The sequence below is a fragment of the Caulobacter sp. GW821-FHT05F04 genome, assembly GCF_059419665.1.
The window spans coordinates 389656-498878 of record NZ_JBWKSF010000003.1 but is presented as its reverse complement, the minus strand read 5'-3'; the positions used below and the strand labels follow the sequence as shown (position 1 = coordinate 498878).

General features: G+C 67.3%; 108 protein-coding genes, 4 tRNA genes and 8 pseudogenes (2 of these 120 only partly in view). 51 read left to right on the top strand and 69 right to left on the bottom strand.

Translation table 11 applies throughout. The features are described from left to right. The 3 genes from AC07R7_RS11125 to AC07R7_RS11115 form a co-directional block, all read right to left on the bottom strand. Positions 1-72: the 5' portion of an NAD(P)/FAD-dependent oxidoreductase gene (locus tag AC07R7_RS11125; protein WP_494635168.1), read on the bottom strand. Its footprint begins 843 nt before the window's first position; the window shows 72 of its 915 coding nt (coding positions 1-72); the start codon lies at positions 70-72; its stop codon lies beyond the left edge, outside the window. After that, positions 62-514, bottom strand: a complete 453-nt coding sequence (locus AC07R7_RS11120) for an RrF2 family transcriptional regulator (RefSeq protein ID WP_494635167.1) — start codon at positions 512-514, stop codon at positions 62-64. Before AC07R7_RS11120 ends, AC07R7_RS11125 begins: the two co-directional genes overlap by 11 nt. Before the next feature lie 282 nt (positions 515-796). Next, the gene (locus AC07R7_RS11115; protein ID WP_494635166.1) at positions 797-970 is read right to left on the bottom strand and encodes a LuxR C-terminal-related transcriptional regulator; all 174 of its coding nucleotides are present in this window, start codon (positions 968-970) and stop codon (positions 797-799) included. 33 nt (positions 971-1003) lie between these two features. Here AC07R7_RS11115 and AC07R7_RS11110 point away from each other — a divergent pair. Continuing rightward, positions 1004-1135, top strand: a pseudogene (locus AC07R7_RS11110) (hypothetical protein); the annotation flags it as partial. 111 nt (positions 1136-1246) lie between these two features. On the opposite strand, the gene traD reads toward AC07R7_RS11110, so the two are convergent. From traD to AC07R7_RS11090, 4 genes are all read right to left on the bottom strand, one after another. Then, entirely contained in the window at positions 1247-1462 is a 216-nt protein-coding gene (traD, locus tag AC07R7_RS11105; RefSeq protein ID WP_494635165.1) for a conjugal transfer protein TraD, read from the bottom strand. Positions 1463-1676: 214 nt separating this feature from the next. Continuing rightward, complete coding sequence (locus tag AC07R7_RS11100; protein WP_492888588.1) at positions 1677-1907, bottom strand: helix-turn-helix domain-containing protein; 231 nt, start codon at positions 1905-1907, stop codon at positions 1677-1679. 100 nt (positions 1908-2007) lie between these two features. Continuing rightward, positions 2008-2685, bottom strand: coding sequence for a hypothetical protein (locus AC07R7_RS11095; protein ID WP_492841359.1), 678 nt, complete (start codon positions 2683-2685; stop codon positions 2008-2010). Positions 2686-2753: 68 nt separating this feature from the next. After that, positions 2754-2999, bottom strand: a complete 246-nt coding sequence (locus AC07R7_RS11090; protein ID WP_494635164.1) for a hypothetical protein — start codon at positions 2997-2999, stop codon at positions 2754-2756. 244 nt (positions 3000-3243) lie between these two features. On the opposite strand from AC07R7_RS11090, the gene AC07R7_RS11085 reads away from it, so the two are divergent. The 5 genes from AC07R7_RS11085 to AC07R7_RS11065 all read left to right on the top strand — a co-directional run bounded on the left by AC07R7_RS11085 (position 3244) and on the right by AC07R7_RS11065 (position 6337). Continuing rightward, on the top strand, positions 3244-3480 hold the full coding sequence (locus tag AC07R7_RS11085) for a hypothetical protein (protein ID WP_492888586.1): 237 nt from the start codon (positions 3244-3246) through the stop codon (positions 3478-3480). A gap of 5 nt (positions 3481-3485) precedes the next feature. Next, on the top strand, positions 3486-3965 hold the full coding sequence (locus AC07R7_RS11080; RefSeq protein ID WP_494635163.1) for a hypothetical protein: 480 nt from the start codon (positions 3486-3488) through the stop codon (positions 3963-3965). A gap of 9 nt (positions 3966-3974) precedes the next feature. After that, the gene (locus AC07R7_RS11075; RefSeq protein WP_494635162.1) at positions 3975-4673 is read left to right on the top strand and encodes a DUF6118 family protein; all 699 of its coding nucleotides are present in this window, start codon (positions 3975-3977) and stop codon (positions 4671-4673) included. 449 nt (positions 4674-5122) lie between these two features. Continuing rightward, positions 5123-6157, top strand: a complete 1035-nt coding sequence (locus AC07R7_RS11070) for a DegT/DnrJ/EryC1/StrS family aminotransferase (protein WP_494635161.1) — start codon at positions 5123-5125, stop codon at positions 6155-6157. A gap of 106 nt (positions 6158-6263) precedes the next feature. Beyond that, positions 6264-6337 (top strand) — tRNA-Cys (locus AC07R7_RS11065). On the opposite strand, the pseudogene AC07R7_RS11060 reads toward AC07R7_RS11065, so the two are convergent. Then, a pseudogene (locus tag AC07R7_RS11060) lies at positions 6325-6711 on the bottom strand (sugar transferase); the annotation flags it as partial. The gene AC07R7_RS11065 and the pseudogene AC07R7_RS11060 overlap by 13 nt on opposite strands. A gap of 628 nt (positions 6712-7339) precedes the next feature. Here AC07R7_RS11060 and AC07R7_RS11055 point away from each other — a divergent pair. Further along, a complete protein-coding gene (locus tag AC07R7_RS11055; protein WP_494635160.1) occupies positions 7340-7867 on the top strand; it encodes an antirestriction protein ArdA in 528 nt (175 codons plus the stop codon). A 334-nt stretch (positions 7868-8201) separates the two neighbouring features. Here AC07R7_RS11055 and AC07R7_RS11050 read toward each other — a convergent pair whose 3' ends face one another. The 5 genes and pseudogenes from AC07R7_RS11050 to AC07R7_RS11030 all read right to left on the bottom strand — a co-directional run bounded on the left by AC07R7_RS11050 (position 8202) and on the right by AC07R7_RS11030 (position 14297). After that, on the bottom strand, positions 8202-10985 hold the full coding sequence (locus tag AC07R7_RS11050; protein WP_494635159.1) for a hypothetical protein: 2784 nt from the start codon (positions 10983-10985) through the stop codon (positions 8202-8204). Between the two features lie 384 nt (positions 10986-11369). Beyond that, positions 11370-11663: a hypothetical protein gene (locus AC07R7_RS11045; RefSeq protein ID WP_494635158.1), complete on the bottom strand. Its 294-nt coding sequence runs from the start codon at positions 11661-11663 to the stop codon at positions 11370-11372. 90 nt (positions 11664-11753) lie between these two features. Then, positions 11754-12524: pseudogene (gene tnpC / locus AC07R7_RS11040) on the bottom strand (IS66 family transposase); the annotation flags it as partial. Positions 12525-12775: 251 nt separating this feature from the next. Next, positions 12776-13999: a tyrosine-type recombinase/integrase gene (locus AC07R7_RS11035; RefSeq protein ID WP_494635157.1), complete on the bottom strand. Its 1224-nt coding sequence runs from the start codon at positions 13997-13999 to the stop codon at positions 12776-12778. 207 nt (positions 14000-14206) lie between these two features. Further along, a tRNA-Ser gene (locus AC07R7_RS11030) sits at positions 14207-14297 on the bottom strand. Positions 14298-14429: 132 nt separating this feature from the next. On the opposite strand from AC07R7_RS11030, the gene hfsE reads away from it, so the two are divergent. The 4 genes from hfsE to hfsH are packed head-to-tail and all read left to right on the top strand — an operon-like array spanning position 14430 to position 19093. Continuing rightward, on the top strand, positions 14430-15944 hold the full coding sequence (hfsE, locus tag AC07R7_RS11025; protein WP_494635156.1) for a polysaccharide biosynthesis protein HfsE: 1515 nt from the start codon (positions 14430-14432) through the stop codon (positions 15942-15944). Positions 15945-15954: 10 nt separating this feature from the next. Next, a complete protein-coding gene (hfsF, locus tag AC07R7_RS11020) occupies positions 15955-17394 on the top strand; it encodes a polysaccharide biosynthesis protein HfsF (protein WP_494635155.1) in 1440 nt (479 codons plus the stop codon). Then, complete coding sequence (gene hfsG, locus AC07R7_RS11015; protein WP_494635154.1) at positions 17391-18320, top strand: polysaccharide biosynthesis protein HfsG; 930 nt, start codon at positions 17391-17393, stop codon at positions 18318-18320. Before hfsF ends, hfsG begins: the two co-directional genes overlap by 4 nt. Further along, entirely contained in the window at positions 18320-19093 is a 774-nt protein-coding gene (gene hfsH / locus AC07R7_RS11010) for an oligosaccharide deacetylase HfsH (RefSeq protein ID WP_494635153.1), read from the top strand. Before hfsG ends, hfsH begins: the two co-directional genes overlap by 1 nt. On the opposite strand, the gene AC07R7_RS11005 is transcribed toward hfsH, so the two are convergent. The 3 genes and pseudogenes from AC07R7_RS11005 to AC07R7_RS10995 all read right to left on the bottom strand — a co-directional run bounded on the left by AC07R7_RS11005 (position 19090) and on the right by AC07R7_RS10995 (position 22636). Further along, positions 19090-20268 carry an O-antigen ligase family protein gene (locus AC07R7_RS11005; protein ID WP_494635233.1) on the bottom strand — a complete coding sequence of 393 codons (1179 nt, stop codon included), beginning with the start codon at positions 20266-20268 and terminating at the stop codon, positions 19090-19092. The two genes, hfsH and AC07R7_RS11005, sit on opposite strands and share 4 nt — an antisense overlap. A gap of 86 nt (positions 20269-20354) precedes the next feature. Next, complete coding sequence (locus AC07R7_RS11000) at positions 20355-21056, bottom strand: P-loop NTPase family protein (protein ID WP_492888560.1); 702 nt, start codon at positions 21054-21056, stop codon at positions 20355-20357. Between the two features lie 42 nt (positions 21057-21098). After that, a pseudogene (locus AC07R7_RS10995) lies at positions 21099-22636 on the bottom strand (Wzz/FepE/Etk N-terminal domain-containing protein). 85 nt (positions 22637-22721) lie between these two features. Between AC07R7_RS10995 and AC07R7_RS10990 the strand changes: the two are divergent. Beyond that, complete coding sequence (locus AC07R7_RS10990) at positions 22722-23483, top strand: polysaccharide biosynthesis/export family protein (RefSeq protein WP_492888559.1); 762 nt, start codon at positions 22722-22724, stop codon at positions 23481-23483. 61 nt (positions 23484-23544) lie between these two features. On the opposite strand, the gene AC07R7_RS10985 is transcribed toward AC07R7_RS10990, so the two are convergent. Both AC07R7_RS10985 and AC07R7_RS10980 read right to left on the bottom strand, forming a co-directional pair. After that, complete coding sequence (locus AC07R7_RS10985; RefSeq protein WP_492888558.1) at positions 23545-23823, bottom strand: sel1 repeat family protein; 279 nt, start codon at positions 23821-23823, stop codon at positions 23545-23547. A 172-nt stretch (positions 23824-23995) separates the two neighbouring features. Continuing rightward, positions 23996-24721 (bottom strand): glutathione S-transferase N-terminal domain-containing protein, encoded by a 726-nt coding sequence (locus tag AC07R7_RS10980; protein ID WP_492888557.1) that lies wholly within the window; start codon positions 24719-24721, stop codon positions 23996-23998. A gap of 197 nt (positions 24722-24918) precedes the next feature. Here AC07R7_RS10980 and AC07R7_RS10975 point away from each other — a divergent pair, with 197 nt between their 5' ends. Together AC07R7_RS10975 and AC07R7_RS10970 are read left to right on the top strand one after the other, a co-directional pair. Beyond that, positions 24919-25437, top strand: coding sequence for an RcnB family protein (locus AC07R7_RS10975; RefSeq protein WP_494635152.1), 519 nt, complete (start codon positions 24919-24921; stop codon positions 25435-25437). A 192-nt stretch (positions 25438-25629) separates the two neighbouring features. After that, positions 25630-25983, top strand: a complete 354-nt coding sequence (locus AC07R7_RS10970; RefSeq protein ID WP_494635151.1) for a proteophosphoglycan 5 — start codon at positions 25630-25632, stop codon at positions 25981-25983. Between the two features lie 76 nt (positions 25984-26059). On the opposite strand, the gene gatB is transcribed toward AC07R7_RS10970, so the two are convergent. Continuing rightward, on the bottom strand, positions 26060-27559 hold the full coding sequence (gatB, locus tag AC07R7_RS10965; protein ID WP_494635150.1) for an Asp-tRNA(Asn)/Glu-tRNA(Gln) amidotransferase subunit GatB: 1500 nt from the start codon (positions 27557-27559) through the stop codon (positions 26060-26062). A gap of 238 nt (positions 27560-27797) precedes the next feature. Here gatB and AC07R7_RS10960 point away from each other — a divergent pair, with 238 nt between their 5' ends. Continuing rightward, positions 27798-28412, top strand: a complete 615-nt coding sequence (locus tag AC07R7_RS10960; RefSeq protein WP_494635149.1) for a hypothetical protein — start codon at positions 27798-27800, stop codon at positions 28410-28412. Positions 28413-28474: 62 nt separating this feature from the next. On the opposite strand, the gene gatA is transcribed toward AC07R7_RS10960, so the two are convergent. Together gatA and gatC are read right to left on the bottom strand one after the other, a co-directional pair. Next, complete coding sequence (gatA, locus tag AC07R7_RS10955) at positions 28475-29947, bottom strand: Asp-tRNA(Asn)/Glu-tRNA(Gln) amidotransferase subunit GatA (RefSeq protein WP_492888552.1); 1473 nt, start codon at positions 29945-29947, stop codon at positions 28475-28477. Continuing rightward, entirely contained in the window at positions 29947-30234 is a 288-nt protein-coding gene (gatC, locus tag AC07R7_RS10950; protein ID WP_492888551.1) for an Asp-tRNA(Asn)/Glu-tRNA(Gln) amidotransferase subunit GatC, read from the bottom strand. The genes gatA and gatC overlap by 1 nt, the downstream gene beginning before the upstream one ends. Positions 30235-30329: 95 nt before the next feature. Between gatC and ruvX the strand changes: the two genes are divergently transcribed. The 3 genes from ruvX (at position 30330) to AC07R7_RS10935 (ending at position 31901) form a co-directional block, all read left to right on the top strand. Then, a complete protein-coding gene (ruvX, locus tag AC07R7_RS10945) occupies positions 30330-30800 on the top strand; it encodes a Holliday junction resolvase RuvX (protein WP_492888550.1) in 471 nt (156 codons plus the stop codon). Between the two features lie 92 nt (positions 30801-30892). After that, positions 30893-31207, top strand: coding sequence for a hypothetical protein (locus AC07R7_RS10940; protein WP_492888549.1), 315 nt, complete (start codon positions 30893-30895; stop codon positions 31205-31207). Positions 31208-31418: 211 nt separating this feature from the next. Next, the gene (locus tag AC07R7_RS10935; protein ID WP_492888548.1) at positions 31419-31901 is read left to right on the top strand and encodes a hypothetical protein; all 483 of its coding nucleotides are present in this window, start codon (positions 31419-31421) and stop codon (positions 31899-31901) included. A 72-nt stretch (positions 31902-31973) separates the two neighbouring features. On the opposite strand, the gene AC07R7_RS10930 is transcribed toward AC07R7_RS10935, so the two are convergent. After that, on the bottom strand, positions 31974-32489 hold the full coding sequence (locus AC07R7_RS10930; protein ID WP_492888547.1) for a hypothetical protein: 516 nt from the start codon (positions 32487-32489) through the stop codon (positions 31974-31976). Positions 32490-32679: 190 nt separating this feature from the next. Between AC07R7_RS10930 and AC07R7_RS10925 the strand changes: the two genes are divergently transcribed. Together AC07R7_RS10925 and pyrC are read left to right on the top strand one after the other, a co-directional pair. Then, complete coding sequence (locus AC07R7_RS10925; protein WP_494635148.1) at positions 32680-33678, top strand: aspartate carbamoyltransferase catalytic subunit; 999 nt, start codon at positions 32680-32682, stop codon at positions 33676-33678. A 79-nt stretch (positions 33679-33757) separates the two neighbouring features. Then, entirely contained in the window at positions 33758-35059 is a 1302-nt protein-coding gene (pyrC, locus tag AC07R7_RS10920; RefSeq protein WP_492888545.1) for a dihydroorotase, read from the top strand. Positions 35060-35079: 20 nt separating this feature from the next. On the opposite strand, the gene AC07R7_RS10915 is transcribed toward pyrC, so the two are convergent. Continuing rightward, positions 35080-35319: a hypothetical protein gene (locus AC07R7_RS10915; protein WP_494635147.1), complete on the bottom strand. Its 240-nt coding sequence runs from the start codon at positions 35317-35319 to the stop codon at positions 35080-35082. Between the two features lie 204 nt (positions 35320-35523). On the opposite strand from AC07R7_RS10915, the gene plsY reads away from it, so the two are divergent. From plsY to AC07R7_RS10900, 3 genes are read left to right on the top strand one after another with little or no spacing between them, the layout of a single operon-like run. Continuing rightward, positions 35524-36177: a glycerol-3-phosphate 1-O-acyltransferase PlsY gene (plsY, locus tag AC07R7_RS10910; protein ID WP_494635146.1), complete on the top strand. Its 654-nt coding sequence runs from the start codon at positions 35524-35526 to the stop codon at positions 36175-36177. Next, a complete protein-coding gene (dprA, locus tag AC07R7_RS10905; protein ID WP_492888542.1) occupies positions 36174-37271 on the top strand; it encodes a DNA-processing protein DprA in 1098 nt (365 codons plus the stop codon). Before plsY ends, dprA begins: the two co-directional genes overlap by 4 nt. A gap of 45 nt (positions 37272-37316) precedes the next feature. Beyond that, a complete protein-coding gene (locus AC07R7_RS10900; RefSeq protein ID WP_494635145.1) occupies positions 37317-38513 on the top strand; it encodes a methyltransferase domain-containing protein in 1197 nt (398 codons plus the stop codon). 9 nt (positions 38514-38522) lie between these two features. Here AC07R7_RS10900 and AC07R7_RS10895 read toward each other — a convergent pair whose 3' ends face one another. Together AC07R7_RS10895 and AC07R7_RS10890 are read right to left on the bottom strand one after the other, a co-directional pair. Beyond that, entirely contained in the window at positions 38523-39317 is a 795-nt protein-coding gene (locus tag AC07R7_RS10895) for a hypothetical protein (RefSeq protein WP_494635144.1), read from the bottom strand. A 100-nt stretch (positions 39318-39417) separates the two neighbouring features. Then, positions 39418-39588, bottom strand: a complete 171-nt coding sequence (locus AC07R7_RS10890; RefSeq protein ID WP_494635143.1) for a hypothetical protein — start codon at positions 39586-39588, stop codon at positions 39418-39420. 180 nt (positions 39589-39768) lie between these two features. On the opposite strand from AC07R7_RS10890, the gene topA reads away from it, so the two are divergent. The 3 genes from topA to rnr all read left to right on the top strand — a co-directional run bounded on the left by topA (position 39769) and on the right by rnr (position 45247). After that, complete coding sequence (gene topA, locus AC07R7_RS10885) at positions 39769-42456, top strand: type I DNA topoisomerase (RefSeq protein ID WP_494635142.1); 2688 nt, start codon at positions 39769-39771, stop codon at positions 42454-42456. A 37-nt stretch (positions 42457-42493) separates the two neighbouring features. Then, positions 42494-42871 (top strand): hypothetical protein, encoded by a 378-nt coding sequence (locus AC07R7_RS10880; RefSeq protein ID WP_492888538.1) that lies wholly within the window; start codon positions 42494-42496, stop codon positions 42869-42871. A 78-nt stretch (positions 42872-42949) separates the two neighbouring features. Then, complete coding sequence (rnr, locus tag AC07R7_RS10875) at positions 42950-45247, top strand: ribonuclease R (protein ID WP_494635141.1); 2298 nt, start codon at positions 42950-42952, stop codon at positions 45245-45247. A 124-nt stretch (positions 45248-45371) separates the two neighbouring features. Here the strand turns inward: rnr and AC07R7_RS10870 are convergent, their stop codons facing one another. Next, positions 45372-46406 carry an SGNH/GDSL hydrolase family protein gene (locus AC07R7_RS10870; RefSeq protein ID WP_494635140.1) on the bottom strand — a complete coding sequence of 345 codons (1035 nt, stop codon included), beginning with the start codon at positions 46404-46406 and terminating at the stop codon, positions 45372-45374. Positions 46407-46461: 55 nt separating this feature from the next. Here AC07R7_RS10870 and AC07R7_RS10865 point away from each other — a divergent pair, with 55 nt between their 5' ends. Next, entirely contained in the window at positions 46462-47622 is a 1161-nt protein-coding gene (locus AC07R7_RS10865; RefSeq protein WP_494635139.1) for a pyridoxal phosphate-dependent aminotransferase, read from the top strand. On the opposite strand, the gene AC07R7_RS10860 is transcribed toward AC07R7_RS10865, so the two are convergent. Further along, on the bottom strand, positions 47555-48013 hold the full coding sequence (locus AC07R7_RS10860; RefSeq protein WP_492888534.1) for an ion channel: 459 nt from the start codon (positions 48011-48013) through the stop codon (positions 47555-47557). The two genes, AC07R7_RS10865 and AC07R7_RS10860, sit on opposite strands and share 68 nt — an antisense overlap. 104 nt (positions 48014-48117) lie before the next feature. Further along, positions 48118-49416 (bottom strand): amidohydrolase, encoded by a 1299-nt coding sequence (locus tag AC07R7_RS10855; protein ID WP_494635138.1) that lies wholly within the window; start codon positions 49414-49416, stop codon positions 48118-48120. A 122-nt stretch (positions 49417-49538) separates the two neighbouring features. Here AC07R7_RS10855 and AC07R7_RS10850 point away from each other — a divergent pair, with 122 nt between their 5' ends. From AC07R7_RS10850 to rpmG, 3 genes are all read left to right on the top strand, one after another. Then, on the top strand, positions 49539-50267 hold the full coding sequence (locus AC07R7_RS10850; RefSeq protein ID WP_492888532.1) for an NUDIX hydrolase: 729 nt from the start codon (positions 49539-49541) through the stop codon (positions 50265-50267). A gap of 22 nt (positions 50268-50289) precedes the next feature. Then, positions 50290-50754 (top strand): DUF6265 family protein, encoded by a 465-nt coding sequence (locus AC07R7_RS10845; RefSeq protein WP_492840869.1) that lies wholly within the window; start codon positions 50290-50292, stop codon positions 50752-50754. Positions 50755-50849: 95 nt separating this feature from the next. Further along, entirely contained in the window at positions 50850-51017 is a 168-nt protein-coding gene (gene rpmG / locus AC07R7_RS10840; RefSeq protein WP_004620056.1) for a 50S ribosomal protein L33, read from the top strand. A 100-nt stretch (positions 51018-51117) separates the two neighbouring features. Here the strand turns inward: rpmG and AC07R7_RS10835 are convergent, their stop codons facing one another. From AC07R7_RS10835 to divK, 6 genes are all read right to left on the bottom strand, one after another. Then, complete coding sequence (locus AC07R7_RS10835) at positions 51118-51360, bottom strand: hypothetical protein (RefSeq protein WP_492888530.1); 243 nt, start codon at positions 51358-51360, stop codon at positions 51118-51120. A 108-nt stretch (positions 51361-51468) separates the two neighbouring features. Then, a complete protein-coding gene (locus tag AC07R7_RS10830; RefSeq protein ID WP_494635137.1) occupies positions 51469-52269 on the bottom strand; it encodes an NTP transferase domain-containing protein in 801 nt (266 codons plus the stop codon). Continuing rightward, a complete protein-coding gene (locus AC07R7_RS10825; RefSeq protein WP_492888528.1) occupies positions 52256-53281 on the bottom strand; it encodes a D-alanine--D-alanine ligase family protein in 1026 nt (341 codons plus the stop codon). The genes AC07R7_RS10830 and AC07R7_RS10825 overlap by 14 nt, the downstream gene beginning before the upstream one ends. A 101-nt stretch (positions 53282-53382) precedes the next feature. After that, positions 53383-54522, bottom strand: coding sequence for a sugar-transfer associated ATP-grasp domain-containing protein (locus tag AC07R7_RS10820; RefSeq protein WP_494635136.1), 1140 nt, complete (start codon positions 54520-54522; stop codon positions 53383-53385). Positions 54523-54676: 154 nt separating this feature from the next. Next, positions 54677-56041: a PleD family two-component system response regulator gene (locus tag AC07R7_RS10815; protein ID WP_494635135.1), complete on the bottom strand. Its 1365-nt coding sequence runs from the start codon at positions 56039-56041 to the stop codon at positions 54677-54679. After that, on the bottom strand, positions 56038-56418 hold the full coding sequence (divK, locus tag AC07R7_RS10810) for a cell-cycle response regulator DivK (RefSeq protein WP_099576699.1): 381 nt from the start codon (positions 56416-56418) through the stop codon (positions 56038-56040). The genes AC07R7_RS10815 and divK overlap by 4 nt, the downstream gene beginning before the upstream one ends. 115 nt (positions 56419-56533) lie before the next feature. Here divK and AC07R7_RS10805 point away from each other — a divergent pair, with 115 nt between their 5' ends. From AC07R7_RS10805 to AC07R7_RS10780, 6 genes are all read left to right on the top strand, one after another. Then, positions 56534-57181: a hypothetical protein gene (locus tag AC07R7_RS10805; protein ID WP_492840857.1), complete on the top strand. Its 648-nt coding sequence runs from the start codon at positions 56534-56536 to the stop codon at positions 57179-57181. Further along, on the top strand, positions 57178-58068 hold the full coding sequence (locus tag AC07R7_RS10800; protein ID WP_494635134.1) for an ROK family protein: 891 nt from the start codon (positions 57178-57180) through the stop codon (positions 58066-58068). Before AC07R7_RS10805 ends, AC07R7_RS10800 begins: the two co-directional genes overlap by 4 nt. A 10-nt stretch (positions 58069-58078) precedes the next feature. After that, positions 58079-59335 carry a DNA polymerase IV gene (locus AC07R7_RS10795; protein WP_494635133.1) on the top strand — a complete coding sequence of 419 codons (1257 nt, stop codon included), beginning with the start codon at positions 58079-58081 and terminating at the stop codon, positions 59333-59335. A 240-nt stretch (positions 59336-59575) separates the two neighbouring features. Beyond that, entirely contained in the window at positions 59576-59905 is a 330-nt protein-coding gene (gene clpS / locus AC07R7_RS10790) for an ATP-dependent Clp protease adapter ClpS (protein WP_013079900.1), read from the top strand. 11 nt (positions 59906-59916) lie between these two features. After that, positions 59917-62247 carry an ATP-dependent Clp protease ATP-binding subunit ClpA gene (gene clpA / locus AC07R7_RS10785; protein ID WP_494635132.1) on the top strand — a complete coding sequence of 777 codons (2331 nt, stop codon included), beginning with the start codon at positions 59917-59919 and terminating at the stop codon, positions 62245-62247. A 106-nt stretch (positions 62248-62353) separates the two neighbouring features. After that, on the top strand, positions 62354-62749 hold the full coding sequence (locus AC07R7_RS10780; RefSeq protein ID WP_492840849.1) for a CCDC90 family protein: 396 nt from the start codon (positions 62354-62356) through the stop codon (positions 62747-62749). 6 nt (positions 62750-62755) lie between these two features. Here the strand turns inward: AC07R7_RS10780 and AC07R7_RS10775 are convergent, their stop codons facing one another. Further along, on the bottom strand, positions 62756-63205 hold the full coding sequence (locus tag AC07R7_RS10775; protein ID WP_494635131.1) for a BLUF domain-containing protein: 450 nt from the start codon (positions 63203-63205) through the stop codon (positions 62756-62758). Between the two features lie 91 nt (positions 63206-63296). Beyond that, the gene (locus AC07R7_RS10770) at positions 63297-63731 is read right to left on the bottom strand and encodes an HIT family protein (protein ID WP_494635130.1); all 435 of its coding nucleotides are present in this window, start codon (positions 63729-63731) and stop codon (positions 63297-63299) included. A gap of 54 nt (positions 63732-63785) precedes the next feature. Here AC07R7_RS10770 and AC07R7_RS10765 point away from each other — a divergent pair, with 54 nt between their 5' ends. Together AC07R7_RS10765 and AC07R7_RS10760 are read left to right on the top strand one after the other, a co-directional pair. After that, the gene (locus AC07R7_RS10765) at positions 63786-64367 is read left to right on the top strand and encodes a DUF4287 domain-containing protein (RefSeq protein ID WP_494635129.1); all 582 of its coding nucleotides are present in this window, start codon (positions 63786-63788) and stop codon (positions 64365-64367) included. Between the two features lie 62 nt (positions 64368-64429). Beyond that, a complete protein-coding gene (locus tag AC07R7_RS10760; RefSeq protein ID WP_492840841.1) occupies positions 64430-64918 on the top strand; it encodes a pyridoxamine 5'-phosphate oxidase family protein in 489 nt (162 codons plus the stop codon). Between the two features lie 155 nt (positions 64919-65073). Here AC07R7_RS10760 and AC07R7_RS10755 read toward each other — a convergent pair whose 3' ends face one another. From AC07R7_RS10755 to AC07R7_RS10740, 4 genes are all read right to left on the bottom strand, one after another. Continuing rightward, positions 65074-66258: a GNAT family N-acetyltransferase gene (locus AC07R7_RS10755; RefSeq protein ID WP_494635128.1), complete on the bottom strand. Its 1185-nt coding sequence runs from the start codon at positions 66256-66258 to the stop codon at positions 65074-65076. Further along, the gene (locus AC07R7_RS10750) at positions 66255-67028 is read right to left on the bottom strand and encodes a glycerophosphodiester phosphodiesterase (RefSeq protein WP_494635127.1); all 774 of its coding nucleotides are present in this window, start codon (positions 67026-67028) and stop codon (positions 66255-66257) included. The genes AC07R7_RS10755 and AC07R7_RS10750 overlap by 4 nt, the downstream gene beginning before the upstream one ends. Continuing rightward, positions 67028-67489, bottom strand: a complete 462-nt coding sequence (locus AC07R7_RS10745; protein ID WP_494635126.1) for a RidA family protein — start codon at positions 67487-67489, stop codon at positions 67028-67030. The genes AC07R7_RS10750 and AC07R7_RS10745 overlap by 1 nt, the downstream gene beginning before the upstream one ends. Positions 67490-67606: 117 nt before the next feature. Continuing rightward, a complete protein-coding gene (locus tag AC07R7_RS10740) occupies positions 67607-68041 on the bottom strand; it encodes a phasin family protein (RefSeq protein WP_125159352.1) in 435 nt (144 codons plus the stop codon). A 309-nt stretch (positions 68042-68350) separates the two neighbouring features. Between AC07R7_RS10740 and AC07R7_RS10735 the strand changes: the two genes are divergently transcribed. After that, positions 68351-69667 (top strand): D-alanyl-D-alanine carboxypeptidase family protein, encoded by a 1317-nt coding sequence (locus tag AC07R7_RS10735; RefSeq protein ID WP_492888514.1) that lies wholly within the window; start codon positions 68351-68353, stop codon positions 69665-69667. A gap of 129 nt (positions 69668-69796) precedes the next feature. Here AC07R7_RS10735 and AC07R7_RS10730 read toward each other — a convergent pair whose 3' ends face one another. The 4 genes from AC07R7_RS10730 to mipZ all read right to left on the bottom strand — a co-directional run bounded on the left by AC07R7_RS10730 (position 69797) and on the right by mipZ (position 72523). Continuing rightward, the gene (locus tag AC07R7_RS10730) at positions 69797-71029 is read right to left on the bottom strand and encodes an aminotransferase-like domain-containing protein (RefSeq protein ID WP_494635125.1); all 1233 of its coding nucleotides are present in this window, start codon (positions 71027-71029) and stop codon (positions 69797-69799) included. A gap of 77 nt (positions 71030-71106) precedes the next feature. Then, positions 71107-71166, bottom strand: a complete 60-nt coding sequence (locus AC07R7_RS10725) for a hypothetical protein (RefSeq protein WP_492840937.1) — start codon at positions 71164-71166, stop codon at positions 71107-71109. Between the two features lie 15 nt (positions 71167-71181). Beyond that, a complete protein-coding gene (locus AC07R7_RS10720; RefSeq protein WP_492840829.1) occupies positions 71182-71616 on the bottom strand; it encodes a J domain-containing protein in 435 nt (144 codons plus the stop codon). A 70-nt stretch (positions 71617-71686) separates the two neighbouring features. Then, entirely contained in the window at positions 71687-72523 is an 837-nt protein-coding gene (gene mipZ / locus AC07R7_RS10715) for a division plane-positioning ATPase MipZ (protein ID WP_492888512.1), read from the bottom strand. Between the two features lie 197 nt (positions 72524-72720). Here mipZ and panC point away from each other — a divergent pair, with 197 nt between their 5' ends. Next, positions 72721-73572: a pantoate--beta-alanine ligase gene (panC, locus tag AC07R7_RS10710; RefSeq protein ID WP_494635124.1), complete on the top strand. Its 852-nt coding sequence runs from the start codon at positions 72721-72723 to the stop codon at positions 73570-73572. A 277-nt stretch (positions 73573-73849) separates the two neighbouring features. Here panC and AC07R7_RS10705 read toward each other — a convergent pair whose 3' ends face one another. From AC07R7_RS10705 to AC07R7_RS10675, 7 genes and pseudogenes are all read right to left on the bottom strand, one after another. Next, positions 73850-74251 carry a DUF1489 family protein gene (locus tag AC07R7_RS10705; RefSeq protein ID WP_494635123.1) on the bottom strand — a complete coding sequence of 134 codons (402 nt, stop codon included), beginning with the start codon at positions 74249-74251 and terminating at the stop codon, positions 73850-73852. 277 nt (positions 74252-74528) lie between these two features. Next, the gene (mrdA, locus tag AC07R7_RS10700; protein WP_494635122.1) at positions 74529-76502 is read right to left on the bottom strand and encodes a penicillin-binding protein 2; all 1974 of its coding nucleotides are present in this window, start codon (positions 76500-76502) and stop codon (positions 74529-74531) included. A 445-nt stretch (positions 76503-76947) separates the two neighbouring features. Further along, positions 76948-77323 (bottom strand): annotated as a pseudogene (locus AC07R7_RS10695) (hypothetical protein). 176 nt (positions 77324-77499) lie between these two features. Further along, positions 77500-79464 carry an acetyl/propionyl/methylcrotonyl-CoA carboxylase subunit alpha gene (locus AC07R7_RS10690; protein ID WP_494635121.1) on the bottom strand — a complete coding sequence of 655 codons (1965 nt, stop codon included), beginning with the start codon at positions 79462-79464 and terminating at the stop codon, positions 77500-77502. A 9-nt stretch (positions 79465-79473) separates the two neighbouring features. Then, positions 79474-80760 carry a DUF3667 domain-containing protein gene (locus AC07R7_RS10685; protein ID WP_492888507.1) on the bottom strand — a complete coding sequence of 429 codons (1287 nt, stop codon included), beginning with the start codon at positions 80758-80760 and terminating at the stop codon, positions 79474-79476. Between the two features lie 35 nt (positions 80761-80795). Then, positions 80796-81635 (bottom strand): enoyl-CoA hydratase-related protein, encoded by an 840-nt coding sequence (locus AC07R7_RS10680; protein WP_492840815.1) that lies wholly within the window; start codon positions 81633-81635, stop codon positions 80796-80798. A gap of 22 nt (positions 81636-81657) precedes the next feature. Beyond that, positions 81658-83250, bottom strand: a complete 1593-nt coding sequence (locus tag AC07R7_RS10675; RefSeq protein WP_492888506.1) for a carboxyl transferase domain-containing protein — start codon at positions 83248-83250, stop codon at positions 81658-81660. Between the two features lie 170 nt (positions 83251-83420). Between AC07R7_RS10675 and AC07R7_RS10670 the strand changes: the two genes are divergently transcribed. After that, the gene (locus tag AC07R7_RS10670; protein WP_494635232.1) at positions 83421-85196 is read left to right on the top strand and encodes a patatin-like phospholipase family protein; all 1776 of its coding nucleotides are present in this window, start codon (positions 83421-83423) and stop codon (positions 85194-85196) included. On the opposite strand, the gene AC07R7_RS10665 is transcribed toward AC07R7_RS10670, so the two are convergent. Then, on the bottom strand, positions 85174-85947 hold the full coding sequence (locus AC07R7_RS10665; protein ID WP_492888505.1) for a methyltransferase domain-containing protein: 774 nt from the start codon (positions 85945-85947) through the stop codon (positions 85174-85176). The two genes, AC07R7_RS10670 and AC07R7_RS10665, sit on opposite strands and share 23 nt — an antisense overlap. Before the next feature lie 143 nt (positions 85948-86090). On the opposite strand from AC07R7_RS10665, the gene AC07R7_RS10660 reads away from it, so the two are divergent. Further along, positions 86091-86240: a hypothetical protein gene (locus tag AC07R7_RS10660; RefSeq protein ID WP_492840809.1), complete on the top strand. Its 150-nt coding sequence runs from the start codon at positions 86091-86093 to the stop codon at positions 86238-86240. Between the two features lie 101 nt (positions 86241-86341). Beyond that, a pseudogene (locus AC07R7_RS10655) lies at positions 86342-86427 on the top strand (hypothetical protein). Positions 86428-86526: 99 nt separating this feature from the next. On the opposite strand, the gene AC07R7_RS10650 reads toward AC07R7_RS10655, so the two are convergent. The 5 genes from AC07R7_RS10650 to AC07R7_RS10630 form a co-directional block, all read right to left on the bottom strand. After that, positions 86527-87687 carry an isovaleryl-CoA dehydrogenase gene (locus AC07R7_RS10650; protein ID WP_494635120.1) on the bottom strand — a complete coding sequence of 387 codons (1161 nt, stop codon included), beginning with the start codon at positions 87685-87687 and terminating at the stop codon, positions 86527-86529. Between the two features lie 84 nt (positions 87688-87771). Next, the gene (gene spmX / locus AC07R7_RS10645) at positions 87772-89094 is read right to left on the bottom strand and encodes a lysozyme-family localization factor SpmX (RefSeq protein ID WP_494635119.1); all 1323 of its coding nucleotides are present in this window, start codon (positions 89092-89094) and stop codon (positions 87772-87774) included. Between the two features lie 95 nt (positions 89095-89189). Beyond that, positions 89190-90659, bottom strand: coding sequence for a magnesium transporter (gene mgtE, locus AC07R7_RS10640; RefSeq protein WP_494635118.1), 1470 nt, complete (start codon positions 90657-90659; stop codon positions 89190-89192). Between the two features lie 150 nt (positions 90660-90809). Next, positions 90810-90894 (bottom strand) — tRNA-Leu (locus AC07R7_RS10635). Between the two features lie 87 nt (positions 90895-90981). Continuing rightward, a complete protein-coding gene (locus AC07R7_RS10630) occupies positions 90982-91293 on the bottom strand; it encodes a FliM/FliN family flagellar motor switch protein (protein WP_492840801.1) in 312 nt (103 codons plus the stop codon). 12 nt (positions 91294-91305) lie between these two features. On the opposite strand from AC07R7_RS10630, the gene lipB reads away from it, so the two are divergent. After that, positions 91306-92031 carry a lipoyl(octanoyl) transferase LipB gene (gene lipB / locus AC07R7_RS10625; protein WP_494635117.1) on the top strand — a complete coding sequence of 242 codons (726 nt, stop codon included), beginning with the start codon at positions 91306-91308 and terminating at the stop codon, positions 92029-92031. A gap of 566 nt (positions 92032-92597) precedes the next feature. On the opposite strand, the pseudogene AC07R7_RS10620 reads toward lipB, so the two are convergent. From AC07R7_RS10620 to AC07R7_RS10605, 4 genes and pseudogenes are all read right to left on the bottom strand, one after another. Then, positions 92598-92705: pseudogene (locus AC07R7_RS10620) on the bottom strand (hypothetical protein); the annotation flags it as partial. Between the two features lie 7 nt (positions 92706-92712). Further along, positions 92713-93117 carry a DUF805 domain-containing protein gene (locus AC07R7_RS10615; protein WP_492840797.1) on the bottom strand — a complete coding sequence of 135 codons (405 nt, stop codon included), beginning with the start codon at positions 93115-93117 and terminating at the stop codon, positions 92713-92715. Between the two features lie 73 nt (positions 93118-93190). Continuing rightward, positions 93191-93676: a DUF805 domain-containing protein gene (locus AC07R7_RS10610; RefSeq protein WP_494635116.1), complete on the bottom strand. Its 486-nt coding sequence runs from the start codon at positions 93674-93676 to the stop codon at positions 93191-93193. A gap of 40 nt (positions 93677-93716) precedes the next feature. Next, complete coding sequence (locus AC07R7_RS10605; RefSeq protein ID WP_494635115.1) at positions 93717-95714, bottom strand: acetyl-CoA carboxylase biotin carboxylase subunit; 1998 nt, start codon at positions 95712-95714, stop codon at positions 93717-93719. A 21-nt stretch (positions 95715-95735) separates the two neighbouring features. Here AC07R7_RS10605 and AC07R7_RS10600 point away from each other — a divergent pair. Then, positions 95736-99672: pseudogene (locus AC07R7_RS10600) on the top strand (LamG-like jellyroll fold domain-containing protein). A 195-nt stretch (positions 99673-99867) separates the two neighbouring features. Here AC07R7_RS10600 and AC07R7_RS10595 read toward each other — a convergent pair. Then, positions 99868-100446, bottom strand: a complete 579-nt coding sequence (locus tag AC07R7_RS10595) for a type 1 glutamine amidotransferase family protein (protein ID WP_494635114.1) — start codon at positions 100444-100446, stop codon at positions 99868-99870. Between the two features lie 54 nt (positions 100447-100500). On the opposite strand from AC07R7_RS10595, the gene msrB reads away from it, so the two are divergent. Together msrB and AC07R7_RS10585 are read left to right on the top strand one after the other, a co-directional pair. After that, positions 100501-100983 (top strand): peptide-methionine (R)-S-oxide reductase MsrB, encoded by a 483-nt coding sequence (msrB, locus tag AC07R7_RS10590; protein WP_494635113.1) that lies wholly within the window; start codon positions 100501-100503, stop codon positions 100981-100983. A 128-nt stretch (positions 100984-101111) separates the two neighbouring features. After that, complete coding sequence (locus AC07R7_RS10585; protein WP_494635112.1) at positions 101112-101714, top strand: alpha/beta hydrolase; 603 nt, start codon at positions 101112-101114, stop codon at positions 101712-101714. Positions 101715-101734: 20 nt separating this feature from the next. On the opposite strand, the gene AC07R7_RS10580 is transcribed toward AC07R7_RS10585, so the two are convergent. The 7 genes from AC07R7_RS10580 to AC07R7_RS10550 all read right to left on the bottom strand — a co-directional run bounded on the left by AC07R7_RS10580 (position 101735) and on the right by AC07R7_RS10550 (position 105433). Next, positions 101735-101819 (bottom strand) — tRNA-Leu (locus tag AC07R7_RS10580). Between the two features lie 95 nt (positions 101820-101914). Next, on the bottom strand, positions 101915-102424 hold the full coding sequence (locus AC07R7_RS10575) for a MarR family winged helix-turn-helix transcriptional regulator (protein ID WP_492887946.1): 510 nt from the start codon (positions 102422-102424) through the stop codon (positions 101915-101917). A gap of 236 nt (positions 102425-102660) precedes the next feature. Next, positions 102661-103425, bottom strand: coding sequence for a hypothetical protein (locus AC07R7_RS10570; RefSeq protein ID WP_492887945.1), 765 nt, complete (start codon positions 103423-103425; stop codon positions 102661-102663). A gap of 88 nt (positions 103426-103513) precedes the next feature. Beyond that, on the bottom strand, positions 103514-103756 hold the full coding sequence (locus AC07R7_RS10565; RefSeq protein WP_492887962.1) for a hypothetical protein: 243 nt from the start codon (positions 103754-103756) through the stop codon (positions 103514-103516). A 46-nt stretch (positions 103757-103802) separates the two neighbouring features. After that, entirely contained in the window at positions 103803-104051 is a 249-nt protein-coding gene (locus tag AC07R7_RS10560) for a DUF3297 family protein (RefSeq protein ID WP_099576618.1), read from the bottom strand. 102 nt (positions 104052-104153) lie between these two features. Continuing rightward, the gene (locus AC07R7_RS10555) at positions 104154-104627 is read right to left on the bottom strand and encodes an EF-hand domain-containing protein (protein ID WP_494635111.1); all 474 of its coding nucleotides are present in this window, start codon (positions 104625-104627) and stop codon (positions 104154-104156) included. An 8-nt stretch (positions 104628-104635) separates the two neighbouring features. Continuing rightward, positions 104636-105433, bottom strand: a complete 798-nt coding sequence (locus tag AC07R7_RS10550) for a DUF4198 domain-containing protein (RefSeq protein ID WP_494635110.1) — start codon at positions 105431-105433, stop codon at positions 104636-104638. 158 nt (positions 105434-105591) lie between these two features. On the opposite strand from AC07R7_RS10550, the gene AC07R7_RS10545 reads away from it, so the two are divergent. From AC07R7_RS10545 to AC07R7_RS10530, 4 genes are all read left to right on the top strand, one after another. After that, a complete protein-coding gene (locus tag AC07R7_RS10545; RefSeq protein WP_494635109.1) occupies positions 105592-107802 on the top strand; it encodes a TonB-dependent hemoglobin/transferrin/lactoferrin family receptor in 2211 nt (736 codons plus the stop codon). 181 nt (positions 107803-107983) lie between these two features. Then, positions 107984-108592 (top strand): YqaA family protein, encoded by a 609-nt coding sequence (locus AC07R7_RS10540; RefSeq protein ID WP_494635108.1) that lies wholly within the window; start codon positions 107984-107986, stop codon positions 108590-108592. Further along, on the top strand, positions 108589-109143 hold the full coding sequence (locus AC07R7_RS10535; protein ID WP_494635107.1) for a disulfide bond formation protein B: 555 nt from the start codon (positions 108589-108591) through the stop codon (positions 109141-109143). The genes AC07R7_RS10540 and AC07R7_RS10535 overlap by 4 nt, the downstream gene beginning before the upstream one ends. Further along, positions 109143-109223: the 5' end (the start) of a demethoxyubiquinone hydroxylase family protein gene (locus AC07R7_RS10530; RefSeq protein ID WP_494635106.1), read on the top strand. The gene runs 480 nt beyond the window's last position; the window shows 81 of its 561 coding nt (coding positions 1-81); it begins with the start codon at positions 109143-109145; the stop codon falls past the right edge of the window. The genes AC07R7_RS10535 and AC07R7_RS10530 overlap by 1 nt, the downstream gene beginning before the upstream one ends.

Sequence of the window (109223 nt, the reverse complement as noted above, 5' to 3'; positions counted from 1 at the left end):
GGCCCGGGCCAGCTGCATTGCGGCGGAAAGGCCGGCGAAGCTGCCGCCAACGACGATGACGTCATGCAACATGGTCTTGGTTTCCTTGATGGGATTGCCTCATTGGGCCGACGTCGGCGGCTAGGTCCGCCAGCGAGATCGTCGCGAGGCGCCGCATCAACGCCTGGCGCGCTTCGAGCATCGTCTGGTCGAGCAGGCGGTCGACGGCCTGCTCGACCAGACAGCCAGGACTTTCGGGAGTTGGCGGCATGGCCAGGACGGGCTCGTCCAGGGCGTCCTGGATCTGGCCCAGACTGATGTCGGTCAGAGTTCGCCCCAAGCGCCAACCGCCGTGATGGCCCTTGGTCGAGGTGACGATCCCGGCCTTTCGCAAGCCAGCGAAGGTGCGGCGGATGACGACGGGGTTCGTGCCAGCGCACATGGCCATCTCTTCCGATGTCATAGGCTGATCACCACGCTCGGCCATGTGCAGCAGCACATGAAGGGCGACAGAAAGGCGACTGTCTCTTTTCATGCAACTATATATGTTACATGAAATCCCACAGTGCAAGCGCATGGTTCGGAGCGATATGGCGGTCCGAGCCATAAAGTGCGGCTCCCGCCCCTCTCCTCCACCCTAAAGTCTGGATTGCCCGAATGAACGGACCGCGGGCTTCCGCGTGAAGGCGAACTCGGTTCGGCCAGGTGTCCAGGACCTGGCTGACGCGCGCCGACGCAAGCCTTAGCCGTCCCCGGCGCATCGCTGGCCCTCGCAGCCAGGCTTTCAGGCGAGCGGGGCGCTACTCGACCCAAAGCGTCAATCGGCTACCCCAAGTTCGCGCGCCTTGTGAATCAACTGAACCACGCTGTTCACCTCAAGCTTTCGCATCAGGTTCTCGCGATGCTTGTCCACCGTCTTGACCGCCCAGACCACCGCGGCGGCGCGGCGCCAAGCCACCACGACCGCGCCCCTGCCGCCGGAACCGTGCATACGCGCCGCCGCCGAGCGCGTCGTCACCGAGTCCTGGACACGCCCGAAGGCTTGGAGCTGGCCGAAATGTTCCCGAAGATCGGTCGAAGCCACGTCCGTCGTCAGGTGCTCGATCTTGTTCGCGCCATGGCCGACGAAGAGTTTTGCCGCCGACGTTCTAGATGACGGAGCAAGGGCGGGCGGCCCCCCCGATAGGTCGCCGCCCGAGTTGCTTCACCGGTGGGGTGGTGAAGGGGACTCATACCTAGCCGCTATCGCACCGCAGCAGCAATCCATTTAACCACAGCACGGCATGCCACGCGCTGACTGTCCAAATCGACTCGTGGCCACGAGGACTCGCCCCTGAGTGAAAGCCCGTTTCCCTCCACGTCGCCATAGCGCCAGGGTGCGCCCGGCGTCGTCACCCTTCAGCATGGTCGTCAGGAACGTGAACGCACCATAGAGCGCGGCGCGATCGTCGTCGGTCAGATCGACGAGACCCGCCCTCCGCACAGGCCGCCCAGTTCGATCGGGCGGTGGGGTCGCCCCCGGTGGATTGGAGGCTAGCCGCCGCGGCCCCCGCAACGCTGGCGGGCGATGCGCGCTACACGGGCCGACGATCGCGCCGCGGTGGATTGCCCCCCGCTTGCCGTCTGGCTGTGAGGCGATCACGCTGGACAGATCTGGACAGCCCGCGCCGATTTCGCGCTTTCAAGCCGGCCGGCTTCTACCCCTCGCCCGGCGTCAGCAAGGCGGCAGGCGTCACCTTCAGGGCCAGCGCCAAACGCTCGATATTGTCGAGCGAAAGGTTGCGCTCGGCCCGCTCGATCGCCCCGACATAGGTGCGATGCAACTGCGCCAGGGCCGCCAGATCTTCCTGACTCAAGGCCAAGTCGCGGCGAAGCCGGCGAACATTGTCAGCGACGATTCGGCGGAGGGCGGAGGGCGCAGCTTTCATCTCTCCATGTTGGAAAATGACGACTTTGCGTCGACAGACAATAAGTAGCGATTCCGTCCACCCGCAATGCGGCTGGCGCATAACGCTGCACTACCCACCGTCAGGCTGCGGGTTTCCAGGCCTCTAGCTCATGCGACCACAAACCGATCACATCGCCCTCCCCCGCCAGACTCATGTAGTTGCTAGGACCTGGTGTCTGCATGCGCAGCGCGAGAATGGCCGCGGGCGACGAAATAGGCAGAAAGGCGCGTTTAGGAAGCTGGAAGCGACCGACGGCGTTCTGCAAGAGATCCAAGAGGTCCGCCGCGTCCTTAGCGGAAAATCCGGGCGCGGCCACAGCGCCCGAAGCGACACCGGCGGCATAGTATTGGTCGAAGTAGAAGTACCGCACCTTCAGCTCGCCAGCCTTGGCCGCTTGCGCGCAGATCTCATGCAGCAGGACGCCGCCCGAGGCGCCGTCGTAGTTCCCGATCGGCAGTCCGCGATTAAATGGGGCCAAGTCGCGATCATGCCAACGCGGCTGGATGAGACTTGCATGAATATCCCATCGTCCGACCGTAGTATCGCTGACAGTGGCCTTGTTTTGCAGATGTAGCGGCTCATAGCCGATGACAACTGTGAAATCGTATCCACGATTATCAATTTCCGGCTCTGTCATCTGAACCTGCACACCGTGCCGGGCGCCATGCAACTTCATTTCGTAAGCCGCGCGGGTGTAGAGCAAGCGTTCGCGCGCGACGTGATGCTCGTCGGCCTTGATGAAATCGTAGAGGCTCATCGAACAGTCCATTTCTATAGGGCAGGAAAAGGCGGGATTGAGGTCGCGCAACGCTCGGCGCTGGACGTTCACGGGTGCTTGAACACAATTTGGATCAGCGCAAAGCCCAGCAAGATGAACCCAACGCCCTGCGCCGAACGGGCGCCCAGGCGCGCAAGCCCCTCGAGGCCACGCGCGGCCACCGCCGCGCCATAGGATGCAAACTCCTCGATACCGGCAACGTTACGACGGTAGAATTGGCGACGATCCACCCAAACCTTGAGCGCAACGCCGCCCCCAAAAAGCGCCAAGCCCGTCAACGCCAGAACAATCATGCTCGACTCCAAGTTGCTGACGGCAAGGTTGAGCAAAACTATTTCGGAGCGGTTTAAGGTCAAGCTTAACCTTCAGTTGCCTCGCCGACGCCTCCGCGAGGAGCTCCACCGCATTCTGCCCTCGCCCCACGAGGATACCGAGCTCATGAAGACGATAAGTAGCATTGACATGGATGACTATACGTAGCACCTGAACGGGCGCCGGCGCCGGGCCGGACGATCAGGAGCTGCGAAGATGAATGCGATGTCGCGATCGACAGGCATGCCCAAAGGCGTCGTCATCGGCCCGCCGCGTCGCGGCGGCGCCCTGCCCCAGGCCTATCTGCGCCGCGGCCGCCGTTACATCCCGCTGGGCGCGCCCGACGCCAGGGATTTCGCCACGCGGCTCGACAACGCGTTGCTCGGTCCCGAGCCCGCCCAAGGCAGCCTCAACCATCTGATCTGGCGCTATCAACAGTCGCCCGAGTTCAAGCGACTGTGATCCGCATGAACGACCGCGGCCTGCCGGTGCTCGCCCATCAGCGGCAGGCGTTGGAGCAGGCACGCGAGGCGATGGGGAAGATCGGTCCGCACGCGACCAGGGATCTTGAGCGGGCCTATATGCGCGAACCGGGTCTGGCCGGTGAGGTTGCCTCCGGACGGACGCAACGGGCGATCAGGGTTCTTCAGCTTGAGGCGGAGGTTCGGACCGATCCGCGTCTACGGGCCGACCGCTTCGTCGAGCGCTGGCAGGGTCTGGAGCGTCAGCACTCAGCGCTGCACCGCGCGGGCGACATGACCGGCGCCCGCCAGGTCAAGGATCGCATGGGCGCCATGGCCAAGAGCCTGGAGCGCGACCCGCAGGTGGAGTCGCTGCTGCGCGGGCGTCGGACGGAACTTGGGCTTCCTGTCGAGATGGGGCGCAGCGTGGGCCAGGGCCTTTCTGACTACCTCGGCATCGGTCGTGGCCGAGGACTTGGCTTGTAGGAGGACGCTATGGATCAGGACATCGGATCAGAACCGCCGGTCGATCCGGCGGCTGTAGCGTTTGAGGCGCTGCGGCGGGAGGTGGCGTTGCTGAACGTGGCTCTGGCGGGGCTCGCCGCCGAACGCGCGTCGGCGCCAGACTACAGCGAGACCCTAGGGGAGATCGCTCAAGGCGTGAGAGTCGCGGTTGGACGGATAGGAAAGCTGACGACGAGTCCGGCGTTGGCAATTACGCCCGCTGAGATGGCGCGGCAGATCACAGCGGCCGGCGATGAGGCCCGGCGGCAGGACCGCGCTGCGTTGCACCAGGCGCGGGACAGTCTTCAGCGCGCGGCGGACGATCTTCGCGGCTGGATCGATACGGCGCGACTGACCAGCCTGCAGAACTGGCGGTTGTTGCAAGCGGCGTTGGCCGGGCTGATCGGCGGTGCGGTCTTGGGCGCAAGCTTTCCCGCCATCGTTGCGCAGGCGGCTCCGGGAGCATGGGCTTGGCCCGAGAAGCGGGCGGCGCGCGTGCTTCATCGCGATATGTGGTCGGCCGGCGAGCGGATGCTGTCGGTCGCGGACTCGAAACGCTTTCGGGCAATGCGCGCAGCCTGCGGCGACGGACTCTCCGATGAGAATTGCGCGCTAACTAGCCTCTCCCGCGGAGCCGAGAGCCGGAAGCTACCCCCGCCCCGGCGCCAAGCAGCGCCGTCTGAGCGATAAACCCGCCAGGAGCAGGTTGGCAATGATGCCGATAAGTAGCATTTCTTAGACAGGGAACCAGGCCAGAAAATGCGCATGGTATTCTGATATTCAGCGCGCCTTCGGAAAGGCTAATCACAGCGCCGAGCGCTAGGACCCCTTTGTACCGCATCTGTTGCAATGAAATGCTGACCTGACTGAGCCCAAACTGCCCATCAATGCAGCTGCGGCAGGGGCGCCGGTTTCGCCAAGCATTGTGGTCGGAGCTTTTGCAGTCAACACCGGTGCAATCGCTGCGCCGGACGGCTATATGTAAGAACCTCCGGAGAAGTTAACCGCTTTCTTCGGCAAGATTTAAAGGTGCCTAAGATGTCTACCTTGGCGAACTCCACGCTACCCAGAATTTCCGCCACCCAACCTAGTATGGACGGCAACGAGCGGGCCTATGTTTTGGAATGCGTAGACACGACTTGGATTTCATCGGCCGGCCGTTCATCTTGGAGTTCGAGCAGGAGTTCTCGAAACATTTCCGCGTAAGGAACGCCATTACATGCACAAATGGTGAGATGGCGCTGCATCTGGCGCTTGTCGCGCTAGAGATCGGAACGGGCGATGAAGTGATTCTGCCGAGCTTGGCGGAAGTTCATATGGCGCACGCGGTAAGCTACGCTGGAGCTACCCCTGTCTTCATCGACTGCGCACCCAATTCGCTTACGCTCGACCCCGCAAAACTCCAGACGCTGATCACGTCACGCACCAAAGCCATTTTGGCGCCGCACCTGTATGGATCCCCTTGCGACATGGCCGCCATAGTAGAGATCGCGCAGCGCCACGGCGTAAAAGTAATCGAAGAAGCCTCCGACATCGAAGCTGGCCAGCGGAATGTCACCGATATCAGCCTCCAAGGCGACTGCGCCATTTTCAATTTCTCCGGAAACAGGCTGATCAATACCGGTGAAGGAGGAATGATCACGACGAACGACGATGACCTAGCGTCGAGAATTCGCCTCTTGCGCGGCCAAGGCATGGACCTAACGCGGCGGTATTGGTTTCCCGTGGTTGGGTACAACTATAGAATGACAAATATTCAAGCTGCCATTGGCTTGGCGCAACTGGAGCGCATCTCCGAGCGTGCAGAAGCGCGGAATAGGGTCGCGACGTGGTACGATGATCAGATCGTCCAGCTTGGCGAACGCCTGACTAGGTTGCCCCCTAAAAGCGCCGCTCGTTACCCATCCGGCGCGTACACTGTTCGCCTCACTGACCACGACGCGAACTCGCGTGATCTGGTCATAGCAAAACTCGAAGCTGGCGGGATCGAAGGCGCGCGTGTCGCTCCGCCGATCCATCTCATGCCCCCATACGCTCACCTGAAAACAGGTGCGCTGCCGTGGACTGACGCCGTCGCTGCGGACGGTTTGAACCTACCTGCTCATGCGGATTTGACAGCGGCCGACGTAGAGCGAGTCGTTGCGACGCTCGCGGAAGTGCTTGCCCAACATTAGAGCGAAGCCACTGCGTTAGGGCCCGCGTTTTCGAGTTGCGGCACTGCCGATGGTCCTGTATCGAACGCCCTCCCCCGCCGACGTGATTTGCGTCGTCGACCCGGATGGCCCGGTGGCGGAGTGGTGACGCAGCGGACTGCAAATCCGTGCACCCCGGTTCGATTCCGGGACATGTCGCCGCGCAACACATTAATGAGCTGGGGAAACTCGTCGATACTGGTCTTGCGGATTATCTTGCCAAGCGTCGTGATCCGGTCGTCATCACGCTTCGCTTGGACGACCTTCGAGCCGTTCTCCTGGCACCGCATCGAGCGGAACTTGAAGATCGTGAAGGCCTGACCGTTCAGCCCGCCACGCGATTGCCGGAACAACACCGGACCGGGCGATTCCAGTTTGATCAGAATGGCGACAAGGGCGAGGAGCGGCGCGAAGAACAGCAAAGCGCCGCCCGCGACCAGAATGTCCATCGCTCGCTTTAGCGGATCCTTGGCAACCGGCGACGCTTTCACGGCGCACGTTCGCTGATCCGCTGACGGATTAGTTGCAATTAGCACGTGGTCCCCACCAGTGTATATGTCCGGGTCTTTGCCCGATGATTTAACAAGCCTTTACTAAATCAGCGTTCCGCAAACAATCGCCCTCAGTGGTTGTTAACCAACCTTTCTTCGCGGCGCGGCGATTCCTGCGCGTTCAAGTGACATTCTCAGCCCCAATGACGGGCGCCCGTGTGAATAACAACGACTCCAGCACGCTAAATCAGCGAGCACCGGCGCCTCCGACTGTGACTGGATGCACATGGTAGACGCTGCCGCGCCTCACTGAACCGTCATAAGCGTCGCAAGAATATGCGACAGGTCTTTGCGCCCCCGCTCTTGAATACCGCCAATACTCGTTAAACGGGAGCGGACTGATAGGGACTGCGCGCATTGGCGAGCGGCCGATCCGGTAATGACCGAGAACTGGCCGGCTCTGTCGGCGCCCCACAGGGGACTTAGGGCCAGCCCCCAGCGCGCTGCGAAGCGGCTTCCGCCCAGCTTCGGCCGATGTCGCTCGCGCGCCAACGGACCTGCAGCCGGTTCCCCGCGAAGCCGCTCCTCCGCTTGCACCCCCGGTCTCGCCGACGGGCGTCGGGTTTCAGACGCGCCTTTTGCGTCCGCAACCCAACGACCGAAGGAGATGACCATGTCTAGTGTAGCGGATCCGCTATCGCCCTGGATCTATGTCGCTTGCCTGGCGGCCTACAACGCCGGCCGCCTTCACGGGACCTGGATCGACGTCGAGGACGAAGAGACGGTCAAAGACGCCATCACGGTCATGCTGAGCGTGTCTCCAATCGCTGGCGCTGAAGAGTTCGCCATCCACGATCATGACGGTTTTGGGGGCGTGACCATCGGCGAGTACGAGGACATCGGGCGGGTCGTCGAAATCGCATCGTTTCTTCGCGAGCGCGGCCAGCTTGGCGCCCTGGTGCTCGATCACCTCAGCGGGAACATCGACGAGGCGAGCGAGGCGCTCGACGACGGGTACCGAGGCGCGTTCGAATGTCTGGCTGACTACTTTCAGGAACTGACGGAGGAAACGGTCATGATCCCGGAGCCCCTCCGCCTCTATATCGACTACGAAGCCATGGCGCGGGACGCGGAGCTCAGCGGCGACGTGTTTACGCTCAGCACGGCTCACGACAAGGTCCACGTTTTTTGGACGCGATGAGGCGAAGGCGCTCAGAACAGGCCTTTAAATTCAGGATCACTATAGTAGCGGTACGAAAATCCGTAGGGCCGCAAGGCTCGTGTCGGTTCGATTCCGACCGCCCGCACCATTCCAGCATCGCTCAGTCTTCCGCACACAAAGGCGGCGCCTCCGTTTTCTGGGCTGGCGCGTGGCGTCGTGAGGCGTGACAAGCGCTTCGGCGCGGCTCTATCGGCGAAATCGCTCTTCAGCGACGGCCCGTCCGTTCGCCTTCGGTCCCGCCAGAGCACGAAGAACCCGCCCTTGAGGGGCGGGTTCAGGCTTTCGCGTAGACTGGAGAGCCAAGATCTGGGGATTAGACCAGACTGAAGTCGCCCGCGTTGATCAGCGATGCGGCGTTGGCCAGGGTCAGGCCAACGAAGGTGACCATCTGGGTTTGCAAGGTGCCGTTGGCGGTCGCGTCTGCGCTCGAGTCCGCATAGAGCGACAGTTGTAGATCCCCACCGTCAAGTTGCCAGATCACGATGGCCTCGGCTGCGTTGTCGTTGTTGCCGAAGAGCGAATGGGCCGCGGCTTGGGCCGCGTTGGCGTTTGCGTATGTGTTAACATCCAAGACTAGGATTTCCGTACCCGAGGCGGCGGTGATGCCACCGCTGGCGGTGCCGAATCTTATGGTGGTGGAGGTGACGTCGACGCGAATCTGGTCGACGGCGGTTGTTGCGGTCCCGAAGTTGAAGTCGGTGTAGCTGTCCGTGCCATTGGCCGCTTGCGTAAGGTTTGTGACGACAAAAATGTCGGCGCCATTTCCGCCTGTGAGGGTGTCGTTGCCTCCACGACCGGTGAGGATGTCGACGCCATCCCCCCCGACGATGGTGTCCGCCTGTGTTGTGCCGGTGAGGGTATTGGCCTGGGTGGCCGAGCCTTTGAGGGTCAGGCCGTTGCCTGTGGCGGCCGAGGCGTTGATGGTCACAGTCCCGGTCGCCGCCGAGGCGTCGATGGTCGTGGCGGGGTTCACCGCCAGGGCCCCGGTCGTCAGGTTGAGCGCCCCCGCCCCGGTGACCGCGAGCTTGGTGAAGCCCGTCAGGCCGGCGATCGAGGACAGCGTCAGGTTGTCGGTGAGGGCTAGGTTGACGGTCTCGACGCTAGCGATGTTGAGGTTGGCCACGCTCAGGGTGTTCACCGCCGCCAGGCCGTCGTTGACAGTGATAGACACCACGTCGGTCCCGCCGGCAGCGTTGGCCAGGGCAAGGGTCGGGGCCACAGTCTGGGCGCCGCTGATGGTGATCGCACCCGCCTGGGCCACGCTGAGGTTCGTCACCGAATAGCCGTCGCCGGCGGAGTCGGCATCCAGGACGAACGATTGGATCCCAGCCATCAGTGAGGCGTCGAAGGTGTCGAGGGCGCCGTCGTTGTCGTCGGCCAGGGCGATGACCTCGAAGCCGGTGAGGTAGAGGGCGGTGGTGGCGGTCAGCGCCGCTTGATCGGTGAAACGGACTGTGTCGGTTCCGCCGCCGCCAACGGCGGTGATCGCCGGGTTGTTATAGACCAGGGCGTCGACATAGACGCCGTCGTTCCCCGCTCCGCCGGTGAACTTGGTCAGCGCGCCGACCTTCACGATGAGACCGCCCGCCGTCTGCGCCGCGGAACTGATCTGGCTGAAGTTGGTGCTGAGGGTCGCGGCGGAGAGGTCGACCCGACCCGCGCCCGTTACCGTCAGGGTGGAGGCGGCGGCGTAGTCAGCCGCGAGCGCGCCGGTCAGGTTGGTCGTGGCGTTGATGGTGAGGCCGCTCAGGGCGGTGGCTGTGTCGAGGTCGATTACGCCGACGGCATTGGCGCCGCCGGTGGAATTGATCACCACCGTGGCCGCGCCTGTCTGGTTGCGAGTGATGTTGGCCCCGCCCTTCAGGCCGCCCTGCAGGTTCAGGGTTACGGCGTTGGTGGCTGCGGCCATGGTGAAGGTGGTGGCCCCGTTGGTGACCGCCCCGTCGCCGACGATGCTGAGCGACGCGCCCGTGCCGATGTTGTTGAAGGTGACGGCGTCAGTACTCTTGTTGTTGACCACAGAGGTCTCAGCAGAGACAGCGGCGAAGTCGTAGACGCCGTCCGTGCCGCCGGTCTCGTTGATCCTGAACACCTCGATGCCGGTGATGGTCGCTGCGGGGAAGGCGCCAGCGCCGACCCCGTCCACTGTCAGGACCAATGTGTCGGTCCCACCGCCGCCGTTGAGGACGTCGGTCGCATTGAGCGTGCTGTTCGGGCCGATGGCGGAGATATAGGCGGTGAAGGTGTCGTTGGCGCCGCCGCCCGTGAAGTTATCGGCGGCCGTGGTCAGGGTGAAAGACTGGCTGACCGGCGCTTCCTCCTCGGGGGGCGGCGGCGGCGGCGGCGGGACGTTATTGTTGCCCATGCCGCCGCCGAGCGAGGAATAATTCGTGGTTAGGTCGACGCCGTACTGGGCGTTGCCTGTCACGAGGGCGTGGATGAAGTTGTTAGCGCCGGCGGCGTACAGGCCCACGTCGGCCTTTACCCCCTCGCCCATCAGATAGCCGATCAGCGCCGCCTTGACGGCGATGTCGACCTGGGCCGCGGTGGAGGTGGCGCCAATCACGCCGCCCTGACGGGCGATAGCTTCGAAATTGGCCTTGCGGCTGGTGATGTCTGCGATGGCGGCGGCGGGGTTGATTCCGGCGGCGATGGCGTAGCTGGAGCCGATTATGGCCTGGTAGGCGGCGGTGACGAAGGCGTCGAAGGTCAGACCGCCATAGACGGCGCTGAAGGGGGAGGCGCCTTCACCCAATACGCCGAGGTTGAGCGCGAAATTGATGTAGCGGTTTTCCAGTCCGAACTTCGCGTAATAGGGGTCGTTCAGGTCGTTGGGGTTGGCGGGCGAGTTGACCAGATAGTCGAGGCCGGCCTTGGTCGGGGTTCTAGCGGTGAAGAACTGGTAGACCTGGACCGCGACGGAAACATCGTTGTCGGCGCTGTTGACCACATAGGACATGGCGGCCTGGTCTGTGATCTGGCCGGCCTGCGATTTGTTGGCGATCAACAGCAGCTCGGCCGAAGCGGCTGCGTCGGGCTGCACGCCATTGTTGGCGGCCCGGTAGGCTGCGGTTAGTTGATCTATCGTATAGGCCATTGACGGTGCTCTCGTAAGACAAGCAGGACCTCTCATAGATCTCTGCGACCAAGATAATCGCGACACCTATCTCCGTTCGCGGGGCAATCGAACGGATATGCGTGTCTTTGTGCACAATCTAGTAGATTCCGTGGATTGCCAGAATGGGCCGGCGGTCTCGCCGATGGATTGGCCGGGCGCTAGGCGCAACTGCGACGACCGCCGCCGGCTTCATGGCGCGACGTGTGGGCCTGTCGACGACTGTCGCCTGTTGCTGGCGGCGCTCTGCCGCCGGGCGAAGTCGATGAAGGCCTTGAACGCCGCGGTCGGGTTGCGACGGTTAGGATAGTAGAGGCTCAGGGGCGGCGTACGCATCCGGTGAGAACCGCGGCGGCCTAGGTCCGGTTAGCGGACGTCATCAAGTTCCGGGCGGGGTGGATGGGGGCCTTCCTCGAGGGCCGCTTCTAGCTCCTCTATTGAGATCGCTTGTGCGGGCGTGTCGGGACTTTCCAGCAGATCAAACAGCTCGACACGCCCGTCGGCTTTATAGACGTCGATCTGAAGCGTGTTGCCGGAGGCCCGCCATTCGATAATGCCCGGGTCATTCAAAGCACGGGACAGGGCCTGCTTCACCTTGACGGACAATTCACCGTCCCCAAGTGGGCGAAGCAGCAACGCATAATCCGGTGCAGATTTCATTCGGCTACGCTACGCGGTGCGGCAAGGTCCGACTAGGGTCGGCACACGAAGTAAGATCCCCGCCGACATCCGGACATTCCCTGCGGAGTGTCAGGCCGCCTGGGCGGGCACGGCGCCAGATCGCCAGTTCCATGGCAACAGCTCGTCGATCTGCTGAGCGGGATGCCCGGCGATGCGAGCCAGGACGTCCGCGAGCCAAGCCTGAGGATCGACGTCATTCATCTTGGCGGTGACGATCAGGCTATAGAGGATCGCCGCGCGCTGGCCGCCACGATCTGAACCGCAGAACAGCCACGACTTACGTCCTAGGGCGATGCCGCGCAGCGCACGCTCGGCGGCATTGCTGCTGAGACAGACGCGGCCGTCTTCGAGGAAGCGGACGAACGAGGGCCAGCGCCGCAGCATGTAGTGGATGGCCTTGGCCAGGTCGTGGGCGCGGGTAAGTTTGTCGCGCGTCTCGTGCAGCCAAGCCTCTAGCTCCGCGACCAAGGCCCTGCTGCGCGCTTGCCGGGCCTCCCGCCGCTCGGCCGGCGAGAGCCCTAGGATCTCGCGCTCGACAGCGAAGATGGCGTCGATCCGAACCACGGCCTCCAAGGCCAAGGGATAGACCGCCTTCGACTTCTGCCCACGCGCTTTACTGTGAGCCGCCGCCTCGACGTCAGCCAGCTCGAAGAACTTGCGGCGGGCGTGGGCCCAGCAGCCGGCCTCGAGTACGGGCGCGGGCTGGCGGCCAGGTGCGTAGAGCTCGCCATAGCCGCCATAGGCGTCGGCCTGCAGGACGCCCGACCACGTCGCCAGATGGCCGATGGGATGAGCGCCGCGGCGATCGCGCGAACAGTAGCCCGGTCGTTGCGAGCCTGCACATCACCGAAGGCTTCTACACCCTGGGCCAACTCGAATATGTGCAAGGCGCTGAGATTAGTGATCACAGCGTTTGCCTGATCGGCTTCAACGCCTCGGGTTGGTTTGCTCAGAACAGCTTTGCCCTGGCTGGGGTCAGGCAGGCGTCTTTCACATCGCCTACGGCGCGGGCGGGTTGCTCCGCGACGGCTACTCAGCCGTTACTGTCAAATGAGCGCCTGCCTCGCCCGATAGGCCAAAAATCCTTAGTACTAGCTGTTGAGTCCCAGCAGGCACGCATCGGCCCATCGATCCATAAGGTCTCGGCGCTTCTGAAAGAGATCTCCCCGTCGATAGGCGGCTTCGACCTTGCTCCTGATGGTGTGCGCCAGCGCCATTTCGACGATCTCGCTCTGAAACTCAGTTTCCTCAGCCGCCCAATCGCGGAACGAGCTGCGGAAACCGTGACTGGTGAGATCATCGTGACCCATGCGCCGGAGCACGGCGAGCAAGGACATGTTGCTGAGTCCCTTGCCGGCTAGCTGCCCCCAGAACACAGGACCCACCGGCCCCTTCTCGCCGGCCTTCAACGTCTTGCGATGACGTCGCGCCTCGATCTCGAACCAAGCCGCGCGCTGCCGCTCCAAGATCTGGAGCGCAGGCTCGCTGAGCGGCACGCGATGCTCCCGCCCGGCCTTCATCCGTGACGCCGGCACGATCCAGAGCTTGTTCTCGAAGTCGATCTCACGCCAATCGGCCCCGAGCACCTCGCCCGTACGCGCGGCCGTCAGGATCACGAACTGCAGGGCCAAGACCCCTCCCCCACCGTGCGACCGGATCGCGGTCATGAACCGAGGCATCTCCTTGTAGTCGAGCGCGGCGTGGTGCTTGACCTTCGCCACCTTGGATTTGGCCGGCAGGATCATCTCGATATGACCCTTCCACCGCGCGGGGTTCTCGCCCTGGCGGTGGCCCTGCGCTGCGCCCCAGTTGAGCACGGCCTCGATACGCCCGCGCAGGCGGCTGGCCGTCTCTGACTTCGTCAGCCAGATGGGCTTGAGCGCATTGAGGACGTCGGCGGTTTCAACATCGGCCAGCAACTTCCCGCCGAAGTGGGGGACGGCATAGGTCTCAAGCGTGCTCGACCACTGCTGGATGTGCTTCTCGTTTCTCCAGGCGGCCTTGTTGGTGTCGATATAGGCAGCCATCGCCTCCCGAAAGGTGACACCCTTTGGCGTGCTGACCACCTTTGGCCGCCACCCAATCCGCACGCCGAGCGGGTCCTCGCCATTGTAGCGTTGCAGGCGCGCCGCCCTTGCCTTTTCGCGGGCTTCGGCCAGAGAGACGAACGCCAATGGGCCAAGACCCATCTGTCGTTCGCGACCGGCTACGCGATAGCGGAAAATCCACGACCTCGCGCCGCTGGGCATGATCTGCAGGTAGAGGCCGCCACCGTCCGGATACCGCCCCGCGCCACGAAGCTGCCGGACCGTCATCGCCGTGAGTCGCTCATAAACTCGAGCCATTGCTAACCCACACTTTAGTCCCCGCAGGGCTAACCCCCACTTTGACCCCAGCACTTGTTCATCATGGGAACGGATGTGGATGTATGCCTCGAGACACAGAAACGCGAGTTTTCCGTGATAAATCAACGGATTTAAAACGTCCGCGGACGCCGATGGATCGTGCTGGAAAAGCGGGGATGGCGGAGACGGAGGGATTCGAACCCTCGATACCCTTTTGAGGTATGCCGCTTTAGCAAAGCGGTGCCTTCAGCCTCTCGGCCACGTCTCCTCCTGAGAGGGAGCGGTTCGATAGCCTGTTCGCTTCAGGATGACAACGGCGCTTATGCGGAAAATTCGCCTGTTAACGCGGCGCTCAGACGGCCCCGCTAGGGTGAACATAGTTTTTCCAGCGACGAGCGTCATGCGTCCGATCCCCTCCCCTGCCTCGAACGTCGAATCCGCTGTCGCCTTCGTGGGCGGGGCGGAGATCGGGCCGCGTGTTTCGAGCGGCGCGGGCGGCGGTCCGGGGCGGGGGCGGCGGGGGCCGTTCCGGCCTGGTCAGCTGATCCCCTCGAGGGCGCGGCTAGAGGCGCGGCCGCTGGCGCGCGCCTTCCGCGTCATCGACGTTCTGGTCGCCGCCTGTGTCGCGCTGGGGGTGACCATCGAGGGTCATCCGCTGGCCGCCGGCCTGTGGGCCGTGACCGGGCTGGTCGCGCTGCGAATGCTCGGGGCCTACGCTTTCCCGCGCAAGCAGGATCTGTGGCGGCACATGGTCCAAGTCGGCCTGGCGCTGGGCGCGGGCCTGCTGGCCGCCGCCGTGGCGCTGCTGCCGACGGGCCGCGCCGAGGCGCCGGCCGTCTGGACGCTGCTGGCCGCCACCGCCGGCATCGCCGCCCTGCATGTCGTCTGGTGGACGATCATCGCCCGCGGTCGCCAGCTGGGCCGCCTGACGCCCAACATCATCGTGGTCGGCGCCACGGCCAACGCCCAGCGCCTGATCGAGGCGGCCCTGCGCACGGGGGAGGCCAACGTCCTGGGCGTGTTCGACGACCGCCTGGACCGCGCGCCCGAGAACATCATGGGCGTACCGGTCCTCGGCGACACGAGCGCCCTGCTCGACCACCGCATCATGCCCTATGTCGACCGCGTGGTGATCGCCGTGCAGTCGACGGCCCAGGGCCGCGTGCGCCAGCTGGTCGAGAAGCTGGGCGTGCTGCCCAATCCGGTGAACCTCTTCTTCGACGTCGGCGGTCCCGCCGAGGACGACGCCGCCCTGGCCCGCATCGTCGCGGGCGGCGAGAACGAACTGTCGGGCGCCCCGCCCGGCGCCCGCCGGGCGTGGGTCAAGCGAGCCCAGGACCTGGTCGTGGCGAGCGTGGGTCTGCTGGTCGCCGGTCCGGTCATGCTGATCGTCGCCCTGGCCGTGAAGCTGGACAGCCCCGGCCCGATCTTCTTCCGCCAGCGCCGCCACGGCTTCAACAACGAGGCGATCCTGGTCTGGAAGTTCCGCTCGATGCGCCACGAGATGGCCGACGCCCAGGCCGCGCGGCAGATCAGCGCCAATGACGACCGCGTCACCAGGGTCGGCAAGTTCATCCGCAAGACCAGCCTCGACGAGCTGCCGCAGCTGTTCAACGTACTGACCGGCGAGATGTCGATCGTCGGCCCCCGCCCCCACGCCATCGGCATGAAGACCGGCGGCGTCGAGTCGGCCAAGCTGGTCGCCGAATACGCCCACCGCCACCGCATGAAACCCGGCCTGACCGGCTGGGCGGCCATCAAGGGCTCGCGCGGCCCGGTCGACACGCCCGAGAGCGTCCGCCTCCGGGTGGCCCTGGACGTCGAATATATCGAGCGCCAGTCGTTGTGGCTGGACCTCTACGTCATCGTCATGACCATCCCCTGCCTGCTGGGGGACCGGTCGGCGGTGCGCTAGGCGGCCGGCGATGTTCTGGCGCGGGGTCCTCGGCTACCTGCCGGTCAATGTGGTGCAGGGCGTGGTGGGGCTGCTCACCATCGTCCTGTTCACGCGCGTCCTGGATCCGTCCCAGTACGGCGTCTACGCCCTGGCCTTCTCGGTCGGCAGCCTGACCCAGACCATCCTGCTGACCTGGACAGAGGCCGCCATGGCCCGCTTCCTGGCGGCGCGCGGCGAGGACGGGCGAACGGCCGACCACTTCGCCACCCTCTATCGCCTGTGGATCGGCGCGGCGGTCGTCGTGCCGCTGACCTGCGCGGGGGTGGCGGTGTCGCCGCTCGATGGACCGCTGAAGGTCGCGGTGATCGCCGCCCTCGCCAGCACCCTGGTCAACAGCCTGACGAAGCTGGCCCTGGAGCGCCGCCGCGCGGCCGGCGAGGTCTCGGGCGCGGCTCTCCTGACCATCATCCAGACCGCGGGCGGTTTCGTCCTTGGCCTCGCCCTGGCCTTCGCCGGCCTGGGCGGCGCGGCGCCGATCCTGGGCGTCGGCATGATCTCGGCCCTGTGTGTGGTCCTGGTGCTGCCGGGGGAACTGAAGCGTCTGTCCGGCGGCAAGTTCGATCGCGCCCTGGCCAAGGCTTACGCCGCCTATGGCCTGCCGGTCTCGTTGTCGCTGATCCTGGCCCTGGTGCTGGCCAGCACCGATCGCCTGCTGCTGGGCGCGTTTCTCGACGAGGCCACGGTCGGCGTCTATCACGCCGGCTATTCCCTGGGCAGCCGCACCCTGGACGTGGTCTTCATCTGGCTGGGCATGGCCGGAGCGCCCGCCCTGATCTCGGCGTTCGAACGCGGCGGCCAGGCGGCCCTGACCGAGGCCGCCCACGAGCAGGCCAGCTTCATGACCCTGCTGACCCTGCCCGCCGCCGCCGGCCTGGCTCTGGTCGCCCGCCCCCTGGCCGAGCTGATGATCGGCGAGGATCTACGGGCCGGCGCCGGCCACGTGACGCCCTGGATCGCCGCCAGCGGCTGGCTGTCGGGCGTGACGACCTACTATCTGCTGCAGGCCTTCACCCTAGCCCGGCGCACGCCGCTGCTGATCGTCAGCATGAGCGCGCCGGCCATCATCAACGTCATTCTCAACCTCGTCCTGATCCCGCGCCTGGGCCTGGACGGCGCGCTATGGGCCACGACGCTCAGCTACGGCGTCGGCGCCGTCGCAGCCTGGGCCCTGGGTCGCCGCGCGTGCCCATTGCCGATCCCGTGGGAGGTCCTGGCCAAGGCCGCGGCCGCGTGCGTCGCCATGGCCCTGGTCGTGCGCCTGCTGCCCTCGCCGGGCGGCTTGCTGGAGCTGGCCCTGAAGGCCGGCGTCGGCGCGGCCGTCTATGGCGTGATCGTGCTGAGCCTCGATGTCGGCGGCCTGCGCGGCAAGCTTTCTGGTCTTCTCCGTCGGAGGGCCCCCGCCCTATGACCGCCCCCATCACCGAAATCCGCATCGAGAACGCCGCCTGGCCTAGCGCCCAGCCGCGCCTGTCGGTACTGATCCCGACCTTTCGCGACGACCCGTCCGCCCTGCTCAAGGCCCTGGACGATCCCAGCGCCCAGGCCGAGATCGTGGTGCTGGACGACGGCGGGGGCGACGATGTGCTCGCCGAACGCATCGCCCGCCGGATCGAGAGGCTGCGCGTCCCGGCCCGCTTCGTGCGCCTGTCCAGCAACGAGGGCCGCGCCAAGGGTCGCAACCGCCTGGCCAGTCACGCGCGCGGCCAGCACTTTCTGTTCCTGGACAGCGACATGCTGCCCGACACTCCGGACTTCCTCAGCCGCTGGGCGGCCGTGGCCGAGACCAACGCCCCCGTGGCGTTCGGCGGCTTCACCCTGGACCAGACGCCGCCGCGTCCCGAGACCGCTCTGCACCGGGCCATGGCGCTGAAGAGCGACTGCACGCCCGCCCCCGAGCGCGCCAAGGAACCCGAGAAGCACGTCTTCACCTCCAACCTGCTGGTCCGCCGCGACGTGTTCGAGACCATCGGCTTCGACGAGGGCTTCGCCGGCTGGGGCTGGGAGGATGTCGAGTGGGCGATGCGGGTGGTGCGCCAGCATCCGATCCTGCACATCGACAACAGCGCCACGCACCTGGGCCTGGACACCGCGCCGACCATGGCCGCCAAGTACGAGCAGTCGGCCGCCAACTTCGCCCGCGTGGTCGCCAGCCACCGCGACATCGTCAGCGCCTATCCCAGCTACAAGGTCGCCAGGGCGCTGAAACCCTTCCCGCAGCGCGGCGTCTGGCGGCCGATGCTGAAGCGCATCGCCCTGGCCGAGGCCGTCCCCATTTCCCTTCGCGCGTTCGCCATGCGGCTCTATCGCGCGTCCCTCTATATCGAGGCCGTCTGATGCGGGTCGAATTCGAGAAGGTCGACGCCTACGAGCCCGACCGGACGCTGAAGGGCAAGCTGCGTCGCCGGCTGATCCGCCTGGCCTACCGTCGGCCGGCCAAGGTGGCGCTGGAGCGGCCGATGGTGTCGTTCAGCTTCGACGACGCGCCCGCCACGGCCTGCGAGGCCGGGGCCAAGGCGCTGGAGACGCGCGGCCTGCGCGGCACCTATTATTTCGCCGCCGGCCTGGCCGGGCGCGATGGCCCGATGGGTCGCTTCGCCACCGGGGCCGACGCGCGGCGTCTGCACGACGCTGGCCACGAGATCGCCTGCCACACCTTCTCGCACCTGGACTGCGGCCAGTCATCGAAGGCCGCCACGATCGCCGATGTCGACCAGAACGCCCGGAGCCTGGCGGCCTGGGGCGCGGGCGATCCGGTCAGCTTCGCCTACCCCTACGGCGATGTCGGCGCGCCGGCAAAGACCGCCCTGGCGGGACGCTTCAAGACCCTGCGCGCCCTGCACCACGGCCTGATCGCCGACGGCGCGGACCTCAACCAGGCCCCGGCCGTCGGTATCGAGGGCGAGGATGGCGAGAGCATCGCCAACGCCTGGCTGGACAAGGCCAAGGCTCGCAAGGCCTGGCTGATCCTCTACACGCACGACGTGGCCGCCGAACCCTCGCAATGGGGCTGTACGATCGACGCGCTGGAGCGGCTGATTGATCGGGCGGTGGCGGACGGCTTCGACGTGGTGACCGTGGCCGAGGGCGCCAAGCGGATCGGGCTCTAGACGTCGTCCTGCGCCTTGTCGGAGAAGGCCAGCTTGGCGGCCAGGGCCACGAACACCGCCCAGCGGAAGTCGTTGTAAACGACCGCGATGCTCTCGGTCAGGCTGACCAGGGTGAAGACGATCAGGAACGGGAAGGCCAGTATCGCCCCGCGATTGCGGAACACGGCGATGATCGCCAGCGTCATGGTCTGCAGATAGAAGAAACCCCAGGCGACGAGCCCGACCACGCCCATGCCGATCAGCTGCTCGATCCACGAATTATGGGCGTGCTGGGGGGTGAACTTGGCGTCGTGGACGATCCAGGCCAGCGGCCCCCAGCCGGACTTGTCGCTCCAGACGGCCGCGTAGCCGTAGCCCAGCCACGGCCTCTGCTCGATCTGGCGGAAGGCGGCGGTCCAGATCTGGGTCCGGCCGGTCAGGGTGGCGTCCTTGCCCAGAATGCCGAAGAACACGTCCGAGGCGAAAACGATGAACGCCGCCAGCAGCAGGAAACCCGTCACCCCGGCCCAGGTCGCGGCCGCGGCGAAGGCCGGACCGCGCTGGCAGATCCAAACGAAGGCCAGCGCCATCAGGCCCAGCATCAGCGAGACCAGCGAGGTCTTGGACTGCGACATGATCACCAGCCCCACCGACAGGGCCGCGAAGGTCAACCAGACGCCCTTGCGCTGGGGGTCCAGCAGGGCCGCGCCGCAGAGGATGCAGCAGCCCAGGGCCATCATGCCGCCCAGCGAGTTCTTCTCCAGCCACAGGCCGCGCCAGGCGCCGGGGAAGAGCTCGGTCATGATCCCGATCGACGGGAAGGCGATACAGGCGATGTAGGAGGCGACGATCAGCACGCAGAAGGTGGTGGCGAACACCCTGGCCAGCTCGGCCCACCGGAAGCGGGCGGCCAGGGCCAGGCCCGAGATCGTCGTGCAGCCCACGGCGAAGCCGCGGCGGATCGAGACATCGGGCTGGATCGACCAGAAGATCGAGGCCGCCACCACGCCCATCAGGATGATCAGGAATGGCTGGCGGATCGTGACCCGCACCATGTTCCAGGGCCGGGCCAGGACCAGCAGGAACGCCAGGCCGTAGGCGGGCAGGAAGGCCACGCGCAGCAGGCCCGAGCTAGATTCGTCGGTCTTCTCGCCGAACAGCGGCAACTGCCAGCCGCCGGTGTAGATCAGCAGCATGACCACGGCGACGGCGATGGTCAGCAGCGACGGCGCCAGCGCCCGGGTGTCCGGCCGGCCCCACGCCGCGTCCGGAGCAAGGCTGGTCACGGCAGGATCGCCTTCAGGAAGGCGGGCGGTTCGACCGAGACCTTGTTGAAGAACATGCCCGCGCATCGGCCGCCAGCGGCGGTCAGGGCGTCGCGCAGCATGGCCGGCTGGCGCACGTCCGGCTGGTCGGCCGAGACCACCATCACCGTCTGGTCCATGTGCTGGGCGATGGTCGGCCCGGACTGCGAGCGGTCCAGGGACGGGCTGTCGACGACGATGATCTCGGCGTGCTTGCGCAGCGCCCGCCAGTAATCCGCCGACGGAATGACGTGGGCCTGCTGGCGGCCGCGCAGGGCCTCGCGGTTGAAACGGGTGATCCACAGGCGCGGACCGCCGACGCTGTGGCCGGTCAGGAACTTGGAGTCCGGCCAGACCCCGCCCTCGGCGCGGGGCGCCGGCGGCTGGACGGTGAAGAAGGTCGAGCCGTCGGGCGAGGCCGCCACAGGCGGGCCCAGCGGGCCGAAGCGGTTCGGGTCGGCGGCGATCTCGCGGAACTGGCTGGGGCTGTTGAGGTCGAGGTCGATCAGCCAGGTCTTGCGGCCGGCGCGACGCGAGGCGAAACGGGCGAATTCACGGGCGACCGTCGAGGTCCCCTCTCCCCGCCGCGCGGCGATGAACTGGATGACGTACGGACGGCCGACAGGCGGCGCGCCAAGCGCCCCCCAAAGCTCCGTCATCTCGACGTTCAAATCCACCATCTGCCGAATCGCCGCGCACTCAGAAGATCGCAAGGTGCGACATTAACCCTGTCGGCGAAAGGCGACGAAAGCGCTCACCGCTTGACCCCGGCGGTGGCCAGGACCGGCATGCCAAGGGTGCGCGAGGCCGAGGCCGGCGTCTGCAGCCCGGGACGCAGGAACATGCGGACCAGACCCACGCACAGGGCCGTGAAGCCCGCGAACAGGATGGCCAGCACCAGAACCGGCTTCTTCAGGCTCTTGCCGGTCGACGGGGCGACGGCGCGCTGGACGATGCGGATGTTGTCGCTGCTCTCGGACGACATCTGCCGCTGGGCCTCGTCCTGTTGTTCCTTGACCGTGAAGTCGCGGACGTTCGAGGACAGGACGTCGCGATCGCGCGACAGCTCGTTGAACTGCGGCTCCAGTTGAGCCAGACGCAGCAGGCGTGAGTTCACATCGGTCACCTGCTGGGCGTAGGCGGCCTGCGACTGCTGCAGAGCCGCGACCTCGGCCCGCAGGTCGTTGCGGGTGGTGGTCAGGGTCTGCCAGATCGGGTTGGGACCGCTGCGCCGCGCGCCCTCGCCATTGGTGCGGCCGGCGGCGAGGCCGGCCTCCAGCTGGGCGATCTGGGCGTTGATGTCCTGCACGGGTTGAGCGCCGGCCGTGTAGCGGGCCAGCAGGCCCTCGCGGTCCAGCTTCATCTGGGCCAGCTTGATCGCGGCCGACATGTCGGTGTCGCGATACAGCACCGTCTCGGGCGAGGTGCGCGCCAGTTCGGCCTCGACGGCGGCCAAGCGACCGGTGCGATCCTGCAGCTGGGCGTCGACCGAATACTTCTGCTGCTCGACCTGAGCCTGCAGCTGGGTCAGCGTGGTCTTCTGGGCGGTGAAGTCGCCGATGTCGTTGGTGGTCAGGAACGACTGATAGGCCGTGTCGGCGTCCGACAACTTCTGCGCGAAGATGTCGCGCTGGCGCTGCAGCACGTTGTTGTCGCCGCCGATCAGCAGGCTGCGGCGATAGATCAGATATTCCTCGAGCAAGGTGTTGAGCACCTTCTCGGCCATTTCCGGATCGTTGTTCTGATAGGCAAGGCGGATGATCGAATTGTCCGGCGCGGTCTCGATCTTCAGGCTCTTGCCGATCGAGTCACGGCCTTCGGCGATCAGCTTGCGCTTCCCCTCGGGCGTGGCGCCGGCGTACTTGGCCGCGTGCTTCGGAAAGATCCTGGTGAAGCCGATCTTGCGGATCACTCGCTCGCGCAGCTCGCCGCTGCCCAGGATCTCGGCTTCGGACTGGATGACCTCGTCGGTGTTGGGCACCGCGCCGCGGCCGGCGTCGCCGGCGCGGGGTTCGTAGACATATTCCTGGCCCAGGCGCACGAACAGGCTGGATTGGGCCGTGTAGCTCTTCTTCAGCGTGAGGGCGAAGCCAAAGCCCAGCGCCGCGATCACCACGAAGACCACCAGCATCAGGAAGCGCTCGCGCCACAGCAGGGTGACGAAGTCGGCCGGGGCGTACTTGGGGCGCGCGCCGGCAGCCCCCGCCGCCATGCGGGGCGGCTGGTCGTGCGGTACGCTGATCCAAGGGCTCGTCGACATCCGAATCCGGGCGGTTCAATCTGTCTCGCACCCTGGGACGGCCAGCCTTAAGGGTTCGTTACCCATTCCTGTTAAGACTTGTCGCATGCAGAGCCGCACGCATCTCAAGACGGTCCCACTGAAGGCGATCTGGGCCGTGGTCCTGATGGCCGGCGGGATTTCCGCCTGCGGGCACATCGACGCCGAGCCGATCACGCCGGGCCCCAGACCTAGCGCCAACTTCTCTAATATCGGTTACGCCGATTGGAGCGAGAGCGAGCCGTCGTACCGGTTCTATCCGGGCGACGAGGTCGAGGTGGCCGTGCCGTCGGCCCCCGAACTCAACAAGTCGGTGATCGTTCAGCCGGACGGCCGCATCACCTTGCCGCTGGTCGCGCCGGTGATGGCCGCCGACCGCACGATCGACGAGCTGGAGGGCTCGATCAGCCAGGCCTATGCCAGCACGCTGTTGCGGCCGCGGGTCCAGGTTTCGGTGAAGACGGCGACGCCGCTCAAGGTGTTCGTCGGCGGCGAGGTCAAGAACGCCGGCGTGTTCGACATGGCGGGCGACAGCGACGCCCTGCGGGCCATCATCCAGGCCGGCGGCTTCACCAATGGCGCCAAGCGCAATCAGGTGGTGATCATCCGTCGCGGCCCCGACGGGCGGGCGATGATGCGGACAGCGGACCTGCTGGCTGGCCTGACGCGCGGGAGCGGCGCGGATCTTGTGCCCCTGCGGCGTTTCGACGTCGTCTACGTGCCGCGCAGCGGCGTGTCGGAAGCGGGTCTGTTCATGCAGCAGTACTTCCGAGACCTGCTGCCCATCAGCTTCAGTTACGCGATCAACGGCAACGTCAACGGCAACTGAGCCGGTCCCCCATAGGACCGGCGGGCAGCCAGTCAGGACGGAAGAACCCGGATGACCGGGTTCAGCCGAGGGCGAGCCATTCGCGGGCCTGACGCTGGGCTTCGGCGACTTCGTCGCTGGCCATCTCTTGCGACAGTTCCTTGCGGTAGACCTTGGCTTCGACCGAGCCGCGCATGGCGGCCAGGTTGAACAGCATGTGCGCCGACACGTAGTCCAGCGGCGCGCCGCCCTGACCGGTCGAGTACAGCAGGCCCATGCGGAACAGTTCGTCGCCGGTGGATTCGGCGGTCGGCAGCGGCAGCATGGCCACGGCGGCTGGCGGTTCTTGCATCATCATCATGGCTGGTCTCCTCTCTCAAGCTCGCCCCGCCGTTCTGACGGATCAGAGCCTGAGAGAAGAAAAGTCCAGCGCCACTGAACATATAGTTAAGCGCGCGGACATCATGAATGATGCGCCAAGTATACTAGTTATTTAAAGTGATTACTGACCGTAAACACGAGTCTACAGAGCGTTAACGCGCGCGCTGACCGAAAAGCACTTTTCGGGCCTCTTCCGCCGCTTTTCCGGACGCCTGCAGGCCTCCGGACCGCAATTCCGCGCCCAGCTTGAACCCCTTCTGGACCGCTTCGCGCGCGCCGACGCGCTCGAACCAGCTCCTCAAATTGGGGAACTCGTCCAGAATGATGCCCTGATTTTTCCACGGAACAACCCACGGCCAGCTCATGAAGTCGGCGATGGACAATTGGCCGCAGATGAAATCGCGTCCTTCCAGCCGCTTGTCGAGCACGCCGTACAGCCGGTGAGTCTCGTTGGTGTAGCGGACGACGCCGTAGGCGATCTGGCGCTGGTCGGCGATGATCGCCGGCGCGTACTGGCGGAAATGGTGGGTCTGGCCGGCCATGGGACCGAGGCCCCCCATCTGCCACATCACCCACTGGTCGATGTCGACGCGGTCGCGTTCGGTCTCGCCGTAGAACCGGCCGGTCTTGCGGGCCAGGTACTGCAGGATGGCGCCGGACTCGAAGATCGAGATCGGCTGGCCGTCGGGACCGTCGGGATCGACGATGGCCGGCATACGGTTGTTGGGGCTGATGGCCAGGAAGTCCGGCTTGAACTGCTCGCCGGTCCCGATGTTCACCGGGATCATCTCGTAGGGCAGACCCATCTCCTCCAGGGCGATGGAGACCTTCCAGCCGTTGGGCGTGGGCCAGTAGTGCAGTTCGATCGGACGACTCATTGGCCTTCCCTCCCGTATTCGTTGCCGCCACCGAAGATGGTCGCCTAAGCCCTTCCCGCCAAGACTTACCCGTCGAAAAGCCTGACCTCGCCGTTCAGGCTGGGTTCAGCCGAACGGCGTCATTCTGCGTTTCAAGGTCGAGGGAAGTTTCTAGGCGACGTCTCGGAGACGCCGCCCGACCACCAGGAGAAGACGAGATGAAACGTCTGCTGCTCACCATCGCCGCCGTGGCCTCCGTGGCGGGCCCGCTGGCCCTGAGCGCCACCGACGCCGCCGCTCAGGATCGCGGACGCTGGGAACACAACGACCGCGGTCGGGACTGGGATCGCGGCCGGGACCATGACCGTCGCGACTATGGACGCGACTATGGCCGAGGCGACTACGGCCGTGGCGACTACGGCCGTGGCGACTACGGGCGCCATGACCGCTGGGATCGCGGCCGCCACAACGGCTACTACTACAACAACCGCTGGTCTTACGGCCCGCCCCCGCCCGCCTACTACGGTCGTCCGGGCTTCCGCCCCGGCTATACGTCCTGGCGTCGCGGCGCCTACCTCCCGAGCTACTATCGTGGCCGCGGGTATGTCGTGAACGATTACTATCGCTATAGCCTGCGCCCGCCGCCCCGGGGCTACTATTGGTATCGCACGGGCAATGACTACGTGCTGGCCGCCATCGCGACCGGCCTGATCTTCGACGTCATCGCCAACCACTAGACCTGAACTGCATCCGAAGTGTCGAAGCGGCGTCCTGGGCTTTGCCTGGGGCGCCGTTTTGCGGTCACACGCGCCTCAACCCCGCCGCGCATGCGGCCCAACCGCCCGATTGCGAAGTCATTTCGACCACATTGCCCCGCCAGCGTAGGCTTCGCGTCACACAACGACGCTGCAGCAACACGGTCCCAACCCATGAAGACCCTGCGCATCACCACCGCCGCCCTCACCCTGGCCGCCGCCGCCTATGCCGGCTCGGCCCTGGCCCAATCGACCCTGCCCCAGACCTCGCCGGCCAATCCGCAGCCCGGCATCACCACCCCGGCGCCGACCAACGACCCGTTGACGGCCGCCCCCGCGCCCGAGCAATCGGCGCCGCCCGCCTCCGAGACCGCGACCCCGGCCGACTCCGCCGGCGCGCCGACCTCGGCCACGGCGCCGGCCATGACCGACGAAACGACCGCGCCGGCCGCCGACGAGAAGGCCGCCAAGAAGGCCAAGAAGCACAAGAAGACGGCCGAAGAGCCGACGGCGACCCAGCCGCGATAATTTAAAGTTCGCATTAACGAAGAAGGGCCCGCGGTTTCCACCGTGGGCCCTCGTCATATCCGGACGGTGGAAACGCCTATTCGGCGACGCCAAGCTTCTTGCGAAGCAGTTCGTTGACCGTGCCTGGATTGGCCTTGCCGCCCGTGGCCTTCATGACCTGGCCGACGAACCAGCCCAGGGCCTGCGGCTTGTCCTTCACGGCCTCGGCCTTGTCCGGATTGCTGGCGATCAGGTCGTCGATGGCCTTTTCGATGGCGCCGGTGTCGTTGATCTGCACCAGGCCGCGCTTCTCGACGATCTCGGCGGGACGGCCTTCGCCGGCCCACATGTGCTCGAAGACCTCCTTGGCGATCTTCGACGAGATCGTGCCGTTCTCGATCAGCTCGACCAGTTGGGCGATATCGGACGACGGCAAGGGTGAGTTGGCGATCTCGTGGCCGCCGGCCGACAGCTTGGCCAGCAGTTCATTGGTCACCCAGTTGGCCACCAGCTTGGCGTCGCGCCCCTTGGCTGCGGCCTCGAAGTAGTCTGCCCGATCGCTCTCGATGATCAACACGCCGGCGTCATAGGCCGACAGGCCATACTGGCTCTGCAGGCGCGCCTTCTTGGCGTCCGGCAGTTCCGGCAGGGTTTCCTCGATCTGCTTCACCCAGGCCGCGTCCAGAACCAGCGGCAGCAGGTCCGGATCCGGGAAGTAGCGATAGTCGTGCGCTTCTTCCTTCGACCGCATCGAGCGGGTCTCGAGCTTGGTCGGATCGAACAGGCGGGTCTCCTGGTCGATCTTGCCGCCATCCTCCAGGATCTCGATCTGGCGACGGGCCTCGTACTCGATGGCCTGCTGGATGTAGCGATACGAGTTGACGTTCTTGATCTCGCAGCGCGTGCCCAGGTGGCTGAAGCTGCCGGTCTCGCGGAACTTCTCGTAGTCGCCGGGACGGCAGACCGAGACGTTGACGTCGGCGCGCAGGTTGCCCTTCTCCATGTCGCCGTCGCAGGTGCCCAGATAGACCAGGATCGTCCGCAGCTTCTTGACGTAGGCGGCGGCCTCTTCCGAGGTGCGCATGTCGGGCTTGGAGACGATCTCCATCAGCGCCGTGCCCGCGCGGTTCAGGTCGACATAGGTCGCGTTCGGATCCTGGTCGTGCAGCGACTTGCCCGCGTCCTGTTCCAGGTGCAGGCGCTCGATGCGGACGTCGAAGGTCGTGCCGTCGTCGCGCTCGACCGTCACCACGCCCTCGCCGACGATCGGTTGGTCGAACTGGCTGATCTGATAGCCCTGCGGCAGATCCGGATAGAAGTAGTTCTTCCGGTCGAAGCGGCTCTTCAGGTTGATCTGGGCCTTCAGGCCCAGGCCCGTCTTCACGGCCTGCTCGACGCAGAACTTGTTCAGGACCGGCAGCATGCCCGGCATGGCCGCGTCCACCAGGCTGACCTGCTCGTTGGGCCCCGCCCCGAAACCGACGGCGGCGCCGGAGAACAGCTTCGACTTGCTGGCCACCTGGGCGTGGACCTCGAGGCCGAGGACGATTTCCCAGGGGCCGGTGCGGCCTTGGATCGTTTTGGAATCTTGCGTCATGGCCGTTTCTCTACATCAAGCGAGCCGGGCCGGAAAAGCTTTCGGACGCATGTCGCCGGCATCTTATGCGATCCAGGACCCGCACGGCCTTGAAGTTGTTTCAATGAAGCGGAACCATTCATTTTCGACATCACTGAATAAGGCCGGATTGAGTCAAATCCGGCGCCATTGCGGGGCAAGGGAACCGTCGAGTTATCGCGCCGTTCACTTATCGAACAGCTCATTCACGGAGGTAGAAATGCCCACCGCTTACACTACCCGCCCCACTCTCAACTTCGATGCGCCAGAGCCGGTCGTCGCGGCCGATCCCAATGCTTCGGCGTTGTTTCCGAGCCAACCGGTCTATGTTCGCACGCCGAAGAAGAAGGCGTCCGGCAATCTGCCGCTTCTGATCGGCGTTCCCGTGCTGGCCGTCGCCGCCGGCGCCCTGATCTGGGGCATGAGCGCCAATCGCAGCGAGGCGCCGACCGATCCGCAGTCGCTGAAGATCGCCGCCGCCGAAAACCCCGCCCCAGTCAGCACGACGCCGGTTCCCGCCAGCGCCTCGGCCACCCCCTCGCCGATCCCGCAGCCGACCGAATTGGCCGCCAATGAACCGGCGCCCCCGGCTCCGGTGGCCCGCTCGACGCCGGCGCCGCGCGCCGCCGCTCCGGCCCGTACGGTCGCCCGCCGCGCCGCGCCGGTCGAAAGCAGCGCGCCGGACGCCTCGACGGCCGCGGCGAACGTCAGCGCCACGGTCCCGGCCGCGCCGCCGACCGTCAGCGCCCCGATCGCCGAGCCGGCTCCTCTGGTGATCCCGGCCCCGGCGGTTCCGGCTCCGACGCCGCAGCCCCAGACGACCATCCCGCAGTAGCCGGGTCCCTGCCCCCCTGAACGAAGAAGGGCGGCTCCACCGGAGCCGCCCTTTTCCTTAGATCACCACCACTTCTCGGCTTTCGCCGAGAACCCGGCGGCTTTTTCAACCGCCCCGGCGACCGAGAACACCGTGGCCTCGTCCAGAGGCTTGCCGATGATCTGCAGGCCCAGCGGCAGGCCGTTGGCGTCGAGGCCGGCTGGCAGGGACAGACCCGGCAGGCCGGCCAGGTTGGTCGTCACCGTGAAGACGTCGTTCAGGTACATGGCGATCGGGTCGTTGCTGTTCTCGCCCAGGCCGAACGCCGCCGAGGGCGCGGTCGGGGTGAGGATCGCGTCGCACTTTTCCCACGCCTTATCGAAGTCCTCGGCGATGCGGCGACGCACCTTCAGGGCCTTCAGGTAGTAGGCGTCGTAGTAGCCGTGCGAAAGCACATAGGTGCCGATCAGGATGCGGCGCTTGACCTCGTCGCCAAAGCCCGAGGCCCGGGTGTTCTCGTAGATCTCGGTCAGGGTCGCGCCGTCCTCGCGCAGGCCGTAGCGCATGCCGTCGTAGCGGGCGAGGTTCGAGGACGCCTCGGCCGGGGCCACGATGTAGTAGGCCGGCAGGGCGTACTTGGTGTGCGGCAGGCTGATGTCGACGATCTCGCAGCCGGCGTCCTTAAGCCAGGCGACGCCGTCGGCCCACAGCTTCTCGATCTCCGCCGGCATGTTGTCGACGCGGTATTCCTTGGGAATGCCGATGCGCAGGCCCTTCACCGACTTGCCGACGAACTGGGTGAAGTCCGGAACCGGCACGTCGAGACTGGTCGAGTCCTTGGGATCATGGCCGGCCATCGAGGTCAGCAGAAGGGCCGCGTCCTCGACGGTCTTGGCGATCGGGCCGGCCTGGTCCAGCGAGCTGGCGAAGGCCACCACGCCCCAGCGCGAGCAGCGGCCATAGGTCGGCTTGATGCCGACGGTGCCGGTGAAGGCGGCCGGCTGGCGGATCGAGCCGCCGGTGTCCGTCGCCGTGGCGCCCAGGCACAGGTCGGCGGCGACGGCGGCGGCCGAACCACCCGACGAGCCGCCCGGGGTCAGGGCCTTGTTCGAACCCTGGGCGCGCCAGGGGTTGGTCACGGGGCCGAAATAGCTGGTCTCGTTCGACGAGCCCATGGCGAACTGGTCAAGGTTCAGCTTGCCCAGCATCACCGCGCCGTCGCGCCATAGCTGGCTGGTCACGGTCGACTCGTAGGTCGGGATGAAGTTCTCGAGGATCTTCGAGCAGGCCGTGGTCCGCACGCCTTCGGTGCAGAACAGGTCCTTGACCCCCAGCGGCGCGCCTTCCAGCGGACCGGCCTCGCCCAGCGCGCGGCGCGCGTCGGACTTGGCGGCCATATCGAGCGCCTTTTCCGGAGTCTCCAGGATATAGGCGTTCAGGCCGCGCGCGGCCTCGACGGCCTCGATGTGGGCCTTGGTCAGTTCGACCGAGGTGAACTCGCGCTTGGCCAGACCGTCGAGGGCGCTGGCCAGGGTCAGCTTGGTGAGGGCGCTCATTATTCGACCACCTTCGGCACGACGAAGAAGTTGTTCACGGACTTGGGCGCGTTGCTGGTCACGCGGGCTGGGTCGCCGCCCATGGTGACAACGTCCTCGCGCATCGGCAGGCCGGCGGCCACGACGCTGGTCAGCGGCTCGCAGCCGTCGGTGTCGACCTCGGCCAGCTGCTCGATCCAGGCCATGATGCCGTTGAGCTCCTGGGCCAGGGCCTCGATGCGCTCTTCGGGTTCGGCGATGCGGGCGAGCCGGGCGACCTTCCGCACGGTGGCGGCGTCAATGGCCATGGGGATCTCCTGAAATTCGAACGCGTGGGTTAGCGGTCCCCGCCCCAGGTTTCAAGACGAGGTTTCAAGCACGCCGGCGCCTGTTATGAAGCGCCATGCCCGTTCTCGACATCGAAGACTTCGCCGCCGCCCTGCCCCAGTACGCCGCCATCGTCGGCCTGGACCCCGGCGAGAAGACCATCGGCGTGGCCGTCTCGGACGTCACCCGCACGGTCGCCAGCCCCATGGCGCTGATCGAGAAGACCAAATTCAGCAAGGACGCCGAGCACCTGTTCAAGCTGATGGACAGCCGCGGCGCGGTCGGCGTCGTCATCGGCCTGCCGATGAACATGGACGGCACGGAAGGCGTACGCTGCCAGTCCAACCGCGCTCTGGGCCGCAACCTGCTGCGCTTGAAGCCCGACCTGCCGATCACCTTCTGGGACGAGCGCCTGTCGACGGCGGCCGTGACCCGAGTGCTGATCGACGAACACGACGTCTCGCGCAAGCGCCGCGACGAGGTTGTCGACAAGATGGCCGCCGGCTGGATCCTGCAGGGCGCGCTGGAACGCCTGCGCGGCCTCTAGCGCCGCCCTTTTCGCCTGACGCCAGAAAATCCGGGCTTTTTGGACTCCGGCCCGTATGGATAAGCTTGGTTGGTTCGCGGGCGGGAACGGGCATGAGAGCCAAAGGCTTCGGACGATTGAGACAAGCCGCCACGGCGGGCGCTGTCCTGCTCGTCACCCTGACCGCCGGCGGGAGCCTCGCGGGCGCGGGCGACGACTGCCCGCCCAATCCCGAACCCGGCAAGTGCTACGAGAAGATCTACCGGCCCGCTCAATACGAGAGCTATGTCGACCAGGAGGCGGACCAGCAACGCCCGGTCCAGCAGGCCTATCGCGTCGTCACCAAGCAGCGGAAGATTCGCGAGGCCAGCTTCGTCTGGCAGGTAATCCCATGCGACGGCCGCCTTCCCGCCAGACGCGACCACTAAACGCATTCAGCCATGACTTGCGCTGGCGAGGTCCAGCACGTCCCTGGACGCGAATTTCACTCATTTCGGGGAGCGGGAAACTCCCTTCCTTGGGGAAAAACCGCGACAACATTGTTCTGCTTTTGAATATGGTTAAGGTCGCGCCCCGGATCGAACCCCAGGTTCGCTCCGGGGCGACTTATACCTGGGTTGAGGGCAACGAGGGGCTCGGATGACTAAAAAGGTCTTGATGGGGCTGATGGCGTTCGCCGTCGCCGGTTTGGCGGTCAGCTCGGCGATGGCCGACGGACGCAACTATGCGCCGCGGCCGGTTCCGCGCTATGCGCCCGCTCCGCCGCCGCAGGGCTATCCGCCCCCGCCGCCCCCGCCGTCGGGACCGACCGGCATCGACTGCCTGTGCACCCGCGCCGTGGTCTTCTACGGTCCGACCTCGGGCTATGGCGACATCACCGTCGCCGCGCCGGGCGTCCGCGTCATCGGCGAGCCGGTCGTCGTGCCGTCGGGCCGCATCGATATCCAGGGTCCGCCGGTCTATGTCGACGCGCCGCCGGTTCGCGTGGCCGCGCCGCAGATCTACCTGCACCGTCCGGAAGTCTTCGTCCGCCCGTCGGCCGTGACGGTCGAGGCGCCCGAGATCCACTTCACGGGCTGCGCCGACGGCGTGCGCTGCGAGCCGGCTCCGCCGCGCCACTAAGGTTCGGGACCAGCCGAAAGAATTCGAGGCGGGAGGCCACAAGCTTCCCGCCTCTTTTCGTTTGGATTGATCTTAGTGTTGCGGGACCGCGCAGAACTCGCGGGCTTCACGCGCCAGGGCCAGGTCGCCGCCTTCCAGCGCGGTCCTCACCGCGTCGTCGCAACGCTTCTCGCTGAGCAGGGTCGTGACATGGCTCCGCAGCGTCGCGGCGTTGAGCGCGGCTTCACGCAGGATCTGGGCTTCCTTGCGCTCGCCGGGCAGGCACGGCGAGTACCATTTCGCGTCGGCGCAGCGAGCGATCAGGCGCGTCTGCCGCGCGGCCTCGGCCCGGTTGTCGATCGGCGCGACGACGGGCGCTTGCGGCGGCTGCTGAGGCGATTGCGGCGCGGGATCGTTCGGCATAACCAGCGGCGGCGCGACCATGACCCCCGGCGGCGCGGGATCCAGCGGGCGCACGATGGTGGCCTGCGGGATCTGATAGTGGCAGACCCAGCCCTTTTCGGTCGTCTCGCACGACTGCAGGGTCGCCTTCGTCTCCTGAGGCGACGGCTCGGCGGTCTGCAGCAAGGCGATCAAGAGCAACAGCATGGCCACCCCCGCGGAGCCTGTGCAAAACGCATGAAGCTAGAGTACCCACCTTCGCCCCCCGGCAACAAGCGCGAGCGACCCCGGAAGCACGGTCGACATGTCAAACTTCGTGAATATTCCTGAGGACAGTCTCCGGCGCGCCGCCCCCCACGCTTCCCTTCCCCTCCAAAGCCGCCTATGAGGCGAGCTCATGACGGCACCAGCCCATGACCCCGCCCGCGCGGCCATCGATGCGATCCGCGCCCGCGTCTTCGCCTTTCCCAAACGCCATTTCCTCTCCGCCGGGGATCTGAACGCGCCCCAGGCGACGGACCTGCTGGACCTGGCCGACGCGTTCGTCGCCTTCAACCGCCAGACGTCCAAGAGCCTGGACCTGCTGCGCGGCCGGACGCTGATGAACCTGTTCTTCGAGAACAGCACCCGCACCCAGAGCTCGTTCGAGCTGGCTGGCAAGCGCCTGGGCGCCGACGTCGTCAACATGAACCCCAAGACCTCGTCGGTGGCCAAGGGCGAGACCCTGATCGACACCGCCGTGACGCTGAACGCCATGCGGCCCGACCTGCTGGTCGTACGCCACGCCTCGTCGGGGGCGGCGTCCCTGCTCAGCCAGAAGGTCAGCGGCCACGTGGTCAACGCCGGCGACGGCCAGCACGAGCACCCGACCCAGGCCCTGCTGGACGCCCTGTCGATCCGCCGCGCCTTCGGCCGCGTCTCGGGCCTGACCGTGGCGATCTGCGGCGACGTGCTGCACAGCCGCGTGGCGCGCTCGAACGTCTCCCTGCTGCACACCCTGGGCGCCAGCGTGCGCCTGGTCGGCCCGCCCACCCTGATGCCGGCCCAGGCCGAGCGCTGGGGCGTCACCGTCCACCACGACATGAAGTCCGGCCTGGCCGGCGCCGACGTGGTCATGATGCTGCGCCTGCAGCTGGAGCGGATGCAGGGCGCCTTCGTGCCCTCGACCCGTGAATACTTCCGCTTCTACGGCCTTGATCGCGAAAAGCTTTCCCGCGCCGCGCCCGGCGCCAAGGTCATGCACCCCGGGCCGATGAACCGGGGCGTCGAGATCGACAGCGACGTCGCCGATGATCCGGCCGTCAGCCTTATTCAGGATCAGGTCGAGATGGGCGTCGCCGCCCGGATGGCGGTGCTGACCAGCCTCTCGGCCCGCATCGAGGCTGTCGGCTTATGATGTTCCATCAGAAGCCGATAAACAGCCTCGACCTCAAACATAGGAGCGTGGCGAAGCGCCACGCTCTGGAGGCGAAGCAATGACGTCCGCCCAGCCCATCGCCCTCGTCAACGCCCGCCTGGTCGACCCCGAGAGCGGCTACGACGGTCCCGGCGGCGTCATCGTCTCCGAAGGCGTCATCGCCGACGTCGCCAAGGGCCGCGAGTTCGGCAAGCTGTCGAAGGCCGTACGGGTCATCGATTGCGGCGGGGCCCTGCTGGCGCCCGGCCTGATCGACCTGCGCGTCCGCACCGGCGAGCCCGGGGCCGAGACCAAGGAAACCCTGGCCAGCGCCGCCAAGGCCGCGGCGGCCGGCGGCGTCACCTCGATGGTCGTCCAGCCCGACACGGCCCCGGCCATCGACGACCCCAGCGTCGTCGACTTCATCCTGCGCCGGGCTCGCGACATCGACAGCGCCCGCATCCTGGTGGCCGGCGCGGCGACCAAGGGCCTGCACGGCGAGCAGATGGCCGAGATCGGCCTGATGCGCGAGGCCGGCTGCGTCTACATCACCGACGCGGGCAAGCCGATCGTCGACAGCAAGGTCATGCAGCGCGTCCTGACCTACGCCAAGGGCTTCGACACCCTGCTGGCCCACCGTCCGATGGACCCGTGGCTGGCCAAGGGCGGCGCGGCGATCGGCGGCGAGTTCGCCGGCCGCATGGGCCTGCCGTCGATCTCGCCGATGGCCGAGCGGATCATGCTGGAGCGCGACGTCGCCCTGCTGGAAGCCACCGGCGGCAGGCTGCTGGTCGACCAGATCACCTCGGCCCAGGCGTTGGAGACGCTTCAGCGCGCCAAGAAAAAGGGCCTGCGGATCAGCGCCTCGGTGTCGATCAACCACCTGTCGTTCAACGAGTTGGACATCGGCGACTACCGCACCTTCGCCAAGCTCAACCCGCCCCTGCGCGGCGAGGACGATCGCCAGGCGCTGATCGAGGCCCTGGCCAGCGGCCTGATCGACATCGTCGTCTCGTCGCACAGCCCGGCCCCGGCCGAGGACAAGCGCCTGCCCTACGACGAGGCCGTCCCCGGCGCCGTCGGCCTTGAGACCCTGCTGCCGGCCCTGCTGTCGCTGTATCACGACGAGCGCATCGTCCTGGTCGACCTGATCCGCGCCGTCACCCTGGCCCCGGCCGAGCTGTTGGGCCTGCGCGGCGGCCGCATCGCTCCGGGCGCGCCCGCCGACCTGGTGCTGTGCGACATCGACGCTCCGATCATCGTCGACGCCGCACGCCTGCTGTCGAAGTCCAAGAACTCGCCGTTCGACGGACGCAGGCTGCAGGGCCAGGTGCTGATGACGGTCGTGGACGGGCGCGTGGTGCACCGGGCGGAGGGGTAGCAGCAAGCGGTCGAAGGTACTCAGTCCAAAATCCACGGTCGAAAATGCTGCTCGACCTTCTTAAGCTCTTTAGGTCCGTTGGTCTTAATGGCCATCCTTGCAGGACCGATGTGTCCCTTGAAGCCCAATTTAACTTCCTTCCAGCCCACACCTTCACTTCTGAGCTGCTTTAAAAGCTCAAAAGCACGTTCTTCCTCCAGAGCGTGGCCGGCAAAGTGCCCTCCACTGAAACAGCCCGCTATCTTGCTCTGCCAAGCCAATTTGGCCTCCGATCTTCTAGTTCGCGTTTACAGCAACGTGGAATGGTCGACCTCGACACAACCATGACGACAAGGGCGGTTCTAGTAGCCTTTTTCGACTGCCGGCTTTTTGCCCTCCCCCCGACTCTGCACTACACCTAGGCCTCACAACCCGCCCCTTGCGTAGCGGTTGAATTCGCGCTCAACTCGCCTTAAGGTCGATCCGTGCAAGATCTCGCCGCCGCCACCTATCTGACGCTCGCCATCACCCTTGTCGGCGGCTACCTGCTCGGATCCATTCCGTTCGGGCTGATCGCCACGCGGCTGGGCGGGGCCGGCGACATCCGCCAGATCGGCTCGGGCAATATCGGCGCGACCAACGTGCTGCGCTCGGGACGCAAGGACCTGGCGGCCATCACCCTGCTGGGCGACGCCGGCAAGGGCGTGGTGGCGGTGCTGCTGGCCCGCTACCTGACCCACGGCAATGCGGCGGTGATCGCCCTGGCCGGGGGCGCGGCGTTCCTGGGCCACCTGTTTCCGGTCTGGCTGAAGTTCAAGGGCGGCAAGGGCGTGGCCACCTTCTACGGCGTGCTGCTGTCGGCCGCCTGGCCGGTGGGGATCGCCGCCGGCGCGACCTGGCTGGCCGTGGCCTTCCTGCTGCGCATCAGCTCGCTGGCCGCCCTGATCGCCGCCGTGCTGGCCGCGCCGTTCGCCCTGGCCTTCGACCAGCCCTATCCGATCATGGTCCTGTGCCTGTTCATGGCGGTGCTGATCTTCATCCGCCACCGCGAGAACATCGCCCGCCTGCTGAAGGGCCAGGAGCCGAAGATCGGCAAGAAGAAGGACGAGGCGCAGCCGCCCGTTATCGACACGCCGTGATTCCAGGCCGGCTCTCGGATATCCAGCGCTTCGCCTGGCTGCGCCTGGCGCGCACCGAGACCGTCGGCCCCGTCGCCTTCGAACACCTGATCGCCCGCTACGGCACGCCCGAGCGGGCGCTGTCCGCCCTCCCCGACCTGTCCCGACGCGGCGGGCGCGCCGTGCCCTTGTCCCTGCCGCCACGCGAGGCGATCGAGCAGGAACTCGCTGCGGGCGAGACGCTGGGCGCGCGGCTGATCTGCGGCTGCGAGCCCGACTTCCCCCCGCGCCTGGCGGCGCTTGATCCGCCGCCGCCCGTGATCTGGACCTTGGGCCGCGCCGAACTCCTCTCCGAGCCCTGCCTGGCCATCGTCGGAGCCCGCATCGCCTCGGCCGCCGGCCAACGCTTCGCCCGCCAGCTGGCCACGGACCTGGGGACCGCCGGCTATGTCGTGGTCTCGGGCATGGCGCGCGGCATCGACGGCGCGGCGCATGAAGGCTCGCTGGCCACCGGCGCCGTGGCCGTGCTGGGCGGCGGGGTCGGCGACGTCTATCCGCCCGAGCACGACAAGCTGCACGCGCGCCTGGCCGCCGAAGGCTGCGTCGTCTCCGAGAGCGCCCCCGACCGCCGCGCCCAAGCCAAGGACTTCCCGCGCCGCAACCGCATCATCTCGGGCCTGTCCCTGGGGGTCGTCGTGGTCGAGGCCGAGCTGAAGTCCGGCTCGCTGATCACCGCCCGCCTGGCCGCCGAGCAGGGCCGCGACGTCTTCGCCGTGCCCGGCTCGCCGCTGGATCCGCGCTCGAAGGGAACCAATGACCTGATCCGCCAGGGCGCGATCCTCTGCGAGGGAGCCGAGGACGTGCTGCGCTCGCTGTCGGGCCAGATCCACCTGCGGGAACGCGAACGCGGCTACGAGGCCCAACCGGACCTGGACATCGACCACGACGCCCTGCGCGAGCGCGTCGCCGCCCTGCTCTCGCCCACGCCGGTCTCGCGCGACGACCTGGTCCGCGCCGCCGCCGCGCCCGCCTCGGCGGTGATGGCGGCGCTGGTGGAATTGAGTCTGGCCGGCCGCGCGGAGCTGCTGGACGGCGGGCTGGTCGCTGGAGTCTAACTCCGGATAGTCGAGTCTCCCGCGAGTCGTCGGCTGAAGGGAGCGATGATGGACACCCAGGCCATAGAAGACATGCTCGCCGTCGCCGTGGCGGCCGGCGCCGAAGGCCGGCTGGACGAGGCCGAGGCGGCGTTCCGCGCCGTGCTGGTCATGAAGCCCGACCACGACGAAGCCCTGTTCGGTCTGGGCCTGAACCTGCTGATCGCGCGGCGCTTCCAGGAGGCCGTCGCGCCGCTGACCTGGGCCGCGCACGCGCCGAACGCCGAGCCGGTGCGTCGACAATGCCTGGCCCACGCCCTGTTCCTGACCGGCGACTTCTCCCGCGCCGCCGACACCTTCGCGGCCGCCGATGCAGTGGAGCCCCTGCCCGAAGGCGCTCGCGTGACCTGGGCCCGCGCCGCCGCCTACAACGCCCTCGGTCGCGCCCCGGCCGACAGCGCGCTGGAGCTCTACGCCAAGCTCGCCGGTCCGCTGGCCGAGGACCTGGAGACCGTGGCGCGCGAGGGATTCGGCATCCTGGTGGCCTTCCAGCGGCTCGACGCGGCCCGCGCCCTCGGCGCCTGGCTGGAGGCGCGCCATCCGGACGACAAGATTCGCGCCCACGAGCTTCGCGTACTGGTCGACCCCAGCATCGACCGGGCGCCGCCGGCCTATGTCGAGGCGCTGTTCGACGACTTCGCCGAGCGGTTCGACCGCCAGTTGGTCGAGATGCTGGACTACCGCGCGCCCGCGCTGCTGGCCGACCTTGTCGCGAGCCGCCGCACGCGGTTCGAGCGGATCCTCGATCTGGGGTGCGGCACGGGCCTGGCCGCGCCGGCCCTGGAACGATTCGGCGCCGAACTGACCGGGGTTGACCTCTCGTCCGCCATGCTGACCAAGGCCGCAGAGCGCGGCGGCTACGACCACCTGGTCCACGCCGAGGCCATCGCGTATCTCGAGAGCCATCGTGGCGCCTTCGACCTGATCGTGGCCGCCGACGTCCTGATCTATTTCGGCGACCTGGTTCCACTGTTCGCCGCCGCAGCAGCCGCCCTCGCCCCCGGCGGCCTGCTGGCCGTCAGCATCGAACTCGGCGAGACCGGCTGGCGGCTCCTGCCCACGGCGCGCTACGCCCATGGCGACGACTATGTCGAGACCACCAGCGCCCCCGGCTTCCGGATCGTCGAGCGCCGGGAGATCCCGCTGCGCCGGGAGACGACGGCGGTCACGGTCGGCTGCCTCTACCTGCTCGAACGGCTCTAGCCGCCTCCTCTAGCCGCCTCTACGCGCGCCCTTGGCGAACAGCAGGTCCGACCACCGCCAGTGGCCGCCGCCCAGAGCGAAGCGAGCGCCGCCCGGGCCGTCGTTCAGGGAGATCAGGACCAGGCCCCGCATCGGTTCGGCGCGGCAGGCGGCGGGGGCGAAGGCGACCTCCATCATGATCATCTCGCGCAGGCCGGCCAGGCCGTCGCCCTCCTCGCCAGCGACCCGAGCCCAGTCGCCGCTCCAGACCAGCGGCGCGCGACCGGCGCCGACCGTCGCGCCGTGAGCCCGCATCAGCGAGGCGCGGGCGCGAGGATTCTTGCGCAGGCCTTCCTGCAGCAGCCGGACCATGTCGCAGCCGGCCCCGCCGCCACCGCCGCCGCTGCCCGAGCCAGCCGTCGCCGCGCCCATCAGTTCGGACTCGCCCAGTCCCAGCACGGGGCTGGGCCCGGGGTTACGGCTGGCGGGTAGCGGCGTCACGTCCTTGGGCGGCGGCAGTTTCGATACACGCAAGGGCGAGCGCGGCGCGGCCTTCGGCGTCGCCTTGGGTTTCTCGGGCGACGGCGGCTTGGCCGGGGCCTTCACCGGCGACTTGGGCGCGTCATGCGGCGCGGGCGGGGGCGGAGGGGGTGGCGGCGGTGGAGGCGGAGGTGGCGGGTCGACCAGCGTGACCATCACCGACGGCGGCTCGGGCGGCGGCGGCGTGATGTGCGTGGCGAACAGGACCATCAGGGCCCCGACATGCGCGCCGATGCTCACGACCAGGGCGACGCCCTTGCCCCCTCGTCGTTTCCACCGCGCCATCAGTCCGCCAGGCCACGGGCCGAAGCGCCGGCCCAGGCGTCCTGGAAAATCACGTCCCCGCGTCAGGAACGTGGCGATTGGTCAAGCTTGGAGGAAGGGTTCAGACCGACAGGTCGACCAGCAGGCCCGTGCCCGCGGCCGGGGCGGCGCGCACGGCTTCCTTCAGCCGATCGGCGATCTCCGCGCGTTCGGCGTTCGAGGTCACGGGCTTGATCGGACGGATCGGCGAGACATAGGCCTCGGTGGCGATCCGATTGACGGTTATGTCCATCGGGCTCAATGCAGTCGTGAAACTAGCCATCGCATTGTCGTGCAATGCCCTTAACAAGCGCCTACCAGACGCCCAAGCCTTACTGTTTCTGGGTCCTCACGTTGACAGACGTGGGGTGAAGCCCCCACTTTCCCGGCGCTCGCCTTCCGGGCGATCCCAATTTCCTGAACAAGAGTCAGAATGAACGTCGTCGTCGTCGAGAGCCCGGCTAAGGCCAAGACCATCAACAAGTACCTCGGGTCCGACTACACGGTTCTCGCTTCCTACGGTCACATCCGCGACCTGCCGTCGAAGGACGGCTCGGTCGAGCCGGACAACGACTTCGCCATGAGCTGGGAGGTCGACGCCAAGGCCTCCAAGCGGGTCAGCGACATCGTCGACGCCCTGAAGAAGGCCGACCGCCTGATTCTGGCCACCGACCCGGATCGCGAAGGGGAAGCGATCAGCTGGCACGTGCTGGAAGTGCTGAACAAGAAGAAGGCGCTGAAGGACAAGTCCGTCCAGCGCGTCACCTTCAACGCCATCACCAAGACCTCCGTGCTGGAGGCCATGGCCAATCCGCGCGACGTCGACATGGAGCTGGTCGAGGCCTATCTGGCCCGCCGCGCCCTCGACTATCTCGTCGGCTTCACCCTCTCGCCGGTGCTGTGGCGCAAGCTGCCGGGCAGCCGCTCGGCCGGCCGCGTGCAGTCGGTCTGCCTGCGCCTGATCGTCGAGCGCGAGATGGAGATCGAGCGCTTCAAGACCCAGGAATACTGGAGCGTCGACGCCGACGTTTCGGCTGGCGCCGATCCGTTCACGGCCCGCCTGGTCAAGCACGAAGGCAAGAAGCTCACCAAGTTCGACCTGAACAACGAGACCTCGGCCCTGGCCGCCAAGGCCGCCGTTCAGGCCGCGGTGTTCAAGGTCGCCGCCGTCGAGAAGAAGCCCGGCAAGCGCTCGCCCGCCCCGCCCTTCACCACCTCGACGCTTCAACAAGAAGCCGCCCGCAAGCTGGGCTTTTCCGCCCAGCGCACCATGCAGGCCGCCCAGAAGCTGTATGAAGGCATCGACATCGGCGGCGAGACCGTCGGTCTGATCACCTACATGCGGACCGACGGCGTGTCGGTCGAGCCGGAAGGCATCGCCGAGGCGCGCAGCGTGATCGGCAATGTCTATGGCGGATCTTACGTCCCCGAGACCCCGCGCTACTACAAGGCCAAGGCCAAGAATGCGCAGGAGGCTCACGAAGCCATCCGCCCGACCAGCCTGAACCGCAACCCGGGCTCGCTGCGCCTGGAGTCGGACCTCGGCCGCCTCTACGAACTGATCTGGAAGCGGATGATCGCCTCCCAGATGGAGAGCGCCCGCATCGAGCGCACCACGGTCGACCTGGAAAGCGCCGACGGCCAGACCGGCCTGCGCGCCACGGGTCAGGTCGTGCTCTTCCCCGGTTACCTTGCCGTCTATGAGGAAGGTCGCGACGACGAGGGCGACGAGGACTCCGCCCGCCTGCCGATGATCGAGGAAGGCGCCAGCGCCAAGGTCATCGAGGCCCGCGCCGACCAGCACTTCACCGAACCGCCGCCGCGCTATTCGGAAGCCAGCCTGGTCAAGAAGATGGAAGAGCTGGGGATCGGCCGTCCGTCGACCTACGCCTCGGTCCTGACCGTGCTGCGCGACCGCGAATACGTGAAGATGGACAAGCAGCGCTTCGTCCCCGAGGACAAGGGCCGCCTGGTCACGGCGTTCCTGGAGCAGTTCTTCAAGCGCTACGTGGAATACGACTTCACCGCCGCGCTCGAAGAGCAACTCGACCTCGTTTCCGACGGCAAGCTGGATTGGAAGCAGTTCCTCCGCGACTTCTGGAAGGACTTCCACGCCGCCGTCGGCGAGATCGCCGAGCTGCGCACCACCAACGTGCTCGACGCGCTGAACGAGGCCCTGGGCCCGCACATCTTCCCGGACAAGGGGGATGGCTCCAACCCGCGCCTGTGCCCGACCTGCAATGTCGGCCAGCTGTCCCTGAAGACCGGCAAGTTCGGGGCCTTCATCGGCTGCTCGAACTATCCGGAGTGCCGCTACACACGCCAGCTGGGCGTGTCGGAAGGCGAAGGCGAAGCCGAGAGCGCCGACAAGGAACTGGGGCTCAATCCCGCGACCGGCCTAGCCGTGTGGCTGAAGAACGGCCGCTTTGGTCCCTATGTCGAGGAGTTGGCGGCCGCCGATAGCGGCGACAAGCCCAAGCGCTCGTCCCTGCCCAAGGGCTGGATCGCCTCGGCCATGGACCTGGAAAAGGCCCTGCGCCTGCTCTCGCTGCCGCGCGAAGTCGGCAAGCATCCGGACGACGGCAAGGTCATCACGGCGGGCCTGGGACGCTTCGGGCCGTTCGTGCTGCACGACGGCACCTACGCCAATCTGGAGAACCCCGACGAGGTGTTCGACGTCGGCCTGAACCGCGCCGTCGCCATCCTGGCCGACAAGCGCGCGGGCGGCGGACGTCCGCAGCGTGGCGCCGCCACCGCCCTGGCCGAGATCGGCAACCACCCCGAGGACGGCAAGCCCGTGCGGGTGCTGTCGGGTCGCTTCGGCCCCTATATCAAGCACGGCGACACCAACGCCAACGTGCCCAAGGGCAAGGATCCGGCGTCCATCACCATGGAAGAGGCCGTGGCCCTGATCGCCGAGCGCGCCGCCAAGGGCGGCGGCAAGAAGCCGGCGAAGAAAGCGGCGGCTCCGAAGAAGGCCTCCGCCAAGACCAAGGCGGAAGGCGACGCTCCGGCCAAGAAGCCCGCGGCCAAGAAGCCGGCGGCGAAAAAGGCCGCGCCGAAAGCCAAGGTCGGGGCGACAAGCGAGGACGGCGCCGCCCCTTGGGACGACGAAGCCTAGTCTGTTCAGAGGATCGGGAGGGGAGTAGGTTTCGAGCATGACGACGCTGGAACGTCCCCTGCCGCTGCATGTCGTGGTGTCCGCGCTGATCCTTTGCTGCGTGGGCGGTTTCGCCATGGGCCTGACCAACGCCATGAAGATCGACCGTGGCGGACCGGAGACCTCCAAGCAGCCGCTGGCCGAGGTCTCGGGCGTGCCGGTCAAGGACGCCGCCCCCGCCCTCGCCTACGAGCCGCCGCCCGTCGAGAAGCCCAAGCCCAAGGCCGTCGAGGTCCAGACCGCCGAGCAGGAAGCCCCGCCGGTAATCGAGACCCCGCCCGTCGCTGCTCCGGCCCCGGCTCCAACCGCGACGGCCCCCGCCGCGCCCAAGCCCGTCGAGCCCGCGCCGCCGAAGTCGATCGAGGATCTGTACTAGGGTTCGCCTCTCCTCCCCCTTCATGGGGGAGGAGAAGAAAATCTCGCCCGCCGCCCCTCGAACGGGTTAAGGCAAGACATGGCCAAACTTCGCCCCCCCCAGCCTTCAAAGGCCAAGACTTTCAAGCCCAAGCCGCCCGCCGGTCTGCCGGACCGCGAGACGCTGCTGGCGTTCCTGCGCGACGCGGGTGAGAGCGGCAAGGCCGACATCGCCCGCCACTTCGGCCTGAAGGGCGCCGACCGCCGGGCCCTGCGCGAGATGATCCGCGAGCTGGAAGCCCAGGGCGCCCTGGCCAAGCGCGGCCGCAAGGGCTTCGCCGAGCCGGGCTCCCTGCCCCCCGTCGGCGTGGCCGACGTGGTCGAGCGCGATGTCGATGGCGAGCTCTATGTGAAGCTGACCAAGTCCGACGACGACGTGCCGAACGTCCGCCTGGCCCCGACCAAGGGCGAGGCCGCGGCCGGCGCGCCGGGCCTGGGCGACCGTCTGCTGGTCCGCTTCGAGCGCCTGGAGACCGGCGAGTTCGAGGCCAGGCTGATCAAGAAGCTGGGCCAGAGCGCCCACAAGGTGCTGGGCGTCATCCGCAAGCACCGCAAGGAAATCCGCGTCGAGCCGGTCGACCGCAAGTCCAAGGACACCCTGCTGCTGGACCCCAGCGTCGCCCACGACCTGAAGGACGGCGACCTCGTCATCGCCCAGGTTGGCACGCACGGCGGCCGCTATGGCCCCAAGCCCGGCAAGGTGCTGGAGGTGGTCGGAACCGAGAACGACCCCCGCGCCGCCTCGCTGATCGCCATCCACAGCCACGGCATCCCGACCGGCTTCTCCGAGGAGGCCGAACGCGAGGCCAAGGCCGCCGTCGAGCCGACGCTGGCCGGCCGCGAGGACCTGCGGAAGCTGCCGTTCGTGACTATCGACCCGGTGGACGCCCGCGACCACGACGACGCCGTCTACGCCCATCCCGACGAGGACGAGACCAACAAGGGCGGCTGGGTGGTCTGGGTCGCCATCGCCGATGTCGCGGCCTATGTCCGTCCGGGCTCGGCCCTGGACCGCGACGCCCGCGAGAAGGGCAACAGCGTCTACTTCCCCGACCGGGTGGAACCGATGCTGCCCGAGACCCTGTCGAACGGCCTGTGCTCGCTGCGCGAAAGCGAGAACCGCGCGACCCTGGCCGTGCGGATGGTGTTCGATAGGTCGGGCCGCAAGAAGGGCCACAAGTTCGTGCGCGGCCTGATGCGCTCGGCCGCCAAGCTGTCCTACGAGCAGGCCCAGGCCGCCATCGACGGCCAGACGGACGACAAGACCGGCCCGCTGCTGGAGCCGATCCTCCAGCCCCTTTGGGAAGCCTATCGGACGATGAAGATCGGCCGCGACGCCCGCTCGCCGCTGGCCATCGAGAGCGACGAGCGCCGGATCATCATCCGCGAGGGCGAGATCCTCTCGATCACCAAGCGCCCCAGCCTGGAAGCCCATAAGCTGATCGAGGAGATGATGGTGCAGGCCAATGTCTGCGCCGCCGAGAGTCTGGAAGCCAAGCGCTCGCCGCTGATCTATCGGGTGCACGACACACCGAGCCTGGAGAAGGTGCAGAACCTCGCCGACTTCCTGCAGACGCTGGAGATCCGCTGGGACAAGGGCCAGGCCCCGCAGACCGCGCGGTTCAACAAGCTGCTGGACGAGACGCGCGAGGGCCCTAACGCGGCGATCATCAACGAGGTGGTCCTGCGCACCCAGATGCAGGCCCACTACAGCGCCGACAATATCGGCCATTTCGGCCTGAACCTGGCCAAGTACGCCCACTTCACCAGCCCGATCCGCCGCTATGCCGACCTGATCGTCCACCGGGGCCTGATCCGGGCCCTGGGCCTGGGCGACGACGGTCTCACCGACCAGGACATCGCCCAGATCAAGGACACGGCAGAGGTCATCACCCACGCCGAGCGCCGGGCCATGGCCGCCGAGCGCGACGCCACCGACCGCTACATCGCCGCCTTCCTGGCCGACCGGGTGGGCGCGACCTTCGCGGGCCGGGTCACCGGCGTCACCCGCTTTGGCCTGTTCGTGAAGCTGGTGGACACCGGCGCCGACGGCCTGGTGCCGGTCTCGACCCTGGGAGAGGAGTTCTTCGTCCACGACGAGAAACTGCACGCCCTGGTCGGCGACCGCAGCGGCCAGCGCTGGACGCTGGGCATGAACGTCGAGGTCAAGCTGGTCGAGGCCACGCCGGTCACCGGCGGGCTGTTGTTCGAGATGCTCAGCGACCCGCTGCCGGCGGATCCGAAGATGCCGCGGCCCAGATTGGGGGCCCGGCGCCAGGCGGCCGTGAAGCCGCGCGGCGGGTTGCCGAAAGGCGTGCGGCGCGGCAAGCGGCGCTAGGCGTCGGCGCTAGACGGAAATCCTCCCCCTAGCGGGGGAGGCGGCGCGAAGCGCCGGTGGGGGAAAGTGCTTGAAGCCTTGCCTCTTCCCCCTCCGTCGCCTCTTCGAGCCGACACCTCCCCCGCTAGGGGGAGGACTTGATCGCCGCCTCCAGCTTGTCCGCCATCATCTTCTGATCGGCGACCGACGGGTGGCCGTGGCACGCCCCGCGGTCCATGCCGGTGATCCGCACCGCCTTGGCGCCGGTGCGGTCGGCCACTTCGGCGACGTCCTCGGCGAAGGTGTCGCCGGCGATCAGGAACACGCGCGCGCCCGGCCGGTTGGCCTTCAGGCCCTGGACGAAGGCCACATAGGTCTCGCGGTAGTCCTTGCGCAGCGCCGCCTCGTCGGCCCAGGCCTCGCCCGGATGCAGCGGCGTCGAGAAGTCGTTGGTCCCAAGGCCGATGACGACGATGTCCGGCGTCCACGGATCCTCCGCCGCGACACGCGGTTCGGCCTGACCGGGGATCACGCGCGGCAACAGCACCGGCAGCGGCGCGCCCGGCGCCAGGCCGTTGTAGTTCCGCACCACGCCCCGGCCCGAGAAGGCCTCGATCCGGTAGTCGGCGTCCAGCCGCCCGGCCAGGATCGGACCGAACGCCAGGCTGGTGTCGGTCAGGTCGTGGACCTGTTGCTCCGTGCAGTCGCGACTGGCCGAGCGCACGCCGTAGCCGACCGTGTAGGAGTCGCCGATGAACTCGATCCGGCGCGGGCGGCTGAGGGCCGGCAAGGCCCCCTCCGCTGGTCCCACGAAGAAGCCCTCGAACCGCGCCGAACCCGTTTGGCTTTCGGTCAGCTTGTCGAGGCGCACGACGTGCTCGCCGGGCCCCAGCCGATCGAGCAGCAGATGGAGTTCGCCGGCCTTGGTCAGCTCGGCCTTGCGCGCGCCATCCACGCTGACGGCCAGATGCTCGGCGCCGGTGTCGACCACCACCTCGACGGACGGACCGTTGAAGCGCCCCTCGAAATAGACCCCCGGCCAGCCAAACTCGTAAGTCCCGTCCGGCGCCGGCGCGACTCGGCCGCCGATATTCAGCGGGAGCGCGGTCTGGGGCCAGGCCTTCGGGGCGAAGGCGGGGGTGGCGAGACACAGGATGGCGGCGAGAGTCAGCAAGCGCATGGCCCCCCCTTCTCAAGCGGGATGCGCGCCACGTCAAACCCCGCTAAGCAGAGCCATGCGCGCGCAGATCGAACCTTTCCACGCCATCGCCATCAGCCGTCTGGCTCACCAGTTGAAGACCGAGGGCGCCTCGATCATCCACATGGAGTTCGGCCAGCCCTCGACGGGCGCGCCGAGCAAGGCGATCGCCAAGGCCCACGAGATCCTCGACGCCGAGGCCATGGGCTATTGGGAGAGCCCCCTGCTGCGCCAGCGGATCGCCGAGCGCTACCAGACCCTTTATGGCGTCCACGTCGAGCCCGAGCGGATCGTCCTGACCTGCGGAGCCTCGCCGGCCCTGGTGCTGGCGCTGTCCAGCGTGTTCACGCCGGGCGACCGGATCGCCCTGGCCCGCCCGGGCTACGTCGCCTACCGCAACAGCCTGAAGGCCCTGCACCTCGAACCCGTCGAGATCGCCTGCGGGCCGGAGGATCGCTTCCAGCTGACGGCGAAGCATCTCGCCGAACTGGACCCCGCCCCGGCCGGCGTCATCGTCGCCAGCCCCGCCAATCCCACGGGCACGATCATCGCGCCCGAGGAGTTGGAAGCCATCGCCAAGGTCTGTCGCGAGCGCGGCATCCGCATCATCAGCGACGAGATCTATCACGGCCTCAGCTACGCGGGCCGCACGCCCTCGATGCTGGAGTTCGCGCCCGACGCCCTGATCGTCAACAGCTTCAGCAAGTATTTCAGCATGGCCGGCTGGCGGCTGGGCTGGCTGCTGACGCCGAAGGGCGAGGACCTGGAGCGCGCCCGCGCCTATGTCGGCAACCTGTTCCTGACCGCGCCGTCGCTGAGCCAGCACGCGGGCCTGGCCGCCATGGACTGCATCGACGAGCTGGAAGCCCATATCGACGTCTATCGGCGGAACCGCCAGCTGATGCTGGACGCCCTGCCTGCCCTTGGCCTGCGCAAGATCGCCCCGCCCGACGGCGCCTTCTACATCTGGGCCGACATCGGCCACCTGACCGACGACTCACTGAGCTTCTGCCAGCAACTGCTGAAGGACACCGGCGTGGCGACGGCGCCGGGCGTCGACTTCGATCCGGTCGAGGGCAATCGCTTCATTCGCTTCAGCTTCGCGGTCTCCACGGCCGAGGTCGAGGAGGCTATTGCTCGGATGGCTCCCTGGTTCGCTGCCCGAGCCGCCAGTCCAGGCCCATCGCCAGGAAGGTGAAGGAGCCCGACCAGCCGATCAGGATCAGGCCGGCCAGGGGCTCCAGGCTGGCGACCAGCCGCAGCGCGCCGACGGGATAGACGTCGCCGACGCCCTGGGTGGTGAAGGTCTCGATCGAGAAGAAGAACAGCTGGCTGGCGGTCATCGCCGGCATGCCCACGAACGCCCCCAGGTGCAACTGGCTCTCGCCGATCCAGTACCCCACGGCGAACAGACCCGCCTCCAGCACGTGGGCCACGATCAGTCCAAAGATCACCAGCAGGATCTTCAGGTTTCGGGAGATCTCGGGCGAGTCTTGCCCGACCGAGAGAAGCCGCAGCGCCTGATAGTGGATCATCACCGACGCGAAGATCAGCGCCAGAGACAAGATGAAGGCGTAGAGTTCCACCATGGTCGATCCCTCGGGCGACCGCTTACGCGGGCGATGGGTCTGAACCCGCAATCGGGCTCAAATTCGCCCCCTCGCGGACAAGGCTCAGCGCGCTCGACTTCAACCTACCTCTTTTCCAGATAATCCAGCGCCATGAAGACCTCGGCCTTCACGCCGGTCTCGAACACCGCCTCGTCGACGTCGAAATAGGGCGAGTGGTTGGCCGGCGCGGTCGCCGCCGGCACGTTCGCCTTGCGCCCGCCCAGCTGGACGAACACCGCCGGGACCTTCTCGGCGTACATCGAGAAGTCCTCGGCGCCCGTCACCAAGGCGGCCTTGTCGTCGACCTTGCCGGGCGAGGCCTTCTCCAGACTGGTCTTGACCCAGGCCGACAGCGCCGGGTCGTTGTAGGTCACCGGATAGGGCTGGCTAAACACGGCCTCGGCCTTGGCGCCGTAGCGGTCGCCGATGGCGGCGACGGCCTTCTGCATCTTGGCGACCAGGTCGTCGTGGCGGGCGGTGGAGAAGGTCCGCATGGTCCCCTCCATCTTCAGGTCCTCGGGAATGATGTTCTGGCGCATGCCCATGTTGATGACGGCGATCGTCACCACCGAGGGCGAGGCGCCGACATCGACCTGACGGGCGGCGATCTGGTTCGTGGCCTGAATGATGTCGGCCGCGACGCTGGCCATGTCGACGCCCGCCCAGGGCCGCGCGCCGTGGGTCTGCTTGCCCTTGACCGTGATCGTCAGGCGGTCGGACGAGGCGTAGAAGCCCTCGGGGCGATAGTTCAGCTGGTTGGCGTCCCCCGGACCGATATGGACGCCGAAGATCGCGTCGACCTTGGGCTTGTCCAGCGCCCCGTCGCGGATCATGAGCTTGGCGCCGCCCTCCTCGCCAGCCTGCGGGCCTTCCTCGGCGGGCTGGAAGATCAGGACCACCGTGCCCTTGATGTCGGCCTTCATGCCGGCCAGCACCGTGGCGGTCCCCAGCAGCATGGCCACGTGGGTGTCGTGGCCGCAGGCGTGCATGACCGGCACGGTCCTGCCCTCCCAGGTCGCGGTGACCTTGGAGGCGAACGGCAGGCCCGTCTTCTCCTCGACCGGCAGGGCGTCCATGTCGGCGCGCAGGGCCACGACCTTGCCGGGCTTGCCGCCCTTCAGAATGCCCACCACGCCGGTCTTGCCGACATTCTCGCGGACCTCGAAGCCCAGGGCCTTCAGCTCCTTGGCGATCAGAGCCGAGGTGCGGACTTCCTGGTTACCCAGCTCCGGATGCTCATGGATGTCGCGCCGCCAGGCGATGACCTTGGGCTGCACCGCCTTGGCCGCCGCCTCGATCTTGGCGGTGGAAGGCGCGGCCATCGCCGGCGCGCCAAAAGCAAGGCCGGCCATCATCGCCAGCGCCGAAACCCGTCCGATCATCACAAAACCCCCTCACGAAAAGCGGAGCGACCTTGGGGCGCGTCGTGGCGAAGGGTCAAGCGCCCGCTGGCTTGACGTCGGGTCGCTCTATGCAGTCCCGCGGATCGGTTTAACTTGAGCGCATGAGCCTGCCGCCGATCGACGCGAAATTCGACACGATCCACGACGGCGCCGTGCGCGAGACCGGCGCGGCGCTGACGCCCAAGCACGCGGCCACCGTGATCATCGTCCGCACCGATGGTCCGCGACCGCGCCTGCTGATGGGCCGACGCAACGGCGGCCACGCCTTCATGCCCGACAAGTGGGTGTTCCCGGGCGGCCGCGTCGACCGCACCGACTACGACGCCCCCAGCGCCAGCGAGCTCGCGCCCGAGGTCGCCGCGCGGCTCGAGCAGGAGCCTCGTCATCCCAGGCCCGCCCGCCTAGCCCGCGCCCTGGCCCTGGCGGCGGTCCGGGAGACGTTCGAGGAGACAGGCCTGCTGCTGGCCCGCCAAGCCCCTGTACGGCCCGGCGCGGGGCCCTGGCGGCCATTCCTGGCCCAGGGGGCCCTGCCCGACCTGGCGCCGCTCAGCTTCGTCGCCCGCGCCATCACCCCGCCCTATCGCCCGCGCCGCTTCGACGCCCGCTTCTTCATGGCCCCGGCCGAGGCGCTGCTGTCGCTGGACCGCCGTCCCGACTGCGGCGAGCTGGACGAGATCGCCTGGGTCGACTTCCAGGAGGCGATGGCGCTGGATCTGCCCAATATCACCCGCTTCGTGGTCCACGAGATCGGTCAGCGACTCGCCGACACTGGACGGCCGGCCCCCTTCATGCGTTTCCTGAACGGCAAGCGGCGCCTGTCCCACCTCTAGTTCAGGCTCCCGAGGGAAGCACATGCTCACCACACTGTTCGCCCTGGCCCTGGCCGCCACGCCGCCGGTCCCGCCTTCTGGCGATATCGATAGGCTGGGCTTCATCGCCGGCTGCTGGACCCTGACCCAGCCCAACGGCACGAAGATCGAGGAGCAGTGGCTGGCGCCCGCCGGCGGCGCGATGATCGGCATGAGCCGCAGCGTCCGGGACGGCAAGCTGCGCGAGTACGAGTTCATGCGCATCCTGCCCGCCGCCGACGGCAAGCCGCAGTTCGTGGCGATTCCCTCCGGCCAGGCCGAAGCCGCCTTCCCGATGAAGGAGATCGCCGAGAACGCCGTGACCTTCGAAGCGCCCGAGCACGACTTCCCGCAACGGATTCTCTATCGCCTGGTCGACAAGGACACCCTGGTGGCCCGGATCGAGGGTTCCGTCGGCGGTCAGGCGCGATCGGCGGACTTTCCGTACAGGCGCTGCCCCACCAACTGACTTCCGGCAATTGACTTTGAGTCACCGATGAGTATGTTCCGCGCCTCCTATTTCCAACGCGCGGGAACCTGCGCGACCACCGCAGGGATTCGACTATGGCCAAACCGGCTTCAATCAAGATCCGCCTGAACTCGACGGCGGACACCGGCTTCTTCTACGTCACCAAGAAGAACGCCCGCACCAAGACCGAGAAGATGGTGCTGAAGAAGTACGATCCGGTCGTCCGCAAGCACGTCGAATTCCGCGAAGGCAAGATCAAGTAAGATCGCTTTCAGCGCTACGACACAAGACGCCTGGCTAGCGATAGCCGGGCGTTTTTGATTCTGGATCCCCTCCCCCCCGCGTCGCGGGGAGGATGCGGGCTCAGCGCCCGATCCAGAGCCAGCGAAAGAACGCGAAGCTTCCCCAGACGACCGTCACGGCCAGCAGCACCGGCCCGACGCAGATGGCGACGAACGCGCCCAGCATCGCGGCGGTGGACAGTCCGCCGGACAGATGATGGCTCGCCTGCGCGCCCATCCAGAACAGGGCCGCGCAGGCCAGCAGGCCCAGGACCAGCCAGGCGCCCGGGAATGGGTGCTTGCGCGCACGGATTCTCGACTTCATCACCACGCCTCCCGCATAGGATGTATAATGAGGATGCGTGACAGTCGTATCCGCAACCCTAAAAAAGCGCCCTAACCGCCGTTAGCCACGAGGCCCGCCCCATCTTGATCAGGCCGCGCTCGCCAGCGCCCGCTTGCTCAGCAGCGCCTCGGCGACGGCGTGGGTGCGCGCGTTGTCGACGTCGATGGCGTGGGCGCCGTCGGCCAGGACCACAGGCTCGACCTTCAGCTTGAAGCGCCGTCCCAGGCGACCGAGGGCCCCGCGCAGCGACAGACGGCCCATCAACAACAGAGCCAGGTTGATCGGCCCCAGCGCCATGATCATCCGCATCGGCTTCTTGGCGAACTGCCCGCCGCTGCGGAAGCTCTCGGCCACGCTCGTCGCGGCCGGACTGGAGAAGGCGTAGAGATTGCAGTTCGAATAGGCGTCGTCCCGGAACCTGTAGAACCGGCGCTGGCCTTCCGGATGGGCCTCCATCACCGACCGCTGGGTCGCCATGGCCAGGGACACGTCGGCCACCTTCAGGGCCGCCAGCACCTCGGCCACCGCGCCGGGCGTCAGCAGGACGTTGTCACCCGTCGTCACCAGCAACGGCATGGCGCCCACGCCCTCGGCCGCCGCATAGACGCTGTCGGCGAGATTGTTGGCGGCCGGCACGTACTCGATCAGCACCCGGGTGCTGGGCAGGATCGCGTCGATCAGGGGCGCGGTCCCCGGCTCGACGACGATGCGCAGCCGCGTCAGGCCGGGCGTCGCCGTCAGGGCCTCGACCACATAGCGCACCAGGGCCGCGCCCCGGATCGGGACAAGGTTCTTGTTCACGACCCCGGCCTCTTCAGCCAGGGGATCGACACGACCGGGCCGTTGGCCGGCCAGGATGACGCCGACAAAGGCTTCAGGCGGCGACATCGAACGCCCTCCGCATCAGGCCCTGGCGCTCCAGGCTCTCGGTCAGGATGGTCTCGATCAGCTCCGCATGGCTCCAGCCGATCTGCTGGGCGGCCATCGAGATGGTCTTCCTGGACCACAGATTGCAGTTCAGGTTCACTTCCAGGAACTGGACCTCGTCGGTGGCGACGTCGAGACGGAATTCGAAGCGGCCGTAGTCGAACGGCATGAACTCCCGCATCATTTCGCGCGCCCGCGCCTCGGCGATCCGCCGATGCGGGCCGTCCTCCAGCGGGCGGATCTCGTAGGCCTGACCGCCGACCAGGTTGCGCTTTTCCTGGTAGGTGCGCAGCTGGGCCGGATTGATCTGCTCGACGATCTGGGTCGGCAGGATGAAGGGCTCGCCGTCGACCGTGATCGCCGCGACCTCGATATCGTGGCCCTGGATGAACGGCTCGACGATGACGTCGTGACCTTCCGCGTGCAGGCGCTCGACGGCCTCGCGGACGCCGGCCCAGTCGAAGGCGTCGCCGACGCCCCAGCTGGCCGATGAGGCGTTCGGCTTGATCACGAAGTGCTCGCCCGGCGGCAGCAGCGCGGCGTCCAGCGGCGCGCCGCGGCGATAGACCGCCCACGGCGCGGTCGGAACGCCGCGCGCCGCGGCGGCCCGCTTGGTCAGGTGCTTGTCGTCCGACAGGCCGCGCAGGATCGGGCTGGCGCCCAGGTACGGCAAGCCCAGGCGATTGCAGAGTAGCGGGACCAGCATTTCCGAGTTCAGGAAACCGGCCCGGTTCAGCAGCGGGAAGACGAAGTCGACGTCCGGGCGGTCGAACAGCACGCCATACTCGTCGGCCACCACCAGGTTGACGCCGATCTCTTCCAGCGTCTGGCGCATCTCGCGGTGATAGACCGCGTGGCTGCCGTCCTCGGGGTGCAGTTCGCCCTGCCACTTGGCGTGCTTGGCGATCAGCATGATGCGAAGGGCGCGCTTGGCCTCGAGCGGCAGGCGTCGCTGTGCGGCGAAGCGGGTCATCGGCATGCCTCCAGGCTCGACGGCCGCCGGAAGCCCCCTTCCGCAGGTCCGTCGCGTCGATGTCGAGGCTTTGAGGCTAGGCGCGGCGCGTGACGCGCGCGCTACGGTTTGATGGCAAGATGATAAGCCAGCAACGCGCCGTAGCGCCCGACGCCCAGGCCCTGTCGCGCGGCGCGCTGAGGCATCAGGACGCCCGGCTTGCCATTGCCCTCGATCAGCACCGGACCGTCCGGCGTCAGGGCCACGTCCCAGCCGATCAGGGCGTAGTCAGGGAAGGTCTCGGCATGGCCCCGACGCACCAGGCCCTTGGCGGCGGGCCAGTCGGGCAGCATGCGCCCGGCGATCGCCGCGCCGGTCACTGGATGCACGGCGTGGTCGCCGCCGCCGTATCCCTTGCAGGCCACGCCCAGCGATCCGAGCGGCAGGTCGACCGCCGAAATCAGCCCGCCGGCCTTCATGTTATCGACCTTGGCGCCGCGCACCGAGGCGAAGCGGAAGGTGGCGCTGACCACCTCGGGCGCGCCGACCTCGTCGACCATGGTGACGATGCGTACGGTCGGCAGGGCGTCCAACGCCAGGTCCTTGAGGGCCGGATGGGTGTCCACCCGGTCCTGGATAAGCCAGGCGCCCCGGCCGCGCGGCAGGCGGCCGGCCAGATCGGCGGCGTCGACCACGCGCTCCAGGATGACAACGCCATCGCCGCCCTCCCCGTCCGCCGGCTTGAGCACCAGGTCGCGACCGTCGGGCTCCGACCTCATCGTGACGCGTCCGCCCGTGACCACCGCCACGGTGCGCGGATGCGGCAGACCGGCGGCCGCGCAGCGCGCCTCGAAGCGGACCTTGTCGGCCAGCACGCAATCTCGGGTCCAGCCCAGCGGATTGATCCGCCTGTTCAGCGCCGCGTCCTCGAAGCGGCGGATATAGCCGTCCAGCTGGGCCGGGTCGTCGATGCGGAACAGGGCCAGATCGTTGGGATCGACGAAGCGTTCATGGGCGATCTCGACCGCGCGGCGGCGCCAGGCTTCGTCGAGACCGAACTTGCGGGCGACCTCGGCCGCGCGGCCAGGGATCCAGGCGTGGAAGGCCAGGCCGACCACCGCGTCCAGCGCCGCGCGGGCGTGGCCCCGTCTGGCCTTGCGCGCGGCATAATGTTCCCGCAGGCAGCGCGCAGACACCGGCGCCACGACGCCGGGATAGATCCCGTACGCCTTCTTCAGGAAATAGAAGCTGTCGTAGCCCATGCGCCGCCCTCGGAACGCGCAGGTCTAGCGCCGCCATGTAACGGTTTTGGGACGCCCAACACGCCGAGGCGCAAGTTCGGGGCTTGCCGACTATGAGAAATGCGCCGGGCGCACCGCGCCCGCCTATCCCTGGACGTCGAGACCTGGAAGGCGCTTACGCGGCCTTGCCGACCACCGCGTTCCGGCCCGAGGCCTTGGCCTGGTAGACGCCCTGGTCGGCGCGCTTCAGCAGGGCTTCGGGGGTGTCGTCGGCGCCGAGCGTGGCCGAGACGCCGATCGAGATGGTCACCGTCAGCTGTTCCTTGGTCGGTCCCACCTTGAAGGGCGAGCCGGCCACGTGGTTGCGGATCCGCTCGGCGATGCGCAAGGCGTCGGCCAGCTGGGTGTCGGGCATGACGACCACGAACTCCTCGCCGCCGAAGCGACACGGCAGGTCGATGGCGCGGACGTTCGAGGCCAGGCGCAGAGCGAACTCGCGCAGCACCTCGTCGCCGATGTCGTGGCCGAAGGTGTCGTTGATCTTCTTGAAGAAATCGATGTCGATCAGCAGGGCCGAGACCGGCTCGCCGCCCATCGCCGCGCGCTTGACCAGCGAGTCGAGCTGGCCGGTCATGTAGCGACGGTTGTGAAGGCCCGTGAGCTGGTCGGTGACGGCCAGCTCCAGCGAATGATCGAGGTTGTTGCGCAGATAGTCCGTGTAGCGCTTGCGCTGGATCTGCGTCTTGACGCGCGCCGACAGCTCCTGCGGGTCCACGGGACGCAGCAGGATATCGTTGACGCCGATTTCCAGCGCCTTGACCATGCGACCACGGTCGTCGGGATCGACCATCGCCAGGACGGGCAGCTGGCGCGAACGATCTTCCGACCGCAAGGCGGCGGTGAAGCGCAGGCCGTCGAAGGTCTTGGCCGCGGCGTTGACGATCACCAGGTCGACAGGACCGCCGGCGCTGATCCTGGCCTTTTCGGGATCGCTCTCGATCACCGGGCGGTGCTCGACGCCCAGTTCGGCCGCGATGCGGGCGGCCTGGCGTTCGTTGTCGTCGACGATCAGCACCCGGCCGCCCAGGCCGTCCAGGCGGGCGGCGGCGCCGGCGATCACGCCCATGCGGCGGCCCGAGGCCTCGCGCTGACGCAGTTCGTCGATCACGAGCTTGAAGCGGGTCAGGCTGCGCACGCGGGCGAACAGCATGACGTCGTCGATGGGCTTGGTCAGGAAGTCCGAGGCGCCCGATTCGAGGCCCTGGATGCGATCGGCCCGGCCGTCGAGGGCCGTGATCAGCACCACCGGGATGTGGCGGGTGGCCAGGTCTTCCTTGAGCTTGCGGCAGACGGTGAAGCCGTCCATGCCGGGCATCATCACGTCCAGCAGGATGATGTCGGGCAGGTCGCGGGCGGCCATCGCCAGGGCCGTCGGCCCGTCCATCGCGGTCGAGACTTGGTAGTACTCCGCCGTCAGCTTGGCCTCGAGCAGACGGACATTGGCTTCGATGTCGTCGACGACGAGGATCCGGGCGCTCATGCGGCGGGAACCTTGTCCAGGAGCCGCTTGATGGTGTCCAGGAAGTGGACCACCGAAATCGGCTTGGAGATATAGGCCTCGCAGCCGCCCTCGCGGATGCGCTCTTCGTCGCCCTTCATGGCGAAGGCGGTGACGGCCACGACCGGGATGTGGGCGAGCTCGTCGTCTTCCTTCAGCCACTTGGTGACTTCCAGGCCAGAGATCTCCGGCAGCTGGATGTCCATCAGAATCAGGTCTGGCTTGTTGTCGCGGGCAATGGACAGCGCCGACAGACCCTCACGGGTCTGCAGGGTCTCGTAACCCTGGGCTTCGAGCAGATCATGAAAGAGCTTCATGTTCAGCTCGTTATCCTCCACGATGAGGACCTTCTTCGTCATCCTTACCCCGACCAAAAGGTCACGTGGCGACGCCTAGGGATTCGCGTCACCTTCCAGAACCAGTTGCCACGAATATCCTTAAGCCCCCGCTAATCGCGTTAAGACCCATAAGCTCATGGAACAACGCTACTCCGACCTTCAGGCCTGCGCCGTCACGCCGACCGCGCCGCTGGTCATCGTCGATGTCGACGAGGTGCTCGCGCAGTTCATGCGCGGCTTCGGCGATTTCATCGCGCGCCATGGCTTCGAACTGCGAGTTGATCGCTTTGCCTTGTTTCAGAATATCTACCGCCCTGGCGAGACGGAACACCTCGATCTGATCGCCGGCAAGGCCCTGTTCGATGATTTCTTCCGCGACGGGGCCGACGACCTGCCCCCGGCGATCGGCGCGGCGGACGCGCTGGCCGATCTATCGACCCGCGCCGAGGTGGTGATCCTGACCAACGCGCCCGAGCACGGCCGGCTGACACGAGCCAAGTGGCTGAAAACGCACGGCTTCGACTATCCCCTGATCATCAACAGCGGCCCCAAGGGTCCGGCGGCCGCCGATCTGGCAGGGCGCACCTCGGGTCGCTCCGTCTTCATCGACGACCTTTTGCCGCAGCTGGAATCGGTGGCGGAGAAGGCGCCCGGCATCGGGCGGTTCCAGATGGTCAGCGACGAGCGCCTGCGCCCGTTCGCCCCGTCCGCGCCCGACCGCCATGTCCGCATTGACGAGTGGCCCCGCCTGAAGGCCGCCATCGAGGAGCGTCTGTTCGCATGATCCGGTTCGGAGTCGATTTCGGCGGCACCAAGATCGAGGTCGCCGCCCTCGGCGAGACCGGCGAGTTCGCCGCGCGGGTGCGCAAGCCCAATCCCGGTGACTACGAGGCCGCGCTGGATGTGGTGGCCGGCCTGCTGGCCGACGCCGAGTGCATGGCGGGCGCGACCTGCGCCCGGTTGGGCATGGGCATTCCAGGCTCGATCTCGCCGCGCACCGGTCTGATCCGCAACGCCAACAGCGTCTATCTGAACGGTCGCCCGTTCGGCGAGGACCTGGAGCAGCGCCTGGCCCGCCCCGTGCGCCTGGCCAACGACGCCAATTGCCTGGCCCTGTCCGAGGCCGCCGACGGCGCGGGGACCGGCGCGCGCGTGGTGTTCGCGGCGATCCTGGGCACCGGCTGCGGCGGCGGCGTGGTGGTCGACGGCCGTATCATCGAGGGCCACAACGGCGTCGGCGGCGAATGGGGCCACATGCCCCTGCCCTGGCCCAAGCCGGAGGAATATCCCGGTCCCGAGTGCTGGTGCGGCCGCAACGGATGCATGGAGAAATGGGTCGCGGGTCCGGCGTTCTCGCGCGACGCGGGCTTCCCGACGGCTCAGGAGACCATGGACGCCATTGAATCCGGCGACGCCTCGGCCGCCGCGGCTCTGGACCGCTATGTCGACCGCCTGGGCCGAGGCCTGGCCGCGATCTGCGACATCATCGATCCGGACGTCATCGTGCTGGGCGGCGGCATGTCGAACGTAGACGCGCTTTATGAGCGGCTGCCGGCCGCCATCGCCCCGCACGTCTTTTCCGACGTCTTCGAGACGCCGGTGAAGAAGGCCGCCCACGGCGACAGCTCCGGCGTGCGCGGCGCGGTCTGGCTGTGGCCGCTGGAGGCCTAAGGACGCTCCCATGAAGTCCCTGTGCCGCGACTGCGGGTGGACCGGCGAGGCCAAGGCCGCGCGGTGTCCGTCGTGCCACTCGCCGCGGACGATCTTCCACGAGGAGCTGGGGACGCTCTCGATCGCCCACCTGGACTGCGACGCCTTCTACGCCTCGGTGGAAAAGCGCGATGATCCGTCCTTGCGCGACAAGCCGGTGATCGTCGGCGGGGGCAAGCGCGGCGTGGTGACCACCGCCTGCTATATCGCCCGCATGAGCGGGGCGCGCTCGGCCATGCCGATGTTCAAGGCGCTGAAGCTGTGCCCCGAGGCCGTGGTGATCAAGCCCGACTTCGCCAAGTACAAGGAGGCCAGCCGGCGCATCCACGAGAAGCTGGATCGGCTGACGCCGCTGATCCAGCCGCTGTCCCTGGACGAGGCCTGGATCGACCTGACGGGCACCGAGCGCCTGCATGGCGCGACACCGGCGGCGATGCTGGCGCGGCTGCAGGCCGAGATCGAGCGCGACATCGGCCTGACCGTCTCGATCGGCCTGGCCCCGAACAAGTTCCTGGCCAAGATCGCCTCGGAACTGGACAAGCCGCGCGGCTTCTCGGCCATCGGCGCGGCCGAGGCGCAAGCATTCCTGGCCGGCAGGCCAGTTAGCATCCTGCCGGGCGTCGGGCCGGCCACGGTCTCGAGCCTGGCCGAGATCGGCCTGAAGACCGTCGGCGACATCGCCGCCGCCGACCTGAAGCTGCTGGCCAATCGTCTGGGCTCGGGCGGCCTGCGCCTGCACCGCCTGGCCCATGGCCAGGACAGCCGGATGGTCGATCCCGACCAGTCGCGCAAGACGATCAGCGCCGAGACCACCTTCAACGACGACCTGCACAAGCGCGACGCGCTGGAGGACGAACTCTGGCCGCTCTGCGAGAAGGTCGCCAATCAGGCGCGCAAGGAAGGCGTCGCCGGCCGGGTCGCGACGCTGAAGCTGCGCACGCCCGACTTCAAGATCCACACCCGCCGCCGCACCCTGGCCGTGCCGACCCAGACGGCTCGCACCCTGTTCCAGGTGGCGAGAGAACTGCTGGCGGCCGAAAGCCCAGGCCTCTCCTACCGCCTGATCGGCGCGGGCCTGACCGAGTTCGTCGACGCCGAGACCGCCGGCTCGGACATGTTCGCCGACGACGAGCGCCGCACCTTGAAGAGCGAGACCGCCATCGACGCCCTGCGCGGCAAGTTCGGCGCCGCGGCCGTGGTCAGTGGGCGAGCCTTGAAAGGTCGCTGACTGAGTCGCCGCCGCACGGCCCATTGCCCCTCTTGCGCGACATCACGCCGCGCACCATTTGGACCTTTCGCCCACGGAACCGTTCGCGCGCGGTCTTCGCTCTCCCAATCGTGAAGCCGTTTTCCGAGGCGCCCCTGTGTTAAAGCGGCGCAGACGCGTCTCGGGCTCTTCCAAAGCCGTCGCGTTTCCATATCTAATTCAGACAGGCGGGTGATTTGCCCGCCGGGAGAGAACAAGTCGATGGCCGAGCGGAAGCAAGGCGGACAAAGCAACGGCGCTGGATCGTCGGTCGTCACGGAAGTGAAGCCGAAGACGCAGAAGCCTTCGCTCTATCGAGTTCTGATTCTCAACGACGACTACACTCCCATGGAGTTCGTCGTTTACGTGCTCGAACGGTTCTTTAACAAGTCGCGTGAAGACGCCACGCGCATCATGCTCCACGTCCATCAGAACGGCGTGGGGGTGTGCGGTGTCTACACTTACGAAGTCGCAGAGACCAAGGTCGCGCAAGTCATCGACTCGGCGCGCCGTCATCAGCACCCCCTGCAGTGCACCATGGAAAAGGACTGAGGAGCCCCCCATTGCCCTCTTTTTCGCGCCCCCTGGAAGAGTCCCTGCATCGCGCCGTCGCGTACGCCAACCAGCGTAAGCACGAGTACGCGACGCTGGAGCATCTTCTGCTCTCCCTGACCGACGACGAGGACGCCGCCGGAGTCATGCGTGCGTGCGACGTCGATCTCACCGCGCTGAAGAAGAGCCTCTCGAACTATCTCGACGTCGAACTGGCCTCGCTGGTCGTCGACGACGACGAGGACGCCAAGCCGACCGCCGGCTTCCAGCGCGTGATCCAGCGCGCGGTGATCCACGTCCAGTCGTCGGGCCGCGAAGAGGTCACCGGCGCCAATGTTCTGGTCGCCATCTTCTCCGAACGTGAAAGCCACGCCGCCTACTTCCTGCAGGAGCAGGACATGACGCGGTACGACGCGGTCAACTTCATCGCCCACGGCATCGCCAAGAAGGCCGGCGCCTCGGAGCCCAAGAACGTCAAGGGCGCCAACGCCGGTTCGAACGCGGCCGAGGACGATGGCGAGAAGCCGAACACCAAGACGGGCGGCGAAGCTCTGGAAGCCTATTGCGTCGACCTCAACGAAAAGGCCCGCCAGGGCAAGGTCGACCCGCTGATCGGCCGCGCGAACGAAGTGGAACGCGCGATCCAGATCCTGTGCCGCCGCACCAAGAACAACCCGCTGCTGGTGGGTGATCCCGGCGTCGGCAAGACCGCCATCGCCGAGGGCCTGGCCCGCAAGATCGTCACGCACCAGGTCCCCGAGGTCCTGGAGGGCGCCACCATCTACTCGCTCGACATGGGCGCGCTGCTGGCCGGCACCCGCTATCGCGGCGACTTCGAGGAACGCGTCAAGCAGGTGGTCAAGGAACTGGAGAACCACCCGAACGCGGTGCTGTTCATCGACGAGATCCACACCGTGATCGGCGCCGGCGCGACCAGCGGCGGGGCGATGGACGCCAGCAATCTCCTGAAGCCCGCGCTGGCCTCGGGCTCGCTGCGCTGCATGGGCTCGACCACCTACAAGGAGTTCCGCCAGCACTTCGAGAAGGATCGGGCCCTGGTCCGTCGCTTCCAGAAGATCGACGTGAACGAGCCGACGGTGGAAGACACCATCAAGATCCTCAAGGGGCTGAAGAGCTACTACGAGGACTTCCACAAGCTGAAATACACCGCCGAGGCCATCAAGGTCGCGGTCGAGCTGTCGGCCAAGTACATCACCGACCGCAAGCTGCCCGACAAGGCGATCGACGTGATCGACGAGGCGGGCGCGGGCCAGATGCTGCTGCCGGAAGGCCGCCGCAAGAAGGTCCTGGGCGTCAAGGAGATCGAAGCCGTCGTGGCCAAGATCGCCCGCATCCCGCCAAAGTCGGTGAGCAAGTCGGACACCGAGGCGCTGAAGGAGCTGGAAACGGACCTGAAGCGCGCCGTGTTCGGTCAGGACGACGCGATCATGCAGCTGTCCTCGGCCATGAAGCTGGCGCGCGCCGGTCTTCGCGACGCGGACAAGCCGATCGGCTCGTTCCTGTTCAGCGGCCCCACCGGCGTCGGCAAGACCGAAGCCGCCAAGCAACTGGCCCAGACGCTCGGCATCGAGATGATCCGCTTCGACATGTCCGAGTACATGGAGCGCCATACCGTGAGCCGCCTGATCGGCGCCCCTCCCGGCTATGTCGGCTATGACCAGGGCGGCCAGCTGACCGACGCCGTCGACCAGCACCCGCACGCGGTCGTGCTGCTCGACGAAATCGAGAAGGCTCACCAGGACGTCTACAACATCCTGCTGCAGGTCATGGATCACGGGGTTCTCACCGACTCCAACGGCAAGAAGGTCGATTTCCGCAACGTGGTCCTGATCATGACCACCAATGCGGGCGCCTCGGACGCCCAACGCCAGTCCATCGGCTTTGGTCGCGACAAGGTGGTCGGCGAGGAAGAGGCCGCCCTCAAGCGCCTGTTCACGCCGGAATTCCGCAACCGCCTCGACGCGGTCGTGGCCTTCAAGCCGCTGACGCCGGAGATCATCCGCCAGGTCGTGCAGAAGTTCGTCATGCAGATGGAGGCCCAGCTGGCCGACCGGAACGTGACGATCTCGCTGAGCGACGACGCGGCCGACTGGCTGGCCAAGAACGGCTTCGACGAGCTCTACGGCGCCCGTCCGCTGGGTCGCGTCATCCAAGAGCACATCAAGAAGCCCCTGGCCGACGACATCCTGTTCGGACGCCTGGTCCGCGGCGGCCACGTCAAGGTGATCCTCGAGAACGGCAAGATCGCCTTCGAAATCGAAGGCACGCCCGACCCGAAGGCCAGCAAGACCGACGAAGCCGAACCGGTTCTGGTCGAATAGGCTCGGTCAAGGACCTAGCGAAGGGCCCGGAGCGATCCGGGCCCTTTTCGTTTGAATACGCGCGAAAATTGTGGACGAAACGAGAACAAACGATTAGCGTGTGTCCATGACCGCGATCGCCTTCGATACGCTCAGCGCCTCCAAACGGCTCCGCGAAGCCGGCATGGAGCAGCGCATGGCTGAAGCCATTGTCGAAATCGTGCAGCAGACGGCCAACATGCCCGACATCAGCCATCTCGCGACCAAGGACGATCTAAAACAGTTGGAGCTCGCCAACAAAGCGGACTTGAAACAGTTGGAACTCGCCACGAAAGCGGACATTCGGCAGCTGGAACTTTCAACAAAGGCCGAGATCCAAGAAACCAAGCTCACGCTACGCGGCGAAATCGCCCAGACGGAAGCTCGCCTCAGCGAGAAGATCCGCATGCAAGGCTGGTCGTTGCTGGGCGGGATGGCGGTATTGCTGGCCTTCTACACGGCCCTAGGGAAGCTGATCGGCTGAGGGGCGCTAACCGCCGCGCAGGTGGCGCCCGCCGGCGCGGATCAGCAGGCGTTCCGCGCGCTCGACGTTCAAACCCGCGGGATCGAAGTGTTCCAGTCCGACCTCGGCCAGCAACGCGTGATCGGCCGCGCCCAATCGGTGCTGCCCCATGTTCCAGTCGCGAAACAGACGGCGGTCAGCCGGGCCGCTGTAGATCCGAACCAGATCCGCGTGGCGCGGATCCCCGGCGATCCTGCCATAGATCGCCTCCACGCCTTGCGCGGGTCCTTCCAGCAGTTGCAGGAACCGCTCCTCCCCAGCCACCAGAAAGCCCGTGACGTCGTCCAGGCGGTTGTTGTGGATCGACTTGGCGATGATCGCCCGAAGAACCTCGTCGAGGTCCTGCGTCGCCCCGGTGAACCGGCTCGCGTAGATCAACCGGTGCAGGCCGCCGCGATCGTTCTCGTCCGAGGTCATGGCGCGCTCCGCGAATATCCAAGTTCAAGGCGCCCGTACGAAATTCGTCGCGCGCCCTTCGCCTGATACCCGACCCAGGATTTCGAACCGCCTAAAGCGCCGCGGAAATCTTCGCCGCCAGGGCCTTCAGTTCCTCGACATTGGCCATGCCGCCCTCGCCATGGCGGCCCAGGGCCTCGCCCTCGTAGCGCGGGATGACATGGAAGTGCAGGTGGAAGATCGTCTGGCCGGCCGGAGCGCCGTTGAACTGGGTGACGATCACGCCGTCCGGCTTCAGGGCCGAGACCACCGCGCGGACCAGCTTCTGGGTGGCGACGGCCAGGTCGCTCAGCACCTCGGGCTCGACCTCCAGGATGTTGCGGGCCTGGCTGACCTTGGAAATCACCAGGGCGTGGCCGCGCGACTGCGGGAAGACATCCATGAAGGCCAGGACCTTGTCGTCCTCGAACAGCTTCACGCTGGGGATCTCGCCCCGGATGATCTTGGCGAAGATGTTGTCGGCGTCGTAGCGTCCGTCGAGGCTCATGACCGTCTCCCTTTGACGGAATGGTCCTAGCAAACCGTACGAGGCGCGCAAACCGTGGACACCAGACCTCAGGGCCTCACCGAGCAGCAACGGAAGTGGTTCGCCTCGGTCAAGGCCAACCTGGAGCGCGAGACCGGCAAGACCCTGGACGAATGGGTCGAGATCGTCCGTCGCGAGTGCCAGGAGACCAAGCCGCGCGCCCGCGCCGACTGGCTGAAGGCGACCTACGGCATCGGCCAGAATCGCGCCGCCGCCATCTTCGGAGTCGCCTTCCCGTCGCAGATGGGTTGGGACGACGCCGACGGTCTGCGCGAAGCCTTGTGGACCGACCCGGCCTCGGCGGCGATCCTGAAGGCGGTCGAGGCGGCCGTCGCCGACTTCCCGGACCTGGTCATGGGCCAGCGCAAAGGCTTCACGGCGTGGTCGCGCAAGGCGCAGTTCGCGGCTTTGAAGCCCATCAAGGGCGGCGCGGCGATGCTAGGCCTGGCGGTGGAGCCCGACGCCTCCCCTGGCCTCTCCGAGCCCAGGAACGAAGGCTGGTCCGAGCGCCTGAAGGCCAAGCTTCCGCTGGCCTCGCCCGCCGAGGTCGATGACACGATCAAGGCGCTGTTGAAGGCCGCCTGGGAACGGTCCTGAACCTTCGCCTTGGGAACGGCGTCTCAACCTCGCCGTTGGTCTTCGCGAACAAGGAGACCACCATGTCCAAAGACGCTGATCTGGCCGAGAAATTCTGGAAGGCGCTGAAGTCCGACCGCACCGTGATGCTGGGCCTGCCCGATCTCGAAGGCGGTCGCGCCCAGCCGATGACCGCGATCATCGAAGGCGACCATTCGGGCCCGATCTGGATCTTCAGCGCGGTCGATGTCGACCTCGTCCAGGCCGTCGAGGGCCAGACACGCGACGCGCTGCTGCACTTCGCCTCCAAAGGACACGAGGTCTTCGCCACGGTCGACGGATCGTTGCGGATCGACAATGACCGCACCACCATCGAGCGCCTGTGGAACCCCTTCGTCGCGGCCTGGTACGAGGGCAAGGACGATCCGAAGCTGCGCCTGCTGCGCTTCGAGCCGGGCGACGCCCAGATCTGGCTGAACGAGCACAGCCTGTTCGCGGGCGTGAAGATGATGCTCGGGGTCGATCCGAAGACGGACTACAAGGACAAGGTCGGGGAAGTGCGGCTGAGCTAGGAAGGCGTTCACCCTCCAAATCCGTCTCCCCGGCGAAGGCCGGGGCCCATATCCCACCCGGTGGGGCGGATTGGACTTGCGCGGCGCTCCTGGCGTCAACCCCAGCGCTTTTCCATCTGGATCCCGGCCTTCGCCGGGAAGACGGGTAAGGGCGGCTACCGCTCTTCCCGGAACGGCGAATACTCTTCCGTCAACAGGGCGATATCGCTCTCGACGGCCTCGCGCTCGCGCTCGAGGTAGCGCGCCACCGGCTCGCGCAGGGCCGGGTCGGCGATCCAGTGGGCAGAGTAGACCGCGCTAGGCAGATAGCCCCGCGCGATCTTGTGCTGCCCCTGCGCCCCGGCCTCGACGCGCGGCAGGCCCAGGCGGATCGCGTGCTCGATGGCTTGATAGTAGCAGAGCTCGAAATGCAGGAACGGCACGTCCTCGGTGCAGCCCCAGTGGCGGCCGTAGAGGCAGTCGCGGCCCAGCAGGTTCAGCGCCCCGGCGATCCAGGGGCCGCCCGGCCGACGGGCCATGATCAGCAGCACCTTGTCGGCCATCCGCTCCTGCAGCAGCGAGAAGAAGCGGCGGTTCAGGTACGGCCGGCCCCACTTTCTCGACCCCGTATCCATGTAGAAGCCGAAGAAGGCGTCCCAGTGATCCTCGGTCAGGTCGTCGCCGGTCAGGGAGACGATCTCCAGCCCGTCCTGGGCGTCGCGGCGCTCGCGGCGGATGGTCTTGCGGCGATTGGCCGACAGGGCCGCCAGGAAGGCGTCGAAGGTCGCGTAGCCCCGGTTCTCCCAGTGGTACTGCTGATCCTGACGCAGCAGCATGCCGCGCTCGCCCATCCAGGCCCACTCGTCCTCGACCGGGAAGGTCACGTGCAGCGACGAGGCGCCCATGCGCTCGCACAGAGTCAGGGCGCCGCCCAGCAGGGCCGAGCGCCCCTCGTCGACATCGACGCCCGGCCGCACGATCAGTCGCGAGCCGGTCACCGGCGAGAACGGCGAGGAGCACTGGAGCTTGGGATAGTACCGCCCGCCGGCCCGCTCGTAGGCGTCGGCCCAGGCATGGTCGAAGACGTATTCGCCCTGGCTGTGGGACTTCAGATAGAGCGGCATGACGCCAGCGACGACGTCGTTCTGGTCCAGAACCGACAGGTGCTGCGGCGCCCAGCCGGCGCGCGGACCCACGCAACCGCTCTCTTCGAGAATCGACAGGAAGTCGTAGCTGACGAACGGATCACCGGTGTGGTCCGCGCAGGCGTCCCAGGCGGCTTTGCCGATCTCGGCGATCTCGCGATGGACGCGAACGGCCGACTGGACGCCCGTCGGGGCCCCAACCTGGGCCGATGTCACGCCGTGAAGCCCTCGAAGATCAGGTTGTCGCAATGGTCGCGCACGCCTTCCCACTGGTCGGGCGAGCGAACCGTCCAGGCGACGATTGGCATGCCCTTGGCGCGATATAGGTCGGCGCGGGCGCTGGGCAACATGTCCAGGCCCAGGGCCAGGAAATCGGGGCGCGCCAGCTCGACCTGCTCCAGCGCCGCCAGCGACTTGCGCATTTCCGGGGCCAGCTTGCGGGCGCTGTCGTCGTTCCAGCCGTAGCTGTCCAGGCCGCGCAGGATCTGCGGGTGGTGGTCGGCGAACCAGGCGTGCGAGTAGGGGTTGAAGCCGATCACGGCGGTCGGACCATTGTGGTCGACCAAGACGTCGGTGACGCGCTTCTCCAGCGGCCCGACCTCGCCGAAGGGGGTCTTCAGCTCGATGAACACCATGGCGCGGTGGCCGATCATGGTCAGCGTATCGGCCAGGGTCGGGATGGTCTCGTCCGTGCCGTTCAGGGTCATGGCCCCGAGTTCGGCGACGGTGTGGTCGCGCAGACGGCCTTCGTGGCCGGTCATGCGTTCCAGGCGCTCGTCGTGGAAGACCACTGCCTCGCCATCGGCGGTCAGCTGGACGTCCAGCTCGATACCGTAGCCGCCCGCGCAGGCGGCCTGGAAGGCGGCCAGCGAGTTCTCCGGCGCGCCGTCCGGGGTCCAGAGGCCACGATGGGCCACCGGCGGGTCGAACAGGCGCTCCCACGCCTCGCCGAAGACGTCGGTCGAGGGACGTTCGCGCGAGCGCATCAGGCGATCTCCACCACGGCGTCGATCTCGACCGCGAAGCCGAGGGGCAGACGATAGACGCCCACCGCCGAGCGGGCGTGGCGGCCCGCGTCGCCCAGCGCCTCGACCATCAGATCCGAGCAGCCGTTGATGACCTTGGGGATGTCGATGAAGTCCGGACCAGCCTGGACGAAGCCGCCCAGCTTCACGACGCGGACCACGCGGTCCAGGTCGCCATCGCAGGCGGCCTTCATCTGGGCCAGTAGGTTGATCCCGCAGATGCGGGCGGCCTTCTGGGCGGTCTCCAGGTCGACGTCGACGCCGACCGTGCCCTTGACGCCGCCGTCGGCGTCCAGCGAGATCTGGCCGGAGATGTGTACGAGGGCGCCCGTCTTGACGAAGGTCACGTAGTTGGCGACCGGCGCCACCGGCTGGGGCAGTTCGATCCCAATCGCCTTCAGGCGTTCCTCGACCTTCGACATGCATGCGCTCCAATGAACTGGTGCGGCATGCTTACCGTGCTGCGCGAGGGCGCAAAAGAGAAAAGGCCCGGACCTTGGGGCCCGGGCCTTTTAGCCTTGTCGGTTCGGAGCCAGCTCTTAGCGAGCGGCTTGGAACTTTTCGACGGCGGCGGTCATGCGCTCGTTCAGCGGCTTGACCGAGTCCTTGATCGAGGCCGAGACGATCTCCGAGGCCTTGCTGACCTGGGCGATGTAGGCTTCCAGAGCCGACTTGGCCCAGGCGGTCTGCAGCTCGACGGCTTCCTGCACGCTCTTGGCGGCGGCCAGCGACTTGGCGGCGGCGACCTGGTCCTCGGCGGCCTTCTTGCCATAGGCGAAGGTCTGAGCGCCCAGGGCTTCAGCGCCCTTGGTGGCCGCGGTCACCGAGGCGACGACGGCTTCCAGGTTCTTCTTCGAGTGGGTGTTGGCTTCGGCCAGGGCGGCCAGCGACTTCTCGACGCCGTCCTTGAACGCTTGGTTCGAGGCGGTGCTAAACTGTTCGACGGTGTTCTTGACGGTTTCGGCGGCGGCCATGGGAATTCTCCTGGGGAGGGAAGATCGGAGCGGGGCGAACGAACGAGCTGCAACTCGCCCATCTGCGCTTGGAACACCACGGTTCTCTCATGTTGCAGTGCAGCAGTCAATGATTTTGTGCAGCGCACCATGACGTAGCGTCACGAGACCTCAAGCTGCAGCATTGGCGCCGCGCGCCTGATATTTTTGCGGCTGCGGCAAGATCGCTCACCAGTTGTTTACTTTAGCGAAAGGCCGCTTCCATCATGCTAGTGATCACGCGTGTGGCGGTGCGAAACCGCTCCCAGTTCAAATGACGGACGCCGCTTCATGTTCGCCAAGCTTACCGCCGCCCGATCCTTGTTCGCCGTCGCCGGCCTCGCGCTCTCGTGCCTGTTCGGCGCGGTCGCGCCCACCCCGGCTTCGGCGGCCATACCCTATCTGCAGCTGAACGCTCAGGAGCCGAAGTACGCGGCGATCGTGATCGACGCCAATTCGGGCGAAGTCCTTTACGACAAAAGGGCCGACAGCCCTCGCTACCCCGCCTCGGTCACCAAGGTGATGACCCTGTACCTGACCTTCGAGGCGCTGAGCGAAGGCCGCCTGAAGCTGACGGACCGGGTCGTCATGTCGCCCCGCGCGGCCGCCCAGGCTCCGACCAAGATCGGCATTTCGCCGGGCGACAGCCTCTCGGTCGACGAGGCCATCAAGGCCATGACCGTAAAGTCGGCCAACGACGTCGCCGTGGCCATGGCTGAGCGACTCGCCGGCAGTGAGTCGCGCTTCGCCGCCCTGATGACCCTGCGCGGTCAGGAACTGGGCATGCGCAACAGCCGCTTCGTCAACGCCTCGGGCCTGCCCGACAGCCGTCAGATCTCGACGGCCCGCGACCTGGCCATCCTGTCGCGCGCCACCATGCGCGACTTCCCGCAGTACTACAGCTACTTCTCGGTGAAGGGCTTCTACTTCCGGGGCAACTACGTCAAAGGCCACAACCGCCTGCTGGACAGCATGGACGGCTTCGACGGCCTCAAGACCGGCTACACCAACGCCTCGGGCTTCAACCTCGCCGGCTCGGCCGTGCGCGACGGCCGTCGCCTGATCGCCGTGGTCCTGGGCGGCCCCTCGACCGCCTGGCGCGACAACAACATGGAAGACCTGCTGCTGACCGGCTTCGACGTGATGAAGCGCCGGTCGCGCGGCGAACGCACCAGCATCGCCGCCAACATCTATGAGGAAGAGCCCTCGGGCCCGATCGAGCGTCCGTCGACCGAACAGGGTGACGGCGATCAGGCCGGCCTCCGGATCGTCCTGACCGAGAACCCGCGCAATCCGGGTCCGGTGAAGGTCTCCCCCACCCTGCGCGGCGCCCAGGAGGCCGCCAAACCGAAAGCCGCCAAGAAGCCGAAGGGCGAATGGGGCGTGCAGGTCGGCGCGTTCAAGTCCAAGTCGCTGGCCAACGACCAGCTGAAGCTGGTGCGCGGCCGCTTCGCCAAGATGGTCGCCGACGCCGAGGGCGCCGTCGAAGGCGCGGCCGGCGGAGCCTTCCGCGCCCAGTTCCAGGGCCTGACCTCGGACGCGGCGCGCGAGGTCTGCTCGGCCCTGAAAGCCAAGCGCATGCCCTGCATGGTGCTGTCGCCGCGCTAGCGGACTTCTAGATCCAACTTAGCTTGTCATCCCGCAAAGCCCTTGGGGCTTGTCCGGGACCCAAGGGCCAACGCAGTGCGGTCGTCCCTGGGTCCCGGCTCTCCGCTTCGCCGCGGCCGGGATGACAAGCTATTTGGTTTCCGAGATCACCTTGCTGATCAGCCTCGCCAGCCGTCCCACGCCTTCCTCGATCTGCGCGTCGGTCGGCAGCGAGTAGCTCAGGCGGATGGCGTTGGCGGTCTTCACCTCGGCGAAGAACGGCGCGCCGGGCACGAAAGCGACGCGCTCTTCCGCGATAGCCCGGGCCAGCAGGGCCGCGCCGTCGATCCCTTCCGGCAGGTTGATCCAGACGAACATGCCGCCTTCCGGATGCGACCAGGTCACCCCCTTGGGCATGGTCCGCTCCAGGGCGGCCAGCATCACCCGCCCCTTGGCGCCATAGGCCCCGCGCAGGCGGTGCAGGTGCTGGTCATAGCCTTCCGAGACCGCGCGATGGGCGACCATCTGGTTGATCGTCGAGACGTGCAGGTCCGCGCCCTGCTTGAGCAGGACCAGCTTCTCGATCACGGGCTTGGGGCCGCAGACCCAGCCGATGCGCAGGGCCGGCGAAAGGGTCTTGGACAGCGTGCCCAGGAACAGGGTCCGAGCGTTGTCGATCCCGCCCGCCCGCTCGATGTCGAGGGCCAGCACGGTCGGCGTCGACTCGCCGGCGAAGCGCAACTCGCGATAGGCCGCGTCCTCGACCAGGGTCATGTCCAGCGCGGTGGCCAGATCCAGCAGGGCCTTGCGCTCTTCCAGGGTCAGGCTGACGCCGGTCGGGTTGGCGAAGTCGGGCACGAAATAGCCAAGCGCGCCGTGCGGCAGGTCGGTCTGCCCGCCCCGCAACGCCGCTTCCGGCAGGTCGCGATAGGTCGGCTGGTAACCGTTGAAGGCCTGCAGCGCGCCCAGATAGGTCGGTCGCGCCACCACCACCGTATCGCCCGGGCTGATGAACAGCTTGCCGATCAGGTCCAGCGCCTGCTGCGAGCCGGCGGTCAGCATGATGTTGTGCGGTTCGCAGGGCATGCCGTCGCGGGTCATCCGCTCGGCGATCCATTCGCGCAGCGGCAGATAGCCCTCGCTGACGGAATACTGCAGCGCCTGGCTGGACAGGACCGGGTCGGCCAGCACGGCCTCGTACTCGGCCTGGATCCGCTCGGCCGGGAACAGGCTGGGATCGGGAATGCCGCCGGCGAACGACAGGATGTCGGGCTGGTCCAGCAGCTTGAGAAGCTCGCGGATCTCACTGGCGTGGACGCGGTCCATGCGCGCGCTGAAACGCCCGGCCCAGTCAATGGCCGAAGGGGAAGCTTGGATAGTCATGGGAGGATCAAGGTCCGAAACTGAAATGACGCCTTTGAGCCACGGCTCGTGGCTCGCTCTCAACGAAGGTCAGAGCGTCATACCGAGCAGGTTTGGCCCGAAGAGCGGCGGCGCCAGAAACGTTCGTTATTGATCATGGCGCTAGTCGTAGCTCAGCTTCGCCGCCTGATCAAACGATCCCGCGCGGCGTTGAGCTGGGCGGCCAGGCCTTCGGTGCCGCCCTTGTCCGGATGAGCCATCTGGATCAGCCGCATATAGGCCGCCTTGACCTCGTCCAGGCTCGCCTCGGGGCCGACGCCGAGGATGGCGCGGGCTTCGGACAGGCTGAGCTCGGCCTTCGGCGGATGGACGATCTCGCGGCGGATGACCGGCCGGCGGCGGGCCTCGGTGACGCTCCACAGGCCGATGACGCCCAGCACGATCCCCGTGCCCCAGGAGCCACGGATCGACGCGTAGGCCGCACCGGCGAAAGCGGCGATCGAGGCCGCGCCCGCGCCGACCCGCCAGCCGTCGCCGTTCAGGAATGCGCGTCCTTTCGGCCAGAGCAGGAAGACGAGGATGGCCGCGCCCAGCAGCAGGTACAGCATCGGAGCTCCAGATACGAAAACGGGCGGCAGGGTCGCCCCGGCCGCCCGCTTCCAGAACTTAGACGAGCGCCTACTGCGCCGCCAGCAGGGTCTCGCCGGAATAGGCCGACAGGCCCAGGCTGTGCATCAGGGCGCGCAGCTCCTGGCGGGCGGCCAGGTGCTGCAGCGACACCGGCACGGGGCGCACCTGCGGCGACAGGTCGGCGATGGTCAGGCCGAACGGGAACAGCTCGCGATAGATGACGCGGTCGCGCAGGCCGGGGCCGATGCGGAAGCCGACGCGCTTGGCCAGGGCCGTCAGACGGTCCTCCAGGCGCTTGCGGTTGCGGGCCTCGGTGGTGGCCAGGCGGTTGCGCAGCACCACCCAGTCCATGGCTTGGCGCTGCCCCGACAGGGCGCGCTGCTTGCGGCCTTCCCAGACGGTCAGCGAATAAAGGCTGGGCTTGGTCAGCTCCAGGGTCACCGGATCGACGGTGCCCAGCATGTCGAAGTCGACAAAGCTGTCGTTCATCGGCGTCACGACAAGGTCCGCGCGGCCGTGGGCCAGGCGCGTGATGGCGCTGTCGCCGCCGGGGGTGTCGATCAGGATGAAGTCGCACTCTTCCGCCGCGCGGGCGAAAGCGGCCTCGAAGCCGGCGATCTGGTCTTCGTCGCCCTTCTCGGCCAGGGCGATGTCGTTGTCGCTGAGGTCCAGCGCCAACGGCATGGGCAGATCGAGCTTCTTGTTGGCGGCCCAGGCCCGGCGGTTCTCGAAGAACCGGCCCGACGTCCGCTGGCGAAGGTCCAGGTCCAGCACGGCGACCTTGGCGCCGCCGTACAGCAGCGCGGTGACAAGGTGGACGGCGATGGTGGACTTGCCCGCACCACCTTTTTCGTTGCCGACGACGATGACGCGCGTTTCGGCCATGGCTCGATCCCCGATGCGTCGCGACTCGCGCGACCTTGGACTGAAGGTTAACACGATGTTACCACCGCCCTAGCGGGTCAACCGGTTCAATCCACAAGCATAATTGTCGCACCCCCGGCGCGGCCTCACGCAACGGATGGTGGACCTGCGGAGGCCACGAGGCCATAAGCGCCGCCTGTCCGCGTGGAGACCTCGCCATGACCCAGATCGTCCGCACCGTCGCGCAGATGCGCGAGCACGTCCGCGCCTGGAAGGCCGCCGGCCAGCGCGTGGCCCTGGTCCCGACCATGGGCGCCCTGCACGAGGGCCACCTGACCTTGATCCGCCTGGCCCAGCGGAACGCCGACCGGGTGATCGCCACCGTCTTCGTCAATCCCAAGCAGTTCGCCCCGCACGAGGACTTCGACGCCTATCCGCGCGGCGAAGCGATGGACGCCGAGAAGCTGGCCTCGGTTGGCTGCGACCTGATGTTCGCCCCCAACGGCGCGGAGATGTACGCCCCCGGCTTCGCCACGGCGATCACGGTCTCGGGCGTCTCCGAACCCCTCGAAGGCGCGGCGCGCCCGCAGTTCTTCGGCGGCGTCGCCACCGTGGTGGCCAAGCTGTTCATCCAGAGCCAGGCCGACGTCGCGGTGTTCGGCGAGAAGGACTACCAGCAGCTGCAGGTGGTCAAGCGGATGACCCGCGACCTGGACATCCCCATCGAGATCATCGGCGCCCCGACGGCGCGGGCCGAGGACGGCCTCGCCCTCTCCTCGCGCAACGCCTACCTGTCAGCCGAAGAGCGCGCCGCCGCCGTGGCCCTGCCGACGGCGATCAAGGCCGCCGCCGCCACGGTCGCCGCGGGTGGCCGCGTCGACGAGGCCGAACACGCGGCGACGGCCGCCCTGAAGGCGGCCGGCTTTGGTCAGGTCGACTATGTGGAAGTGCGCGAAGCCAGCGATCTGTCGCGCCTGGGCCCCGGCCCAATCGGTCAGGCCGACGGCCGCATCCTGGTCGCCGCGTGGCTGGGCAGGACGCGTCTGATCGACAATATGGCTGTAGCCTAGAGTATTTTCCGACGAAGTCGGATACCGGTTCGTCGTCAGAACATGCGTCAAAACAAATGACTAGAGCATTTTCCGATCCAACTGGATCGGTGAAATGCTCTAGACCGGCTTGAGGGCGATCAGCAGCCCCACGATCAGACCCACGAACAGCATACCAACGCCCAAGGCGGCAAAACTGGCCTTCATCGTCATCCCTCCGCGATCCGTGCGACAAGATGACACCCGGCCTGGTTGCTGCTTCGCTAATAACACCCTCAAAAGTTCTCTTCGGCGAAAGTCACCAGGCGCCCAGTTCGCGCAGTTGACGGGCGAGATCGGGCGGCAGGTCGGCGGCCTCGCTTTCGGTCAGATCCGGCGGCGCGTCCTCCGGCTTCAGATAACGCCAGCCCTGGAAGGCCCGACGCGGCTGGGGCGCCACGCGGATGATCGGCGGATCGACCGTGACCTCGCAGCGCGAGGCCGCGCTCTCCCCGACCGTATCGATGGCCAGGATCCTTTGACGGCACAGGATCTGTCCCTTGAACACCCGATACAGCGAGCCGCCATCCAGCACCTCGTCGATCCGCTTGGGCGTCATGCGGGTATGCATGATCCAGGGCTGGTTCTCGTCCTTGTGCCAGGCCAGGAGATCCTCGATCGTCTCGCAGCCGACGACCAGCTTGATGATGTGCAACGCCATGGGCGCTAGATAGCGCGCTTCCAAGGTAAGGCAACCGACGCATTCGTCCGCCCGCTCTCGCCCGGTTGGGGAAAGCCATCGACGGTCCATATGACACCGTTATCCCTTAGCTATCGCGTTCATGTGGGGGCGTGATCCGAGCCCGGAGGGCTCCATGCCGCCGTTTCGGACGCCTTGTGGGAGGCCGTCCGCAGCGGCGGTCTTCGTTTGGGGGCTGGGGTGGACGCCTGGGTTTCCGATGCGCGTTTTCGGATGTGAGAACCTCGGCGAGGCGCGTTCACCCCGGCGGCAGGCCGCCCTCGGTCGGCGTCGGCGCTTCCGCCGCCTCGTTCTCCTCGGGCTCGAAGGACGGCAGCGGCGTCGGCTGCTCGATGCGGGCGCGGATTTCCGGATCCTTCAGCAGGGCCACGCGCATCACCTCGCGGGCCCGGGGCGCGGCGGCGCTGGAGCCGAACAGGCCGCCGTGCTCGACCAGCACCGACATCGCGTAGCGCGGGTTGTCGTAGGGGGCGAAGGCGATGAACAGATTGTGGTCCTTCAGCCGCCAGGGGATGCCCTGGTTGCTGCGCGATCCCGTCTGGGAATACTGGCGCACCTGGGCCGTGCCGGTCTTGCCCGCCATCAGCACGTCGCCAAGACCCAGCTGGCTCTGCTTGTAGGCGCCGCCGGTCGGATCGTTGGCGACCGCCGCCATGCCGTCGCGGACGATGGCCAGGTGCTCGGGCGGGATAGGCAGGTCCGCCACGGCGTCGCCGTGCGGCTGGTCGATCCCGCCGATCGACTTGACCAGGCGCGGGTTCAGCGCCCGCTTGCCGTTGGCGAGACGCGCGCACATCACCGCCAGCTGCAGGGCGTTGACGTTGATATAGCCCTGGCCGATCCCGTACGGTACGGAGTCGCCGGGGTGCCAGGTCGGGTCCTTCTTGAAGGCTTTCTTCTTCCACTCGCGCGAGCCGACCAGGCCCTTGCGCTGGCCGGGTATGCCGAGGTCGAAGGTCTGGCCGAAGCCCATGGCGGTCGCCGTCGCGTGGATCGGATCCGGCCCGATGCGCAGCGCCATCTGGTAGAAATAGACGTCGCAGGAGTTCTTGATGGCGTCGTGCATGTTCTGCGCGCCATGCCCGCCCTTCTTGTGGCAGTGCCAGGTGCGGCCGCCGAAGTACCAGCCGCCCGTGCAGACCACCCGCTCGCTCGGATTGACGCCCGCGCTCAACGCCGCCAGCGCCACCGTCGGCTTGAAGGTCGAGCCCGGCGGGTAGACGCCGGTCATGGTCTTGTCGAGCAGCGGCTTGCGCTCGTATTCGGCCAAGGCCCGATACTCGGGGCCTGACAGACCCTTGACCAGCTGGTTGGCGTCGAAGCTGGGCGTGGAGGCCATGCACAGCAGGTCGCCGTTACGGCAATTGACCATCACGATCGCGCCGCTTTCCTCGCCCATCACCTCCAGAGCGCGGTTCTGGATGTCAGCGTCCAGGGTGAGACGGATCTCCTTGCCGGCCGTCGCGGCGATATCGCCGGCCGGATCCAGGCGCACGACGCGACCTTGGGCGTCGACCTCGGTCTTGGTGGCGCCGGCGTGGCCGCGCAGCGCCATGTCGAAGGCCTTCTCCACGCCCTGCTTGCCGATCCGGAAGCCGGGATTGTGCAGCAGAACCTGGTCCTGCGTGCTGTCACCCTCGGCGGCCTTCAGATCCCGCTCCGACGCCTTGGCCACGTAGCCGATCACGTGGGCGAAGGCGCCGCCGAACGGATAGACCCGCACCTCGCCCATGTCGGCGGTTACGTTGGGCAGCTCCGGCTCACGGATATTGATCCGCGAGAACTCCTCCCACGAAAGGTCCTCCATCACCACGACGGGCGCCTTGCGCGGGGCGCGGGCCAGTTCCTTCAGAACGCGCGCGCGGCGCGCCTCGTCGATTGGAACCAGCTTCTGGAGGTCGGTCAACACGGCCTCGGCGTCCAGGCTCTTGTCCTTGTTGATCATCAGCCGGAAGTTTGGCCGATTGGACGCCAGCGACACGCCGTTGCGGTCGAGGATCAGACCACGCGGCGGCGGCACCAGACGGTAGTTGAATTGGTTGCCGGCCGAGAGCTTCTGGTAGCGAGAGGCTTCCACGAGTTGCAACTGGGCCAGGCGTCCGCCCAGGGCCAGCAGGCCCCCGCCCGTAAGCCCACCCAAAAGGAACGCGCGCCGGTGAAAGACACCCTGACGCTCGTTGACCTCGAAGAAGAAGATTGAAGGTTCGCTCATCCCGACTCAACCACACCTTGTCCGGACGACATCACACCGTTGGTCGGTCTCAAAGGACCTTTCGCGGTCGGCGGAAGGTTTCCGCGGCAGCTGTTTTGGGGGCCGCCAAGGGGCGAGACCGTGTGAAGATCCAGGGCCGCCCCCTTCACGAAAGAGAGCCTTCGGGTTCCGGGCCGGCGCCATGGGCGATGGAGCGCCAGATCGGTGATTTCAACCGGGGTCGAGGGGGGGCTTCGGACCGCCAACGCGCTTTCCCTGCCCCGGTGAAAGGCGGCCTCCAAGTCGCCGTCTTGGCGCGCCCCCCCCCCCCCACCCGCGCTCATCGCGCCCAAAACCCGTCTTTCCGAGAAAGAGCGTTCAGCGCGCTCCATCCCCGGCGTTGGCGATCTCGGATCCAGCGAAATCAATCGCTTGTCGATTTTACACGCCGCTGAATGATCGGCGTTCAGCGCGGCGCCATAATGCTTGCAGCTCGTCGCGAGGAAAGGGCGCATGGCCAGCGACCGTTGCGGCGGCGGGGGGTGATCGAGCGGGGGCAGGTCCGAGGGGGATACTCGGACGGTCCGGGGATGAGCTTGCTGGGCTCACCCGCCCGCCGTCGGCGTGGTTGGAGGCAAAGGGGCGTGTCAGGCTGTAAGCCCGTCCTCTTCGACCTCTGGGCGCTTCCGGAAACGGAAGAGTCCGGGTCCCGGTAAGGCCTGAACAGGGCCACCCGACGGGACGCTGGCGGATAACGATCGCGCGGAGCGTCGGGCTTCGTCGAAACGGTATTTCTATTTCCAAACTCCGGACGCTGTCCGGCGCTCTGCGTCCCTTTCCACGACTTCCGCGGCTGGCCGCGTGGAGGTGCGGACGTGCGTCCAGCTCAGCGCAGGCCCCCACCTGACCTGCTACGCAGGTCTGTCCGCCCCCAAGCGGGGCGGAGAGGAAGCCGCGCCCTCTTCTCTCCTCCCCCTGTTGGGGGAAGGGGGACCGGCGAAGCCGGTGGAGGGGGCGCTCAGCCGACCGCCGCCTCAAGCCGCGCCAGCACCACGCCCTCGCTGACCTGGCCGCCGGTCACGGCGGTGAGTTCGGCGACCACGCCGTCGAACGGCGCGGCCAGGGCGTGCTCCATCTTCATGGCTTCCAGGGTCAGCAGGGTCTGGCCCTTGCTCACCGTCTGACCGGCCTGGACGGCGACCGAGACGATCTTGCCCGGCATCGGCGACAGGATCTTCCCGTCGGAGGCCGCCCCCTCGCCCGCCCCGCCGACCTTGGCCTCGAAATCGAAGGTCTGGACGTCGCCGCCCTCGAACACCCGGATCGGCCCCTTGCCATAGGTGGTCGGCAGGCGGGTGACCTCGTCGAAGGTCGCGCCGTCGGCGTGGCGGATGTCCCAGGACCAGTCCTCGGAGCCGCCGCCGATCAGGGCGACCCGCAGCGGCATGGCCCTGCCGTCGGCCGACATCGGCAGATGCATCGGGGCGCGCGGGGCGTTCATGCGGAAGCCCAGCAGCTTGGACGGCGCGCTCTCCCACGGATCGCGGCGCGCCTCGGCCTCCAGGAAGCTGTCCAGCCGCCAGCCGATCGCGGCCATGGCCGGCTCGTCGCTGAAGCTGCGCTCGACCAGTTCGTCGAGGCGGGCCTCGATGAAGCCGGTGTCGACGGCGCCGTCGACGAAGTCCGGGTGGCTGGCGCACTTGGCCAGGAAGGCGGCGTTGGTCTTGACCGGCCAGACCTCGACCAGGGCGCAGGCCTCGGCCAGGCGGGCCGCGGCGTCCTCGCGGTCGACGCCATGGGCGATCAGCTTGGCGATCATCGGATCGTAGAAGGGCGTCACCTCGCCGCCCTCCTCCACCGCGCTGTCGACGCGGACGTCGCCTTCGGGCAGGCGGAAGTGCTTCAGCTTGCCGGTCGAGGGCAGGAAGCCGGTGGCCGGGTTCTCGGCGTAGAGGCGGGCCTCCATGGCCCAGCCGTCCAGCGTGATCTCGTCCTGCTCCAGCGGCAGCGGCTCGCCCGAGGCGACCAAGAGCTGCCACTCGACCAGGTCCTGGCCGGTGACCATCTCGGTGACCGGATGCTCGACCTGCAGACGGGTGTTCATCTCCATGAACCAGATGCGGTCGGCGCGCAGGCCTTCGCTGGCGTCGGCGATGAACTCGACCGTGCCGGCCCCGACATAGCCCACGGCCTGGGCGGCCTTGACCGCGGCGGCGCAGACGGCCTCTCGCGTGGCCTCGTCCATGCCGGGGGCCGGAGCCTCCTCGATGACCTTCTGGTGGCGGCGCTGCAGCGAGCAGTCGCGCTCGAACAGGTGGACGACGTTGCCGTGCTGGTCGCCGAACACCTGCACCTCGATGTGACGCGGCCGGGTGACGTACTTCTCCAGCAGCACCCGGTCGTCGCCGAAGCTGGCGGCGGCCTCGCGGCGGCACGAGCCGAGGGCGGCCTCGAAATCTTCGGCCTTGTCGACCTTGCGCATCCCCTTGCCGCCGCCGCCGGCCACGGCCTTGATCAGCACCGGATAGCCGATCTTGGCCGCCTCGGCCGTGAGCCGTTCGACCGACTGGTCCTCGCCCAGATAGCCCGGCGTGGTCGGCACGCCGGCCTCGATCATCACCTTCTTGGCGGCGTCCTTCAGGCCCATGGCGCGGATCGCCGAGGGCGGCGGACCGATCCAGACCAGGCCCGCGTCGATCACGCTCTCCGCGAACTCGGCGTTCTCGGACAGAAAGCCGTAGCCGGGGTGGATGGCCTCGGCCCCCATCTGACGGGCCGCGGCCAGGATCTTCCGCGGATCCAGATAGCTCTCCTTGGCCGGCGCCGGGCCGATCAGGATCGCGGCGTCGGCCTCCATCACGAAGGGCGCGTGGGCGTCCGCCTCGGAATAGACGGCGATCGTCCGCACGCCCAACTCACGAGCGGTGCGGATGATGCGACGGGCGATCTCGCCTCGGTTGGCGATCAGGACGGAGGAGATCAAGGCGGAGACCTACATCTGGGAAAGGGTGAAGACCATCAGGCTCAGCAGCAGAAGGCCGAAGGACGTGACGCCGATGGTCCAGACGATCCAGGTCTTGAGCAGGGCGCCGAAGATGCTGGAGCCGTAGCCGCCCCGCATCGTCTGGAAGAGGTTGATCGGCCCCCACAGGCCGGCGATGCCGAACGCCGCCGGCCAGGCCGACATCGGCAAGACCATGCACACGGCGTAGATCAGGAACGAGAACGACAGCAGGTTCGTGGCCACCAGCAGATGGTCGTAGATGAAGTATTGGCGCTTGTTCACATAGACCAGCGCCAAGGACAGACCGGTGATCGGCAGCAGCAGCACCGCCAGGCGGTGCGCCCAGCCGAACAGAACCAACAGGTAGTAATCCGGGTTCTCGATGGCCTTGGCCAGGTTCTCCTTCAGCCAGCCCTTGGAGGCGTCCTTGGCGAAGTTCTTGTGGCCCTTGACGTCGCCGGGAACGGTGACGTTGACCTGCACGCCGTCGATCGTGGTCCCGGTCAGCTTCTGCTGACCGTTCGGCAGAACCTCGGCCTCGTCCAGCTTGAGGTCGCGGACCTGCTGGGCGGCGCTGGACATCTTCCGCTTGCTCTCGGCCAAGGCTTCGGCGGCGGCGTTCGGGTTGTTCTCCAGCGCCAAGGCCTGCGCCATCTTGTCGGCGTAGCGAGCCTCGTACCGCTTGATCCGTTCGGCGTAGGTCGCGGCGATCCTGGCCTTGTCGGCGCCCTCTTCCTTGAGGGCGGCGTCGCGCTCCTCGGCGGCCTCGGTCAAACGCTCGGCGCGCGCCTCGGTCGCCTCCTTGCGGATCTCGTCGGCCTTGGCCTTGCGGCCAGCCGGCGTCGCCAGTTGGGCGGCCTCGTGCTCCTCCTTCAGCTCCATCTGGTGACGGATGCCGTGGATGGCGTGCTCGGCGGCGAAGATGAACAGCAGCAGGGCCACCAGGAAGGTGCGGAACGGCGGCACGTGCCGCACGATCCGGCCTTCCATGTAGTCCTTGGCCAGCTTGCCCGGCTTGAAGAACAGCAGCGGCAGAGTGTTGGCCAGGCGACCGTCGAGGTGGAACATCCCCTCGATGGCCTCCCAGATCAGGTGCAGGATCGAGCGGTGATGGGTGTCGGCGTTCTGGCCGCACGAATAACAGTACCAGCCTTCCAGGGGCGTGCCGCAGTTCTTGCAAGGCTCGCCCTTGTGGTCGAACGGCTTCCTCTTCGGCCGGACATAGCCGCCCGCCGAATCGGCCGCCGCCGCTTCCAGTTCAGCTCCCGTGATCACGCCCTACGCCCCCCAAACGTCGCTGAAGTTGAGTCTTATTCAGCCCAGGCGGGTTTACGACGGGCGAGGAAGGCGCGCACCCCTTCTTGGCCTTCCTCCGACACGCGGCGGCGGGCGATGCGTTTGGCGCTCTCTTCGATCAGGCCCTTGTCGATTTTCTGGCCAGCGAAGTCGTTGACCAGGGTCTTGGCCTCGCCGATCGCGCCGGGTGCGCAGGGGGCCATTTCCTCGATCAGGGCGTCGCGGGCGACTTCCAGGCTGGCGAGGTCCTCGAACACCTCGTCGACCAGGCCAAAGCCCCAGGCCTCGTCGGCGTCGAACACCCGGCCGGTGGCGAACAGCAGCTTGGTCGTGCGCGGGCCCAGAGCCTGGATGACGTACGGGCTGATGGTCGCCGGGGTCAGGCCCAGCTTGACCTCGGAGAACGAGAACTTGGCGTCGATCAGGGCGATGGCGTGGTCGCAGGCGGCCACCAGGCCGGCGCCGCCGCCAAAGGCCGGACCTTCGACGAGGGCCACGGTGAGAGCTGGGATGTCGTGCAGAGCCTTGAGCATGTGGGCCAGCTCGAGGGCGTCGGCGCGATTGTCGTCCTCGTCCTGTTCGATGGACGCGGCCATCCAGTCGAGGTCGGCGCCGGCGCTGAACACGCCGCCAACGCCGCGCAGGAAGACGATCCGTACGCCCTCGGCCCCGTGCAGGGTCTCGAAGGCCTGTCGCAGGCCCGAGATGGTCTCGGCGTCGAAGGCGTTTTTCTTGTCGGGCCGGTTGATCCAGACCGTCACCGCCCCCGCGAGGGTGCTTTCGATATGTACGAGCGGGGTCATGGTCTCGGTGTCGTTCACCTCGACGATGGGATCGGCGATCGGGTTGGTCATGGGGCTCGTTCCTTTTTAAACGCTACATCCGGAAAACGCCGAAGGTCGTCTCCGGGATAGGCGCATTGAGACTGGCCGAGATTGCGAGGCCCAGCACGTCACGGGTTTGCGCCGGATCAATGATGCCATCGTCCCAGAGCCGGGCCGTGGCGTGATACGGATTGCCCTCATCCTCGTAGCGCTGACGGATGGGGGTCTTGAAGGCTTCCGCCTCCTCCGGCGTCCATTTGGCGGCGTCGCGGTGGACGGTGGCCAGAACGCTGGCGGCCTGCTCGCCGCCCATCACCGAGATTCGGCTGTTGGGCCAGGTGAACAGGAAACGCGGGCTGTAGGCCCGGCCGCACATGCCGTAGTTGCCCGCGCCGAAACTGCCGCCGATCAGGACGGTGAACTTGGGCACCTCGGCCGAGGCGACCGCCGTGACCAGCTTGGCGCCGTCCTTGGCGATGCCGCCGGCCTCGTACTTGCCGCCGACCATGAAGCCCGAGATGTTCTGCAGGAACACCAGCGGGATCTTGCGCTTGCAGGCCAGCTCGATGAAATGCGCGCCCTTGACGGCGCTTTCGCTGAACAGCACGCCATTGTTGGCCAGGATCGCCACCGGCTGGCCCCAGATGCGGGCGAAGCCGCAGACCAGGGTCGCGCCGTACAGCGCCTTGAACTCGTCGAACTGGCTGCCATCGACGATGCGGGCGATCACTTCGCGGACGTCATAGGGGGCCCGGACATCGGTCGGGACGATGCCGTAGATCTCCTCGGGATCGTACAGCGGCGGCTCGGATTCGGTGATGACCAGCTGGTCGGGCTTGGTCGTGTTGAGGTTGGCGACGATCGCGCGGACGATCTCCAGGGCGTGCTCGTCGTTCTCGGCCACGTGGTCGACGACGCCCGAGCGACGGCCGTGGGTCTCGGCGCCGCCCAGTTCCTCGGCGCTGATAACCTCGCCCGTGGCGGCCTTCACCAGCGGCGGGCCGGCCAGGAAGATGGTGCCCTGGTTGCGCACGATCACCGTCTCGTCGCTCATCGCCGGGACATAGGCGCCGCCGGCGGTGCACGACCCCATGACGCAGGCGATCTGCGGGATGCCCACGGCGCTCATCCGCGCCTGGTTGAAGAAGATCCGGCCAAAGTGGTCGCGGTCGGGGAAAACCTCGGCCTGGTGCGGCAGGTTCGCGCCGCCGCTGTCGACCAGATAGACGCACGGCAGGCGGTTCTGGGCGGCGATCTCCTGGGCCCGCAGGTGCTTCTTCACCGTGATCGGGAAATAGGCGCCGCCCTTCACGGTGGCGTCGTTGGCGACGATCATCACTTCGCGGCCCGAGACCCGGCCGACACCGCAGATGATGCCCGCGCCGGGCGCTTCGCCGCCATAGAGGTCGCAGGCCGCCAGTTGGCCGATCTCCAGGAAGGGCGAGCCCGGATCCAGCAGGCGCTCGACGCGCTGGCGGGGCAGAAGCTTACCGCGCGAGGCGTGGCGCTCACGCGAGCTTTCGGGACCACCGAGGGCCGCTTCCGCGACTTTTACGCGCAATTCCTCGACCAAGGCGCGGTTATGGGCCGCGTTGCGGATGAAAGCGTCACCGGACGCGTCGACAACGGAGTTCAACTTCGGCATGACCGACGCTTAGCCTCTTCCACCCTATCCAGGAAGTCGTAGTTTTTTGGACCCCGAACAGAAAGATTCCGAGCCAAATCCGTTCTCGGACATTTCATGTGCGGGATCAACAGTTGCGCCTGATCGCGCCCCCGTGGTCAAGCCTGCCCGAAACCGCTAGCGTCCGCGCCGTGGAAACGCCCCTGCCCGACGACTCGGCCCTGGCGCGCCTGTTTGCCCGAGAGCGGCGGACCGGGGCCGCCGCGTGGTTTTCGCTGCCGGGCGGGGCGACCCTCTTCCGCCCCGGCGAGGACGCCGACCAGCTCTATTTCCTGAAGACCGGACGCCTCGGCGCCTTCCGCCGCGAAGAGGGCCAGGAGCCGCAGTTCCTGGGCGTCATCCGCCCCGGCGAACCGGCCGGCGAAATGGCCCTGGTCGGCGGCAGCGCGCACTCGGCCTACATGGTGGCCCTGCGTGACAGCGAGGTCGTCTCCCTGCCCCGCGACGACTTCTTCGAGGCGGCCGAGGAAGACCCGCACGTGATGCTGGAGCTGTCGCGGCTGATGATCCGCCGGTCCCGCCAGGCCCAGACGCAAGCGGCGATCGGCGATCCGTCGGTATTCGGATTCATCGCCATCGAGCCTGGCTTGGCCATTCGGCCGGTCATCGACCGCCTCGCCCGCTGCATCGAGACCCTCGGCTACTCGGTCACGGTCGAGGGCGGCGAGTCCCTGCTGGCCCCGACCGAGTGGTTCAGCAATGTCGAGCGCGAGCACGACTTCGTCCTCTATGTCGCCGAGGCCGACGAGACCGCCTGGAAGCACGTGGTCGGCCGTCAGGTGGATCGCCTGTTCCGGATCGGACGCGGCGACCGCGCGCCGCCGGCCGAGATCCCCTCCTACGCCTCGGGCCCGCTCCAGGCCCAGCGGCTAGTCGACCTGATCCTGCTGCAATCGGCCAGCCTGGCGCGGCCCAGCGGCTCAGCCGCCTGGATGGCGGCGACCCAGGCCGCGCGGCTGTTTCATCTCCGCGAGAACGGCGTGGCCGACATGGAGCGCCTGGCGCGAGTCCTGACCGGCCAATCGGTGGGCCTCGTGCTCTCTGGCGGCGGCGCGCGAGCCTACGCCCACATCGGCGCGATCCAGGCGATGCGCGAGCGCGGCGTGCCGATTGACTTCGTCGGCGGCGCCTCGATGGGCGCCATCGTGGCGGCCGGTATCGCCATGGGCTGGGACGACGGTGAACTGGAGCACCGCATCCGCAAGGCCTTCGTCGACACCAGCCCACTGGACGACATCGCCTTCCCCATCATCGCCATGACCCGCGGCGAGAAGGTCAAGGCACGGCTGGACGAGCATTTCGGCACGGTCGACATCAGCGACCTGTGGCTGCCGTTCTTCTGCGTGTCGTCGAACCTGACCTCGGGCTCCTATCAGTTGCACCGCACCGACGATCTGCAATCGGCTTTGCGGGCCTCGATCTCGCTGCCGGGCGTGCTGCCGCCGGCCACCGACAAGGGTCAGGTGCTGGTCGACGGGGCCGTGATGAAGAACTTCCCGGCCGACGTGATGCGATCGTTCCAGTTGGGGCCCATCGTCGGGGTCGACGTCACGCGCGGGCGCAGCATAACCGCCGACGACATCGTCGTGCCGCCCTCGCTGTGGAGTTGGATCCTCTCGGGCGAGTGGCGCAAGGGTCCGCCGATCGTGGCCCTGCTGATGCGCGCGGCGACGGTGACCACGGGCCGCGACCTGGCCGCCGCCCGCGAGGCCACCGACGTGCTGATCACGCCGAAACTGGAAGGCGTCGACATCCGCGACTGGCGCGCCTTCGAGCCCGCCGCGAAGGCTGGCTACATCGCCGCCAGCCAGGCTCTGGACGCCTTGAACCGGCCCGTCGACGAACTGCGCCGGCGGCCCAGCCTGGCCGAGAAGCACGCGGGCGTCACGCCTTCCGCGCGACGATGAACAACCGCTTGAACGGGAACAGCGTCACGCCGTCCGCGCGGCGCGGATAGTCGCGCGCCAGCCGGGCCCTCCACGCGTCGAGGAAAGGCTTTTTCTCGCCGTCCGGCAAGGCGTCGAGATAGGGCCGAAGGGTCGTACCCATGGTCCAGTCGACGATCGGATCCTGGCCATGCAGGGCGTGCAGATAGGTCGTGGTCCAGATATCGACCTCGGGACAGGTCGGAGCCAGCCAGGCGTAGTAGTCCTCGGGCTGATTGGCGTGACGCACGCCCTCGACGCCGGTCAGCCGCGCGGCCCACGGCCCGTCGGCGGCGATATCGGTCAACGCACCGCGCCAGCCCAGCCCGTCGGCCACCGGCATCTGCACGGCCAGCACGCCGCCGGAGGCCAGGTTCGCGGCCAGGCGCGGGATCAGGTTCGCGTGGTCATCCACCCACTGCAGGGCGGCATTGCTGAAGATCAGGTCGGCCGGAACCTCGGATGTGAAGCTGGCGATGTCGCCCAGCACCCACTCGACCCGCGCCGCCAAGGCCTTGGCCCGCGCCAGCATCTCGGGGCTGGAGTCCATGCCCAGGACTCGCGCCTCCGGATGGCGCGCGGCCAGCAGCGCCGCCTGCTCGCCCAGGCCACAGCCCAGGTCCCAGATCTCGCGCGGCTCCAGGTCGCGGGGAATGGCGGTCAGCAGGTCCAGCGCCGGTCGCTCGCGATAGCGCCGATAGAGGGCGTAGATGTCCGGATCCCAGCTGGCCATCGGCGCTCCCATGTCAGCCCGCGACAATTTGTCGATCGTGCAACCAAAGGCTTTTGTGAAGAATTCTTCTCAAAGGCGAGGATTTACCATACGGTCCGAGTCAGATCCCCAAAAGAGGGATTAAAGGGAAGGATTCACGCGGCATGCTCACGCCCATAAACCTCACCCCGAACGGCCATACGGCCCGGGTGACTGGTGCTCGTCGTATCAACCTCAACCGTCCCCTGGCCATCGGCGCGGCGTTCGCGCTGTGGGCGGCTATCCTGTTGGGCTTCAAGCTACTGACGATCTGAGCACGCCTTTTAGGCATGACCAGCGCGACGTCTCGTCGCGGTCGACTCCCCCTTTTCATTCGGGAAATCGGGTCCATATTCGAGTTGTGTTGTTCAACCAACTGAAAGGAGGTGACCAGTGTCTCATTGTCTCCAACCGCGGTCGCAAGTCGTGACCTGGAGCCTTACGAGTGAGGTCTCCGCCTAGGCGTTGAGCGCCCAAGGTTTCTAAGTCACGCGCTGCGAAAGCGGCCACGACGATGGAGGGCCGTCCCGAACGATCGGGGCGGCCCTTTTTCTTGACGTCTTAGGCCCCGATCAGTTCCCGGCCGATCAGGAAGCGGCGGATCTCGTTGGTGCCCGCGCCGATGTCGTAGAGCTTGGCGTCGCGCAGCAGACGCTCCACCGGCCACTCCTTGGTGTATCCAGCGCCGCCCAGGGCCTGGATGGCCTCCAGCGACACCTTCACCGCGTTCTCGGACGCCATAAGGATCGCGCCGGCCGCGTCGAAGCGCGTGGTCTTGCCGGCGTCGCAGGCGCGGGCCACGGCGTAGACATAGGCCCGGGCCGAGTTCAGGGCCACGTACATGTCGGCGATCTTGCCCTGCATCAGCTGGAACGAGCCGATCGCCTGGCCGAACTGCTTGCGGTCGCGGACATAGGGCAGGACGATGTCCAGGCAGGCCTGCATGATGCCCAGCGGACCGGCGCTGAGCACGGCGCGCTCGTAGTCGAGGCCGCTCATCAGCACCCCGACGCCGCCGCCGACCGGACCCATGACGTTCTCTTCCGGGATTTCGCAATCCTCGAACACCAGCTCGGCGGTGTCGCTGCCGCGCATGCCCATCTTGTCCAGCTTCTTGGAGACGCTGAACCCCTTCATGCCCTTCTCGACGATGAAGGCGGTGATGCCGCGGCTGCCCTCGCCCGACTTGGCGTAGACCACCAGGGTGTCGGCGTGCGGGGCGTTGGTGATCCAGAACTTCGTGCCGTTCAGAACGTAGCGGTCACCCCGCTGTTCGGCTCGCAGCTTCATCGAGACGACGTCCGAGCCCGAACCGGCTTCGCTCATGGCCAGGGAGCCGACATGCTCGCCGCTGATCAACTTGGGCAGGTAACGCTGCTTCTGGTCGGGCGTGGCCCAGCGGCGGATCTGGTTGACGCAGAGGTTGGAGTGCGCGCCGTACGACAGGCCAACCGAGGCCGAGGCGCGGGACACCTCTTCCATGGCCACAACGTGCTCGAGATAGCCGAGGCCCAGGCCGCCGAACTCTTCCTCGACCGTGACGCCATGCAAACCGAGGTCGCCCATCGGGATCCACAGACCACGCGGGAACTCGTTGGTCTCGTCGATCTGGGCCGCCAGCGGCGCGATCTTGTCGGCCGCGAAACGGGCCGTGGTCTCACGGATCGCGTCGGCCGTCTCACCCAGCGCGAAATCCATCGAGGGTGCGAAATTGGTGCTCATACGTCCTCCCATAGCACGAACGCCCGCAAGGCGCTGAACCTTGCGGGCGTTCTTGCTCAGTTTCCCCGAGGGAAGCAAAGAAAACTATTCGTCGTCGCTCGCATCGGGTCCGGCGAGGCGGCGGAGCAGAAGATAGGCCGAAACCACGAAACAGATCGCGCCAATCATGCTGGCGCCGTAGCCGAACATCTTCACGCCGCTGTCCGAGCCCGCGGCGACGGTCAGTATCCACAGCACGCCGCCGCCGAACAGGGCCAGGCCCAGGATGCCCAGGCTGACCAGCAGGCTGGTGTTGCCGAAGCGCGGGGCCTCGGCCTGGACCATGGAGACGTCCATCGGCCGCAGGTCGACCTCTTCGCTGGTCGAGAAGCCGCCGAGGTTGAACACCGACGCGTTGGCGGCCGGGCCGCCGAACAGGGTCGGCTCGCTCTGGACCGGCTGCGAGGCCGGGGCGAAGCTCTCGACCGGCGTCGGCCGTTCGACCTCCTCGACCGGCTGCGGCGTCAGGCGAAACGGCGTGAACTCGACCGGAGCGGCCACAGGGGGCTCCGTCGGAGCCGGTTCGATCGGGGCCGTGGTCGTCTCGTCCTGGAACAGGACCGGCTCGGGTTCGGTGATCGCGGATTGGGCCGGGACCGGCGGTTCCGGCAGGCCCAGATCATCCTGGCGCACCGGTTGAGGCGCGGTCGTCGTCGACGCGGCCAGCGGCGTCTCCGGCAGGATGGCCTCCAGGCGCGCGGCGACCGCGGCGGCCGACTGTTCGGTGGCCGTCGGACCGTCCTCTTCCGGCACGACCACGGTCAGCGGCAGACCTTCCTCGCGCTCGGCGACGACCCGGTCGCCCTCGGTGCGGGCGTTGACGGCGACCGGAGTCTGTTTCGGCACGGCGCAGCTGGCGTCGTAGTCGACCTTCGGGCGCAACACAGGGCTGGGCGCGGGCACCCATTCGCCGTTGGCCGGCGTCAGGAACAGGGTCTTCTCGGCCGACCGGCGGCGGACCAGGGCGTCGATGACGATCCGCTCACCCTCGAAATCGGCCTTGCGCCACATCTCCATCGCGCACGCGGCTTGCAGCAGCGAGCCCTCGTTGATCCGGCGCAGCACGCCCGAGCGGAGGAAGTTGTCGAGACCGATATTGAAGGCGAAGCAGGCCAGCGCATCGAACTGGTTCTGGTTCAGCGGCGCGTAGGTATGTTCGTTGACCGAATGGGCGACCGAGATCAGGTCGTACAGCAGCAGGGCCTCGGCGTCCTTTTCAGAGACGGAGGCGCCCTCGCGAGCGGTCAGGGTGTGGCCATAGCCGACCGTCCAGCGCCCGTCGGGGAGCTGCGCGGCCTTCTGACGGTAGCCCTCGAATCTCTTGATGAGATCGACGGCCGTCCGGGTGACCTGATGGCGCGGTTTCATCGCGGAGTTTGACCCAGTTTGAGACAGACGCGGATGCGTTCGCCTGTCTCGGCGCAAGGTCGGCGCCAGTTTTCCCTAGTGGCGCGAGAAAAGCGTCAGTGCAGCAGCAGGGCGGCGATCAGCAGCACGGCGAAGAAGCCGGTGAAGTCGGTCAGGAAGGTCACGAAGATCGAAGACGAAACCGCCGGGTCCCGGCCCATCTTTTCCAGGGCCAGGGGCATCAGGATGCCGCCCAGGGCGGCGGTGAAGATGTTAGCGATCAGGGCGGAGCCGACGATGATCGCCAGCTTGCCGTGATGGTCCTGCGGTCCAAAGAACAGATAGGTCGCCGCGCCCATGACCAGGGCCAGGCACACGCCGTTGACCAGGCCGACCAGCAGTTCGCGCAGCACGATCCGACGGGCGTTGGCCGTGGTCAGCTCCTTGCTGGCCAGAGCGCGCACGGCGACGGCCAGGGTCTGGGTGCCGGCGTTGCCGCCCAGGGACGAGACGATCGGCATCAGGATGGCCAGGGCCACCAGCTGGGCGATCTCGGCCTGGAAGATGGCGACGCCGCTGACCGCCAGGGTGGCGGTGGCCAGGTTCAGCATCAGCCACGGCAGGCGCGACTTGACGATCTCGATCACCGAGGCGTCACGGCCGGCGTCGGACACGCCGGCCAGGGCCAGGATGTCTTCCTGGGCTTCGTCGCGGATGACCTCGACGATGTCGTCGACGGTGATCTGGCCCACCAGCCGCCCGCCCGGATCAATGACCGGGGCGCTGATCAGGTGGTACTTGTCGAAGATGTAGGCGACCTCTTCCTGGTCCATGCCGACATCGATTTCGGTCGCCGCTTCCATCAGCTCGGCCAGCGGCGTCTCGCGGCGGCTGCGCAGCAGGATGCTGATCGGGATCGCGCCGACCGGCTTGTAGGTCGGGTCGACCACATAGACGTCGAAGAACAACTCCGGCAGCTGATCGCCCGCGTCGCGGACGTGGTCGATGGTCTGGCCGACGGTCCAGAATTCCGGCGCGGCCAGGAATTCCCGCTGCATCAAGCGGCCGGCGGTCTCGTCCTCGTACGACAGGGTCGTCTCGATGGCGGCGCGATCGGTCTCGCCCATGGCGGCCAGCACCTGGAAGCGCTTGGTGTCGTCCAGGTCGTCGATGACGTCGGCGGCGTCGTCGGTGTCCAGCTCCTCCAGCGCCCGGGCCAGGGTCACGGACGGGGTGGCCTCCAGGACCTCCTCGCGGATGTTGTCTTCCAGCTCCGAGATGATCTCGCCCAGCGCCTCGGGATCGAGCAGCGGGATCACCTGCTCGCGATAGTCGGCGGTCAGGAAGCCCATCAGGTCGGCGACGTCGGCCGGGTCCAGGGCGCCCACCAGCTCGCGCAGGCGCTTGCTGTCGCCGCTGTCGGCGGCGTCGATCACCATCTCGACATATTCGGGATTGAGGGCGTAGTCGTCGCCGAGGGCGAGATCTTCCAGCTCCTCGGGGGTCTCGGACTTGGCCAGCGGGATCTGGTCCAGCGCGATATCGTCCAGCACGTCGTCGGTCAGTTCGGCGGTTTCCCGGGTCATGGGGGCCTCCTGAGCTCTAAGAGCGCGTGGGTTCGTGGGCTGCGTCCGATGAAGCGACCCTGAGGCGAAATCAGGGCCAGAAACGATTAGAGCGCCCCTAGCGAGTCGGAAACCGATTTCGCCGGGAGCGCTCTATTCTGTGTTCAACACTGGTGCGGTCGAGAAGACTCGAACTTCCACATCTTGCGATACAGCGACCTCAACGCTGCGCGTCTACCAATTCCGCCACGACCGCATCGTGGTGAGGGGCGGCAGGTAGCAAACTGAATCGGATTTGGGAAGTCGGAAGTTCGAGTATGTCGAACTTACCCCCTGCGACGGATTAGGCGCCGCCGGCCATGTAGTCGTAGACGTCGGCCGCGCGGGTCACCTGGATGGCGATGCGGTCGTCGCTGATCTGGATTTCGCCACGGGCGATCGGGTGGTTGTTGGCCAGAATCCACACTTCGTCATTGGTCTTGGCGTCCAGCGGGATCACCGCGCCGCGACCCATGCGCAGCAGTTGCTGCATAGGCAGGATCGAGCGCCCCAGCAGGACGGAGATCTCGACATTGACGGCGTTGACCTGGCTCACGAAGTAAGACCCTTGAACTGACACACGCGACCGACTGGGTCGCCACCGTCTCGATCGCAAGATTAGGGCCACATGCTTGCTCTCCCGTTAAGCGCTGAAAATACTGATATTCCGACCATGGGACGCGAGGACGCCGCGCCGGTTGGGTGGGCGGTTTCGGCCGACTACGTGCCCTACCCGGCAGCCGTTGCCGCCATGGAGGCCCGCGCCGCCGCCATCGCCGACGGAACGGCGGGCGAGCTGATCTGGCTGCTGGAGCATCCGCCGCTCTACACGGCCGGAATTTCGGCCAAGGCGACCGACCTGATCGAGCCCGACCGCTTCCCGGTGTTCGAGAGCGGCCGAGGCGGCCAGTTCACCTACCACGGCCCCGGCCAGCGCGTGGCCTATGTCATGCTGGACCTGACCAAGCGCGGCCGCGACGTGCGCGCCTTCGTCGCGGCGCTGGAGGCCTGGATCATCGACGCCCTGGCCGCCTTCAACGTCACCGGCGAGTTGCGCGACGGACGGGTCGGCGTCTGGGTCGAGCGCAAGGGCGCGGGCTGGAGCCGCGAGGACAAGATCGCCGCCATCGGCGTCAAGCTGCGCAAGTGGGTCAGCTTCCACGGGATCAGCCTGAACGTGGAGCCGGACCTTTCCCACTTCTCCGGCATCGTACCCTGCGGCCAGACCGAGCATGGCGTGACCAGCCTGGTCGACCTGGGCCTGCCCGTCACCCTGGACGAGGCCGACGCGGCCCTGAAGGCCAGCTTCCAGAAGATCTTCGGGCCGGTCGAGGACGCGGACGCGCCGGTCTAGGGTCATGCGTTTTCATCCTCACGCGGCGCGGCCGCTGAAGGCGTGTGGGGAGGCGACGGAGCGGCCGGGCGAACCCGGAGACCGTGAGGTTTTTTGTGTTTCGGCTCGCTGACCGCTCCGCCAGGCTGTTCTTGCCCGTGAGGTCGGGAGGCGTGAGCGTTGTCTGCTCGGGTCCCCGTTTACCCCCGGACGGGCGCGGACCAAGTCGATCGGCTACATCCGTCTCGACCCCGACGATCCACGATAGGCGGCTTGTACGATCACCGCCCTGTCGATCCGCTGAGGGTTTGGCCCCGGAAACTGCCCGTTCGCCAGCCGATCCGCCTAAAGAGTACGGACGGGGCGACCTTCGAGCCTCCAGGAACCGCCAGCGGCCCCGCTCAACCTATCCCCGCCGCCGTTTTGGGCCGGATCCAAACGCCCTCCCCCGCGACGGGGACAGCTCTGAGTATCGCGGCGGATTCAACGCGGATCATTCAGGGGTGCGTAAAATCGACAAGTCTTTGATTTCGTGAGGTTCGGCGCCGCGAACACCGGGGATAGAGCCCCCTCAATCCCCATCCCCTGTCATCCCGGAAGCCTCGCAGGGGCTGTCCGGGACCCAGGGGCCGGCGCATCGCGGTCGCCCCTGGGTCCCGGCTCTGCGCTTCGCTGCGGCCGGGATGACAAGAATTGTGCGACCTAGATCGAGATCGTCTTCAGCGGGTTGGCCCCATAGCGGTTGGCGCCTTGCTCGCCGCCCATGACGCCCAGCTCGACGATCGCCCAGACGATCACCAGGCAGAACATGAAGTCCAGGAAGTGCTCGGGCTGCGGCCAGACGGCGATCACCGCGACCAGCACCAGCAGCGACCACCAGCCCGACCGGCCGCGATCGTGCAGGCGCTTGGACAGCACGCAGGCGCCCGAGAACAGCAGGGCCGGATAGACCAGCCAGCCGGTCAGCCAGTGCAGGGTATAGCCGGCGATGGCTTCATACAGCACCGCCACGCCGATCAGCACGCCGGCGGCGATCAGGAACGGCGTGCGCGACAGCCTGCCGTTCGACGACAGGAACAGCTCCGCCCATTCGCTACGCTCGCTCATGCCCGCCCTCTTCGAGTCGGCCACTCACCGACATCCACAATCTAGGGCCTAGGTCACGACGGAGAAAGAGCCCCTAGTCGAGGGCCAGGGGCGGCGCGCCGCCGACCGCTTTGGGCGACGGGCCATAGCGGTTGTCGCCCTTGGTCCCGTCGATCAGCCCGTAGTCGATGAACATGTAGAGCATGAACGGCAGCAGCAGGACGCTCCCCCCCGCGACCGCCAGCTGATTTCCGCCCTGGGTCAGGAACGTCAGAACCCCGCCAGAGCCGTAGAGTACGAAGAGCAAAACGCTGGTGTAGAGGGCGGACCTGTTACGGTCATGCCCGCGCTTGATGGTGATCGCCGCGGCGGGCCAAAGGAAAAGCAGGTCGAGACCAAGACGCACCAACGGCATCCGCGACGCCTCGACCAGCCCCACGCCCATCACTCCGCAGATCACGAGCAGCGCCACCAGGCGCACGATCGTCAGGCCAATGCTGGCAATCCAGTACTCCGAGCGCCGGAAACGGCCGTCAAATCCGAACAAGCCGTCGATCAAGAAGTGATTCTGCTTCGCCATAAGGCGAAGCTATCAACTCCACCTGAGGTCGCAAGCCGTCTTACGCGAACTCCACCAGGACCTCATCGGCCGCGACGGGATCGCCGGACTTGGCGTTGACGGCCTTGACGACGCCGTCGCGCTCGGCGCGGATGATGTTCTGCATCTTCATGGCCTCGAGCACGCAGACCACCTCGCCCTCGCGGACCTGCTGGCCGGTGATGACGTCCATCGAAACGACGAGGCCCGGCATCGGCGAGAGCACCAGCCTGGAGGTGTCGGCGGCCTGCTTCTCGGGCAGCTTGTCGTGCAGTTCGGCGTTGCGCGGGGTCAGGACCAGCACCCGGGCCCTGGCGGCGCGGTGGCGGATGGTGAAGCCCTCGGCGGCGGGCGCGGCCTGGACCGTGAAGGCCTTGCCGTCCAGGGCCGCCTTGAACACCGGCTTGCCCGGACACCAGTCGATGTCGGTCAGGACCAGGGCGCGGCCTTCGTCGAGCAGCGCGACCGAGACCTCGCCGTTCTCCCCGGCCACTTTCACCCGGCGCTTGGCGGGACCGACGGCGACGATCCACTCGGCGCGCGGCGGACCGGCCAGGCCCGAGGCGTCGGAGCGGGCGCGGGCGGCGTAGACCCGCTGCATGGCCGCGCCGACGGCGGTCAGGATGTCGATCTGCTCAGACGTCGGTTCGGTCCCGGCGAAGCCGTCGGCGAACTCGTCCTTGATGTAGTTGGTCGAGATCTTGCCGGACCGGAAGCGCTCCTGGTCCATCACCGCGGCCAGGAACGGGATGTTCTGGGAGAGGCCCTCGATGTGGAAGTCCTCCAGCGCCCGGCCCATGCCGTCGATCGCCGCCAGCCGGGTCGGGGCCCAGGCGCACAGCTTGGAGATCATCGGGTCGTAATACATCGAGATCTCGTCGCCCTCGCGCACGCCGGCGTCGTTGCGGATCGTGTAACCGCCCTTGTCGCCTTCCTCCGGAGGGGCGTAGCGGACCAGGCGGCCGATCGAGGGCAGGAACTTGCGGTAGGGATCCTCGGCGTAGATGCGGCTCTCGATGGCCCAGCCGTTGATCGAGAGGTCCTTCTGCTCGAAGGCCATCTTCTCGCCGGCCGCGCTGAGGATCATCTGCTCCACGAGGTCCAGGCCCGTGATCAGCTCGGTGACCGGGTGCTCGACCTGCAGGCGGGTGTTCATCTCCAGGAAGTAGAAGCTCTTGTCCTGGCCGGCGACGAACTCGACCGTGCCGGCGCTGTCGTAGTTCACCGCCTTGGCCAGGGCCACGGCCTGGGCGCCCATGGCCGCGCGGGTCGCCTCGTCCAGCAGCGGCGACGGCGCCTCCTCGATGACCTTCTGGTTGCGGCGCTGGATCGAGCACTCGCGCTCGAACAGGTGGACGACGTTGCCGTGCTTGTCGCCCAGCACCTGGATCTCGATGTGGCGCGGGCTCTCGATGAACTTCTCGATGAAGATCCGGTCGTCGCCGAAGCTGGCCTTGGCTTCGGCGCGCACGGCCGGGAAGCCTTCCTCGACGTCCTGGCGGCTCCAGGCCACGCGGATGCCCTTGCCGCCGCCGCCGGCCGAGGCCTTGATCATCACCGGATAGCCGATCTGCTCGGCGATCGTCGTCGCGTGGGCGGTGTCGGCGATCTCGCCGATGTGGCCGGGCACGCAGGAGACGCCCGCGGCCTGGGCGAACTTCTTGCTCTCGATCTTGTCGCCCATGGCCGAAATGGCGCCGGGGTTGGGACCGATGAACACGATCCCCTCGTCGGCGCAGCGCTGGGCGAAGCTGGCGTTCTCGGACAGGAAGCCGAAGCCCGGATGCACGGCCTGGGCGCCGGTCTGCTTGCAGGCGGCGATGATCTTGTCGGCGACGAGGTAGCTCTGATTGGCCGGCGAGGGCCCGATATGCACCGTCTCGTCGGCCATCTCGACCGCCAGCGAACCGGCGTCGGCGTCCGAATAGACCACTGCCGTTCGAATACCCAGCCGGCGGCACGTCTTGATCACCCGAACCGCGATCTCGCCCCGGTTGGCGATCAGTATCTTCGAAAACATCGCAACTTCCGCCCAAAGATCTTGTGCCTTGCGGCACGGCCTATCAGTCCCCGTCGGGTTTGCAAGCTTGCCCTTGGGGCGCTAAACCAGCCCCCAGGCATGACACCGGTTTCCATTAGTGCGGCGACCGCGATGAAACGCCACCGGGAGGAGACCAAAGATGAAGGCGATTTTCCTGGGATCGGCGTGTGCGCTGATCCTCGCCAACGCCGCCGCGGCCCAAAGCGCGCCCTTGGCGGCCGAGCCACCGCTGCTGTTCAAGGTCTCGGGCGACAAGGGCCTGGTCGCCGACGTCGCCGCCGGTGACCCCGTCCCCAACTTCGCCGACAAGGTCACGCCGATCGCCGATGGCAAGGCGGGCAAGGGCTTCCACGCCGAGGACGACGGCGTCGTCTCGTGGAACGCGCCCGGCAACATCCAGGCCCAGCGCGGGACCCTCTCGTTCTTCTGGCGCTCGGGCTATCCGGTCGGGGTCGCGCCGTTCGTGATCTTCCGCGTCGGCTATGCCGACCATTCCAGCTGGGACATGGCGTTCCTGCGCATCGACTGGAACGGCCACGGCTTCGACGCCTTCGTCACCGACAACGGCCTCTCGCGCACCCGCGTGTCGTTCAAGCTCGACAGGAACCCGGCCGCGGACGCCTGGACGCATCTGGCCTTCACCTGGGACGAGACGAGCGGCGTGCAGCTGTTCGTCGACGGCAAGCTGGCCGCCAGGACCGAGGCCAAGGCCGTCTATGACGCCGGCCTGGACCAGTTCGGCGTCGCCGGCCGCGTGATCGCGCCGCACCAGGTGCAGAGCCGCTACAACTTCACCCGCGGCGGCGACCTGGACGAGTTGCGCGTCTACGACCGCCCGCTGGCGGCCGACGCCATCGCCGCCCTGGCCCGCAACGAGACCCCGGCGACGACCGCGCCGATCGCCACGCTCGAAGACCCCGCCGTCCATGCCGCCTGGAAGCAGCGCTACGGCTGGACCAAGGCCCTGCCGCCGCTCCTGACCGACGCCCAGACCACGATCCGCAAGGTCGAGTTCAAGGACGCCAAGGACATCAAGGAATGGATGTGGAAGGCCACAGACGGCATTCCCGAGACCACCTGGCCCGGCGTCTACAACCGCTCGCGCCTACCCGGCCGCGACGACTACTTCCAGCTGCCGGACTGGAATGTCTATGTCGACGGCGGCAAGGCTCTGACGCTCTCCCTGCCCGACGAGCCGGTGAACCGCATCGAGATCCAGGGGCCAGCCTATGGCGACCTGAGCTGGGCGGCCAAGGCCGGCGACAAGGGCGCTTCGGTCGGCTCGCGGGCCAAGGATCAGCAGCGCACGGTCAACACCCTGGCCAAGCCGCTGACCGGCGGCGTCCTGACCTTCACCAACGTCGCCCAGGAAACCCCGATCCAGGAGATCTGGGCCTACAATGTGTCCGCCAGCGCCGAGCCGAAGGACGCGTTCAAGATGAGCTACACGGTCCGCGCCGACGTCGCGCCGGACTATCTGAACCTGGTCGCCCTCAACGCCTACATCACCGGCCGCCACCCGGCCGGCGAGCGCGCCACCGTCGTGGCCCTGCCCGAGGGCGCACCCAGCCGCAAGCGGCCCGCCGGCGACCTCACCGGCTCGCCGGCCATTGGGGGCCTGCCCATCGTCCACGTGCTGATCCCGTCGGGCTTCGGCGACGCGCCGGCCGCCCAGCCCCTGGCCCGCAACTGGGCCTATGGCTGGGAGAACGCCCGCGACGGCCTGGACGGCGTGGCCATCGACATCCCCGCCCTGCCGGGCGCGGCTAGCGCCATCATCCCGCTGAACATCCAGGTCAAGGACCCGATCTGGCCGGGCCGCGACATGATCGACGTCAGCGTCTCGGTGAAGGCCGGCGAGGCCCGCACCGTCTGGCTCGACCTGCGCGACCGCATCCTGACGCCCGACAGCCTGTACCTGACCCTCGCCGCCGACAGCGCCGACTTCGGTCCCAAGGCCCTGGACGGCGCCAGGATCCGCCTGGTGCTGAAGGACCGCGACAAGGCCAAGGCCGAGCACGTCGCCGACCGCCTGAACCAGGTGAAGGACAACTGGGCCTTCCTGGTCGAGGAGCACACCACCTCCAAGCGCCAGGGCCTCTATCGCCGCCTCTACGCCGACATCTCCGACCTGCTGCGCGTCGATCCCGACAACCAGATCGGCCGCGAATACTGGGGCGACATCACCTATGGCAGCCAGGGCTGGCCGGCGTTCGAGCAGCCCAAGCCGACGGACGGAACGCCCCTTTGGGCCTTCCGGCAGCTGGAGGACCTGAAGCTGGTCTCCAAGTTCGTCAACTGGTGGATCGACGAGCGCCAGGCCGAGTTCGGCGACTTCGGCGGCGGCCTGTCGGACGACACCGACCTCTTGCAACAATGGCCGGGCCTGGCCCTGATGGGCGTCCAGCCGGACAAGATCACCCACTCGCTGAACCGCCTGACCGACGCGGTCTACAAGAACGGCATGTTCACCGATGGCCTGTCGACCATCGTCACCGACGAACTGCACGCCTACGAAGAGGGCATCAACTCCAACTCGGAGGCGATGTACGTCAACTACGGCGACCCGCTGGCGGTCGAGCGCCTGTTCACGACCGTGAAGGCCCTGCCCCGCGTCGTGGACAAGAACCCGGCCGGCCACGTCCATTTCAACACCAACTGGTACAGCGGCAAGATCGCGTACCGCGAGGGGCCGTGGGAGTGGCAGAAGCCCTATTCGTTCGGCGTGACCCACCCCTCGATCCTGATCAGCGATTTCAACGGCGATCCGACCGCGAAGGCCACGATCATCGGCCTGGCCGACGGCTATCTGGCCCACGTCGCCAAGGACGGCTCCTATCCCAACGAGATCAACTGGCGCAGCGACGCCGAGCGCGGCGGCACGGTGCTGCAGGGCTCGGGCGCCGACGGTCCGTTCCAGGTGTTCTGGCAGGCCTGGCGCCTTACCGGCGACGGGAAGTACCTGGCCCCGATCACCTGGCGGATCGGCAAGAACGGGATCAAGTCGCTCTCCAGCATCAACGAGAACGCCGTGACCGCGATGGGTCTGGCCGACGCCAACAAGGACCAGATCATCGCCGCCGCGAAGAAGGGCGGCGCGCTGGAGCGCTACGCGGCCTGGAACCTGACGGGCGATAAGACCTACCTCGAAAGCCTCTACGCCGACGAGATCCAGTGGAACGCCCAGCACATGTACATGCACACGGAAGGCCACTGGTGGTCCGACCGGGTGGAGCTGCCGTCCGACATCCTGCAACGCTCGCGCCTGGGCGGCGTCGCCAACAAGCGCACGCAGATGACGCCGGGCCACACCGTCTCGTGGCGCTTCGACGGCGTCGACGGCGCGGAGGTGGCGGTGCTGGTCAAGGACGCCACCAAGACCGGCTTCAAGGTCATCGCCTACAACACCACCGACAAGCCGGTGACGGCGACCATGACCGGCTGGAACGTCGCGCCGGGTCAGTGGAGCCTCGGCGAGGGCCTCGACGCCAATGGCGATGACGCGATCGACGGCGCGGCGCGGACCCGCTCGCTCGCCTTCGAGCGCAGTGTGGGAACCAAGGTCACGCTGGCCCCGCGCCAGACGACGGTCATCGACATGAAGCGGGTCACGGCCGGCGACGATCCGGCCAAGCGCGCCGACCTCGGCGTCGGTCGCGGCGACGTCGTGGTGAAGGGCTCGACCATTTCCGCCACGGTCCACAGCCTCGGGGCCCAGGACGCCACGCCGGCCAGGCTGGAGTTGGTCGACGCGGCCGGCAAGGCGCTGGCCAGCGCCGCGGTTCCGGCCCTGAAGGCGCCGCTGGACCTGCTGCCCAAGACCGCTTCGGTGAAGCTGAAGATCCCGGCCGGGGTGAAGGCCCAGGGCCTGCTGGTCCGCATCGTCACCGCCCAGCCCCAGAACACCGCCCTGAACGACGAGGTCGTGCTGCCATGAAGACCATCACCTAAGGACCGCCGCGTCGGACTCGCCGCGCTCAGGTAACCCCTCATCCGATTTCCCCGGCGAAGGTCGGGGCCCAGATGCAAGAGCGCCCGCGTTCCGGAGAGGATCGCGGGCGTTTCTGCGTTGACCTCACAGCCTTACGATCTGGGTCCCGGCCTTCGCCGGGAAGATCGGCGTTGGGAGGGTTCAGCCTTCCAAAAACTCCCGCGCGAACATCGCCTCATAGCCCGCGATCGCGTCTTCGGCTTCCGGGGCGATCAGGCGGGCGACGGCGGCGGCGAAGGTCACCGGCGCCAGGCCCGAGGCGCTGACCACCTTGCCGTCGCTGACGGCCTTGGGCGTGTCGACATAGTGCTCGGCGCCCGGATAGTCGGTCACGGTCTTGGCCAGCCAGTCCCGTCCGTTCGAGGTGTGCTTGCGCCCCTCGAACAGGCCGGCATGGGCCAGAGCCGTGGTTCCGGCGCAGATGCCGGCCACCACCTTGCCGTCGGCGAAGGCCTGGCGCAGCAGACCGCTGACCGCCTTGTTCTCGCCCTCGGCCCACGAGTCGCTGCCGATCAGGATGAAGACATCGGCGTCGTTCAGCACCGGATCATCGAAGCGGTAGTCGGCCGCGGCCAGCACGCCGCCGATCGAGGTCTCGGGCTCGCCGTCGGGCGTGGCGACCTCGATCTGGACCTTCAGCTCGCGGCGCAGCAGGGCCAGCACGCTCCCGGCTTCCCAATCGGCCCAGCCGGGCTGCAAAAAGGCGACGGCGACGGTCATAGGGCGACTCCTGGGTTCTACCGGATCAACGCGTAAGCACTTACATTGTCCGTCATGACAGACACAGCCACCCTTTCAACCGCCGGCTTCGACCTCACCGCGCCGACGGAAGCCGAACGCGAACGTCTGGAAGCCGACCTGACGGCCGAAGAGGCGCGAGTCCTTCTGCATCACGGCACCGAGGCTCCGTTCTGCGGCGGCCTGCTGGGCGAGAAGAGCCCCGGCGTCTACGCCTGCCGCCTGTGCGGCCTGCCGCTGTTCAAGCACGAGACCAAGTTCGAGAGCGGCACGGGCTGGCCCAGCTTCTACGCCCCGTTCGCCGAGGACCATGTACTGGGCATCCGCGACGACTCGTACGGCATGGTCCGCATCGAGACCCGCTGCGCCCGCTGCGACAGCCATCAGGGCCACGTCTTTCCCGACGGTCCCGCCCCGACGCGGCTGCGCTACTGTATCAACTCGGTGTCGCTGCGGTTCGTGAAGAGCGGCGATCCCCTGCCCGATCCGCTGCATCGCGGCGACAAGATCGCGGCGTAAGCCGCCGACTTGAGGGCTGGGGCGAAACCATCGTCTCGCCCCAGCTTTTCTCAATTCCTATCGAATGGATATGAATTGTCTCCCGGCGTTGGAATGGGGCATCTCCGCTGGGTAGCCAGAGCACGCCCATGACCCCTACGCCCGCCCTCTTCGAAGCGCCCCGCCGCGACCGGGACGACCCGCCGATCCTGATCGTGCCAGGCCTCTACAATTCCGGTCCCGACCACTGGCAGAGCCATTGGGAGCGCGCGCTGCCCAACGCCCAGCGGGTCGAGCAACAGGACTGGGAGCGCCCGCTCCTGGGCGACTGGACCATCAGCCTGGCCGAGGCCATCCGCCAGAACCCCGGCGCCATCCTGGTCGCCCACAGCCTGGGCTGCGCCCTGATCTGCCACCTGGCCCAGGTGACCGGCGGACGCGGCGTCGGCGGGGCCATGCTGGTCGCGCCGGCCGACGTCAATCGCGAGGGCCCCGCCGGCCGCCTGCTGGTCGGCTTCTCGCCAATCCCCCGCCAGCGCCTGCCCTTCCCCAGCCTGGTCGTGGCCAGCCGCGACGACCCTTACGTCGAACTCGAACGCGCCGAAGCGTTCGCGCGAAGCTGGGGGTCGGAGTTCGTGGATCTCGGCCGCGCGGGGCACATCAATGTGGATTCGGGGCACGGGGCGTGGGTGAAGGGACGCACGCTGCTGCGGGATTTGATCCAGCGGGTGGCGGCCGCTGAGCGGCTATAGTCCACTATGAAGGAAAGAGTTGGTGCGGGCGGTCGGGGTCGAACCGACACTCCTTTCGGAACCGGATTTTGAGTCCGGCGCGTCTACCAGTTTCACCACGCCCGCAGGCTTCGCGTCTCCGCGAAGGGTGGTCTTCCTAACAGGCGTCGCCGGCGATTTCCAGTCTTGAGAGCGCGGTTTAACGACGGCCCGTGAAACGGCTACGGCGGGCTGATCGTCTCGCCGCCGGTCAGCTGGATGGCGGCCGTTTCGAGGTGGTCCAGCAGGCGCTTGAACATCGCCACCTCGCTGGGCGCCAGGCCGGCCAGCAGGGTCGCCTCATAGGCCAGGGCCAGCGGGGCGATCTCGGCGAACAGGCGACGTCCAGCGGCGGTGAGTTCCAGGGTGTGCGAGCGGCGGTCCGAGCGGACCGTCGTGCGGGCCACCAGGCGGCGGACGACCAGTTCCTGGGCGGCGCGGCTGACCCGGACCTTGTCCATCGCCGTGCGCGTAACGGCCGTGTGCTGGGTCAGAGAGCCCTCGGCCAGCACCGACATCAGCCGCCACTGCGGGATGGTCAGGCCGAAGCGGTCCTCGTAGGCGCGGGCGATCAGGCGGCTGACCGCCGCCGACGCCGTGGCCAGGCGATAGGGAACGTAGTCGATGAGGCTGACACCAGCCTCGGGCGCGTCGGGCGCGCCAGACGTGATCGGAGAGACCGTCGCGGTCATACCCTTCCTTTCGTCCTCCCAGGCGCGGCCGCCTTTGGAAGGCGCGGCCTTCGCCAAATACATTGCGCGCTGGTCGGGCCATGGCGTTGGCCCACGCGTCGTCTTGGTGTGAGCGTCCCCGGCCCGCGTCTCAACGACGGGGCGAGTTCGCTCGAAAGAAGGACCACATTCGCACGCCGCTTGGGCAGAGAATAGCCGTCTCGCCCACCTGAACGGCGTTCTTATGCCTCGGGACGTCAGTGATGGTCGGCGCCGTGCGGCTTTTCCTTGGGCATGGGCGGCAGCGTCGTCAGCGCCTTCTGGCAGTCCTCCAGCTCGCGCAGGCAGTTGGGGCGGTTCCAGAAGTCGGCGAACTCGGCCACGGCCAGGCGCAGCAGCTGCTTGAATTCCTTCGAGTCGGGCCCCTTGGGCTCCTCGTGGTGATCGTCGGGCTTGGCGTCCGGCTTGTAGGACGCCAGCAGCACGGTCTGAGAGCCGACGATCGTCACGTTGCGACTCAGCAACTCGACCCCGCCGCCGCGGCACTTGTCGTCGCACTTGTGCTTTTCGGGGCCGTGGACGGCGCAGACCGCGTCGTCGCCGTGCTTGTCGTCCTTGCCGTGCGCCGCGCCATGGTGGCCGTCCTTGGCGCCCTCCTTCGGCTTCTCCTCGGGCGGCTTGCCGTCGACGGCGTCGGACAGGTGCTTGAAGGCCTTAGCGCAGGGACCGCCGAACGTCAGCAGCGGCCCGATCAGGCGCCTGACCTCGTCGAGCAGCTCGTGGGCCTTCTTCTCCAGTTCGCCGGAATGGGCGCTGCTGGCGGCCACGCACTTGGCCTTGATGGCCTCGTGGATCTTCTTGGGGACGTCGCTGGTCTTCTCGCCCTTCTCGCCGCGCCCCGTCAGGCGGCCGGCGAAAAAGGCCAGGGCGGCGATGGCGATCCCGGCCAGAATCAGCAGGAACACCAGGGTCGGGTCGAAGACCGGCACCGGCTGCTCGACCGGAAATTCAGACTGGTACACGGCGATCCCCCTTGGCCCCATACGCCACGCGTCGAATAGCGCGGTCTATGGTTAACGCAACAGCGTTATCTATGCACGGCCAAGGTTCTCAGGACGGGGCGGAAATGATGCTGGAGACCCGCGCGCCCGCCTCATAGCGCGACGCACCGCCAAAGACGGTCACCTCGCAGAGGATGTCGCCGCCCTCGGTCGAGGCCCAGATATAGCTGCGCTCGACCTCGACATAGCGGCCGGCGGGGGAAATGCCCTCGAAGGTGTCGCCCCAGGGCACGATCCCGCGCAGGTCCTGCCAGCGCAGGGTCACGGCGCGCGAAAGCTCGTCGCGCGCCATGGCCTCCAGGTCGGGATCGTTTGTAGGATCGCTCACCGAGCAGGCCTCAGCCTTCGGCGGTGTCGCGGAAATAGGCTTCGACCTCGCCCTGCAGCTTGAGGGTCATGGCGTTGCCCTTGCGGTCGACGGTCTTGCCGGCCGCGACCCGCACCCACTTCTCGCTGATGCAGTATTCCTCGACATTGGTCTTCTCGACGCCCTTGAAACGGATGCCGATGCCGCGCTCCAGCAGGTCAGCGTCGTAGTACGGGCTGGCCGGGTTCACGGAGAGGCGGTCGGGAGGCGTGTCGCTCATGGTCTTCAGCTTTCGGTCGGGGCAGCGCGGCCCATGTCTTGGCCGGCGGTGATAGCCACGAAACGCTGAAAATCCAAATCCGGCGACGCGCCGCCCGTCCTTTTAGGCCTGCGGGTCTTCCTTCACCGGGTCGGCGGTCGACACGGTCCCGTCGTTGTTGGTGTCGTGCGTCACGAACATCCGCCAGCCGGAATAGTCGAACTCGGCGCGAGTGATGGCGCCGCTCTTGTCGCTGTCGAGCACGTCGAAGCGGATGTCCGTCTGGCGCATCTGGCGCTCGCGCTCCTCTTCCTTCTTCTCGGCAGTGCGCTCGTCCTTGGCGAGCCTCTTCTCGAGGCGGGCCTTGAACTCGCCGACATATTCGGTCCTCGACAGCACGCCGTTCCTGTCGGTGTCGATGGCGGCGAACTGCAGGGCGCGGGTGGCGGCGTACTCATCCTTGGTGACGACGCCGTCGCCGTTCTGGTCCTGCTCCTTGATGAAGGTGTCGCGGGCGTGCGAGGCGGCGAAGGCGGTTCCGGCGCTCAGCGAGACGACGGCGACAGCGACGGCGGCGAGGATCGTGCGGGTTTTCATGGGATGTCCTAGCGGAGGGATTCGAAGGTCAGGGCGTAGGTGAAGCTCTGGCCGGGCTGGCCAGGCGCCGCCGGGGCGACGCGATAGCGGGTCTGGACCTGGTAGATCCCCGACTTGTCGACCTTCACGGCGAAGCGGCCCTTGGCGTCGCTCTTCACGGTTCTGGGCGCGCTCTTGGTGTCGGCGTAGCGGTCGTCGGCGCCCTGGACGGTGATCGCCTGGCCCGCCAGCGGCCTGCCGTCGAACAGCACCTCGAACACGGCGTCCTGGCCGGTGACGATCTTGCTGGGATGGGTGATGGCGTGGAATTCCAGGCCCTTGCCGATCGGGGCCAGGGCCGCGTCGTTCGGCGCGCCGCGCGTGACGTAGACGTCCGCCATGGTCAGGCTTTGCATGTCGATGGCGTCGGCCGGGGCCTTGTCGCCCTCGAAGAATTGCCACTCGCCCTTGACCAGCGCGGCCTTGGCGACGCGGCCGCCGCGCAGGCCGGTGGTGATGCGATAGGTGCCCGGCGTCTCGGTGACGGCTTCGACCAGCGCCAGTTCGCGGGTGTAGACCGGAGTCAGCGCGACGCGGACCCCGTCGGGACCGATCACGGCGTAGGCGTCGGACTTCATCACCACCTCGGGCGTGAAGAAGCTCTCGGTGAAGGCGCCCTGCACGGTGACGATCTTGCGGTCCGACGCGTCGAACACGGTCGGCAGCAGATAGGGCGAATGGGCCTGGGCGATCCCTGGGATCATTGGGGCCGCGAGGCTGAGCAGGAGCGCGCCGCCCAGCAGGCCAGCGCGGAGAGAACGGATCATCGGGAAACCCCAGTCGCCGCTCCAGTCGCGGCGAGACCTGAGATATTGCGATTAGTTCTGAGAATCAATTGCAAATAGCTTGACCGGTCTGGCGGGCCGTTTTACCCCGTCGCCATCAAGTTGCGAACAAGTCGCAAAAACCATCGAAGGGGATATCGATGTCTCGCCTCAAGCTGGCCACCCTCGCGGCCGCCTCCTCCGCCGCGCTCCTGGCCGCCGCCGCGCCCTCTTCTCAGGCATGGGCCGCCGACAACGCCGCCGACGCGGTCGAGGTCGACAAGGTCACCGTCACCGCGACGCGCTCGGAGAAGCCGGTCGCCAAGGTTCCGGCGACCGTGACCGTCATCTCATCGGACGAGATCGAGGACGGCCTGGTCAAGGACATCAAGGACCTGGTCCGCGACGAGCCGGGCGTATCGGTCCGCAACGCCCCTGCCCGCTTCACCGCCGCCGGCTCCTCGACGGGCCGCGACGGCAATGCCGGCTTCAACATCCGCGGCCTGGAAGGCAATCGTGTGCTGATCGTCGTCGACGGCGTGCGGACGCCGGACGGCTTCGCCTTCGGCGCCCAGTCCACGGGTCGTGGCGACTATGTCGATCTCGACATCCTGAAGTCGGTCGAGATCGTGCGCGGCCCCGCCTCGGCCCTCTACGGCGCTGATGGTCTCGCGGGTTCCGTCAGTTTCATCACCAAGGATCCCTCGGACATCCTGAAGGACGGCAAGACCTTCGCCGGCCGCGCCCGCGTCGGCTACGCCTCGGCCGACGAGAGCTGGACCGAGAGCCTGCTGCTGGCCGGCAAGTCGGACCGCTGGGAAGCCCTGGCCGCCTACACGCGCCGCGACGGCAAGGGCCAGAAGACGGCCGGGACCAACGACTCGGCCAATACCGACCGCACCACCGCCAATCCCGAGGACAACCAGTCCAATTCGTTCCTGGGCAAGCTGGTCTACAGCCCCGACGACAGGAACCGTTTCCGCCTGACGGTCGACCACCTCGATCGCGACGTCGACTGGACCGTGCTGTCGGCCATCGCCAAGCCGCCGTTGGCCGCGACCAGCGTCATCGGCCTGACCGCCTTCGACAAGATCAGGCGCAACCGCGTCAGCGCCGACCACCGCTTCGACGGTGGCGAAGGCCTGATCAAGGCCGCCCACTCGACCGTCTACTGGCAGAAGAGCACGACCCGCCAGTTCTCGGCCGAGGATCGCAATACCGCCGCCGACCGCACCCGCGACGCCACCTTCAACAATCGCGTGCTGGGCGCCAGCGTCGAGCTGCACAGCGTCTTCGACACCGGCGCGCTGAAACATGAGATCGTCTGGGGCGGCGACGCCTCGATCACCCGCCAGCAAGGCACGCGCGACGGCACGGTCCCGCCGGTCGGCGAGACCTTCCCCGGCAAGGCCTTCCCGACCACCGACTTCACCCTGGCCGGCCTCTACGTGCAGGACGAGATCACCGCGGGCCCCGTGACGATCTATCCGGCCATCCGCTTCGACTATTACAAGCTGGACCCGAAGGCCGACCCGCTGTTCACCACCGCCGCGTCGGGCCAGCACGACTCGCACATCTCGCCGAAGCTCGGCCTGGTGTGGGAGGCCAGCGACGTCGTCACCGTGTTCGCCAACGCCGCGGCCGGCTTCAAGGCCCCCGCCCCCATCCAGATCAACACCGGCTTCGCCAACCTGGTCTCGAACTACAAGTCGATCTCGAACCCGGACCTGAAGCCCGAGACCAGCAAGACGATCGAGGGCGGCGTCCGATTCCACCAGGGCGGCTTCCGCGCGGCCGCGACCGCCTTCACCGGCAAGTACGACGACTTCATCGAGCAGGTGCAGGTCGGCGGGAACTTCACCGCCGCCAATCCGGCCGTCTACCAGTACATCAACCTGTCCGACGCCAAGATCAGCGGCGCCGAGGCCAAGGCCTCGTTCGACTTCGGCGCCGGCTTCACGGCCCGCGCCGCGGCTTCGTATGCCAAGGGCTCGTCCAAGACCGATGGCGTCCGGACGCCGCTGGCTTCGATCGACCCGGTCAAGCTGACCGGCGGCATCGCCTACCGCGCCCCGACCGGCCGGTTCGGCGGCGACCTCAGCGTCATCCACGCGGACCGCAAGTCGGCCAGCCGGGCGGGCGTCACCTGCACCGGCGGCTGCTTCACGCCGCCATCGTTCACCATCGCCAACGCCACCGCCTGGCTGGCCGTCACCGATGCGGTGACCGTGCGCGCCGGCGTCTTCAACCTGACCGACGAGAAGTACTGGTGGTGGAGCGACGCGCGCGGCCTGGCCGACAGCTCCACCCTCAAAGATGGCTACAGCCAGCCCGGCCGCAACTACAGCGTCTCCCTGGCGCTGAAGTTCTAGATCCGCCGGGACGCGGCCCGCGTGGGCCGGGAAGCCGCGCCGCCGCGATCCTCGCGGGCAAACGCCCCGATCCGACCGGATCGGGGCGTTTTGCGCTTAAGGGCCATGGACGCCGCCAAAAGTCCTTACACTTTGCGCGCTCACGCTTTACCACCGGCCGGGTCACGATATCGGAGTCCGCATGCTGCGTCGCCTCTACGACTGGGTCATGGGCCTGGCCGCTTCCCGCCACGCTCCGGTGAGCCTGTTCGCCGTCTCGTTCGCCGAAAGCTCGTTCTTCCCGATACCGCCGGACGTGATGCTGGCCCCGATGGTGCTGGCCAAGCCGGACAAGGCCTGGCGCTACGCCCTGATCTGCACGATCGCCTCGGTTCTGGGCGGCGCCCTGGGCTGGGCGATCGGCTACTTCCTGCGCGACTTCGGCCTGTGGATGATGGCCGCGACCGGTCATACGGGCGGGCTGGAGCAGTTCCAGTGCTGGTACGGCAAGTACGGCGTCTGGGTGATCCTGGCCAAGGGCCTGACCCCCATTCCGTACAAGCTGGTGACCATCGCCTCGGGCCTGGCCGCGTTCAGCTTCCCGATCTTCCTGGTCGCCTCGGCCGTGACGCGGGGCGCGCGCTTTTTCATGGTCGCCTTCATCGTCAGGAAATTCGGCCCGACCCTGCTTCCGATCGTCGAGCGCCGCCTGGCCCTGTTCGCCGGAATTTTGATCGCCCTCCTTGTCATCGGCCTGACCGCCAGCCACTTCATCGGCGGGGGCGGGCATGGTGGAGTTTGCGCCGCATGACGAACGAGAAGTCTGAAGTCAGAGGATCGACCTTCGTCGGCGTCGTCTACGATCTGGTCACCCGCCACTGGCCCCTGGTCGCGTTCCTGTCCAGCGCGCTGATGCTGGCCATCGCCCATGCGTTCGAGACCTTCGGCCACCTCGCTCCCTGCCACCTCTGTCTGAAGGCCCGCGAGGTCTATTGGGTCGCCGGGACCGTGGGCCTGATCGGCGCCGTCCTGCAGCGCACGCCGCTGTGGACGCGCCTGCGTCAGCCGGTGAGCCTGCTGCTGGGCGCGATCTTTCTCTACGGGACGGGTCTTGCCGTCTTCCACGCCGGAGTGGAGTGGAAGTGGTGGCCGGGTCCGACCACCTGCACCGGCAGCGGCGCGGCCAGCGCGGCCAACCTCTCGGCCATGCTGGACGGCTCGCTGAAGATCGAGGCGCCGATGTGCGACAAGGCCGCCTGGGTGTTCCTGGGCCTGTCGATGGCCGGATGGAACGCCCTGGTCTCGCTGAAGCTGACGGTGTGGTCGGTGCTGGCCGGCCTGCGCAAGACGGAGACGCTGTGATGACTCGCCCGATCCCCTCTCGCCCCGGTCAAGGCGCCCTGAGCTCGCGCCTCGCCGAGATGCTGCGCGTCGACCAGGCC

What these genes read in the sequence shown, in the direction of transcription:
- gatC (WP_492888551.1), bottom strand. Translation starts at nt 30,234, where the DNA reads ATGGCCATTGACGCCGCCACCGTGCGGAAGGTCGCCCGGCTCGCCCGC.
- AC07R7_RS10560 (WP_099576618.1), bottom strand. Translation starts at nt 104,051, where the DNA reads ATGAGCGACACGCCTCCCGACCGCCTCTCCGTGAACCCGGCCAGCCCG.
- AC07R7_RS10835 (WP_492888530.1), bottom strand. Translation starts at nt 51,360, where the DNA reads ATGAAGTCGAGAATCCGTGCGCGCAAGCACCCATTCCCGGGCGCCTGG.
- rpmG (WP_004620056.1), top strand. Translation starts at nt 50,850, where the DNA reads ATGGCCAAACCGGCTTCAATCAAGATCCGCCTGAACTCGACGGCGGAC.
- AC07R7_RS10930 (WP_492888547.1), bottom strand. Translation starts at nt 32,489, where the DNA reads ATGCTGTTGCTCTTGATCGCCTTGCTGCAGACCGCCGAGCCGTCGCCT.
- AC07R7_RS10975 (WP_494635152.1), top strand. Translation starts at nt 24,919, where the DNA reads ATGAAACGTCTGCTGCTCACCATCGCCGCCGTGGCCTCCGTGGCGGGC.
- spmX (WP_494635119.1), bottom strand. Translation starts at nt 89,094, where the DNA reads ATGAAACCGCGCCATCAGGTCACCCGGACGGCCGTCGATCTCATCAAG.
- AC07R7_RS10735 (WP_492888514.1), top strand. Translation starts at nt 68,351, where the DNA reads ATGTTCGCCAAGCTTACCGCCGCCCGATCCTTGTTCGCCGTCGCCGGC.
- AC07R7_RS10595 (WP_494635114.1), bottom strand. Translation starts at nt 100,446, where the DNA reads ATGACCGTCGCCGTCGCCTTTTTGCAGCCCGGCTGGGCCGATTGGGAA.
- AC07R7_RS10850 (WP_492888532.1), top strand. Translation starts at nt 49,539, where the DNA reads ATGAGCCTGCCGCCGATCGACGCGAAATTCGACACGATCCACGACGGC.
- AC07R7_RS10980 (WP_492888557.1), bottom strand. Translation starts at nt 24,721, where the DNA reads ATGAGTCGTCCGATCGAACTGCACTACTGGCCCACGCCCAACGGCTGG.
- gatA (WP_492888552.1), bottom strand. Translation starts at nt 29,947, where the DNA reads ATGAGCGCCCTCACCAAGCTGACCCTGGCCAGCGCCCTCGACGGTCTG.
- rnr (WP_494635141.1), top strand. Translation starts at nt 42,950, where the DNA reads ATGGCCAAACTTCGCCCCCCCCAGCCTTCAAAGGCCAAGACTTTCAAG.
- AC07R7_RS10970 (WP_494635151.1), top strand. Translation starts at nt 25,630, where the DNA reads ATGAAGACCCTGCGCATCACCACCGCCGCCCTCACCCTGGCCGCCGCC.
- AC07R7_RS10585 (WP_494635112.1), top strand. Translation starts at nt 101,112, where the DNA reads ATGACCCCTACGCCCGCCCTCTTCGAAGCGCCCCGCCGCGACCGGGAC.
- AC07R7_RS10800 (WP_494635134.1), top strand. Translation starts at nt 57,178, where the DNA reads ATGATCCGGTTCGGAGTCGATTTCGGCGGCACCAAGATCGAGGTCGCC.
- AC07R7_RS11100 (WP_492888588.1), bottom strand. Translation starts at nt 1,907, where the DNA reads ATGAAAGCTGCGCCCTCCGCCCTCCGCCGAATCGTCGCTGACAATGTT.
- AC07R7_RS10745 (WP_494635126.1), bottom strand. Translation starts at nt 67,489, where the DNA reads ATGTCGAAGGTCGAGGAACGCCTGAAGGCGATTGGGATCGAACTGCCC.
- AC07R7_RS11090 (WP_494635164.1), bottom strand. Translation starts at nt 2,999, where the DNA reads ATGATTGTTCTGGCGTTGACGGGCTTGGCGCTTTTTGGGGGCGGCGTT.
- lipB (WP_494635117.1), top strand. Translation starts at nt 91,306, where the DNA reads ATGCTTGCTCTCCCGTTAAGCGCTGAAAATACTGATATTCCGACCATG.
- AC07R7_RS10730 (WP_494635125.1), bottom strand. Translation starts at nt 71,029, where the DNA reads ATGACTATCCAAGCTTCCCCTTCGGCCATTGACTGGGCCGGGCGTTTC.
- topA (WP_494635142.1), top strand. Translation starts at nt 39,769, where the DNA reads ATGAACGTCGTCGTCGTCGAGAGCCCGGCTAAGGCCAAGACCATCAAC.
- clpS (WP_013079900.1), top strand. Translation starts at nt 59,576, where the DNA reads ATGGCCGAGCGGAAGCAAGGCGGACAAAGCAACGGCGCTGGATCGTCG.
- gatB (WP_494635150.1), bottom strand. Translation starts at nt 27,559, where the DNA reads ATGACGCAAGATTCCAAAACGATCCAAGGCCGCACCGGCCCCTGGGAA.
- AC07R7_RS10870 (WP_494635140.1), bottom strand. Translation starts at nt 46,406, where the DNA reads ATGCGCTTGCTGACTCTCGCCGCCATCCTGTGTCTCGCCACCCCCGCC.
- mgtE (WP_494635118.1), bottom strand. Translation starts at nt 90,659, where the DNA reads ATGACCCGGGAAACCGCCGAACTGACCGACGACGTGCTGGACGATATC.
- AC07R7_RS10960 (WP_494635149.1), top strand. Translation starts at nt 27,798, where the DNA reads ATGCCCACCGCTTACACTACCCGCCCCACTCTCAACTTCGATGCGCCA.
- AC07R7_RS10750 (WP_494635127.1), bottom strand. Translation starts at nt 67,028, where the DNA reads ATGCGCTCGCGCGAACGTCCCTCGACCGACGTCTTCGGCGAGGCGTGG.
- AC07R7_RS10550 (WP_494635110.1), bottom strand. Translation starts at nt 105,433, where the DNA reads ATGATCCGTTCTCTCCGCGCTGGCCTGCTGGGCGGCGCGCTCCTGCTC.
- AC07R7_RS10540 (WP_494635108.1), top strand. Translation starts at nt 107,984, where the DNA reads ATGCTGCGTCGCCTCTACGACTGGGTCATGGGCCTGGCCGCTTCCCGC.
- AC07R7_RS10575 (WP_492887946.1), bottom strand. Translation starts at nt 102,424, where the DNA reads ATGACCGCGACGGTCTCTCCGATCACGTCTGGCGCGCCCGACGCGCCC.
- AC07R7_RS10535 (WP_494635107.1), top strand. Translation starts at nt 108,589, where the DNA reads ATGACGAACGAGAAGTCTGAAGTCAGAGGATCGACCTTCGTCGGCGTC.
- ruvX (WP_492888550.1), top strand. Translation starts at nt 30,330, where the DNA reads ATGCCCGTTCTCGACATCGAAGACTTCGCCGCCGCCCTGCCCCAGTAC.
- AC07R7_RS10740 (WP_125159352.1), bottom strand. Translation starts at nt 68,041, where the DNA reads ATGGCCGCCGCCGAAACCGTCAAGAACACCGTCGAACAGTTTAGCACC.
- hfsE (WP_494635156.1), top strand. Translation starts at nt 14,430, where the DNA reads ATGCGTCCGATCCCCTCCCCTGCCTCGAACGTCGAATCCGCTGTCGCC.
- AC07R7_RS10675 (WP_492888506.1), bottom strand. Translation starts at nt 83,250, where the DNA reads ATGCCGAAGTTGAACTCCGTTGTCGACGCGTCCGGTGACGCTTTCATC.
- AC07R7_RS10890 (WP_494635143.1), bottom strand. Translation starts at nt 39,588, where the DNA reads ATGGACATAACCGTCAATCGGATCGCCACCGAGGCCTATGTCTCGCCG.
- AC07R7_RS11055 (WP_494635160.1), top strand. Translation starts at nt 7,340, where the DNA reads ATGTCTAGTGTAGCGGATCCGCTATCGCCCTGGATCTATGTCGCTTGC.
- panC (WP_494635124.1), top strand. Translation starts at nt 72,721, where the DNA reads ATGACCCAGATCGTCCGCACCGTCGCGCAGATGCGCGAGCACGTCCGC.
- AC07R7_RS11080 (WP_494635163.1), top strand. Translation starts at nt 3,486, where the DNA reads ATGAACGACCGCGGCCTGCCGGTGCTCGCCCATCAGCGGCAGGCGTTG.
- AC07R7_RS10985 (WP_492888558.1), bottom strand. Translation starts at nt 23,823, where the DNA reads ATGATGATGATGCAAGAACCGCCAGCCGCCGTGGCCATGCTGCCGCTG.
- AC07R7_RS10680 (WP_492840815.1), bottom strand. Translation starts at nt 81,635, where the DNA reads ATGACCAACCCGATCGCCGATCCCATCGTCGAGGTGAACGACACCGAG.
- AC07R7_RS10830 (WP_494635137.1), bottom strand. Translation starts at nt 52,269, where the DNA reads ATGTCGCCGCCTGAAGCCTTTGTCGGCGTCATCCTGGCCGGCCAACGG.
- AC07R7_RS11075 (WP_494635162.1), top strand. Translation starts at nt 3,975, where the DNA reads ATGGATCAGGACATCGGATCAGAACCGCCGGTCGATCCGGCGGCTGTA.
- AC07R7_RS10660 (WP_492840809.1), top strand. Translation starts at nt 86,091, where the DNA reads ATGCTCACGCCCATAAACCTCACCCCGAACGGCCATACGGCCCGGGTG.
- AC07R7_RS10805 (WP_492840857.1), top strand. Translation starts at nt 56,534, where the DNA reads ATGGAACAACGCTACTCCGACCTTCAGGCCTGCGCCGTCACGCCGACC.
- AC07R7_RS10770 (WP_494635130.1), bottom strand. Translation starts at nt 63,731, where the DNA reads ATGAGCCTCGACGGACGCTACGACGCCGACAACATCTTCGCCAAGATC.
- AC07R7_RS10845 (WP_492840869.1), top strand. Translation starts at nt 50,290, where the DNA reads ATGCTCACCACACTGTTCGCCCTGGCCCTGGCCGCCACGCCGCCGGTC.
- hfsG (WP_494635154.1), top strand. Translation starts at nt 17,391, where the DNA reads ATGACCGCCCCCATCACCGAAATCCGCATCGAGAACGCCGCCTGGCCT.
- AC07R7_RS10555 (WP_494635111.1), bottom strand. Translation starts at nt 104,627, where the DNA reads ATGAAAACCCGCACGATCCTCGCCGCCGTCGCTGTCGCCGTCGTCTCG.
- AC07R7_RS10780 (WP_492840849.1), top strand. Translation starts at nt 62,354, where the DNA reads ATGACCGCGATCGCCTTCGATACGCTCAGCGCCTCCAAACGGCTCCGC.
- msrB (WP_494635113.1), top strand. Translation starts at nt 100,501, where the DNA reads ATGACAGACACAGCCACCCTTTCAACCGCCGGCTTCGACCTCACCGCG.
- AC07R7_RS10565 (WP_492887962.1), bottom strand. Translation starts at nt 103,756, where the DNA reads ATGGCGCGCGACGAGCTTTCGCGCGCCGTGACCCTGCGCTGGCAGGAC.
- AC07R7_RS10820 (WP_494635136.1), bottom strand. Translation starts at nt 54,522, where the DNA reads ATGGGCTACGACAGCTTCTATTTCCTGAAGAAGGCGTACGGGATCTAT.
- AC07R7_RS11120 (WP_494635167.1), bottom strand. Translation starts at nt 514, where the DNA reads ATGAAAAGAGACAGTCGCCTTTCTGTCGCCCTTCATGTGCTGCTGCAC.
- AC07R7_RS11045 (WP_494635158.1), bottom strand. Translation starts at nt 11,663, where the DNA reads ATGAAATCTGCACCGGATTATGCGTTGCTGCTTCGCCCACTTGGGGAC.
- AC07R7_RS11050 (WP_494635159.1), bottom strand. Translation starts at nt 10,985, where the DNA reads ATGGCCTATACGATAGATCAACTAACCGCAGCCTACCGGGCCGCCAAC.
- AC07R7_RS11035 (WP_494635157.1), bottom strand. Translation starts at nt 13,999, where the DNA reads ATGACGGTCCGGCAGCTTCGTGGCGCGGGGCGGTATCCGGACGGTGGC.
- AC07R7_RS10815 (WP_494635135.1), bottom strand. Translation starts at nt 56,041, where the DNA reads ATGAGCGCCCGGATCCTCGTCGTCGACGACATCGAAGCCAATGTCCGT.
- AC07R7_RS10795 (WP_494635133.1), top strand. Translation starts at nt 58,079, where the DNA reads ATGAAGTCCCTGTGCCGCGACTGCGGGTGGACCGGCGAGGCCAAGGCC.
- AC07R7_RS11005 (WP_494635233.1), bottom strand. Translation starts at nt 20,268, where the DNA reads ATGCTGCTGATCTACACCGGCGGCTGGCAGTTGCCGCTGTTCGGCGAG.
- divK (WP_099576699.1), bottom strand. Translation starts at nt 56,418, where the DNA reads ATGACGAAGAAGGTCCTCATCGTGGAGGATAACGAGCTGAACATGAAG.
- AC07R7_RS10895 (WP_494635144.1), bottom strand. Translation starts at nt 39,317, where the DNA reads ATGGCGCGGTGGAAACGACGAGGGGGCAAGGGCGTCGCCCTGGTCGTG.
- AC07R7_RS10665 (WP_492888505.1), bottom strand. Translation starts at nt 85,947, where the DNA reads ATGGCCAGCTGGGATCCGGACATCTACGCCCTCTATCGGCGCTATCGC.
- AC07R7_RS10705 (WP_494635123.1), bottom strand. Translation starts at nt 74,251, where the DNA reads ATGGCGTTGCACATCATCAAGCTGGTCGTCGGCTGCGAGACGATCGAG.
- AC07R7_RS10825 (WP_492888528.1), bottom strand. Translation starts at nt 53,281, where the DNA reads ATGACCCGCTTCGCCGCACAGCGACGCCTGCCGCTCGAGGCCAAGCGC.
- AC07R7_RS10900 (WP_494635145.1), top strand. Translation starts at nt 37,317, where the DNA reads ATGATGGACACCCAGGCCATAGAAGACATGCTCGCCGTCGCCGTGGCG.
- AC07R7_RS10860 (WP_492888534.1), bottom strand. Translation starts at nt 48,013, where the DNA reads ATGGTGGAACTCTACGCCTTCATCTTGTCTCTGGCGCTGATCTTCGCG.
- AC07R7_RS10940 (WP_492888549.1), top strand. Translation starts at nt 30,893, where the DNA reads ATGAGAGCCAAAGGCTTCGGACGATTGAGACAAGCCGCCACGGCGGGC.
- AC07R7_RS10990 (WP_492888559.1), top strand. Translation starts at nt 22,722, where the DNA reads ATGCAGAGCCGCACGCATCTCAAGACGGTCCCACTGAAGGCGATCTGG.
- AC07R7_RS10855 (WP_494635138.1), bottom strand. Translation starts at nt 49,416, where the DNA reads ATGATCGGACGGGTTTCGGCGCTGGCGATGATGGCCGGCCTTGCTTTT.
- AC07R7_RS10935 (WP_492888548.1), top strand. Translation starts at nt 31,419, where the DNA reads ATGACTAAAAAGGTCTTGATGGGGCTGATGGCGTTCGCCGTCGCCGGT.
- AC07R7_RS11115 (WP_494635166.1), bottom strand. Translation starts at nt 970, where the DNA reads ATGCACGGTTCCGGCGGCAGGGGCGCGGTCGTGGTGGCTTGGCGCCGC.
- pyrC (WP_492888545.1), top strand. Translation starts at nt 33,758, where the DNA reads ATGACGTCCGCCCAGCCCATCGCCCTCGTCAACGCCCGCCTGGTCGAC.
- AC07R7_RS11095 (WP_492841359.1), bottom strand. Translation starts at nt 2,685, where the DNA reads ATGAGCCTCTACGATTTCATCAAGGCCGACGAGCATCACGTCGCGCGC.
- AC07R7_RS10880 (WP_492888538.1), top strand. Translation starts at nt 42,494, where the DNA reads ATGACGACGCTGGAACGTCCCCTGCCGCTGCATGTCGTGGTGTCCGCG.
- AC07R7_RS10925 (WP_494635148.1), top strand. Translation starts at nt 32,680, where the DNA reads ATGACGGCACCAGCCCATGACCCCGCCCGCGCGGCCATCGATGCGATC.
- mrdA (WP_494635122.1), bottom strand. Translation starts at nt 76,502, where the DNA reads ATGAGCGAACCTTCAATCTTCTTCTTCGAGGTCAACGAGCGTCAGGGT.
- AC07R7_RS10605 (WP_494635115.1), bottom strand. Translation starts at nt 95,714, where the DNA reads ATGTTTTCGAAGATACTGATCGCCAACCGGGGCGAGATCGCGGTTCGG.
- AC07R7_RS10775 (WP_494635131.1), bottom strand. Translation starts at nt 63,205, where the DNA reads ATGACCTCGGACGAGAACGATCGCGGCGGCCTGCACCGGTTGATCTAC.
- AC07R7_RS10650 (WP_494635120.1), bottom strand. Translation starts at nt 87,687, where the DNA reads ATGAGCACCAATTTCGCACCCTCGATGGATTTCGCGCTGGGTGAGACG.
- AC07R7_RS11000 (WP_492888560.1), bottom strand. Translation starts at nt 21,056, where the DNA reads ATGGTGGATTTGAACGTCGAGATGACGGAGCTTTGGGGGGCGCTTGGC.
- mipZ (WP_492888512.1), bottom strand. Translation starts at nt 72,523, where the DNA reads ATGGCCGAAACGCGCGTCATCGTCGTCGGCAACGAAAAAGGTGGTGCG.
- AC07R7_RS10760 (WP_492840841.1), top strand. Translation starts at nt 64,430, where the DNA reads ATGTCCAAAGACGCTGATCTGGCCGAGAAATTCTGGAAGGCGCTGAAG.
- AC07R7_RS10865 (WP_494635139.1), top strand. Translation starts at nt 46,462, where the DNA reads ATGCGCGCGCAGATCGAACCTTTCCACGCCATCGCCATCAGCCGTCTG.
- hfsF (WP_494635155.1), top strand. Translation starts at nt 15,955, where the DNA reads ATGTTCTGGCGCGGGGTCCTCGGCTACCTGCCGGTCAATGTGGTGCAG.
- hfsH (WP_494635153.1), top strand. Translation starts at nt 18,320, where the DNA reads ATGCGGGTCGAATTCGAGAAGGTCGACGCCTACGAGCCCGACCGGACG.
- AC07R7_RS10720 (WP_492840829.1), bottom strand. Translation starts at nt 71,616, where the DNA reads ATGCTGTACCTGCTGCTGGGCGCGGCCATCCTCGTCTTCCTGCTCTGG.
- AC07R7_RS10610 (WP_494635116.1), bottom strand. Translation starts at nt 93,676, where the DNA reads ATGGCGAAGCAGAATCACTTCTTGATCGACGGCTTGTTCGGATTTGAC.
- AC07R7_RS10615 (WP_492840797.1), bottom strand. Translation starts at nt 93,117, where the DNA reads ATGAGCGAGCGTAGCGAATGGGCGGAGCTGTTCCTGTCGTCGAACGGC.
- AC07R7_RS11085 (WP_492888586.1), top strand. Translation starts at nt 3,244, where the DNA reads ATGTCGCGATCGACAGGCATGCCCAAAGGCGTCGTCATCGGCCCGCCG.
- AC07R7_RS10545 (WP_494635109.1), top strand. Translation starts at nt 105,592, where the DNA reads ATGTCTCGCCTCAAGCTGGCCACCCTCGCGGCCGCCTCCTCCGCCGCG.